Below are 109,577 nucleotides of genomic sequence, written 5' to 3' on the forward strand. Positions count from 1 at the left end.
GCGATGACCCGGTCGACGGCGATGCCCCAGCCGGTGATGGCGACGCCGGTCTGGCCCGTCGGCACCACGGCGGCGTCGAGCCCTCGCTCGCGGGCGGCGTCGCGTATCTCGAAGGAGGCGGTCATCTTCCCCGTCGAGCAGTCGGTGCCGACGGTGGTGACGACGGTGGCGTCCACCTCGCCGGCGGTACCCTCGGCGACGGTGAGGTCGTCCGGCGGTTTCCGAAGGTCCTGCAGTTCGGCGTCGTGTTCCTCGGCGAGACGGACGAACTCCGGGTCGTCTTCGAGGAAGTCGTGCAGTCCCGCGACGACGTCACACCCGCGTTCGAGCGCCGCCCGGACGTCGGGCCGCCACGACTCGTCGAACCCGCCGCCGATGGGTGAGATACCGACGACCAGCGCGTCCACCGCCGGCACGTCGGCCATCGAGGCGACGATGGGGGCGTCCTGTACGTCCGGGAGGACGTCGGCGACGCGGCCGCCGGCGCGCGCTCTGTCGATGACGGCCCGCACCTCGTGGTCACCGTAACGGAGCAACCCGACCGCCGTCTTGGCGCGGTCGGGGAACGATTCGTGGGCGAGGACGGCGACCTGCATACGAGAACTGTCGCGGCCCCCGTGCCTAAAGGTATGGTCGGGCGACCGTCCGTCGGGGGGTGACACCCAGTCGCAGTCTCTCGGTCTGGGTGACCTCCTCGCACCCCTGCGGTGGCAGTCGCACGACACGTATACTACGATTAACTATCACCGTGGAGAAAGAATATCGTCACGGCCCCCCTACCCCCGCACAGAGGCGCCCGGCCCACCACATGTATTCGACACTCCCCCCGTCGAGCGAACCGCTAGCCGACATCGCCGTCACGCTCGGGTTGCTCGCACTGACGTTCGGGATACTCCTCGGCGTCTCCCTGTTCGCCACCGTCAGAGCCGAGGTGCCCGGCTACGCCGACGAGCAGCCACCGCGCGACGCGAGCGACCCGCGCCGGCGTCGTCGATAGCGGTCCGTCTCACCTGTTCAGCATCGAGAGGATGCGGAGGACCCACTGGAGGACGTGGACGAACACGCCCATGACGGCGACGTAGATGCCGATGGCGTTGCGCAGGTCGCTGGCGTAGCGGTTCTCGCGGACGGCCCATATCTCGTAGGTCAGGTCGACGACGAACCCGAGGAAGAAGAGGAGGCCGGCGACGACGAGCAATATGGGGTTCAGGAACACGCCGGCGGCACCGACGACCAGTCCGCCGATGAAACAGCCGAAGGCGTAGCGTTGCCACCCGGAGAAGTCGTAGTTGCTCTTGAAGACGACGGTGGCGACGACGGCAGTGATGGCCCCGGTGACGACGGTGGTGATGCCCAGTGCCGGCACGCGGAGGCCGCCGCCGTAGATGTACAGTATCGCCGCCCCGAACAGGCCGTACCCGCCCTGAATCAGGAGGACGCCGACGCCGGCGAGGCCCATGCTCCCGCGCTCGACGCCCTTGGTCGCTATCCAGAACCCGCCCCCGACGGTGACGGCGAAGACGGCGATGCCGACGAAGAAACTGGAGAACAGCGCGGCGCCCAGCGGCGCTATCGGCGTGTACGAGAGGCCGAGCATCACGAGGATGTTGACCGCGACCAGCGCGGTCCCCATCCCGATTATCTTGCTGATGTTCCGGTCGACCGTCGCACCGGCGTTCAGCGTACTGCGGTCGAATGTGCTACTCATCGTTGGCTCCACTCGACTGCCACACATGGGTCTTTTCCATCCCAGACGGCCGAAACGCATATTCCGCGTCAGTCTCGCCCGTGCCGGGTGACACACGTCGAGAGGCCGATGAGTTCGACGGGCTCGGAGTTGTCCGGCGAGTAGACGACCCGCTGGCCCTTCTCCATGTAGGGCACCTTCGACTCGAGGTTGCTGGGGATGTTCACGGCCTTGATGGCGTCCTCGTCGCCGAGGTTCAGCACCATCGTCGTGTTTATCTGCTTGAACACCGGGTCGGCGATGTCCTGTGGGTCCTGTGTGATGAGGTAGAGTCCCAGACGCTCTTTCCGGCCCTGTTTGGCCGCCTCGGTGAACTTCCCGATGACCTTGCGTCCCTGCACGCTGTCGGCGTCGGTGAGGAAGTTGTGGGCCTCGTCCATCCCGAGGACGAGGGGGGTCTCCTTGATGCGGTCGTAGGTGGGGTCGTTCGAGAGTTTCTGGTCGATGAGGAGACTCGAGACGGCGAGGACGATAGTGGAGGCCGTCCGCGAGTCCGTGATGTGGTACGTGGGGATGACGGTGAGGCCGCCGTCCCGGACGAGTTGTGATATCTGGTCGGTGATGGGCCGGGCGTCCTGGTCGAAGACGGCGCCGAACCCGCGCACCCGGCGCTTCACGGCGTCGAACGTGGCCTCGTGGACGTCGCCGGCCTCGTGGAGTTCCTCTTTCAGCGCCGGGTCGTCGAGGAAGGTCAGGAACTGGTCGTAGGTGCCGCTCTCGCCGTACTCGCGCTCGAACCGCTCGAGGAACGTGTTGACCAGCGCCCCGTACTGGTTGTCGTTGAGGCTGGACCCGGCGATGAGCCACGGGTTCTCGTGGACGAGCGAGAACGGAATCGTGAACTCCACCTGCTCGGCGCGGTGGTGGCTCGCGTTGTACTCCGTGCCGGCCACCTTCGGGACGAAGGCGATGGTGTCGTCGTAGCCGCCGTAGGCGACGCCTTCTCGCTCGCACCGCCGGGCGAACTCGTCGGTCAGTTTCGGGTTGTCGTCGTGCATCTGGGCGTACTCGTCCTGTGGGTCGAACTGGACGACGGCGAGTTCCGGCGAGCGCCCGTCGGTCATCTCGTAGGTGCGGCCCAGATACTGCCGGAGGACGTTCTTCGAACTGTGGGTCTTCCCCGACCCGGTGCCGCCGGCGACGAGGGTGTGGCGGAAGACGAGGGGGTCGCCGTCGTCGTAGTCGTCTTTCAGGCGGTAGTCGATGGTCGGCGGTTCGGCGCTCGTCCTGACCTTCTCGCCGCCGACGGAGAGGTGGCCCAGAAAGACGCCGTCCTCCGGAATCTTCAGGCCGGTCTTGATTTCGGACTTGTCGGTGGCCTCCCGCACGACGGTTTCGGGTTTCGGCACCCGGTCGGTCATCCGCCGCTTGAGTTCGTCGCCGTCCTGATAGAGCACGGCCACCGGGTCCAGTTCCGCCATGAACTTGAAGTCCTGTTCGTCGATGCCCTGCTGGCGCATCGCGCGGCGGGCGTGAATCTCGGTGGCGTCGTCGGCGCGGAACTCCTGTGCGTACTCCAGCGCCGAGATGCGGCAGAACAGGCGCTCGCCGTCGGGGTAGGGGACGAGGAGGTACTTCCCGATGCGGACCGCCGAGCGGTTGGCGGCGGTGACGTACGCCTGCAGGTGACACTCCTCGGCCTCCTCGCTGATACGGAGGCCGTCGGCGGCCGAGAGGACGCCGAGGCCGCTGTCGGCACCGGCGGGAGTGGCCTCGATGTCTTCGAACCCGTCGTCGGTGTCCTCGACCGTCTCGTCGGTCGAGTCCACGGGCGGGGTAGCCGACGCCGCGTCGTCGGCCTCGCCCTCGTCGTCGAAGTCGGTGAAATCCCCGAGGTCGGACATACCGACACCCACGGTAGCCGGGGATTAACACCTTTCCCCAGCGTGGCGGAAGTGAAACCTTACGCTGGTGGGTAGTGGAGTGGCGGTATGGACCCGGCACGGGTGATGTCGTTCAACGTTCGCTACGACGCCCCCGAGGACGGACTGGACAACTGGTCCCACCGACGCCGACTCGTCACCGGGACGATTCGGTACCACGCGCCAGACGTCGTCGGCGTACAGGAGGCCCAGACCCACCAGATGCTGGAACTGGAGACGCTCCTCCCGGCGTACGACTGGGTCGGCGACCCGCGCGATACGGTCGAGGCTGGCGGCGAACACACGGCCATCGGCTACCGCACCGCGCGGTTCGACTGCGAGGGGACCGACACGTTCTGGCTCTCGGAGACCCCGGAGACCCCGGGCAGCGTCGGGTGGGACGCCCGACACCCTCGGGTGGCGACGTGGGGCCGCTTCCGCGACCGGGAGACGGGCAGCTCGCTGTTGGCGGTGAACACCCACCTCGACCACGTGGGCGAGGAGGCGCGACGTGCGGGCATCGACCTCGTCCTGACGCGCCTGAACGACGTCGTCGCGGACGAGGCGGTCGTCCTGAGCGGCGACTTCAACTGCGTCGTCGGCGACCGCGCGCACCGGCGCGCCGACGGCCACACGCTCCCCGACGGGCGGACGCTCAGGGACACCCGGGAGCTGACGCCCACCCGGCACGGGCCGACGACGACGCGGACGGACTTCCACGACCTCGTCCCCGAGATGGGCATCGACCACGTGTTCGTCAGCGAGGGGATGGCGGTCGATAGCTGGGCGGCCGTCACCGACCGGGACGACGACCACTACGCCTCGGACCACCTCCCCGTGGTCGCCGACTGTCGGTTCTGACTCGTCGCTCCCCGGCCGACCTGTCAGCGACGACGGTCCTCGGGGAGTTTTTGCCGGCAGAGCGCGTAGCTACGGGTATGTTACTCGTTCACGGGACCGCCGGGGGGACCGGACTGACTGGCACGCTGTACGAACCGGGCGAGGACCCGCCCTCCTACCGCGGTGCGCCGGACGACGGGTCGCCGTACGTCTGGGTCTGTGACTCCTTCTACGAGGTCGAGAGCGGCGGGCAGGTCCAGACCGTCGGGGACCGGGAGCTACGGGTCGCCTTCGAGTCGCCGATGCCACGGGGGTTCGAGTCACGGGACGCGGCGCTCGCGGCGGCCGAAGAGCACGTCCGCACGCAGTTCGCCCGCCTCGGCGTCGTCGGGTCGTCCGTCGACGTCACCGTGGCACGGCCGGAGGACGCCTGACTCAGAACGTCTCTTCGACGGCGCCCCAGCGGTGGTCGTCGTACGAGGAGTCCCGGTCGACGTCGAACTCCCGTTCGATGCGGCGAGTGAGTTCCTCGCTGCCCTGTCGGTCGATGCTCGCGAGTTCGTCGGCCTTCGCGATGGCCAGCGGCGGGCCGCGCTCGGCGGCCACGTCGTGGAGTATCTGGCGCGTGAGCCGTTCCCGTCGGTCGGGGTCCTTGGTGAACGCGTAGGGCGCCTCGACGCGGAACACGAGGTCGGTGCGGGGGTCGTAGCAGACGAAGAACGTGACCTCGTACAGTTCGGAACTCAGCGTCCGCTCGATGCCCAATGCGTCGCCGTCGGCGGCCATCGTCCCGTCGGTGCCCGCCCGCGAGCGGAACCAGTTGGTGCAGGTGAGCGCGTCGTCCCGTCGCTCACCGTCGTCGTCCCGGCGTTCCAGCACGTGCCGGAAGAAGGCGGTGTCACTCGTCCACGGCGCGTTGGTCTTCTTGCGGACGGCGCGCGTCAGCGGCTTGCGCGAGGCGTTCTTGACGAACCCGACCAGCGGCACGTCTCGCTCGACGAACCGCTCGACGAGTTCGACGTAGTTGCCGACGACGCTCTTGGGCCGGTCGTCCTCGGCCAGCACCTCCGCCAGTTCCGTGTCGCGGTCGGCCCACCGGAGGAGTCCGGTCGGGTAGATGGGGCCGTCCAGCACGAACAGGTCCTCGACGGCGTCGGCGTTCAACAGCGCGTGTTCGCTCTCGGCGAGGTACAGCGCCAGCGCGTGGACGACGCGCTGTTCGAAGCGGTCGACCTGCGGGGCGTCGAGGACCCGACGACGGGCGTACCCCCGGTCGTCGGCCCGCCAGTCGCCGTCGAACCGGAGCGTCGTGTCGTTCGAGTGGACCGCCATGATGATGGTCCGGCCGCGGTGGAGGTCCACGTCGGAGGGCGTCGCGCTCATCGCCGCCTGCGCGACGTCCAGCACGAGGCCGTTCTTGAACGTCGTCGGGTTGATGGTCCCCGAGTCCAGCCCGTGCTGAGTGGGGAACGGCGGCTCTTCCAGCGCGATGTCCGCGACGGGGACCTTCCGCCGGCGTTGCTCGCCAAGCGGGGTCAGAATCTCGCGGCCGTCGGTGTCGTACAGCGGGTCGAGAAAGTTCGCCCACACCTCCTCGGCGGCGGCCCCCTGGTCACTCGACTCGACGGTCGCACCCACCTGTCCGGCGAGTTTCGCGATGCCGTCGACGTGTACCGGGTCCAGCGTCATGTGCGTGGGTTCGCTGGCGGGAGCATAACTCTGGTGGGCTCTGTCCCGTTCGGGTTCGATGTGTGATTCTCGTACCCTGCGCCGCGAGACGGTGCCGTCGATAGGCACAACGGTTAGGTGTGTGCTGGCGGTAGCCCGTGGCATGTCGCCCGCATCGGCCGAGCGAGTCGCCCCGCGGACACACCCCGTCTGAGATGGTGCTGTTCGACGCGCTGTTTATCGGTGTCGCCGTCGTCGCGCTCTGGTTCGGCGCGGACCAGTTTGTCACCGGTGCCGCCCGTATCGCCCGCCGGCTCGGCGTGCCCGGCCTCGTCGTCGGACTCACCGTCGTCGCCTTCGGCACCTCGGCCCCGGAGTTCGCCGTGACGCTGGACGCCGCACTCGCGGGCCAGACGGACATCTCCGTCGCCAACGTCGTCGGGTCGAACGTCCTCAACCTCGGGTTCGTCCTCGGCGGCGTCGCCCTCGTACAGGCGCTGGCCACCTCCCGGACGCTGGTCCGGCGGGACTCGCTGTTGCTCGTGGCGACGACGGCGCTCCTGCTCGGTCTGGTCGCCGACGGCCGCCTCGGCCGCGTCGAGGGGGCGCTCCTGTTCGCGGGACTGGTCGCGTACCTCCTCTATCTGGCTCGCAAGGGGAGCGAGCGGATGGCACCCGACGGGGACCGACCGTTCCACTGGCCAGACGCGGGGCGACTCGTCGTCGGCCTCGGGTTGGTCGTCGGCGGCGGGCACCTCCTCGTCCTCTCGGCCGTCGACATCGCGCAGACGGTGGGCGTCTCCGAGTGGGTCGTCGGCATCACCGTCGTCGCCGCCGGCACCTCGCTCCCGGAGTTCGCCACTTCGATGGCGGCGGCCAGACAGGGCCGGACCGGCATCTCCGCGGGCAACCTCGTCGGGAGTTGTATCTTCAACGTCCTCGGGGTGCTGGGACTCGCGGCCGTCGTCCAGCCGCTCCCGGTCACGCCGGTGGGCGTCGAGGGGACGGCGTGGCTGCTGGGGACCGTCGTCCTCGTGACCGTACTGTTCTACACCGACGCCGCGCTCTCGCGGCTAGAAGGGGGGTTGTTGGCCGCGCTCAACGCCGCCAACTGGCTGGCCAACTTGCTCTGACTACTCCTTGCCCGACTCCTCGCGGAGGAGTCGCTCGATGGCCTCGGCTATCTCCTCGTAGGAACTCATCGAGAGACCGTCCGTCGTGATGAGCACGCCCTGTCGCTCCGTCGTCGCCCGCAGGAGGTACCCGTTCTCGAAGGCCCGGACGGTGAAGCGGTACTCGCCCAGTTCGGAATCCTGATAGGCGTTCTTCGTCTGCTTGTACCCCTGCCACTCGTGGCCGACGAAGTCGTTGAGGTCCGCGTCCTGTTCGAGGTCCTCTCGTAGGTACAGTTGCTCGAAGTTCGCCCGCGTGAAGTAGGTGACCGACCGCAGCGAGTCGCCGGTGGCCGTCCGCGCCGTCGTGACGATGCTGTCGGCGAGGTCGTCCGAGAGGATGTTCCGTGTCATGCCCGTAGCGTGACGGCCCAGCCTCTTAACCTCGGGGTTCCCGGCACCCCCAGACGGCGGCCCGCTACGGACGGGTCACTCGCCTCGTTCGTCTTCCAACGCTTCGAGCGTCTCGTGGGCCTCGGCGGCGTAGGTCAGCGCCGGGCCGCCGCCCATCACGACGGCGACTCTCAGCGCGTCGACGACTTCCTCGTGGGTCGCGCCCGCTTTCAGGGCCGCGTCGGTGTGCCAGAGGATGCAGTTCTCACAGTGGACGACGACGCTGATAGCCAGCGACATCAGTTCCTTCGTCTCGTGGTCCAGCGCGCCGTCACCTTCTGCGGTTTCGAGGAACCCCGTGAACTGTTCTATCGCCGGTGCGTCGCTCAGCAGGTCGCCGAGCGTCTCGTCGAACGACGCCAGTTCGGCAGTTCGTGTCCTCGGAAAATGGGTTGTTTTCAAAGGGTAAAAGCGCAACCGGCGGTGCAGAAACGGGGCCGACTCCGAGCGACCGAAGGGCTATTACACGGGTCACGCCACCCTTCGGGTATGCAAGTCGGGCTCGTCATCCTCGACGGCTGGGGCCTCAACCCGGACGACGACGTACGGGACGCCGTGGCCGCGGCCGACACGCCGAACTTCGACCGGTACTGGGACGCAGGCGCACACTCGACGCTGGAGACCCACGGCCGCCGGGTCGGTCTCCCGGAGGGCCAGATGGGGAACTCCGAGGTGGGCCACCTCAACATCGGCGCCGGCCGCGTCGTCAAGCAGGACTCCGCTCGCGTCAGCGACAGTATCGCTCGCTCGCGGGGCGAGAGCCCACCGGACGACGCCGCACAGGACCCCGCGTTCTTCGAGAACTCCGAGATTCTGTCGGCGTTCGACTACGCGGCCGACAACGACGGCCGGGTCCACTTCATGGGGCTGGTCTCTGACGGCGGCGTCCACTCCTACCAGGACCACCTGCACGCGCTCATCGAACTCGCCGGCGAGCGCGGCGCCGACGCCGTGACCCACGTCTTCACCGACGGTCGGGACACCTCGCCGACAGGCGGCGAGGACTACCTCACGGAACTGGCGGCCCACGCCGACGAACACGGCACCGGCCACGTCGCCACCGTCTCGGGCCGCTACTACGCGATGGACCGCGACCAGAACTGGGAGCGGACCCGCCGGGCCTACGACGCCATCGTCAACCGCGAGGCCGAGTTCACGGCGGAGACGGCCGTCGACGCCGTCACCGAGTCCTACGAGCGTGGCGAGACCGACGAGTTCGTCGAACCGACGCTCGTCTCCGGTCGGCCGGCCCTGGACGACGGCGACGCGGCCGTCTTCTTCAACTTCCGCTCGGACCGCGCCCGGCAACTCACCCGGATGCTCGCCGACATCCGCCCCGAGGACTGGGGCGCAGACACCGACCCGCCGGCGACGCGGCTGGTGACGATGACCCAGTACGACGCCACCTTCGACGTGCCCGTCGCCTTCCCGCCGAACCAGCCAGAGAACGTGCTCGGCGAGATGCTCGCGGAGGCCGGCGAGACACAACTCCGCCTCGCCGAGTCCGAGAAGTACCCCCACGTCACCTACTTCCTCAACGGCGGCCGCGAGGTGGAGTTCGAGGGCGAGATTCGCCACATCGTCGAGAGCCCCGACGTGCCCACCTACGACCTCCAGCCGGAGATGAGCGCCCCCGAAGTGACCGACACCGCCGTCGACGTCGTCGAGACGGAGGACCCCGGCGCGATGGTGCTCAACTACGCGAACCCGGACATGGTGGGCCACACCGGTGACTTCGACGCCGCCGTCGAGGCCGTCGAAGCCGTCGACGAGCAACTGGGCCGCCTCGCCGAGACGGTCCAGTCGGCCGGCGGCCACCTGTTGGTCTGTGCCGACCACGGGAACGCCGACGACATGGGCACCGAGGACGACCCGCACACCGCCCACACGACCAACCCGGTGCCGTTCGTCTACCTCTCGCCGGACGGCACCGCCGACGGGAAGACGGCCCGTGACGGCGGCACCCTCGCCGACCTCGCGCCGACGATGCTCACGCTGATGGGCATCGACCGACCCGAGGAGATGACCGGCACGCCGCTGGTCGAGTAGCTCAGTTCTCCAGTCTCTCGTTGGCCCGCGAGAGTTCGTACCGAATCACCAGCGGGTCGATGTCCTCGACCAGTTCGTCGCGTTCTACCCGGATAGCGTCGGCGTCGCCCGGCGGGAACGCCGCGGCCAGTTCGACGGCCCGGTCGAAGTCGTCCCGGGCCGCCGACAGCAGTTCGTAGGCGGCCTCGTCGTTGCCGGCCTCCCACTCCCACTCGCCCGCCGCGCGCCGCTCTCGGGCGCACTCGACGCGCGCGGCCACGAGGTCGGCGATGACCGTCTCGGTCTCCGTGCGGGCGGTGTCCGGGTCGCCGTCGAAGGGGCTCCCCTCGGCGGTCACGAGACGCGCGACGACGCGGTAGGCGTCCAGCGCGTCCTCCAGCGCCGCGACGCGGTCGGCGGGGTCGGCCGTCTCGTCCACGGCGTCGGCGGCCTCACGAGCGTCTTCGAGGGGTCGGGCCGCGACGGTCGCTTCGAGGTCGTCGGCCGCCGCGAGGCCGGTCTGGGCGGGTTCGTCGTCGGCGTCGTGAGTCGTCGCCACGTCGGTCGCGTCCTGAAACCGCTCCCGAGCGGTCCCGATGCGGTCGTAACTCGCTTCGAAGTCGCCGTCGTCGAGCAGTCGCTCGGCCTCCGAGAGAAGTTCCTCGCCGCGTCCGACGTGGCGGTCGCGGACGAGTCGGTAGAGGTCGGTCGAGAGCCGTTCGACGCGGTCGACGACGCCATCGACGGGTGCCTCGTCGGCGCCCTCGCGGGCGGTCTGGAGGGCCGACTCCGCGGCGGCGAGACGCTCGTCGAACGCCGCCCAGTTCGCCGCGTCGAGTGCGTCCGCGAGGGCGTCGCAGTGGTCGTCGAGGTCGTCCAGTGCGGTGGTCACCTCGCCCCACCCGTCGCAGGCGTCGGCGAGGAACCCCGCCACCTCGTCGACGTCGGCCTCGCGGGCGGTGAACGACCACGTCGCGCCCATCGTCGTCTCGAACCGGAGACTGGCGGTGAGCGTCTCGGCGGCGGCCGTCGCCTCGGTCACGTCGGCGTACGGGAGCGACGCGACGAAGTCGCCGTCGTGGCCGGCGGGGTCGCCGACGAGGAGGAGGACGCGTCTGTCGGTGAGGCCGGCGACGGCGCCGCAGTCGTCGGCCGGCCGTATCTGCGTCGTCTCCTCGCCGGCCCGTTCGACCCCCACGCGGTGGTTCGTCAGCACGTGGAACAGCGTCTCCTCGCCCCCGAGATAGTCACGGAGCGGCCGCTCACGGAGGTGTCCGTCGGTCCGCCGTGTGTGCCCTGCGTCTCCGGATACCATCGCTCGGTTCGACGTGCTGCCCCCGCCGTCCCCAGTGCCCCGTCTATCGTACCAGACTGAGAATCCCAGCATAAATCTAGTGATTCGCGCGAGGGGACAGGGACGAGCGCCCCTGTTCATTCAGGGAGACGGTCGAGATACCGCGGTGGAATCGCGTCGGCGGTGTAGGTCGCCGCACCCCTGCGAGTCACGTCGCGCCCGTCGGCCTGCATCGCGGCCGCGTCGACGGCGAACACCACGGGGTCGTCGGCGTGGCGGCGGCCCACCTCGCGGGCGTCGGCGACGCTGGCCGAGAGGTGGACCTGCTGGCGGCCCATCGGTCGCAGTCCCTCGCGCTCGATGGCGTCGACGTTCCGCGGTGCGGTGCCGTGGTACAGCGTCTCTGGAACGGGGTCGTCGCCTGCGTCCAGCGACACGTCGACGGAGTGGCCGTAGGCCGCGCGAACCCGGTCCTCGACGTCCCCGTTCCCGGTGCGCTCGAACCGTCCTTTCGGGTCCGTCGCGACCACCGCCGCGAGCGACTCGCGGTCGGCCCAGTCGTACTTCCGCTCGACGGCGGCGACGAGGGCAGAGAACGGCGTCCAGCCCGCCGCGTCGAGTTCGAGGCCGGCGTCCTCGGGGAAGTGTCTGAGCGCCCCCGAGACGAACTTCGAGAGTCGTCGTCGGCGGTCGCCCCGGAGGACGAGGCGGCCGCTGTCGTCACAGTCGGGACAGGTCTCGCCCTCGAAGAAGCCGTGGTCGTCGCAGGTCCGTACGTCCGCTGGCATCACCACAGCGTCGGCCGGTGACGGACAAAAACGTCCCGCTCAGCCGGTCCGGAAGGAGAGGTCCAGCGTCGGCGCGGAGTGGGTCAGCGCCCCCATCGAAATCACGTCGACGCCCGTCGCGGCGTAGTCGGCCACGTCCCCGACGGTGATGCCGCCGCTGGCCTCCGTGAGCGCGTCGCCGTCGGCCGTCGCGACGAGGTCCACCGCTCGCTCCGTCTCGGCGACGCTCATGTTGTCCAGCAGGACGATGTCCGCGCCCGCCTCGGCCGCACGCGGCGCGTCTTCGGGCGTCTCGACTTCCACGTCGAGTTGCGTGGCGAACGATGCTTTCTCGCGGAAGTGCGAGATAGCGCCCTCCAGTCCCATCTCGGCGACGTGGTTGTCCTTGACCATCACCATGTGCGAGAGGTCGAGACGGTGGGTGTCACCCCCACCGGCGGCGACGGCGCGCTTCTCGACGCCGCGCAGGCCGGGCGTGGTCTTGCGAGTCCCCGCGATTCGCACGTCGTCGTCGACGGCGCGTGCCTCGTCCACTGCGGCCCGCGTCTCCGTGGCGACGCCCGAGGCGTGCCCGACGAGGTTGACGGCGACGCGTTCGCCCCGCAACACCTCGCGTGCGGGACCTTCGACGCGAAGTACCACGTCGCCGGTCGCTATCTCCGTCCCGTCGTCGACCTGCTCGGCGGTTCCACCGCCTCGCTTCGAGGTGCTCCGCACCTCGCACCCCAGGTACTCGAACACCGCTCGCGCGGCGTCCAGGCCGGCGACCACGCCGTCTTCCTTCGCGACCAGTCGACCTTCGGTGTCGCCCGGCACGTCGTTCGTGACGTCGTGGTGGCCCACGTCCTCGCGGAGCCATCGTTCGACGTCGGCGTCCGTAATCATCAGTCGGCGGAGGGCTCGGCCGGTTCCTCGCGCACGAGGTTGTGGGTCCCGACGCTCTCCGTGTTCTCGGCGGCGTGGCGCGCGACGAGGAGTGCCGTGACGCTCGCGTGGCGCAGTTCGTACAGCGACCGGGAGGTCCGGGTGCGGACGTAGGCGTCGACCTCGCCCTTCAGACGGCGCAGGACCGCCATCGCGCGGTTCAGTTCCTCGGGGTCGCGTTCGACGCCCAACTGCTCGTCCATCACGCGGCGCAGACGGTGGAACTTGTCGCGGGCGAACTTCGGCGGGAGGTCGGGGTCCCGTTCCAGCAGGTCGGGGGCCTCGATGGGTTCGACCGACTCGCCGGCGGCGTCCTCGCCGGCACGCAGGCCCCACACCAGTCCCTCGAGCAGGGAGGTCGACGCCAGTCGGTTCGCGCCGTGGACGCCGGTGCGGGAGCACTCCCCGACGGCGTACAACCTGTCGAGCGTCGTCCGGCCGAACTCGTCGACGGACACCCCGCCACAGAGGAAGTGTTCGGCCGGCGCGACGGGAATCCCCGTCTCCCAGTCGACGCCGTTGTCGTCGCATCGCTCTGCGAGGCCGGGGAACTCCTCGGCGAAGTCGACGGGTGAGACGTCCAGCGTCACCTCGCCGGTCGCCTCGCGTTCGGTCTCGACGGCGCGAGCGACCACGTCGCGAGGTGCGAGTTCGGCGTCCTCGTGGTAGGCGGGCATGAACCGCTCGCCGTCGCCGTTGCGGAGGAGGCCGCCCTCGCCCCGCACCGCTTCGCTGACGAGGAAGGCGACCTCCTTGTCCACCGTACAGGCCGTCGGGTGGAACTGGACGTACTCCATGTCCTCGACGTCGGCGCCGGCGAGTGCGGCCATCGCGATGCCGTCCCCTGTCGCGTCGTCGGGGTTCGTCGTCCGCGGATACAGTTCGCCGATGCCGCCGGTCGCGAGGACGACGCTGCCCGCGTAGTGGGGGGTCACCTCGTCGTCGGCCTCAAGCATCGCGCCGTGGACGCGGCCCTCGTGGCGAATCAGTTCCAGCGCGGCGGTGTCGTCCAGAATCTCCACGCCGTCGTGGGCGTCCAGATAGTTCAGGAACGGGACGTGGATGTGCTTGCCCGTCGCGGCGTCCACGTGGAGGATGCGGTCCTCGCTGTGGGCGGCCTCGCGGGTGTAGTCTAGGTCCGCGAGATTCGCGGGCGTCGTCGACGCCCGCTCGTCTGTAGCCGTCGAGCGTGGCTCGACGCGGTCGAACTCGACGTCCAGCGTGTCGAACAGCACGTCCTCGACGGCTTCGTTGGCGTTCTCGACCAGTACGTCGACGGCGTCGGGGTCGGCGGTGTCGTCGCTGGCCGCGAGGATGTCCCGTTTGAACTGCTCGGGGTCGTCGCGGGAGACGGCGATGCCGCCCTGTGCCCACCACGAGGAGGCCCCCTCGGGGCGGGTGGCCTTCGTGGCGAGGGTGACGTCGCTGCCCTCGCGGACCGCACCGAGCGCTGCCGCCAGCCCTGCGATGCCGGACCCGACGACGAGGACGTCCGAAGTGTCGTGTGCAGGCATGGCTAAATCTCCAGCATCCGGTCGAGTGCGACCTGCGCCAGTTCCTTCTCCTCGGGCGCGACCTCGATGACGTTGCGCTCGCGGCCCGCGACCAGTTCCTCCAGCACCCACGTCAGGTAGTTCGGGTCTATCTGGCGCATGGCGTTGCAGTCCATGCAGGCGTCGCCACAGAGCGGCACCACGTCCACCTCCGGGTGCCACCGCTGGAGGTGGTTGGTGAGGTGAATCTCCGTGCCGATGGCCCACGTCTCGCCGGGGTCGGCCGCTTCGACAGTCTCGCAGATGGTCGCCGTCGAGCCGACTCTGTCGGCGGCCTCGACGACTTCGCGGCGGCACTCGGGGTGGACGATGACGTTCGCGTCGGGGTCCTCGGCCCGGAGTTGCTCGACGTGGTCCTCGCGGAACCGCTCGTGGACCTGACAGTACCCTTCCCAGAGGATGACGTCGTTCTCGACGGCCTCCTCGGCGTCGGTGCCCTCGGGGTCCCACGGGTCCCACTCGACCGTCTCGTCGGCCATGTCGAGTCGGTAGGCCGTGTTCTCGCCGAGGTGCTTGTCGGGCAGGAACAGTACCTTCTCGCCCTTCTCGAAGGCGTACTCGAAGGCCCTGTGAGCGTTCGAGGACGTACAGACGAGGCCGCCCTGTTCGGCGCAGAAGGCCTTCAGGTCGGCGTAGCTGTTCATGTACGTGATGGGGACGATGTTCTCGTCCGTCGCGGCGGTGAGTTCCGCCCACGCGGCGTCGACCTGCAGGGCCTCGGCCATCCCCGCCATCGGGCAGGACGCCTCCATCGACGGGAGGATGACGCTCTGGTCGTCGTCCGTGATGATGTCGGCAGACTCGGCCATGAACGTCACGCCGCCGAATATCACGTAGTCGGCGTCGCTCTCGGCCGCTTCGACGGAGAGTTGGTAGGAGTCGCCGACGAAGTCGGCGTGGTCGACGATCTCGCGTCGCTGGTAGTTGTGGCCGAGGATGACCACGTCGTCGCCGAGTTCTTCGAGCGCGGCTTCGATGCGCTCGGTCCGTTCGTCCTCCTCGAGGTCCCGGTACGCCGGGGGCAACTGCTCGAGGTTGTCGTACTTGAAGAGACTGAGGTCGGTTTCGAACTCAGCCGTTTCCATTTCGGGCACGATTGACCCTCCTATGAGTACCGAATCGTTCGGACTGCGGTATTGAAAAGATTTTGCCTTCAATACTCGGCTGTGGTAAGAATCGAACCCCGATACCGTCGATTGTCGAATTTTGGCGTGTGTTACCGTCACCCACTCGAGTGTGGGCGAGCGGTGCGTCGATAAGGGAGCCCTATCGCGGTCGGTACCGCGCTAACCCTCCGATTACTTAGTACGACTCGCGCGTTCGGCGGGCTATGTCACAGACAGACGGCGTCGACTACGGTCGTCGGACCGTCCTCGCGGCGGCGCTGGCGGCGGCACTCCCGGGCACTGCGGTCGCCCGCACACACGACGTCTCGTCGCTCCCGGCGGCGACGCCGGCCGCGGCCGGGTCCCCGTCGTCGACGGTGTTCCCACAGGGCGTCGCCAGCGGCGACCCGGCCCCGACGGGGGCCGTCCTCTGGACGCGCGTCTCGCCCGACGCCTACCGCGAGGGGGTGCCGCTCCGACTGACCGTCGCTCGCGACGCAGACCTCTCGAACGTCGTGGGTTCGTGGCGAATCCCGGCGGACCGCGTCGCAGACCACGACTACACCGTCAAGGCCGCCCTCGACGGGGAACTGGAACCCGACCGGCGCTACCACTACCAGTTCGCGTACGACGGCGCGACGAGTCCGGTCGGGCGCAGTCAGACCCTCCCCGCGCCCGACGCCAGCCCCGACCGGATCGCGTTCGCGCTCGCCACGTGTCAGGACTACCGCAACGGCTACTACGGGGCGTATCACCACGTCGCCGACGCGGACGTGGACTTTATCGTCCACCTCGGGGACTTCATCTACGAACACGGCGGCGGCGGGCAGTTCGACGGTCGGTCGCTCTCGCTGCCCAGCGGCGAGAATGTCGTGATGGGCCTCGACGACTTCCGCTACCTCCACCGGACCTACCGCACGGACCGGTTCCTGCGGGCGGCCCTCGCCGCTCACCCCATAATCCAGACGTGGGACGACCACGAGATAGTGAACAACCGCTACTGGGACTACGAGGAGGGGCGGCCCTACGCCGGGCGCGGCGACCACCCGCGCAACGACGACCCCGAGTTCATGACCGGACTGTTCGCCGACGGTATCCGGGCGTGGTGGGAGTACACCCCTACGCGAGTGCCCTACGACCCCGACGCCGACTCGCTGTTGGACCAGATAGCCCTCTGGCGACGCTACCGCTTCGGTGACCTCGTGGACCTGTTCGTCACCGACGAGCGACTGTACCGGACCGCGCCCGCCGACGGCGCACAGTTCGGCGCTCGCATCGGCGAGAGCGACGGCGAGATAACCGAGACGATGCTGGGCGAGCGCCAACGCCAGTGGTTCACCGACCGACTGGCCGGCAGCGACGCGACGTGGTCGGCGTGGGCCAACGAGGTGCTGGCGATGGAGTTCGACCTCGAACTGGGCGGCGTCGAACTGCTCAACGCCGACGCGTGGGATGCCTTCGCCGCCGAACGCGACCGGATTCTCCGGGCCGCCGACGAGAGCGACAGTTCGCTCGTGGCGCTCACCGGCGACATGCACACCGCGCTGGCGGGCTACATCGAGGGGCAGGACCGCCGCTACGGCGTCGAGTTCATGACGCCCGCGATTACGAGCCAGAACCTCCGCGAGTTGCTCGGCCTGCCGAACGACCCCGAGATTCGGAGTCTCGTTGAGGCGTACGTCCAGCAGTACAACCCCCACGTCCAGTTCTTCGACAGCCACGACTGGGGGTACGCCACCGTCGAGTTCACACCGGCGGCCTGCACGTACAGCGCCTACGGCGTGGACAAACGGACCGACTCGGCGAACGCGAACCGACGGTTGCTGGCCCGGTATCGCTGTCCGGCGGGCGAGTACTCGTTGCAGCGGCGCGGATGACGGTCCTCTGTCGGGCGAACCCGTACAGCCAGAGAGTCCCGGTCTGCCACGCGTAGTCCGGTTGGCTCCGCCGAGACGGTGGACAAGAGCAACTGTTAGGACCCTCCCCACCCACGCGCCTGTATGACCGACACCGACGCCGAGACCCTCGCCGAGCGAGTCCGCGAGGGCGAGTTGCGCCTCTACGAACTCGAAGAGCACGCCGACGCCGAGACGGCCGCCGCCGCCCGCCGGCACCTGCTGGCAGAGGAGACCGGCGTGGACCTCGACGTTATCGGCGAGTACGCCTTCGACGCCGCCGACGCCGAACCCAACATCGAGAACATGATAGGTGCGGCCCAGATTCCGATGGGCGTCGTCGGCCCCCTGCCCATCGACGGCGGCGCGGCCGCGGGCGAGCACTACCTCCCGCTGGCGACGACGGAGGGTGCCCTGCTGGCCTCCGTGAACCGGGGCGTCTCGACAATTCGGAACGCCGGCGGTGCCACCGCGCGCGTCCTCAAGTCCGGGATGACCCGCGCGCCCGTGTTCCGGGTCGAAGACGTCGCCGAGGCCGGCGAGGTGTCCGCGTGGGTCCGCGAGAACGTCGACCGACTCGCCGACGCGGCCGAGTCGACGACCAGCCACGGCGAACTGCAGGACGTGACCCCCTACGTCGTCGGCGACAGCGTCTTCCTGCGTTTCTCCTACGACACGAAGGACGCGATGGGGATGAACATGGCCACCATCGCCACCGAGGCGGCCTGCGAGGTGGTCGAGAGCGAGACGCCCGCCGACCTCGTTGCGCTCTCGGGGAACCTCTGTTCGGACAAGAAACCCGCCGCCATCAACGCCATCGAGGGCCGCGGGCGCACCGTCTCGGCGGACGTCCTGATTCCGCACGAACAGGTCGAGGAGCGACTGGACACGACGACGGCGGCCATCGCGGAGGCCAACACCCGGAAGAACCTCGTCGGGTCGGCGAAGGCCGGCGCACTGGGATTCAACGCCCACGCCGCCAACGTCGTCGCCGCCGCGTTCCTCGCGATGGGACAGGACGCCGCACAGGTCGTCGAGGGGAGCAACGCCATCACGACCGTCGACGCCCGCGAGGACGGCCTTTACGCCTCCGTCACCATCGCCTCGCTGGAGGTCGGCACCGTCGGCGGCGGGACGGGCCTGCCGACCCAGTCGGAAGCACTCGACGTACTGGGGTACGGTGGCGGCGGCGACCCCGCCGGGAGCAACGCCGACGCGCTGGCGGAAGTAATCGCCACGGGCGCGCTGGCGGGCGAACTCTCGCTGTTGGCGGCGCTGTCGTCGCGACACCTCTCCTCGGCCCACGCCGAACTCGGGCGGTAACCGGACGCCGGGCCGACGACCACTTTCACTTCCGCTCCGGAGGTGTGGCTCCCGTTTATCGCCCGGCACTCACAACGTCCGAAAGCGTCCGCCGGGCAGCACCCGCGGGCGCGTCACCACTATGTCCCCACCACCGACCGACGCCGAGTCGACGGTATCGCTCGCGCATCGGCTCCTCCACCTGCTGAAGGTGCTCGCGACGACGCTCGCGGCGCTGGCGGGGGTTGCGAAGACGCTCGGGTGGGTCTGACGGTACACCCACCGTCTTCAGCGTCCCTGCGTGACCAGGAAGCCGATGCCGGCGACCAGTACGACGACGCCGGCGACCAACACGGGTCCGCTCCCGAGGAACGGGCCGAGCGCCAGCAGTCCCCACGCGACGGCGAACACGCCGTGTGCGGCGGCGAACAGGCGGTGGCCGCGTCGGGCGAAGACGACGAACCCGAGCGAGAAGCCCAGCGTCAGGACGACGGCCGACAGCGCCACGACGCTCACCGAGAGGCCGCCCAGCGACACCGGGTCGACGACGGGAGCGAGGAGGTACAACAGCCCGGAGAGGCCGACGAGCGACCCGACGGCGACGGGGCCGGGTTCGAGGTCCAGCGCCGCCGTCATAGCAACCGATAGGTCCCCCGCGACTCGGAGGCCTGCCCCGACCGGACGAGTTTTCGCAGCGTCTTCTCGGTGTAGTCGGCGGGCACGCCCCGCTCCGCGGCGTAGGCCACCACGTCGTCCTCGGTGGGACTGTCCAGTTCGCGGAGCGCCGACAACACCGTCTCCTTCCGACTCGACCCGCTGGTAGCCCCCTGCTCGGCACGCTCGCCCGCCGCCGCCACCTCGTCGCTGTCGAGGCCCGACGCCTCGAGATACGTCTCGTCGTCGATGCCCGACGCCTCGACCTGTCGGTCCATCTCGGCGTAGGAGTCCAGTTCGGCGAAGGCGTCGCCCTCGCCCTGTCGGTTCGCGAGCATCGAGGCCCGCACCTCGCGAGCGTGGGCCTCGTCGTCCGTCTCGACGAACTTCCGCCGCTTCGCGTGCTTGCGGCGCTTCCCACAGCGGGGACACTGCGTGGTCTCCGGTCGCCCCGACACGACCCAGAGGGCGCTACACTCGCTACACCCGACCACCGCGTACATACAGTCGTGTTGGGTCGGTTCGGGGTTGAACGTTCGGATTGGGGCCACCCGTGGATTTACGCCGTCGTCCCCCGATACCTCGCCTATGCAGGAAGTTCCACAGGCCGCGAGCGAGACGGTCGAAGTCGTCGACGGCGTCCACCTCACGCAGCTGGCCGCCGGCGAGGCGATGAGCGTCCAGCACTTCCACATCGAACCCGGCGCGGCGGTGCCCGAACACAGCCACCACCACGAACAGGTGGGGTACGTCGTCACCGGGACGCTCACGTTCGAGGTGGACGGCGAGGAGTTCGTCGTCGGCCCGGGCGACTCCTACGTCGTTCCCGGCGACGAGCCACACGGCGCCGAGAACCGACGGGACGACCCGGTCAGCGGTATCGACGTGTTCAGCCCGCCCCGGACCGACCCCGACTGGCAGGACTGACGCAAGACACTTCTCCGCACGCTGACAACGTCGGCGTGTGTCCGGGTCACGCGCGCTCGCCGTCGCCGTCGCGTTCCTGTTCGTGACTGCGGGGTGTCAGACCCTCGGGACGGAGCGTGCGGACGGCCCCGAGACGGTGACGCCGGCGCCCGTGCCGACGACCTCCGACACGCCGGTCGGCGGCGAGTCGGTCGTCGACACGGGATACATCGCCGACCGCCACAAGAACGCCCTCGACGGCCAGTCGTACACCATCACGGTGGCGTTCACGGTCCAGTACGACAACGGTTCGACCGGCCGACTGCGCGACCGGTTCGTCGTCGGTCCCACGGAACGGTACCGCTGGAACCGCCGGGTCGCCGGCCCCTACCCGGAGAATGTCCGGGACCACGTCGCGTGGCAGAGCGAGTCGGGGTCGGCCATCCGCCGGACGCTCGACAACGGCACCACGAGCGTCGGCCGCGGCGACGTGGTCGGTCCGAGCGACCCGTCCCTGTCGTTCTTCGTCGCCCGACTGATACGGGGGTTCGACGTCTCCGTCGAGGGGACGTCGGAGGGGCGCCGACTCTACGGCACCAGCGAGGAGGCCCGGTCGGTCCCGCTCCCGACCGGCCTGACCGACGGGCACGACAGCGCGCTGAACGTCCGCGTCCGCGACGGCGTCGTCACCTCCCTCGCCATCGGCTGTCGGGCCAGACTACGGGAGACGGGGCAACCGGTGTGGTTCCGCTTCGACTTCTTCGTCAGCGACGTCGGCGGCACGCCACCCACGGAACCGTCGTGGGCGACGACGGCGACGGCCACACCGAGCCCGGAGCGGACCGAGCGCCCGCCCACTCCGTGAGTCACTGAGCGGGGCGTTCAGTCCGGTTTCGCGACAGACGTTTGTGTCTCGGGCACCTGTTTCGACCGATGCGGCTCCGCGTGCTCGTGCTGGCCTGTGCGCTCGTACTGGCCGGATGTAGTGGCTTTACTACCTCCGGGAGTACCGAGACGGTGACGCCGGCGCCGGTGCCGACCGACGGGCTTCGGTATCCCCCCGGTGTGACCGACGACGGCGTGGTGCCGTCCGCACTGGCCAGCGCACACGCGGGGGCTCTCTCGACCGACAGTTACACGCTGACGAGCGAACAGCGGGCCTACGACGAGGACGGCGACCTCGAACGCCGGACCGACCACGTCCGCTGGGTCGGCGCCAACGCCTCGACCTACCGCGGCCACTTCCAGCAGAACGCCACCGAGTACCGCGCCGGGTGGAGCACGACGCGGGTGGACTACTGGGCCAACCGCTCTATCGTCGCGACCCGCTACGAGAACCAGCGCGGCGAGGTGACGCTCCTCCGCTGGCCGGCCGAGAACAGCGACCTGCTCACCGACCTCACCGACCAACAGCGACTGGAGGGGGAACTCGCGGCCGTCGAGATGCGCGTCGCCCGCCGCGAGGCCGACGGCGACGTCGTCCTCGTCGGCTCCAGCCCGCGGGACTCCGAGCAACTGGTGACGCCGCTGTTCGCTCGCGAGGTGGAGAACGTCTCCGTCCGGATGCGGGTCCGCTACGACGGCACCGTCGTCGCCCGCCGACTCAGCTACGACGCCGTCCTCAGCAGCGACCGGGTCCACATCGTCCGGGAGGTCCGAATCACCGACGTCGGCGAGACGACCGTCGAGCGCCCGGACTGGGTCCAGAACACGACCGTCTCACAGCGCCGATAGCGGGCGCTCGCCGGCGAGCGCGAAAGAATGTGGGTGTCCGTGGGTCGGGGGGTTTACGCCAGCTTCTCGATGTCTTCGCGGCGACGCCGCGAAGGTCAGAGAAACTGGTCTCAGGCCAGTTTCTCTATATTCTCGACGACCTTGTCGGCGAACTCGCTCGTGGCGAGTTTGTTGCCGCCTTCGATCTGCCGTTCGAGGTCGTAGGTCACGTCGCCGCTGGAGATGGTTTCCTCGACGGCGTCGCGGACGAGTTTGCCGGCGTCCTTCCAGCCCATGTACTCGAGCATGAGTCGGCCGGAGAGAATCATCGCGGTCGGGTTGACCTTGTCCTCGCCGGCGTACTTCGGCGCGGAGCCGTGGACCGGTTCCGCGAGACAGCGGGCCTCACCGAAGTTCGCGCCGGGTGCGATGCCGAGGCCGCCGATCTGTGCGCCGGCGGCGTCGGACATGTAGTCCCCGTTGAGGTTCATCGTCGCGATGACGTCGTACTCGTCCGTGCGAGTGAGGAGCTGCTGGAGCATGTTGTCGGCGATGCGGTCGTTGACCACGAGGGTCCCCTCGGGCTGTTCGCCGTCGTACTCCTCCCACAGTTCGTCCTCGGTGATGACGTCCTCGCCGTACTCCTCCTCGGCGACCTCGTAGCCCCAGTCGCGGAAGGCGCCCTCGGTGAACTTCATGATGTTGCCCTTGTGGACGAGGGTGACCGAGTCGCGTTCCTCTTCGAGGGCGTAGTCGATGGCCTCGCGGACGAGGCGCTTGGTGCCGTACTCCGTAATCGGCTTGACACCGATACCGACGGGGCCGTCGTGGATGGTCGCGTCGAAGCCCATCTCCTCCTCGACGAACTCCTTGACCTCCTCGACGTCGTCGGTGCCGGCCTCCCACTCGATGCCGGCGTAGACGTCTTCGGTGTTCTCTCGGAAGGTGACCATGTCCATCTTCTCGGGTTCCTTCACGGGCGACGGGACGCCGTCGATGTGGTACGTCGGGCGGACGTTCGCGTACAGGTCCAGCGTCTTCCGGAGCGCGACGTTCAGCGAGCGGAACCCGGCGCCGACGGGCGTCGTCAGCGGGCCCTTGATGGCGACGTTGAACTCTTTGATGGCCTCGACGGTGTCGTCGGGCAGGTTCTCGTCGTACTTGTCACGGGCCGACTGGCCGGCGTAGACGCGCATCCACGAGATGTCGCGGCCGGTCGCGTTCGCGGCGGCCTCCAGCACCTTCTGGGCGGCCGGGCCGACGTCCTGACCGATACCGTCCCCGTGGATGATGGGGATGATGGGGTTCTCGGGGACGTCGAGTTCGTTGTCGTCTGTGACCTCAATCTGCTGGCCCTCAGCGGGCACCTCCACTTTCTCGTAGTCGTAGCCCATACCTCGCGCATCGATAGTCGCGCCTAAAGGACTGCCGTTTTCCCGTAGACGTGGTAACGAACGACATTAGCAAACCAGCCGACACGACCACGGTGCGTCGCCGCTCCTTCGCGGTCTCCGAGGCCGTTCGTGCGGAGCGGTCCGGGAAGCCGACGACCGACCCCGCCGGCGGGGTCGTGGCCCTTGTGGGCCGGCCACATATTTTCCGTCTGGCGCCCGAGCAGTGTCGTATGCACGTCGTCGTCCACGGCGGGGCGGGCGGCCCACCCGACGAGCCGGCGGACCGCCAATCGACCCTCGCCGACGCCGCCGACAGCGCTACGACCGCCGAGACACCCCTCGACGCGGTCCTCACCGCGCTCCGGCCGCTAGAACGCGACCCGCGGTTCAACGCGGGCGTCGGCGGGGCCGTCCAGAGCGACGGCGTCGTCCGAACCGACGCGGGGCTGATGACCGACGACGGGACGGCCGGGGCCGCCTGCTCGATGGCCGGCGTCGCCCACGCCGCCGACGTGGCCCGCGTCGTCGCGACGGAGACGCCCCACGTCTGTCTCGCCGGCGACCCGGCGGTCGAACTGGCCGCGGCGAGCGGTATCGACACCGACGAGGACCTGTTGACCGACCGGACCCGTGGCCGCTACGAGGACGCCGACCCGCCCGGGGCCGACATCGCAGACCTCCTCGCGTGGGTACGCGCCCACTTCTCGGGGACGGACACCGTCGGCGCCGTCGCGACGGACGGCGACCGACTCGCGGCGGCCACGTCGACGGCCGGCCGGTGGTTCGCGCTCGCCGGGCGCGTGGGCGACGTGCCACAGATAGGCGCGGGGTTCTACGCCGACGAACGCGGTGGTGCGAGCGCCACGGGCGAGGGCGAGGCCATCGCCCGCTTCGGCCTCGCGCGGCGCGCGGTCGACTCGCTGGAGACGTACGGCCCGCGACAGGCCGCCGAGACGGCCATCGCCGAGTTCGACGCCGCGACAGGCGGGCGAGCGGGCGTCGTCGTTCTCGACCACGCCGGGCACGTCGGCAGCGAGTACAACACGGCCGCGATGCAGACGTCGCGGGCCGGGCCGGAGTGACGACCGGCCCGCAGGCCGACTGCTTGCCGGCCAACGACAAACGCTTTCACCCACAGCGCCCAACGCCGGGGCATGAGCGACGTGGACTTCGAGTCCGAGCAGTACGAGAAGTGTCGCGAGGCCGGCGAAATCCTCGCGCAGGTACGCGACGAGGCCGCAGAACGCGTCGAGGTCGGTGTCTCCCACCTCGAAGTCGCCGAGTGGGCCGAGGCGAAGATTCGGGAACTCGGCGGCGAACCCGCCTTCCCGGTCAACATCTCCATCGACGAGGAGGCCGCCCACGCGACGCCAGAGCGCGACGACGACAGCACGTTCGGCGAGGAGATGGTCAACCTCGACATCGGCGTCCACGTCGACGGGTGGCTCGCCGACACGGCCGTCACCGTCGACCTGTCGGGCCACGACGAACTGGCGGCGGCCTCCGAGGAGGCGCTGGACGCCGCGCTGGACGTGGCCGGACCCGGCGTCGACGTCGGCCAGATAGGCGCGGCCGTCGAAGAGGTCATCGAAGGGTACGGGTTCAACCCCGTCGTCAACCTCACGGGCCACGGCCTCGGCCACTGGGAACAGCACACCGCGCCGAACATCCCGAACCGCGAAGTCTCGCAGGGCGCGACGCTGGAACCCGGCGACGTGGTCGCTATCGAACCGTTCGCCACCGACGGCCGCGGGAAGGTACAGGAGGGGTCCGACGAGGAAATCTTCGCGCTCGAACGCGAGGCCACCGTCCGCGACCGGACCGCGCGACAGGTCTTAGAACAGATTACGGAGGAGTTCAAGACGCTCCCGTTCGCCGCCCGGTGGCTGGACTCCCCGCGGGCGACCATGGCGCTCCGACGCCTGAAACAGCAGGACGTCGTCCACGGCTACCCCGTCCTCAAGGAACAGGACGGGAAGTTCGTCAGCCAGAAAGAACACACTGTCATCGTCACCGAGGACGGCGTCGAAGTGACCACGCGGTCGCGGTAAGCGCCTCCTTCTCGGCCGGGTTCGGAACGAGGCATGGCGCGGCCGCTATCGAACCGACCGGCGAGGAGAAGTACTGGCCACACGACCGGGGGCCGTGCGGCAGGGGAACCGTGTGACGGATGCGGATGGAACTCGCTCGGGATGGCCTACGCGTTGTTCATGCGGGTGTTGGTCGTCTCGCCACAGACCAGACACTCGCTGACCCGATACGGTTCACGCGAGAACTCCGCGTTCTCGCGTTTGGTGCTCTCGGTCTGAATCTGGAGCGTGACCTCGTGGGGAGTCTCTCGTCCGCAGTTCGAACACGCCTCTGACATATCGACGTCGTCGTTTGTAGTCGCCATCCCACCTCTGTCTTCCGACGACGACTGCATAAAAACCCCCTTCTGTTGGACTCCGTTCACACCGTTTATCGCAGGACGTGGATGGGTTGTCGGATTCAGTACCTCAGATAGCTCCAAACGATTCAAAGAAGTCTCTGTGTCTCTGAACGGGGTGTTTACTCCGTGAACGGCCGAAGGGTTTAAGTACTGTATTCGGCCCCCGTTCGAAGTCGTTTAGGCCGGGGGGCCGAACGGTGGCTGTATGGACTCTGTGTTCGCGCCGTGGCGCATCGACTGGGTCGAACGCGACGGGCAGAACCCCGACGTCGACTGCGTGTTCTGTGCGTTCCGGGACGACTCGGCCGACCGCGAGAACAACGTCGTCGCGCGGAGCGACCACGCCTTCGTCCTCCTGAACAACTACCCGTACAACCCCGGTCACGTCATGGTCATCCCCGACGCCCACACCGGCGAGTACGGTGACCTCGACGACGAGACGCTGTTGGACCACGCCCACCTGAAACAGCGCTGTTTCGACGCGCTGGACGACGGGTTAGGCCCCGACGCCTACAACGCGGGCCTGAACCTCGGCGGGTCCGCGGCGGGCGGGTCCATCGACGACCACCTCCACACCCACGTCGTCCCGCGCTGGGAGGGCGACACGAACTTCATGCCCGTCGTCAGCGACACGAAGGTCATCGTGGAGGCCGTCGAGGACACGTACGACCGCCTCCACGAGGCCTTCGCCGCCCAAGACGGCACCACCGTCACAGACCCCGACGCGGCCGTGCGTATCGACGCGCCTCCAAAGCGGCTTTAGCCTCCCCCCGTTAGTTCCGAGTAGATGTCGCGCCGCGCTACGCTCCGGCGGGTCGGCCTCCTCGTCCTCGGCGTGAACCTCACGCTCGCGCTCCTGAAGGGCGGCGTCTGGCTCACGACGGGTAGCCTCGCGGTCCAGTCGGAGGCGGTCAACAGCGCCGCCGACACGGCCTACTCGCTGGTGGTCGTGGCCGGCCTCTACCTCACGACTCGGCCGCCGGACTTCGAGCACCCGCACGGCCACGAGCGCATCGAACCGTTCGTCTCCCTGTTCGTCGCCGCCGGCATCTTCGCGGCCGGCGGCGTCGTCCTCTGGCAGGCCGGGCGGGCACTCCTGACCGGTAACATCGCGGTGACGCAGGGACCTATCGCCGTCGGCGTCCTCGCGTTCTCGGGGGCCGCGAAGTACGGGCTCTACCGCTACTGTCTGGCCGCGGGCCGCGACCGGAACTCCCCGGCCCTCGTCGCGACGGCGAAGGACAACCGCAACGACATCCTCACCGCGGGCGCGGCGCTGGTCGGCGTCGCCGGTGCCACTGCCGGCTACCCGATTGCGGACCCGCTCGCGGCTATCGTCGTCGCCGTGGGTATCCTCTACACTGGCGTCGAAGTCGTCCGGGACAACGTCGCCTATCTGGTCGGGGCCGCACCGCCCGAGGACCTGCGCCGCGAGATTCTCCAGCGGGCGCTCGACCACCCGCAGGTGCAGGGCGCCCACGACGTCATCGCCCACTACGTCGGCCCGGAGATAGACGTCAGCCTCCACATCGAGGTGGAGGGCGATTTGACGCTCCGGGAGGCCCACGACATCGAGACGGCGGTCATCCAGTCCGTGCAGGAACTGCCCGAAGTGGACGACGTGTTCGTCCACGTCGACCCGAAGGAACTCGGTGAGTGGAAGGACGACGACGAAGTCGAGCGACTGGCGGACTTAGAGTGAGTCGTCGCTACTCGGTGTCCGCCGGGCGCTCGTAGCTGAGAACGAACCGCCGACTGGCGAGCGTCGCCGCGCTGATGGCGTCCATCGCGTCGTCGTGTTTCGTCCCGCCCGGCACGGAGAGCGGTGCGTCGAGACCGTACACCTGCACGCGATACTCCTTCGTCTGGCCGGGCGACGGACACGGTGCGACGTAGCCCGGTGACCCGCCTTCTGGCTGTCCCTGCCGGGCGCCGCCGAGCGAGTCGACTGTCGCCGTCTGCGGGAGGCCGGCCGGAATCTCGCGCCGGTCGGCGGGGACGTTCCAGAGCGTCCAGAGGACGGGTTCGATGATGGCGGTGCGGTCGGACTCGACGGTGACGGCGACGGATTCGACCGGTTCCGGCACCGACTCGACGGTGACGGGCGGCGACTCGCCCGCGCCGTCACAGGTGTAGCGGGCGGGGAGGCGGTCGTCCTCGCCGGGGACGGTCACGCGGAAGGGGGTCCCCTCCGGTTCCGCACCGGCACACCCGGCCGTCGCTCCCAGCGCGGTCCCGACAGCAGCCAGCAGGCGGCGGCGTCGCATACCCCTACTGACGGCGGTTCGCACTTCCCGCCTTCGGTGTCACGCCGTCCTCAGTCCGCCAGCGCCGCCCGCTCGACCGGTTCGCCGAAAGCGTAGACGGTGTTGTGGCTCGTAATCTCCACGTCGACGAACTCGCCTATCTCCAGCCCCCGGTCCTCGGCGTCGGCGATTACGACCTGCCGGTAGGCCTCGTCGTAGCCGACCAGCGACTCGTCGGTGCCGTCCTCGACCAGCAACACTTCGGAGGTGCGACCGACCATGTCCTCGTAGGCCGCGCCGGTGACGTCCATCTTCAGTTCGGTCATGGCCTTCGAGCGGTCCTTCTTCGTCTGGCCGCCCAGCCCCTTCATGTCGGCGGCGTCGGTGCCGGGTCGCTTCGAGAAGCGGGTGACGTTGATTTTCTCGGGCCGGGTCTCCCGGAGGAGGGCCATCGACTGCTCGTGGTCTGCCGGGTCTTCGGTGGGGAAACCGACGATGAAGTCCGTCGACAGCGTCCAGTACTCCAGGGCGTCGTCGAACGCCTCGACGACTTCGAGGTACTCGTCGACTGCGTGTTGCCGGCGCATATCGGCCAGTACGTCGTCGGACCCGGACTGGACCGGCGCGTGGATGAAGTTGTACAGTTGGTCGTGCTCGGCGAACACCGCGGCCAGTTCCTCGCGCACGCCGTGGAGGCCCTTCGGGTTCGCCATGCCGACCCGGACCCGGAACTCCCCGTCTATCTCGGTACAGATGCGGTCTAACAGTTCGGGCAGGAGACTCGTCCCCCGGTTCCGGTCCCAGCCGTAGACGCCGGTGTCCTGTCCCGTGATGCGAATCTCCTTCGCGCCGGCGTGGACGAGCGCCCGGGCCTTCTCGACGTTCTCGGAGACGGGGGGCGAGTCGATGCGGCCGGTGGCCTGCTTCGTGATGCAGTACGAGCAGTCGCTCATACAGCCGCGGGCGATGGGGAGGATGCCGACGACGCCGTTCAGCACCGTCTCGGTGTCCGGCGTGACCGTCGGGCACTCCCCGTTGAGGACGTGTTGGGGCACGTCGTCCCAGTGGAGCACCTCGGCGTCGACGTCGGCGTCGCGGAACTCGTCGCCCTGTGCGAGGGCCATACACCCCGTGACGACGAGGTCTGCGGGGGTCTCCTCGTCCAGCTCTTTGGCCCGCTGGAGCATGTTGCGCTCGGTCTTCTCCAGCACCGTGCAGGTGTTGAGGATGGCCACGTCCGCCGACTCGGGGCCGTCGGCGGGGTGGTGGCCGCCCTCTCGGAGCGCCTGCTCTATCTGCTGGGTCTCACCCCGGTTGGAGGTGCACCCGTACGTCTCGATGTGGTAGCGGGCCATTCGTCCTAGCGATACGGCTTGCCGGGCAAAAGCGCGACGGATTCCCTCGGCCGGTGTGGTGGGCGACCGGGAGATAGTACTATGTGTGATTGTGTTCATCGCTAACACGTGTATGCGAGCCCGCCATCTGACGAGGGGGCGACGACCGGCACGCATCTCCGACGGGGGCGCAGTCAGTGGGGCGTCGTTCCCTGCCACCGCCCGGGAAGACGGCCGGACACCCGTCCACGGCGAGCGCCACAGGCATCTGGGTCCTCCGGTCGTCGCCTGCACCGACGGCGGCGGGGACGGGTTCGGCGAGGCCCCCGACCGCTACCGGGTCCTCTGCCAGCAGGTCCAGCGCTACGGCGTGTTCGTCCTCGACACCGACGGACGGGTCGCCGAGTGGGGCGACGGCGCCGGACGACTCCTCGGGTACGACGGCGACGCGGCCCTCGGCGAACCGCTCGCGGCGTTCTACACCGACGCGGACGTGACCGCAGACCGCCCGGCCGAGACGCTCGACCGGGCCGAGACGACGGGCGAAGTCGTCGACGAAGGGTGGCAGGTCCGGGCCGACGGCACCCGGTTCTGGAGTCGACTCGTCGTCACGGCGCTCCGGTCCGACGGTGAACTGGTCGGCTACGGCGTCGTCGCGACGGACCGTTCTGAGGCCCCGGACAAACTCCGGTCGTACGACACGCTGACCGAAGCACCCGTCCAACTGGTCGGGTTGGCCGAACCGGACGGGACGCTCGTGGAGGCGAACAAGACCGCACTGGAGTTCGCCGGCGTCGAACGGGCCGACGTCGTCGGGACGCCACTCTGGGAGACCCACTGGTGGTCCCACTCCGAGGACGCCCGCGAGCGCCTGCGTGAAGCCGTCGAGACGGCCGCCACGGGGGAGTTCGTCCGCTACGAGGCGACGGTGGTCGGTGCCGACGGCGACGAGATTACGGTCGACTTCTCGCTGACCCCCGTCACGGACGACGCCGGCCGGGTCGTGGCGCTCGTTCCAGAGGGCCGTGACGTGACCGAACGGAAACAGGTGGAGGCGGAACTCCGAGAGCGCAACCGGATGTTCTCGACGCTCGTCGACAACCTCCCCGGCATGGTCTACCGCTGTCAGAACGAGCGCGGGTGGCCGATGTCGTTCGTCAGCGCGGGGTGTGCCGACCTCACGGGCTACGACCCCGAGGCGATAGAGTCCGGCAGCGTGAGTTGGGGCGAGGACGTCATCCACCCGGACGACCGGGAGGCGGTCTGGACCGAGGTGCAGGCCGCCATCGACGAGCGCGACCCGTTCACCATCACCTACCAGATACGCACCGCCGACGGCACCGAGCGGTGGGTCTGGGAGCAGGGCGAGGGAGTCTTCGAGGAGGACGAACTCGTCGCAATCGAGGGGTTCGTCACCGACATCACCGACCGCAAGGAGCGCCAGCGCCGCCTCGAAGCGGTGTTCGACCAGACCTACCAGTTCACCGGCCTGCTCGACCCGGAGGGGACCGTCCTCGAAGCCAACGAGACGGCGCTGGAGTTCGGCGGACTGGACCGCGAGGACGTCGTCGGCAAACCGGTCTGGGAGACGGGATGGTTCCAGATAGAGGAGGCCCGAGAACGTGTCAGAGCCGACGTCCAGCGCGCCGCAGACGGGGAGTTCGTCCGGCACGAACTGGACGTGCAGGGGGCCGACCGCGTCGCGACCATCGACTTCTCCATCCGCCCCATCACCGACGAGCGTGGCGAGGTGGAACTGCTGATTCCCGAAGGACGCGACATCACCGAGCGAACGCGCCGCGAGTCCCAACTGGAGACGCTCAACGACGTCTCGCGGGAGTTGACCGAAGCGTCCTCCGAAGAGGCCGTCTGTGACATCGCCGTCAGGGCCGCCCGGGAGACGCTCGGCCTCGAACTGGCCGCCGTCGAACTGTACGACAGCGAACGGAACCGGCTCGTCCCGCACGCCCGGACCGAGGGCGTCACCGAACTGGTCGGCGACGCGTCGCTGTTCGAACCGGAGGACGGCGAGTCGTGGCAGGTGTTCGTCGAGAGCGAGGGGACCGTCTACGAGGACATCGAGTTCCGGGCCGACGTCTCGGAACCCGGGACGCCGCTGGACAGTGCCATCGTCCTCCCGCTCGGCGAACACGGGGTGCTCATCGCCGGCGAGACGACGCCGGAATCCTTCGCCGACGCCGTGGTCGACCTCGCCAGAGTCCTCGCGGCCCACGTCGAGACGGCGCTGGACCGAATCGCCCGCGAGGCCTCGCTCCGCGAGCGGACGTCGACCCTCGAAGCGAAGCACGAGCGGTTGCGGCGGATGGACCGCGTCAACGACGTGTTGCGCGACGTGACGACGGCGCTGGTCGCGGCCGACTCCCGGTCGGAGATAGAGCGGGTCCTCTGTGAGCAACTGGCCGCGACCGGCCCCTACCGGTTCGCGTGGCTTGGGACCCGTGACCCGGTCAGCGGCGAGATGCGTCCGGAGGCGTGGGCCGGCGACGAGTCGGGGTATCTGGACGCCGTCACCGTCGACGCCGAGGCGTCGGAACCGACCGGGCGCGCGGCCACCGAGCGCGACACACTGGTCACGATGCCGGCACGGGCCGACCCGCCGTTCGACCCCTGGGAACAGGCGGCCCTCGAACGGGACTACCGGGCCGTCGTCTCGGTGCCGGTGCGGTACGAAGAGGCGCTGTACGGGGTGTTGAGCGTCTACGCCGACGACCCCGACTATCTCGACGAGGAAGAGCAGGCGGTCCTCACGGAACTGGGCGAGCTAGCCGGGTACGCTATCACCGCCGTCGAGCGGAAGGCGGCCCTGATGAGCGACGGGCGGGTCGAACTGGAGTTCGGCGTCGAGGACCCCGACACGGCGCTGTTCCGGTGTGTGCAGGCCGTCGGCGGCGAGTTCGAACTCGAAGGGGTCGTCGCGGAGAGTGGGGAGCCACTCAGCGTGTTCTTCACGCTCCGGGACGCGGACCCGGACGAAGTCCGCGAGTTCGTCGCCGACGCGCCCGGGTTCGGCGAGGGCAGACACGTCGCCGGCGACGACACGGAGAGCCTCTTCGAGTGTACGGTCGTCGGCGAGAGCATCGTCGGCGCCGTCTTCGACCACGGCGGCGTCCCCAAGACGCTCACCAGCGACGGGGGCACCGTCCGTCTCGTCGTCGAACTGGCCGACGACCGGGACGTCAGAGAGTTCACCGAGACGTTCGAGACGGCCTTCGAGAGCGCGACGCTGCTCGCCCGGCGCGAGCGCGACTGGCCGATACAGACGGCGACGGAGTTCCGCGCCGAACTCCTCGACCGGTTCACCGACAAGCAGCGCGAGGCAGTCGAGACGGCCTACCTGAGCGGCTTCTTCGAGTGGCCCCGCGAGAGCACCGGCGAGGAGGTGGCGGAGATGCTCGGCGTCTCCCAGCCGACCTTCAACCGCCACCTGCGGGCGAGTCAACGGAAACTGCTCGACGTCCTGCTGGACGAGTGAACGGGGTTCAGTGTATAGTGGGTGCCGACGCGGCGACCCTAGACACGTACCGACGCTCGTTTTCCCGCTGTGGGACCGGTTTGTACGCACGCCGTCCAGTCGAACCGCGCCGACAGTCGTCAGCCTGTTCCCACCGATTCATGGACGAGAAATGCCTCGACGGCCCACTGCGAGCGACGGACCGGGGCCGCACCTGTGCCAACTGTGGCGAGGTGATAGACACGACGGAGTGGTACCCGGTGGTCTCCGTCCCGGGGGAGGGATACCGCATCTACGCGTTCTGCGACGAGGGGTGTCGCGACCAGTGGCGACAGCAGACAGACCGGTGAGAGACGCCGGTGTCGGCGCAGACGAGCGCCGGTCTAAATGTATAGTGTGTCGCCGGCCGGGACGTCTGTGCTTGTAGCAGCCACCGCTATTTTCGTCTGGTGTGTTCCCTGAACCGATGAGACAACGAGAGAACGCACACCGACACGTCGAACGGACCGTCGGCGACGTCTCGTCGCCATCGGAGTTGACACGGGCTATCGTCGAAGCGGTCGCCGACGCGACGGACACGCCCGCCTCGGACCTCGGGGCGTCCCTGTACGACGTCGTCGAACCGGACGCGCTCTCGGAGGTCCTCGAAGCGGCCGCCAACAGCCACGTCTCGTTCGTCTACGCGGAGTGTGGGGTCGTCGTCGCCAGCGACGGCACCCTCCTCGTGGACCCGGACCCGACGTTCGCCGGCGACGCCGGCACCCAGTTACGAGGCGTCACACAACAGTCATGACAGGCGAGTCCGAGTCACAGCGAGCGCAACCGCCGGCCCCGGTCGACGACCGGTACACCGCCCTCAGGGTCGACGACGAACTCCTCATCTACGACCACGAGGAGGACGGCGCGTGGATACAGTCGACCGAGACCTGCGAACTGCGGGCGTGAGCGGCCTACTCCGGTCGCTGGTCGCGCCACTCGGAGACGATGACGTCCCCGCTGGAGGCCCCGATTCGTTTCGCTCCGGCCTCGAACATCTCGGTCGCTTCCTCGTACGACCCCACGCCGCCGCTGGCTTTCACCGGGAGGTACTGGCTCAGAATCTCCACGTCGTGGACGGTCGCACCGCCCTCGGAGAACCCCGTCGCCGTCTTGAGGTAGGCCGCGTCGGCGTCGGCGACCAGTCGGCCGACCCGGTGGAGTTCCTCGTCGGTCAACAGCGGTGCCTCGACGATGACCTTCACGGGGACGGGGACGGCCGCGACGACTTCGGTGAGGTGGTCGCCGAGGGTTTCGTCCTCACCGGCTTTCAGCAGGCCGACGTTACAGACCACGTCGAGTTCGTCGGCCCCGTCGTTCCACGCCCGTTTGGCCGCGTGACACACCGCGCTGGTGGCCCCCTGCCCGTGGGGGAAGTCGACGACAGTTGTCAGCGGGACGTTCGCGTAGTCGGTCGCCAGCGGCATGTAACACGGCGGGATACAGGCCCGCATCCCGTACTCCAGCGCGTCGTCCAGACACGCTCGCACGTCGTCGGGCGTCGTCGTCGGTCCGAGGACGGTGTGTTCCACCCGGTCGGGAAGGTCGTCCATACCGGGTCGAGAGGCGGCGAGTACCTAAACGTCCCGACGACGGGCCGCGAGGCCGGAACCTTTTCGGCGTCACGGGGCGGCGTGCAGATATGGTATTGCCTTCGGGGTTCGGACTGCCGCCGTTGCCGTATCTGGCGGCGCTCGCGGGTGGGACGCTGGTGGTGTCGGCACTGCTGGTCGCGCTGGAACCGCCGATAGACCAGCGGACCGTCGTCGCCCTCGCCCCGTGGATGGCCATCGGTGGGACGCTTCACGCACTCGGCCAACCCCCTATCGAGGTGTACGACCCGGTGCTCAGACCGCTGTTCGGGACGCCGGCGGTGTACTTCACGACGTACGTCACGCTGGGGACGGTGTGGGTCTTTCTCTCGCTGTTCGGGGTCCGGCGGGGCCACGACGAGGCCATCTCGCGGAACCTCGGCCTCGTCGGGACCGGCATCCTGACGGTGTTGCTGGTGCTGGCGGCCATCACGGCGCTCCGTTCCGGACTCCTCGCACTCGTCTGGCCGACCGTCGCCGTGGTCGGTGCCGTCGTCCTCGCGGCGGTGACGCTGCTGGTCGTCGCGCTCTGGCGCACGCCGATAATCGTCCGCACCCGCTACGCCGCGCCCGTCGTCGTCTTCGCCCACGCGTTCGACGGCGTCTCGACGGCCATCGGGACGGACGTCATCGGCGTCGGCGAGCGCTCGCCGGTCCCCCGCGCTATCATGGACTTCGCGGGGACGCTCCCGACGGCCCCCGTCATCGGCGAGGGGTGGCTGTTCGCGCTGGTGAAACTCGTCGTCGCGGTGGCCGTCGTCGTCCTGATGCACCAGTATCTGGAGGACGAACCCGTCGAGGCGAGCCTCCTGCTGGCCTTCATCGCCGCCGTCGGCCTCGGCCCGGCGACGAACAACGTCGTGCTGTTCCTCTTCACCCCGGTGTAAGGCCCAAACGCTCATTGTGCCCCCCACCGAGGGGGCGAACATGTTGTCGCTCTCCCTCGGTGAGTGGGTGGTCGTCTGCGTGCTCTCCGGCCTCTTCGCCGCCGTTCTGATGAACATCCCGATGTACGTCCAGCCGGAGGGGTACCTCCCCGCCTACGTCGCCGCCGGCGGACTGACCGGCGTGGATCCGGCGGACGCACAGACGGCGCTCGCGGTGGCCGTCCACCACGTCACCGGCACGGCCGCGGCGCTGCTGTACGGGGCCATCGTCGTCGTCTTCGCGGCGATTCTCCCGACCGCGGTCTCGCTGGTCGGCGTCCCGGCGCTCCCCCACCTGCTGGGGGCCGTCGGCGTCACGCTGTTCATCTACTACTTCTTCGAACGCGTCGCGATGCCTCGGGCCGGCGGGAGTCTCGGCGGCCGGCGAGACGACATCGTCCAGCAGTGGGCGCTCTCGTCGTTCATCTACGGGACGACGCTCGCGCTGGTCGTCCCGGTGTTCGTCACGCAACTCTGACTCAGCCGTACTGTTTCGAGAGGTTGCGGTACATCACACCGAACAGGAAGACCGCCGCCAGCGCACCGAACGGGAGTGCGTACACCCACGGGACGTCCACGCCGGTGCCGGTCCGCTGGGTGAAGACGGCGATGAACCCGAGTCCGAACCCGGCGACGGCCGAGACGACCGCCGGCCAGCGCATCCGCCTGTCGAACAGTGAGAGGTCGTCGCTCATACACACACCGTCGCCCTGCCCCTACCTGATTGTTCCGGCGAATCCCCGGCGTTCATACGGGGGCCGGTCGAACGGCCGCCATGGCGAAACAGCCCCACTTGCTGGTCGAACCGGGCGACCTGAACGACGTCGCACTCCTGCCGGGCGACCCCGGCCGCGTCGACCGCATCGCCGGCCACTGTGCGGACCACGAGGTTGTCGCCGAGAACCGCGAGTACAAGGTCGTCAACGCAACCTACGAGGGCACCGACCTCACCATCTGTTCGACGGGCATCGGGTCGCCGTCGGCGGCTATCGCCGTCGAGGAACTGGCCGCCGTCGGCGTCGAGACGTTCCTCCGCGTCGGCACCACGGGGGCGCTCCAGTCAGGCATCGAAATCGGCGACATGGTCGTCGCCACCGGCGCCGCCAAGGACGAGGGGACGACCGACCGATACGAGGCCACGGAAGTCCCGGCCGTCCCGGACTACGACGCCCTGTCGGCGCTCGTTGACGCCGCCGAAGCCAACGACGAGGACGTCCACGTCGGCCCCATCGCCACGGACGACGCCTTCTACGCCGAGACCGACGCCTACGTCGAGCAGTGGGAGGCCGCCGGGTTGCTGGCCGTCGAGATGGAAGCCGCCGCCATCTTCTCGCTGGCCCGCCGCAAGGGACTGGCCGCCGGCGCCATCTGTACCGTCGACGGCAACCTCGTCGAAGGGACCCAGAAGGGGGCGACCGACGACGACGAACTCCCCGAGAAGGCCAAGAACAACGTCGAACGCGCCATCGAAATCTCGCTGACCGCCGCGGCGTCGCTCTGAGGCGGCGACCGCTGGCACGCCGACGTCGCCCGGCGGTGAACTTACGGCCCCGTCGTGCGAGTTGGTAGATATGCTCGACCAGTTGGTTCGCCGAGTGCAGACGTTACTCGTGCGCGCCCGTCGGGTCGAGCGCCGTGAACTGCGGGAGTTCCGCCGGTGGGCCGAGACGACGGACCGCGTCGTCCACCTCTCGATGCTCGTGTTCGTCCCGTTGCTCATCGCCCTCGTGACGGCCCTCGCCAACGCCGTCCCGCGACTGACGTTCCTGCTGTTCCCGCCGCTGGCGTCGGGGACCTACACGCTGTTCGTCGACCCGACGGCGAAGTACTCCGACCCGAAACGGTTCGTCGCCGGTCTCACTATCGGCGCCGTCTGTGGCCTCGGCGCGCTCGACCTGTCGAGCGTCCTGCTCGCGCCACCGACCGGCCAGTTCGCGGTCAGCGCCACCGCCGCCGGTCTCGCGGTGCTTGCGACCGGTCTGGTGACGTGGCCGCTCGACATCGAGGAACCGTCGTCGTACTCGACGGCGCTGCTGGCGTTGCTGGTCCAACCGAACCAGCAACTCGTGTTCGTCGGGAGCATCTTCCTCGCGAGTGCGCTGGTCGCCAGCGTCTTCGTCGTCTGGCGGGACCGGTTCTACGAGCGACGCGCGACGTACCTGTACGAGTCGACGACCGGCGACGACCACGTGCTGGTGCCGATGCGGGGCGAGACGGCGGGCCGGACGGCGATGCTTGGCGCTCGTCTCGCGGCCGCACACGAGGCCAGCAAGGTCGTCTTGCTCGACATGGTCTCCGACTCGGACGCCGCGGCGACGGAGCGCGAACTCCTGCAGGACACCGTCAAACTCGACATGTTCTCCGAGACCGACACCGACGCGTCGAACGCGAACCGGACCGAGTCCACGGCCGCCGTCTTCGGCGACGGCGGGAGCGTCGACGCGGAGACGACGGAGGCGGCCGACTTCGACGCACAGGTGGACTGGCTGGAGACCCACGCCGCGCGCATCGAGACGCGGACCGGCGTCCCGTGTCAGGTCGTCGTCGCCATCGACGACGGCAATCCGGCGGCGACGACGCTCCAGACGGCCGCCGAGACCAACTGCGACCTCGTCGTCGCGCCCTACGAGAGCGAACACGGCGCGCTGTCGCCGTATCTCAGACGGTTGTTCCGGGGGAACACCGACGTACTCGTCCACCGCTCGCGTGCCGAGCGGAGCCAGTGGAAACGAGTGCTCGTGCCGGTCCGTCGCACCAGCGACGTGGCCCACAACATGGTCGACTTCGCGACCCGACTGGCGGGCAAGAGCGGCCGGGTCGCCGTCGCGACGTGCATCGGCGAGTCGCAGAACCGCCGGCGGGCCGAGGAGATGCTCGCCGACCTCGTGGAACCGTTCGACGGTGCCATCGAGACGCGCGTCTCCCGGGCGGACATCAACGAGTTCCTCGCCACGACGGGGTCGCAGTACGACCTCGTCGTCATCGGGGCCAGTCAGGACCGGAGTGCCGCGTCGCGGTTCGTCTCACCGCCGACGTTCGAGCGGTTGGAAGACGTCGAGACGGACGTGGCTATCGTCGACCGAAGCCACTAGATGTCGGCTTCGTCCTCGCGTTCGATGTCCAGCAGGTGGTCCGCGATGTTCTCCATGCCCTCGCGTCCCAGCGCCGACTGGACGAGGAGGTGACCGCCTATCTGTGCGGGACTGATGACGGTGCTCGCGCCCGCCCGCCGGAGTTTCTCGATGTTCTCCCGCTCCGTCGCGGCGGCGACGATGTTGAGGTCGGGGTTGATGCTGTGGGCGGTCAGAATCGACAGTGCGTCCTGCGCGTCGTCGTTGGTGGCCGCGACGGCCGCCCGGGCGTCGTCGATGCCGGCCCGCTGGAGCGGTTCCTCGTCGCTCGGGTCGGCGGTCAGCACCGCGATGTCCCGTTGCTGGAGGCGCGCCGCCGTCTCGGAGTCGGGCGTGATGACGACGAAATCCGTCGCGCCGACGAGTTCTTCGATTATCGGTTCTGTCAGGTCGCCGTAGCCCAGAACCACCACGTGGTTCTCGAGCAAGTCGAGTTGTGCGTCAGTCATGTTCCCGAGTACCTCCGCGAAGCGCTTCTCGAGTGCCGGGCCGAGCAGGGACCCCAGCGCGATGGCGAAACTGGCCGTCCCCAGCACGACGACGGACATGCCGAACAGCGTCGCCCGTTCGCTCACCGGCGTCACGTCGCCGTAGCCGACGGTGCTGGCCGTGACGAGCGTGTAGTAGAACGCGTCGGTGAGCGTCTCGACGTTGACGAACTCCTCGCGGAGCGCCCACGTCCCGACGGTGCCGTACACCTGTGCGCCCAGCAGGGCCGCCCCCGCCGCGAGTTGCGTCGTCGAGAGGTCCAGTTTCCGGTCGAACCGCCGGCGGTTCAACAGCACCGTCGGCAGCGACACCAGCGAGAGGACGACCAGCGGCAGGGAGAGCGGCGAGGACTGCACCACGCCCTGCAGCGCCGACACCGGGAGCAACACGACGGTCACGTACCACGCGATGCGTAACCGCCGGCGGAGCCCGAAGACGCTCAGGAGCAGCGAGAACCCTGTCAGCGCACCCGTGAAGCCGGCTGCCTGCTGCAGGCTCTCGGGAACGGCGGTGCCGAGTATCCCGCTGATGGGGGCGGTGATGTTGGCGACGCCCGTCGCGAACGACAGCACGGCTACCAGCGTCGGCAGCAGTATCGTCGCCCGCGCCCCCAACCACTCCCGCGACCAGTGCATATCTGCTCTGTGTCGATGGGGTGGTGTAAATGTACTGTCCCGGACTCGCCGCGACGAGGCCGGGATGCATCGTCGGAAGCGATTTACCACCGGGCGCGCACGGTGGGGACATGGCTTCGCTCCCAATCGAGATTCTCTTGGGCATCTATCTGGGGTTGCTGGTCGGGGTCATCCCGGCGCTGGCGTCGTGGGCACTCGGGTTCGGCTTCAAGTATCTCACCGGCGTCACCCTCCCGGGGTTCGCCGTCGCCGTCCTCGCGATAGCGCTGGCGGGCGTCAGCGGCGGGTTGCTGGCGCTGGCCGACGAGTCCATCACGCAGGCACCCAACGCCGAGCGGATAATCACCGCCATCGTCCTCGTCGGGATGGTGTCGATGTACGCCCACAGCAAGGGCGACCAGATGGGGACGACGTTCCCGAAACGGCTCTCGTTGCAGGGGCTCCGGGACAGGACGCTCTCGGCCGACGTGGTCGAACGGTTCGGTGGGCGCGACGAGGTGCGCATCCGCGTCGTCGGCGAGGTGGCCGACATGGAGGGGTACCCGCCGCTGTCGGAACCGCTCCGGGCCGAGATTCGGGGCGGCGAGTGGACGTTCCCCGCCGACCTCCGCATCGGCGAACTCGAAGCGGAGCTGGAGACGCGACTGAAGACGGAGTTCGACCTCGGCGACGTGGCCGTGACCATCGACGAACAGGGGCAGGCCAGCGTCGTCGCCGCGCCGCCGTTCTCGGGACTCTCGAAGCGGGTCACCGACGGGCGACACGCCGTCTCCGTCGACGCACTCCTGCCGACGGGACTGGCGCGAAACGACGAGGTGACGGTGCTGACGACGGACGCGCAGGTCCGGGGGACCGTCGTCAGCGCCCGGTCGAAGGGGTCGGAGGCGGGCGTCGAGGAACCCGAGGACCCGGAACTCGCCGACGACGCCGAGACGCCCGCGGCGCCGGTGCACGCGCCGACGACCGACGGCGGCGAGGGGCGACTGACCATCGCAGTCAACCGGACGGACGTCCAACCACTGCTCCGGAGCGAGTCGGCGAAGGTGGTCGTCGAGCCACGGGGCACCCGCCGCGAGTACGAACTCGTCTCCCTGCTCCGACGAGCGGGCAACCGTTTTCGACGGGTCACCGTCCGTGACGGCGGGGCGCTCGACGGGACGACGCTCGGCGACGCACGGGTCCGCGAGACGTACGGCGTCGCCGTCGTCGCCGTCCGCGAACAGGGTGGGTGGCGACTCGCGCCGCGGGGCGAGACCACCGTCGAGGCGGGCGAGGAACTGTACGCCGTCGGGCCACACGACGCCCTCGACGCCTTCGTGGAGGCGGTCGCATGACGGCGTTACAGAGCGGCATCGTCCTGCAGGGCGGTCTGCGGACGGACGACCCGATAGTGCTCGGTGCACAGTTGCTCGGCATCGGCATCGCCGCCGCCGCGGCCGCCGGGTCGGTGGCGATGGCGTACCGCTGGTACGTCCGCGAACGCGTCCCGACGGGGCTGGGCGTCCTCTTCGGTCTGAGCGCCGTCGCCCTGTACCTCGGGACGACGGGTGCGCTCGGCGACGTCATCCTCGGGCAGGAGCAGGTGCTGCAGTCGAGTAGCGTCCTCCCGAACCTCGCCGCCTTCGCCGTCGGCGGGGCCGCCGCACTGACCGGGACGAAGGTCGGCGATAGGCTCGGGACCGACCTCTTCGCCGCGACCGGCGGCCGAAACGTCGACGCGGACGTGAGCGAAATCGTCCAGACGGTCGGGCGGGTCACGTCGGTCACGCTCCCCGCAGAGATAGACGACATCGTCGGCTACGACCCGATGCCCGACGCGACCAAAGAGCAACTCGCCGAGCGGCGGTTCCTCTTCCCCCGACGGCTGACGAAGGGTGAACTCCGGGACCGCCTCGTCACGCGGCTCAAGACCGACTACGGCGTCGGTCACGTCGACGTCGAGTTCGACGACGGCGAGGTGTCGTATCTCGCCGTCGGGTCCCGTGCGGCCGGTATCGGTCCGACGCTGCCGCCGTCGACCAACGCCGTCGCGATTCGGGCCGACCCCGCACACGCCGCGAGTTCCGGCGACCTCGTGCAGGTGTGGGAGCGAGAGCCGCTGAAGCGGGTTCTCACCGGCGAACTCCGGGGCATCGCCGACGAGGTGGTGACCGTCGCCATCGACGCGGCGGACACCCCGAAACTCGACCCGACGGCGACGTACAAACTGGTCACGCTCCCGGTGCAGGACCGGCCCGATCGGGAGTTCGCCTCGCTGTTGCGGGCCGCCGACGAGACGATGGACACCGTCACCGTCGAGGCGGGCAGCGACCTCGTCGGGACCACCGTCGGGAGTCTGGGCGTGACCGTCGCGGCTATCACCCGCGACGACGCGGCCCCGGAGACGATTCCCTCCCGCGAGCGCGTCCTCGCGGCGGGTGACGTGATTTACGCCATCGCCACGCCCGACGCCCTGCGCCGTATCGAGACGGCCGGGACGGGGACGGGCGAGGACGCGTCGTCGGGTGGCGAGACACCACAGCGACCCGCCGCCGAGGACGGGCAGGCAGGGGCGTCCGTCGAGGGCGGGACCGACGCGACTCCCGTCGAGGACGGCCCGTCGGGCACCACCGAACCGGCGGCCGACACCGACGAGAGCGAGCGTGGTCCCGACTCGCTCGAGGCCGACGACCGGAACGCGGCCGGGGGCCCGACGGACGACGACGCGGCCGAGGAGCGAGCGACCGACGCCCCGACGGACGCCCCGGCGGACGACACCATCCCGGTGTGGGACCCCGAGGAACACGTCGACGTGACCGAGGCTACCGACGAGGGCGACGCGACCGACGGTGCCGACGCTGACCCCGACGCCGCGACCGACGACGAGGCCACCGCCGACGAGTCGACCGACGAGGACGGGGGCGGTCCCGACCGCGGCGGGGCGTGAGCGGTCGCAACCCTCTTTGGCACGGCCGGCCCCCGTTCGAGTATGGAGTGGAAACTGTTCGCGCACCTCAGGACCGCCGCCGACGGCGGGACCGTCAGCGTCGACGTCCCGGACGGAGCGACGGTCGAGACGGCACTCGACGAGTTGCTGGCCGAGCGACCGGCGCTGGCCGACGAGGTGCTCGAAGACGGCGAACTGGCCGACCACGTCCGGCTCCTCGTCGACGGCGAGGACCCGTTCGCGAACGGTGACGGCCTCGCGACGACGGTGGACTCGGAGACCGAACTGGCGCTGTTCCCGCCTGTCAGCGGCGGCTAACCGGACGGGTCGCCGACGCGCCCCTCGCTCTCCGCGCGGCCGTCGAGGGTTCCGACGTTCGAGACGACGATGCGAACGCCGTCGTCGTAGTCGGTCTCTAACGTGACCGTCCAGCCGTGCGTCTCGGCGAGCATCCGGAGGTTCGGGAGGGTCATCCCGGCCTCGGCGTCGGGGACGGCGGTACCGTACGCGAAGAACGAGTCGGGGTCTTGCTCGCCGACCGGGTCGCCGTCGTCGGTTATCGTGAAGCCGTCGTCGGTCACCCGGACCGTCACCGTCGAGGCGCCGTTGTGGGCCGCGAACGAGAACCCGTTCGCGAAGACGTCCTGCACCCGCTCGGGGTCGGCAGTCACCTCTGCGCCGCCGTCCATCGTGAGCGTCATCCCGTCCGTGTCCGTCCTGTCCCACGCGGCCCTGACGACGCCGCCGAGGTCGAACGTCGTCCGGTCGTCGACGGTCTGGCCGTACCTCGCCAGCGTCGCGAGGTCGTCGACGATGTCCGACATCCGCTCGGCCGTCTCCGAGGCGGTGCTCAGCGAGTTACGGGCCGTCGACACCTCGCCGTCTTCGAGCGCGTCGCCCGCGATGTCGACTCTGGCGCTGACTATCTGCAAGGTGTTGAGCAGTTCGTGGCGGATGGCGGCGGCGAACCCCTCCAGTTGCTCGTTCTGGCGCTCCAGTTCGCGGCGCTGTCGCTCCACGCGCGTCACGTCGGTGAACACGACCACTCGCCCGATGTCGACCTGTCCGAGCGTGAACGACGTGTCGCTGACGAGGAAGTACGCCGTCTCGCCGTCGTCGGTCAGTTCCAGAATCCCGTCCGCGGAGTCGAGCGCGGCGGCGACGTCCGGGAGCGTCGCGTCGAGTGGGTCGCCGACCGCCGTCGAGAGCGCCGGAAACAGCCGACGCGCGCGGCCGTTGAACTCCCGAATCCGGTCGCTGTCGTCGAGGTACACGACCGGGTCGTCGACACCGTCGGTCAACTGGACGGCGAGGAACTCGGTCTCGAAGACGTAGAGGACGCCGACGGCGAACACCGCGACACCGAGCGGTTCGTAGTTGATGTCGAGCAGTCGGTCGCTGGCGAAGCCGACGACGTCGAACAGCACCGGGAGACCCGTGACGCCCACGAGGGCCGCGAGCGGTCGCGTGTCGTAGTCGGCTTCGAGGAACAGTTCGTACAGCATGAAGAAGCCGACGGCGACGAGCGCGTACGACAGCCCCGAGACGACCCAGTGGAGCGTCTCGTGCACGATGGTCAGGTGGGGGAACGGCGTGGCCACGAACGCCGTCTCGAAGTACCACCCGTGGATCGGGTTGGTCAGCTTCACCGTGACGATGGCGAGGTAGACGGCGACGGCCAGTCGGCGGTAGGTCCCGTTCCGGTGGAACGACCGCCCGGTGTACGCCGAACAGAAGTACAGCCACGCGCCGACGGTGGCGAGGCCGACGACGAGGCTGAGGACGTACGCGCCGTACTTCAGTTCGGTCGAGGGGAGCACGAGGAAGGCCAACTCCAGTGCGGCCCACCCGCCGCTGGCCACCACCAGTGCGACGAGGCCGCGCCGGGTGTCCGGGTCCGCGACCGCTCTGGCCCGCGACAGCGCCACGACACAGGCGAGCGTGGCGAGTCCGTAGGCGGCGACGTAGGCGAGAAAGGCTGGCGAGACGTCGGCGAGTTGCATCTATGACGACACGTATCGGCTGTCTAACTTGAGTGCTGGGGCGAGATTATCCGTGCTGATAACTCCGCGTCACGTCAGGTCGGCCGACAGCACGAAGTCCGGCCAGTCCGCGAGGTCGGCCCGGACGAAGGCGGCCTCGGCGACGTGCCGCGGCGTCTCCGGAATCAGCACCCGCGTCCCGTCGACCCCCAACTCGGCGGCGTCGGCCCGAATCGCGTCGAACAGGGCCGCGGCGGCGTCGGCGTCGGCCCACGTGCCGAGGGCGTACTCCGCCAGCGTCTCGTCGGCGGTGGGGTCGACCGTCTCTCGCACCCGGGCGGCCATCCCGCGCGTCCCACCGTCCTTGACCGCGAAGACGGCCTGTTCCTCGGCCAGCGTGTGCAGGCGCTCGCGGGTCACCTCCGAGAGGGCCCACGTCTGGTCGGGGTCCAGTGCGAGACCGGAGAGCGACGTTCGCCCCTCGCTGCCGGTCCAGTAACTCCACGCCGCGGCGGGGTCGTTCTCGACGGCGGGGCCGTCTGGGTCCGGCGGCACGTCGCGTGGCTCCGGGTGGGCCCACCGGAACGCCGTCTCCGGTTCGAACCCCGTGGCGACGGACTGCCCGAGGCCGGCGTCGTTCCACGAGAACACCATGTTCCGCCCGACCGTCGCCCCCCGGTCGCTGGCCCACTCGAAGAGGCGGCCGACCATCTGCTTGCCCAACCCCTCGCCGCGGTGGTCCGGGTCGACGCGGATGCCCTGTAACCACGCCTCGTGGTCGGTGAGCATGACGGCCTGACAGAGGCCGGCGGCGGTGCCGTCGACGTCGGCGACGACGGTGTGCTGTGTCGGGCCGTCGCTCTCGACCCACTGCTCGAACACCTCGGGAACGTAGTCGACGGTGTCGGCCCGGTCGGCCCACACCTCCTCGGCGAAGGCGACGACGTCGTCGTAGTCGTCGGCCCGCGCCTGCCGGACGGTCGGTGCCATGACTCGTCACTCGGCCGGCGGCAGGAAAAAGCTACGCCGTCAGGCAGTCGAGAGGTCGATGGCCTTCGTCGCAATCTCGCCGCTGTCGTCGGTGACTTTCACCTCGACGAGGAGCGTCCCACAGAAATCCAGCGAGAGCGTGATGCTCTCACCGGACCGTTCGTACTCGCCGTCGCCACCGACGTCCCACTCGATAGCGGAGACGTTCCCGTCGGGGTCGGTGGCGTTGGCCGTCAGCCTGACAGTCGTCCCTCCGGCGAGGTCCTGCTCTTCGGCGTTCGGTGGGTCCGTCGAGAGAGTGAACTCGGGCGGGTAGCTGACGGTCCGGTCGGCTGCGAACTGGTTCCACGGCGGCACCGCTTCCTCCGTCGACCGGAGCGCGTACAGCCCGCCGTCGTCCGAGTAGCGCTCGGCCTCGCCGACGGCGAGATAGAGGGTCCCGTCGGCCGGCACCGTCTCGACGCTGTCCAGTCCGCCGAACTGTGCCGCGTGCTGGGCGAACTGCCACTCCTGCTCTCCGGTTACGGCGTCGAGAGCGTACACGCCCTCCTGACGCGAGGGAGTCGACGAGGCGGTCCACTGTTCGGCGGGGACGTAGACCGTGCCGTCGGCGACGGTCGGTGCGTACATCCTCGCGTCCCCGCGTTCGAAGCGCCACTCGGTCGTCCCGGTGGCCGCGTCGAGCGCGTGGACTGTGCCGACGGCGGCGTCGATGGTTCCGACGTAGACCGTCCCGTTCTCGACGGCCGGCGCAGACGCCGAGTCTGCCGGCACGCCCTCCGCGACCGACGCCAACTCGACGTTCCAGTCGACCGTCCCGTCGTCGGCGTCTATCGCCGAGACGACGTTCCTCCCGTCGGAGACGTAGACGGTGCCGTCTTCGACTGCCACGCCGCCGGGGTCGACGTACGCCTCGGTGTTCGCGACCGGCGACTGCCACTCGACTCGCCCGGTCGTGACGTTTCGACCGGTGACGGTCGTCCCGGTGTCGTTGACCCAGACGGTGACGAGCGTGTCCTCGCTGGCGGCCACGGCTTCGACACTCACGGCGGACCGACTCCAGAGCGTCTCACCCGTGGTGGCGTTCAGGGCGACTAACGTTCCCTCTCTCTGGACGTAGACGCGGCCGTCCCCGACGACGTGGGTCTTCACCTCGTCGAACTCGCTGTCGTTGCGCGCCCAGAGCACCTCGCCCGTCGTCGCGTCGAGGGCGAAGACGCCACCTCGCGCAGTCGGTTCGGTGCCCGGCGTCCCGAGTCCCCCGTCGTAGGGGCCACGACCCGAGACGTAGACGCGACCGTCTTCGACCGTCGGCGTCTGGCGAATCTTCGGGAGATTGCTCTGATTCCACCTGACTGCACCGGTCGACGTGTCGTAGGCGACGACCCGTCCGCGACTCACGTAGCTCAGCGAACTCCCGGTGTGGTCGTAGCCGACGAACGCCGTCCCGTCGACGACCGCCGGAGCGGTCGGTTCGCCGGGACCGTCGTCACCCGCGGGGAACTCCCGGGCGACAGTCGCGTTCGGCCCCTCTGGGGCGTCCGCGCCGTTGGCACCGGTCCGGGCCGAATCCCCACGTGGCGCTGGCCAGTCGTCAGCCGAATCCGCGGTGGAGAGCGTCGGCCCGGCGACGGCGACGGGCAGGAGCGACGTGGTGAGCAGGACTGTCACGACAGCGAGAAGGGCGGTTCGGTGGCGCATGGGACCGCTGTCGACCTGCTCCACCGTTACTACCCAGTTGCTAGGTCCGCTAATGTCGAATTAAGTCCTGACCGTGGCAGGTTACACACGAGAGACGGTCACAGCCACGGCGTCGACCGGTCCTGAATCTCGCCGGCGAGTGATTCTCGCATCGTGTCTTCGACGTCGCTGCTGTTCTCGAGTGCCCACATCAGTTTGACCTTCGCCGTCCCCGGCAGCACGTCCTCGCCCTCGACGACGCCGGCGTCCAGCAGGTCCCGGCCGGTGTCGTAGACGCGGTCACACACCCGCCCTTCGAGACACTGACTGGTCATGACGACCGGGATATCGAGGTCCTCGATGACGGAAATCCACTCGGTGTTGACGTGGCCGAGACCGGTCCCCTCCAGCACGAGGCCCTCGCTCCCTTCGGCGGCGGTTTCGAGCAGGTCGGTGCTCATCCCGGGCGTGAACTTCAGGAGTTCCACGTCGGTCGCGAGGTCGTCGTAGAGCGCGAGGTCCGTCTCGCCTCGCCGGGCGTACTCCCGACGGAACGTGACCGCGTTGTCGCCGTCGGTGTCGTAGTCGACGTCCCCGAGCGGTCTCGCGCCGACCGTCTCGAAGGCGTCGCGACGGGACGTGTGGTTCTTCCGCACCCGCGTCCCGCGGTGGAGCGCACAGCGGTCGTCGGACTCGTCGGCGTGCATACAGACGAGTACCTCCGCACAGTCGCTCTTGGCGGCCTCGACGGCACAGACGGCGTTCATCACGTTGTCCGAGGACGGGCGGTCCGCGGAGCGCTGACTGCCCGTGAAGACGATGGGCACCGGCGTATCGAGCATGAAGGCCAGCGCAGCGGCCGTGAACTGCATGGTGTCGGTGCCGTGCATGACGACGACGCCGTCGGCGCCGGCCTCGATTTCGTCTCTCACGGCGCGTGCGAGGTCCTGCCACACCTCGGGGGTCATGTTCTCCGAGAGGATGTTGGCGACCACGCGGCCCCGGTAGTTGGCCATCCCCGCGAGGTCCGGCACCGCCCGGAGGACGTCCTCGGCGTCGAACTGGGCCGTCACCGCGCCGGTGCGGTAGTCGACGGTCGACGCGATGGTCCCCCCGGTGGAGATGAGCGACACCGTCGGGAGGTCCTCGTCGAACTCGATTTCGGAACTCCCGTCCTCGTCCTGTGCGCTCTCGACGTCGTAGACGTCGGATTCGAGGACTTCGACGGTCGCCTCGTCCCGGTCGATGCCGACGTTGTACCCGCCGTCCAACTTGACGACGAGGTGGTCGGGCGTACTGGAGGGGAGCAAGACGCCCTCGTAGCTCTGGTCCGCGCTGTCGACGCGAACACGGTCGCCTGCGTTCATGCGCGTGGGTTCCTGCCGGCGTGACTTGAACCCATTTGTTTCGGCGCTCTCTCCGGGCGGTGGGGGACGACCAGTGCCGCCGGCACCTCCACAAAGGCCATAGGTCCAGCGAACCGAACGGGACGTATGTCCGAGCGAACGGCGGAGCGGACCCGCGAGACCGACACGGAGGCCGATACCGGCGAGACGAGTCCCGGCATCGGCCGGCTCGACGGCTTCTCGACGGAGACCACCGAGTCCGAGTCGGAGAGCGGGAGCTACTTCTCGCTCCGGGCGCTCCTGTTCTCGTTCGTCGCCGTCGGCGCCGGTACCGTCGCCGGGAGCCTGATTCCGCTGGTTCCGTTCACCGCGCTACTGGGGATTCCGGCCGGTGCATTCGTCCACGGCCTCCTGGCGAGCGAGCGCCGTTACGCGGAGACGGCGCTGGCCGGTGGCCTCACTGCCGGGGCCCTCTCGGTCACCTCCTTCCTCTCGCAGTTCGTCGTCCGGGGCATCGCCGGCGGCCAACTCGGGATGGGGCGCCTGTTCGCCGTCGCGGCCGCCGTCGGCCTCGTCCTCGCACTCCTCGGCCACTACTTCGGCCGGGACCTGCGCGACGGCCTGACGCGGGACCTAGCGTAACTGCCACCCGTCGCGGGTCTGCTCGACGACGCCTTCGCTGGCCAGTCGTTCGAGCGCCTCTTCGACCATCTCGGGCGGTGCCTCGATGGTGTGGGCCAGTTTCCGTACCGACGCCGACCCGTGGGACAGTGCGCTGACGAGTTCCGCGTACAGGCGGCCCTCGCCGTCCTCGACGCGCTGGTCGAACTGGTCGCGGACGTCGGTGACGCGACCCTGTACCCACCGCTGGGCCAGCGAGAGTTCGTTCTCCAGTTGTTCGAGCCGTTCGAGTTCGCGGGCGAGGTCACGCAACTCGCCGTCGCCCTCGTCCTCGACGTCGATAGAGAGGTGCCGACAGGTCGAGATGTCGAGGCCCGGGTTCGCCGGATAGGCGCTCTTGGTCCCGAACTCGTAGGGGGAGACCCGAACCTCCAGACGGAGGTTCCGGGCGATAGAGAAGTACTTCCGACGCTGGTCGTCGGTTCGCGATTCGACGAGGCCGGCGTCCTCCAGTTTCTGGAGGTGGTCGATGACCGCCTTCGGGCTGACGCCGATGTACTCGCTTATCTCGGTCACGTAGCAGGGTTTGTGTGCGAGCAAGCGGAGGATACGCCGCCGGTTGGCGTTCCCCAGCAAGTCGAGCAACTCGGCGGAGTCCATTCACCCGAGGGTAGCGGGTCGCAGTAGAAAAGGGTGACCCCTGTGGCCGTCAGCGTCCGCCGTCGCCGGCCGCCGACCCGTCGCCGTTCCCACCGTCGCCGGCACTGCCGTCACCGGACTCGCCGCTCCCCCTGTCGTCACCGCCGGTCGCGTCGCCCGCGTCGTCGTCGGCCGTCTCGTTCGCGGAACCGTTCGTCGCCGCCGAGTTACGAGGGTCTGCGTCATCACCGGCCTGTGGGCCGTCACCGTCGACCGGTCGCTCACCCGCGCTGCCGGACTGGCCGTTCCCGGCCACCGGAGCGTCGCCAGCGCTCGAAGTACGGTTCTCCGCCGACGTGTTCGCCTCGTCGGTAGGCCGCTCCGATTGTCCCGGGGCGGCGACCGGCGGGCCACCGCCGTTCGCGCGCACGATGGCCGCCACGTCGGGGCCCGACAGCCGACTGGCGTTCTCCTTGAGGCGCTCGAGTCGCTCGTCCTCGACGCCGGCCGCTGTCGCGGCCTCGTCCGTGTCGTTCACGGCCGTCTCGAGTGCGTCCATGCGGGCGGCGAGCCGGCTCTGTTGGGCGACGTACGCCTGCCGGGGGAGACTGCCGTCCTCGTACCGCTGTTGCAGGCTCTCGTTTCGCTCGCGAAGCCGTTCGAGTCGCTGTTCGAGGGTCCCCGTCCGACTGGTCACCATCTGTGCCCGCTGGCTCTCGTTCGCACGCTCGAACCCGGCTTGCCACATCCCGTTCTCGACCGTATCGTTGGTGGCGGCCGAACTCGACTGCAGGAACGCAGTGAGTGCCGTCCCGAGGCCGGGGCCGTCGTCGGTCTCGTTGGCCTCGGTGTCGGTGGCGACGGGGGTCGCGGTGTCGGTGGTCGTCTCCTGTGCCGCGGCCGCCGGTAAGCCCACCATTGCGGCGGCGACGAGACACAGCACGAGTCCCACAACGTACCGTCGATTCATCTCTATCGGTCCATTACCGACCCAGCATAAAAAGCGGCGCCTTCGTTCGCTCCGTTTAGCGACCACTGAAACGACCGCAGACAGTCCAAGAGTGTTTAGGGAGCGCGCTCGTCCAGCATCGGCATGATTCTCCATGCCACGCCGACCGAGAGGACCGACAGCGCGACCGTCGCCAGCACGAGCGTGAGTCCGGGGTCGTAGCGAAGCGGCGGGTAGTAACCGAACCCGTAATCCACGAGGTCGTTACCGAGTGCGACGACGAGCGCCGTGAGGAGCGCCCCGCGGGTCGTCCGGCCGTAGTGAGGGACTAACAGCCCCTCGGCGACGAAGCCGACGTGCGTCACGATGATGCCGAAGTACGCCCACGGCTCCGGGAAGTACGCGTCGAAGCCGAGGTTGAGCGCCACGAACGTCCAGAGCCCCATCTTCAGGAGCCAGACGAGCGCGATGGTGTGGAGGTACGCCAGCGGCAGGTTCGTCGGGACGTCGTCCAGCGAACGCCCGAGGAAGGGCAGCAGCGTCGCGAGCGACAGCGTCAGCAGGAACAGGGCCGTCGGCGAGTCGGCGTACAGCGGCCAGAGGAACGTCGAGACGCCCGGCATCGTGTCGACGTAGTACCTGACGCCGACGAGAATACCGACGACGTTGACCACGACCAGCCACACCAGACTCGGCGTGTTCTCCAGATAGTACCGCGCGTAGCGGCGCGGCAACGGCCCCCGCTCGGTGTCCATGGTCCTTTTCGGCCCCGGCGGGCGGAAACCCTGTCGGTCCCGGCGTGGCGAGTATTGCGCTCTGAATGCCCGACGGCAAAAGGGTGTCGGCGAAAGCTTATGTGTGTCACTAGCACACGTAGAGGCGTACCGATGTTCGAACAGTTCTCCCGCGGCTACTACCTCGGCCGCCTCTACGTCGAACCACGGCGAGACGGGGCGGCCGCGATGTGTCGGGACCAGCACGAGCGAGTCAACCAGCAACTGTACGCCTCCGGAGACGGGGTCGAGCGCACAGACCTCCCGCTGGTGATGAAACTCGGCTCCCGTCACTTCCCGGTGCACGGCGACGAACGGGTGCCGGCAGACACCCTCGCCGTCCCGGACGACGTGCTCGAATCTGCGAACGTGCGGAACCCGCCCAGCCTCCGCGAGGTGTTCCTCGCGAAGGCCGACTACGCGGCCCGACTGCTGTCGGTGACAGACGCGACTTCGGCACTGCCCGACAGCGCCGTCTGAGGGCAACCACTTTTAAGCCCGTCCCAGTCCGCAGTCCAGTCGATGCTGGACCGGTTGCTGGGGCGCGCCTCGCTCAAGGAGCGCGTCGCAGAGCTCGAAGAGGAGAACCGCCACCTCGAACGGCAACTCGACGCCGAGGAGGAGCGCCGCGCCGAGGCGTCGACGGCCCGACAGCAGGCCGAAGCCGAGGTCAACCGGCTAGAGGACCGCGTCACCGAACTGGAGGACCGCGTCGAGCGACTGCAAGTCGACGACGGCGAGTACGCCTACCGCGCCGAGGAGCGCCTCACCGGTCGGCGCGTCGGCGAGGTGCTGGACCGCCTCCAGTCGGTCGAGACGGAACCCGAGGGGGTCTTCACGGCCTACGTCGCCGACGAGAGCGACTTGCCCGGTCCGGTCCGGGACGCCTTCGGCGACCGGGCGTCGCTGGTCGCCCGCGCCGCCCCGTGTCTCGCGGTGACCGACGACGCCGGACTGCTGTCGGCCTGTCTCTCGGTCCCGGTCCCGCCCGAACCGTTCGCGACGTGGGCCGACCGCGTCGAACTGGAGCGGTCGTGGTTCGAACCGGCGGGCCGGTACTCGGTCGCGCTCGTCCGGTCGGACCTGTTCGCCCTCGGCCAGTACGAGGGCGGCGAGCGCACCGCCTTCCACGGTTTCGACGCCGAGCTCAAGAGCCAGCACTCGAAGGGCGGGTTCTCACAGTCCCGGTTCGAACGCCTCCGTGACCAACAGATAGCGAGCCACCTCGACCGCTGTCGCGCCGCCATCGAGGAGGTCGACCCCGAGACGCTGTACGTCGTCGGCGAGGGGTCGGTCATCCACGAGTTCGGCGACGCCGCCGCGGTCACCCGCACCGTCGACGCGACCGGCGAACCGGAGGCCGCGCTGGCCGACGCCACCCGGTCGCTGTGGACGGTCCGCCTGCGGGTCCCCTGACGCCCGCCACAGGCCGAAGATTCAAGCCGCCCGCCGCGGGCAAGAACTGTATGAGCAAGCGCATTCTGGTCCCCGTCGACGGGTCCGACCAGGCGAAGGCCGCCTCCGAGTTCGTCGTCGAGAACCACCCCGACGCTACCGTCGTCCTCCTGCACGTCATCAACCCGGCCGAGGCCGGGTACAGCGCGCAGGCGTCCGTGCCCTCGTTCTCCGAGGAGTGGTACCAGCAGAAGCAGGCGGCCGCCGAGTCGCTGTTCGACGACCTCGAGGCGACGGCCCACGACGCCGGCGTCGACTCCGTCGAGCGAGTGCTGGAGGTCGGCCGGCCGACCCAGACTATCGTCGACTACGCCGACGACCACGACATCGACCAGATCGTGATGGGGAGTCACGGTCGGTCGGGCGTCTCGCGAATCTTGCTCGGGAGCGTCGCGGAGACGGTGGTCCGCCGGGCGACGGTGCCCGTGACGGTCATCCGCTGACGTCGGGCGTCACCGCGAGCGACAGCACTCACGCGTCGCGAGTCGGCGTGACCGTCGCTGGTCTGCCGCGGTCAGGCGTGCGCAATCGCGGCTCACCTGCCGCGGTCGACAGTGCGCAATCGCGGCTCACTTGCCGCTGTCGAGCGTGCGCAATCGCGGCTCACCTGCCGCGATTACGCGTGCCGCACGATGTGGACGTCGTACCGCGGGTCCTCCGAGACGGGCGCACCGACGCTGGAGACGGGCGAGGAGACGCGCCCCGCGTTCTCGCTGCCGATGAAGACGATAGAGGCGTCGACGTCGTTCGCGACCGACCGGATGGTCCGAACCACGTCGGTGGTGATGGAGGCCATCGAACTGACGTCTTCGGGGACTTCGGCGCGGAACTCCGCCTCCGGCGCTATCTCGGCCACGCGCTCGCGGAGGGTGTCGGCGATGGCCTCCGGGTCGAACGGGTCGTTCGGCGAGAGCCAGTTTCGCTCTAACGCGTAGTCGGGTTCGTCGGGGACGACGACCAGTGCGAGGACGTCCTCGTCCCGATACTCCGAGAACTCCGTCGCGCGTTCGAGGGCGGCTTGTGAGAGGTCCGAACCGTCGAAAGGAACGAGCAGTACCATAGCGGGAACTCGACAGGGAACGGCTTAAAATCCCACGCCCGGCGTCGCTCCGCTCGTTCAGAAGATGTTGGCCTGCTGGTAGACGCTGATGCCGTCCATCGTAATCTCGTAGGGTTTCGTCTCCCGGGAGTGGTTCGCGTTCCGAATCTTCTGAATCTCGACGGCCAGCCGCGTCTCGCGAGTCTCCGAGCGGACGTACTGGAGGATGAACACGCCGTCGGTCAGGTACTCGATGACGCCGTGCCGGGAGGCGTAGGGGTTGTCCTCGCTGGCTTCGGAGGTGAGCATCGTCGTCACGCCGGCGTCCTTCAGCGACCGCGTGAAGTCGAACACCTCGGTCCGGCGCTTCGAGGGCTTGTCGTACATCATCTCCAGCAAGGAGACGGAGTCGAGCACCAGTCGGTCCGCGTCGAAGTCCTCGACGAGGTCGGGGAGTTCGCCCCGGATGTTGTCGAGGCTGTTCGCCATCTCGACCGGGTCGAGGTCGACGACGGCCAGTCGCCCCTCGGCCTCGTACTCCTCGAACCCCCACCCGCGGTCGTCGGCGGTGTCCATGATCGCCTCGTGTGACTGTTCGAGCGTGATGAACACACAGCTCTCGCCGTTCTGGAGGCCGTGGTGGAGGAACTGCAGGCCGAACGTCGTCTTCCCGGTGCCCGCAGACCCGATGGTGACGAGGAGGTGTCGGCGGGGAATCCCGCCCTGTATCATCCGGTCGAGCCCCTCGATACCGACGTCGATGCGCGGGATGTCGGAGTCGAAGTCCTCGTCCTCGAAGTCGGCGCCACCGCCGCCGCCGCCACCGGGGTCACCGGCGGACTCGAAGGCCGAGGCGAAGTCGTCGTCGAACAACCCGCCCCCGCCGGACTCGTCGAAGGGACTCTCGCCGCCGCTGGCGTCGTCGAACGGGCTGTCACTGCCGGCGCCACCCGGCGAGTCGTCGCCGGCATCGCCGAACGGGCTGTCCCCACCGCCGCCGTCGAACGGGCTGTCGCCACCGCTGTCGTCGAAGGGATTGTCACCGTCGAAGGGACTGTCCTCAGGCTCCGTATCGGCCGAGTTCTCGTGCTCCGTGTCGTCGTCACCCTCGACGGCGCTCTCGAACCAGTCGTCGTCCTGTCGCTCGTCGTCGCTCATCGCCCCAACCACCGGCCACAGACCCGGGCCATGGGGTGCAATTCACGTCCACGCAAATATAACCTTGCCGTCGTGGAGGGTTTATAATCGCCCGCGGGGAAGACACGGCAATGACCGTCGGTATCGTCGCCCAGCGAGACAACGACCGGGCGATGTCGCTCGCCAGCAGACTGACCGGCCGCCTCGCCGACGTCGGCGAGTCGGTGGCCGTCGACCAGACGACCGGCGCGGCGCTCGACGACCACGAGGCGTGGGACGCCGTATCGCCGTCGACGCGGCCGGTCGAGGAGATGCGGGACTGTGACCTCGTCGTCAGCATCGGCGGCGACGGCACGTTCCTCTACGCCGCACGCGGTGCCGGGTCGACGCCGCTCATGGGCGTCAACCTCGGCGAGGTCGGCTTTCTGAACGCGCTGGCTCCCGAGGAGGCCGTCGAGACGGTCGTCGCCGAGGTCGAACACATCCAGAAGACCGGGAGCGCTCGCACGCGAGCGATGCCGCGCCTCCGGGCCAGCGGTCCCGGGTGGGAGCTCTCCCCGGCGCTCAACGAAGTGGTCGTGCAGGGCTCACACCGTGGCTCCGGCGGCGGTGGGACCTTCGAGGTGCGGGTCGACGGGTCGCTGTACACCAGCGGACACGCCGACGGCGTGCTCGTGGCGACGCCGACCGGTTCGACGGCCTACAACCTGAGCGAGGGCGGGCCGCTCGTCCACCCCGACGTCGCGGGGCTGGTCGTGACGGGGATGGCCGAGGCCGACGGGATGCCGCCGCTGGTCGTCGACGCGGACAGCGACGTGGTCGTGACGCTGACCGACGCAGAAAGTGGGGTCGTGGTCAGTGACGGACGGGTCCGCGAGGAGATAACGCCGCCGGAACGCGTGACGCTGTCGCGGGCGAGCGAGCCGATTCGGCTGGCCGGGCCACCGCTCGATTTCTTCACCGCCCTCGGGAAACTGGGTTAGCGGCGGCCGACGGCGTAGAGGACGGGCGCGACGGCGAGCAGTACCAGTCCGAACAGCTTGTACTGGAACGGGGAGGCGAGGACGCTGCCGGCGTTGGGCTCCATCGCCGCCGCGGGGGTGATGAGCAGCAGCGCCCCGATAGCGATGGTGTGGACGCCCAGCATCCGGAGCGAGCGCATCGGGAGGATGCCGACAGCGCCCACGACGAACCCGAGGAGCAGGATATCACCGATGGTGTAGTTCAGCAGGAAGCTGTCGATGACTTGCAGCGGTGGCGCGAGCATTCCTATCCCGAATCTGGCCGTGACGCAATCTTTAAAGTTCCGTTCCGTCACCGCTCGTCGGTGCGCTCTCGGAGCAGTCGCCGACGACGTCTCGGCCGAAGTAGCGGGGCTCAGACCGTGACGAATAGTTATATGTACGCGGCTAGCAGTACACAGTACCGTGTCAGATTCCACTGCGGATGCGACCGTCCTCGTCGTCGACGACGAAGAGGAGGTCGCAGACGTCTATGCGTTGCGACTCCGCAACCAGTACGAGACGGAGACGGCCTACGGCGGCGAGGCCGCGCTGGACCGGGTCGACGAGGACGTCGACGTCGTCCTCCTGGACCGACGGATGCCGGACATCTCCGGCGACGACGTCCTCGCGGAGATACGGGACCGCGACATCTCGACCCGCGTCATCATGATAACGGCGGTGGACCCGGACTTCGACATCATCGACATGCCGTTCGACGACTACCTCTGTAAGCCGGTCGAGAAAGCGGACCTCGTGGCGGCTATCGACCAGCAACTGGCCGCCCGCCGGTACGACGACAGACTCGCGGAGTACCTCGAAGTCACGTCGAAACTCGCGCTACTGGAAGGGGAGAAGACGCCGCAGACGCTCGAAGACAGCGACGGGGTCGAGTCGCTCCAGCACCGTGCGGAGGAACTCAAGTCGGAGATGGACGAGGCGCTCTCGGAGTTCGAGAGCATCGACACGGCGTTCAAGGAGATCGGCCGCCGCCCGAGCTGACGCCGTCAGGTGTCGCCGACGGGCGTGTAGAGGACGTACCCGCTCGCCTCTGTAGCGACCGTTCTGAGCCGGAACGAGGCCGCGCCACCGCCCGTCTCACAGGTGACGACGGCGTCGTATCCGTCCGCGTCGAGGCGGTCGCCGTCCGCAGCCTCGGCACCGGTGACGAGCACGGCCTCCGAGAGCGGCGTCCCCGCCAGTTGGCCGGCCGGCACGTCGAACGTCGTGGCGAACGCCTCGTTGGCCGCCCTGACGACCGGCCCGTGGCCCTCGTCGGCGTAGTAGAGCACCGGGTCCGGGTGACCGTCGAAGAGGTCCGCCGGTTGCGGGGCCGGCGTCGACGACTCCTCGACGTCGACGGTCATCGTCTCGTCGTCCACCTCGACGTCGTCCGCGGTCCGGAGGAAGTGTACTACGGCGCCGAGGCCGCCGCCGAGAGCGACGCCGAGTCCGAGACTGACCGGTCGCGAGACGGGGAGGGCCGCTACCGTGTCGACGACGAACATGAGCGCAGCGAGGGTGACGGCTCCGGCGCCGATGTAGCCGACGGCGACGACGAGGCTACCGAACCGACCGGACGCCGCGGCGTCGTCACCGGAGGTGTCGTCCATTCTACTCCCGAGTCGTCGGGCCACGAGTTAACCTTTTTCGAGACGCCGCCAGCGACAAGACATATGCGTCTCTCCGCCGTACGTGACGGACGTGTCCACCGACACAGACAGGCGCGCCCGCGTCCTCGTCGTCGACGACGAACACGACGTCGCGGACACGCAGGCGCTCCGACTCCGCGACCACTACGAGACGACCGTCGCGTACGGGGGCGAGGCGGCGCTGGAACTGGCGGGGCCGGACGTCGACGCGATTCTGCTGGACCGCCGGATGCCGGACGTTCACGGTGACGAGGTCCTCGAACGCCTCCGTGACCGCGGCTACGACGGCGTGGTCGTCATGCTGACCGCGGTGGACCCGGACCTGAACATCCTCGAGATGTCGTTCGACGACTACCTCCGGAAACCGGTCGACCAGGAGACGCTGTTGTCCACGCTCGACCAACACCTCGACCCGCCGGGCGAGGACGAGCGACTGGACGAGTTCTTCGAGATAACGTCGAAGATTACCGTACTGGAGGCCGAGCGGTCGGCCACACAGCTAGACGACAGCAGCGAGTACGCCGCGCTCGTGGAGCGCGCCGACGAACTGGAGTGGCAACTTCGGACCGAACTCGACGACTTCGACGACATCGTCGAGACGTACCGGTCTATCACCCGCAACACCGGGTAATCAGAGGGCGAACAGGCCGTCTCGAACCAGTTTGAGTCCGATGACTGCGAGCAACAGCTCATCACCACGACTGCGAGGGTCGGCGCGAAGAGCGTCGCCAGTACGGCCGTGCTGACGATGGCGTAGCCGAAGCCTGCGGTCCCCTTCACCAGCCCACTGAGGAAGACGACGCCGAACACCGTCGCGAGCGTCGCCGGTGGGAATCCGCCGACTGTGGTGAGTTGGAGCATCTGGTCCGACGGGGGCAACGTACCCCGGCCCGGGAGATAAAGTCACGTTCAGAAATTCGGTTACACGACGAAACGTCGTAGCGTCACGAGTCGGCGGAATCCGCGACCAGGAGTTCGCTCTCCATGTATGACTCGATGGCGGTCCGCAGTTCCGGCAGCGGGTTGTCGTCCCGCGTCGCGTTCTGGAGTGTGATGCCCTCCAGCGTGGTCAACAGGAACTGTGCGGTGCGTTCCGGATCGACGTCTCTGAACACCCCGTCCTCGATACCCTCCTCGACGAGTGCCGCGATGCGGGCGGTGAACTCCCGGTCCGTCTCCGTGAACTTCGCCCGGAAGTCCGGGTTACGGACCGCCTGTGCCCGCAGTTCGACGTAGGTCGCCAGGATGTCCTCCTGTTCCGGCATCCCCCCGGCCGTGGGGAAGTCCCCGAGGAGGAGGCCGAAGAACGTCCGGAGGTCTTTCGCCGGGTCACCGGACGACTCTAGCTTGAAGACGCGGTCGAACTCTTCGAGGGTGAACTCCAGAAACGAGAGCAACAGGTCCTCTTTCCCGTCGAAGTGGTGGTAGAACGTCGACTTGCTGAGGTCGGCCTCGTCGGCGATACGCTGGATGGAGAGTCCCGCGTAGCCGTGTTCCTGCAGTGCACAGAACGTCGCACGCATTATCGCTTCGTGCGAGTCCTCGGGTTCGCCCGCGAACGGAAGCGCGTCGGTCATCCCGACCGAATATTCGTTCGGTAGGCAAAAGTGCTTCGTACCACTCGCTAACCGGAACGTTGATGTTTGACCGAACGTTCGTTCGATACGAGATGAACGACTGGAGGGTCGGGCTCGACGACACCTGTGGCCCGCACGCGGACCCGTCCGCCCGAACGACCCCCGTATCGCCCGAAGAATCCCGCTCTCTCCCCGTACCTATCCAATGAGACTCCGAACACCACTGACGCTGACCGTCGTCGCGCTCTTGCTCTCCGCCGGGACGGCCGCCGCGGCGGTGACCGGGAGCCCCGACATCGACGTGACGCTCGCAGACAACACCGTCTCGCCCGGCGAGGAGACCACGCTCGACGTGGTCCTCGTCAACACGGGCGACCTCGACACGGGATCGTCCAGGAACCCGAGTCTGAACAGCGAGGTGACGACGGCACGTGGACTGACTGTTGGACTCGGATCGCGTGATGCACCAATATCCGTCAGGACCTCCCGTCAATCGATCGGATCGCTGGTTGCGGGGCCACCCGAGACGGTCTCTTTCGATGTAAGTATCAAAGACGGTGCCAAGCCTGGCACATATCGAGTCCCGGTTTATTTATCTTATAAATACACGAACTTCATCTCGGAAACTGAAGGCACGCGAGACCAGGCCTCGGTGACGACTACGGAATACGTCACGGTTCGCGTCAGCGACGAGGCCACCTTCGACGTGACGAACGTCGAGTCCGCCGCTCGCGTCGGGTCGACCGGCACGGTCGCCGTCACCGTCGAGAACACCGGCGACGAGGCCGCGCGTGACGCCTCTGTGACTCTCGCCAGCCGGAATCAGGACCTCAGCGTCAGTGGCGGCACCGAAGGGTCGCGCTACGTCGAGGTCTGGGAGTCCGGCGAACAGCGGACCTTCCGCTACCGGGTCGGTGCCGCCGGGAGCGCCGAACCCGAGCCGTACGAGTTCGGCTTCTCGGTCGCGTTCGACGACGCGGACGGCGTCCGCACGCAGTCCGTCGGGTCGTCGGTCGGTATCGCCCTCGACCCCGAACAGACGTTCTCCGTGACCGACGTCGACAGCGACGTCCCAGTCGGAGCCAGCGGCACCTACGAGGTGACGCTCCGGAACGACGGGCCGACTCGCGTCGAGTTCGCGACGGTCACGCTCACGACACAGAGCAGCGACGTCTCGTTCGGTCGCTCGTCCACGGCCACGCAGTTCGTCGGCACGTGGGAGCCCGGTGAGACCCGCACGGTCAGGGTCAAGACCAACGCGAGTTCGGACGCCGAGCGACGCGTCTACGCCCTCTCCGCGAAGGTCGGTTATCAGGACCCCGAAGGCGACTCGGGGGCGAGCGACGACATCCCGCTCGGTCTCCAGCCCCAGCCGGAACAGCAGTTCGGCCTCTCGAACGTGACCGCCTCGCTGCAGGCCGGCGAGGACGGTCGGCTCGAAGCCACGCTGACCAACGAGGGGCCGCGAGTCGCCAACAACGTCGTCCTGAACTGGGACAGCGACCACAGCAACCTCTCGCCACAGGAGACCCAGTACGCCGTCGGGGACCTCGAACCCGGCGAGTCGGCGACGGTCAGTTTCGGCGTCGATGCCTCCGAGAGCGCCGACGCGGGCCCGCGACAGTTCGACTTCAGCACCGTCTACCGCGACGCTACCGGTGACCGCCACGAGGGCGACACGATGGAGGTTCGCGCCGACGTCGCGGGGAGCGAAGACGAGTTCACCATCGAAGCCGCCAACACGACGGTCGGGGCCGGCGGCGCGGCGACCATCGAACTCACCGTGACCAACGCGGAGGACGTGCCGCTGACCGACATCTCGGCGAAACTGTTCGCCGACTCGCCCATCTCGGTCACCGACGACGAGGCGTACGTCGACCGCCTCGAACCCGGAGCGTCGGCGACGCTGCGCTTCGGTATCAGCGCCAGCGGCGGGGCGATGGAGAAAGACTACCCCGTCTCGCTGGACTTCCAGTACGAGGAACCCGACGGCGACACGCCGGTCTCGGACACCTACCGCGTCGCTGTCGGCGTCACGTCCCAAGGCGGCGGGGGTGGCCTGCCGCTCTCGACCATCGGCGCCGTCCTGCTCGTGAGTCTCCTCGCTATCGGTGGCTACGTCAGGTTCCGTTAAGATGGACTACCAGCGGTACATCGACTGGGCGGACGACCGCATCGTCGAGGACTCCCGTCGCGTCGTCCTGACGTTCCTCGTCGTGACGCTCGTGTTCAGCGCCGGACTCGGCAACATCTCGACGAACGCCGGGACGTCGCAGTTCACCACGGGTCTGCCGGCCGAGGAGGCGTTCGAGCGGGTCAACACGGAGTTCTCGCCGACGTTCTCGCCGGACACGGGCAACACTCAGCTCATCCAGGAGGGCAACAACGTCCTCTCGAGAGACGCCCTCCTGCGGATGTTGCGGGCGCAGGAACGCCTCGAAGACCACCGGGACCTCCGGGTCACCGGCACGTCGAGCGCCGCGAGCATCGTCGCCCAGCGACTCGACCCGTCGGCACGGACCACCGAGGCACAGATACGCGCCGTCGAGTCCGCCACCAGTAGCGAGATAGACGCCGCCGTCCGGCGGGCCGCCGACCAGAACCCGCAGTTCACCTCGCTCGTGAGCAGCGACTTCAACCGCGGGTCCGCGTCGGCGTCGGCGACGCTCGGCCTCGTGACCCACGAGATTCCGGCCGGCATCTCCTCGGGGTCCGGGCAGGGCGGGTCGAGTCCGCTGACGAGCATCCAGCGGCAGGCCCAGTTCACCGTGCAGTCGGCCGGCCACGGGACCATCACGGTGTTCGGGTCGGGCATCGTCGCCGCGGAGTTCTCGAACGTCGTCTTCGACTCGCTCGTCCTCACGGTCCCCGCGGCGGTCATCTTCATCCTCCTGTTTCTCTCCATCGCCTACCGTGACCTCGCGGACATGGCGCTCGGCCTGATAGCGCTGTTCATGGCCATCGTCTGGACGTTCGGGTTCATGGGGCTGGCCGGCATCCCGTTCTCACAGATGCTCATCGCGGTGCCGCCCCTGTTGCTGGCGGTCGGCATCGACTTCGGCATCCACGCGGTCAACCGCTATCGCGAGGAACGGCAACACGGGACGGGCATCGACGAGTCGATGCGCATCACGACCGACCAGTTGCTCGTCGCCTTCTTCATCGTCACCGGGACGACGGTCATCGGGTTCGCGGCCAACCTCACGAGTTCACTGCCGCCGATTCGGGACTTCGGGTTCGTCGCCGCCATCGGCATCACGTTCACGTTCTTCATCTTCGGCGTGTTCCTGCCCGCCGCGAAGGTGGAACTCGACACCCTGCGCCAGCGCTACCCCATCCCGACGTTCTCCGAGCGCCCCCTCGGCTCCGAGGACTCCGCGCTCGGCGGGGTCCTCCGGGGCGGCGTCGCCATCGCCGAACGCGCGCCGGTCGTCTTCCTCCTCGTGACGCTGGTCGTCACGGCCGGCGCGGGCGTCTACGCGACGGGCATCTCCACCTCGTTCTCGCAGGACGACTTCCTGCCACCCGAGGACAACGCCGACTGGATACAGTCCCTCCCCGAACCGTTCGCCCCGAGCGAGTACACAGTCACCGAGCGGACGAACTTCCTAGAGGAGAAGTTCGACTCGACACAGAGCGGGCAGGCGACCATCTACGTCGAGGGGCCGATGCGGAAGGACTCGGCCCTAGAGCAGATACATCGGGCCGGCGACGACCCGCCGGACACGTTCGTCCGCGAGGACGGCCGGGCGGCGTCGACGTCCATCGTCACCGTCATCCAGGACCGGGCGGCGCGTGACCCCGAGTTCCGGCGACTGGTCGAGCGCAACGACGCCAACGACAACGGCGTCCCCGACGACAACCTCGAAACCGTCTACGAGTACCTGCTCGACTCCTCCTCGCGCGACCGGGCGCTCGACTACCTCAGCGAGGACTACCGGAGCGCCCGGGTCGTCTACACCGTCGAGGCCGGCGCGAGCGACAGCGAGGTGACCGAGGACGCCAGGGAAGTCGCGGAGGACTTCCGCTTCGAAGCGACGGCCACCGGCTCTATCGTGGTCTTCCAGGCCGTCTCCGACGTCATCCTCGAGTCGGCGGTCCAGTCGCTGGCCATCGCGCTGGCGGGGGCGTCGGTGTTCCTCGTGTTCATCTACTACGTGCTGGAGGGCCGGCCGTCGCTGGGTATCGCCAACGTCGTCCCCGTCGTCGTCACCGTCGCCCTGCTCGCGGGGACGATGCGGTTCCTCCGGATACCGTTCAACGCCATCACGGCGACGATGCTCGCCATCACCATCGGGTTGGGCGTGGACTACTCCGTCCACGTCACCCACCGATTCGCCGACGAGATGCACGAGTACGACCTCGTGACCGCGCTCGACCGGACGGTCAGAGGGACCGGCGGCGCGCTGCTGGGCAGTATGCTCACCACCGTCTTCGGCATCGGGGTGCTGGCGCTGGCGGTGTTCCCCGCCATCGGGCAGTTCGGCATCCTGACGGCGCTCTCTATCGCCTACGCCTTCCTCACGTCGCTGCTGGTCCTCCCCTCGGTGCTGGTCGTCTGGGACCGCGTCACCAACTCCGACCACCCACTCCGGCGACTGCTGGACCTCGGTGGCCCTCGGCGACCCGTCCGGCCGACCGAGGGCGACGACTGAGCGCCCCGGTCTTGTTCCCCGGCTACACGCCACTGAAGGCTTTATCCGGGGCCACCGCTAGCCTACCGGTATGACCCACGTCGTCATCATCGGTGCGTACGGGAGCGCCGGCGCGGCCACCGCCGGCGAACTCGTAGACGCGGACGGAATCGAACTCACACTCATCGACAACGGCGACCCCGGTGGCGGCCTCTGTATCCTCGAAGGCTGTATGCCCTCGAAAGAGGTGCTCTCGGCCGGGGCCCACCGCTTCCAGGCGCGACACGACCACCGACTGGTCGGCGACGTGCCCGACGTCGATCTGGAGGCCGTCGTCGAGACGAAGAACGAGCGTACCCGTGGGTGGGCGGGCCACCGGCGCGACTCTATCCACGAGATGGCCGAACGCGACCACGTGGAGTTCGTCCACGACACGGCCACGCTCGTCGACGACCACACGGTTCGGGCCGGCGGCGAGGAGTACGAGGCCGACTACGTCGTCGTCGCCACCGGGTCGAGCGTCAACGTCCCCGACCTCCCCGGTATCGACGAAGTGGACTACATGACCAGCAAAGACGTCCTCCACGCCACCGAGTTCCCCGACTCGGGCATCGTGATGGGCTTTGGCTACATCGGGATGGAGATGGTCCCGTACCTCGCCGAGGCCGGCGGGATGGAACTCACCGTCGTCGAACACGACGACCGCCCCATCGACGAGGCCGACCCCGAGTTCGGCGACGAGGCCCGCCGTATCTACGAGGACAACTGGGACATCACGATTCCGACGAACTGCTACGAGCAGCGCCTCGAACCGACCGCGGACGGCGGGGTTCGCCTCTACGTCGAGTTCGAGGACGGTAGCGAGGAGACCTACGAGGCCGACCAGCTGTTCCTGTTCACCGGCCGCCGCCCGACCCTCGAAGGCCTGGGGCTCGAAAACACGTCAGTCTCGGCCGAGGGCGACTGGGTCCGCGAGACGATGCAGACGGTGGACGCCGACCACGTCTACGCCGTCGGCGACGTCAACGAGAAGGAACCAATCCTCCACGTCGCCAAAGAACAGGGCTTTACCGCCGCCGAGAACATCCTCCGGCAGGAGGCCGGGGCGGAGCCACAGGCCTACGAGAACGTCCACCACCACGTCATCTTCTCCGGACTGGGCATCTACCCCTTCGCCCGGGTCGGCCACAACGAGCAGACGGCCCGCGAGGCGGGCTACGACGTCGTGACGGCGACCCGGCAGGCCAGCGACGACGGCGTGTTCAAGTCGAAGGACGTGCCCGAGGGACTCGCGAAACTCGTCGTCGACAGCGAGGACGGCACCGTCCTCGGCTGGCAGGGCCTGCACTACCACGCCGACAGTTTCGCGAAGACGCTACAGATAGTCGTCGAGATGGGGCTGGACGTGCGTGACCTGCCCGACCGGGCGTACCACCCGACCCTGCCCGAGAACCTCGACGGCCTCATCCGCGACTGCGTGGCCGAACTGGACGACTAATCACCCGTCGACGGGTAGTTCTGTATCTCGACGAACTCGGTCGCGCCGCAGGCCGTACACTCCTCGGGCGGCGTGTAACTGTGGTCCGGCGGGTCGCCGTGGACGGTGCCCGCGAAGACGGCGTGACACTGCTCGCAGACGTACTCCTGTGGTCGTTCTGGCTGGTGCGCCATGTCGTGTAATTGGCCCTACACGTTCAAAAGCGTGTGTCTGCCACCCGTCCGCGCTCACCCGACCGTGAGGCCGTGGATCTCGAACCGTGCGCCGCCGCCCTCGCTCTCGGCTATCGTGACTCGTGCGCCGTGGGCCTCGGCTATCTCCGCGACGATTCTGAGTCCGAACCCCGTCCCGCCGTCGCTGGTGGTGTAGCCGCTCTCGAACACTTTCTCTCGCTCGTCCTCGGGGATACCGGGGCCGTCGTCGGCGACGTAGAGGCCGTCGCCGTTCGACAGCACGCCGACGCGGACGTCGACGCCGTCGTCCTGCCCGTCCGTCGACCCGTGTTCGACGCAGTTCCGAAAGAGGTTCTCGAACAGTTGCTGGAGACGGCTCTCGTCGCCGGAGACGGTCGCGGACTGGTCTGTGACGGTCAGCGTGGCGTGCTCGCTCTCGACGACGGCCCACGCCTGCCGACAGAGGGTCTCCAGTTCGACGGTGCTCGTCTCGACGACCTGCGTCCCCGAGCGAGCGAGCGTCAACAGGTCGTCGATGAGCGCGTCCATCCGGGTCAGCGCTCGCTGCATCCCGACGACGTGGTCCGGGTCGCCGTCGTACTCCTCCAGCAGGAGTTCGAGGTGGCCGGTGGCGACGTTGAGGGGGTTCCGCAGGTCGTGCGAGACGACGCTCGCGAAGTCGTCCAGCCGGTTCCGTTCCCGCGTGAGGTCACGCTCGCGGCGCTCGCGCTCCAGTTCGTAGCTTATCCAGTTACCCATCAACTCGACGAGCGTCACCTCCCAGTCGGCGAACGCCTCCCGTCTGGGGTCGCGGTCGTAGAAACAGAACGTCCCGTACACCTCACCGTCGACGACGACGGGCATCCCGACGTAGCAGGCGATTCCCATCTCGGTGAAGCCGGCGCGGTCGGTCAACTCCGGAGAGTCGGCGGCGATATCTTCGAGGACGAGCGTCTCCCGTTCGACGATGGCGCGCTCGCAGTTGGTCGACGCGAGCGGAATCACGTCGCCGGGCTGTGTCTGTCCGGTCGGGTCCCGGACGGCCTCGAAGACGTAGTCCGACCCCTCGACCCGCGAGAGCGCGCCGAACTCCGTCCCGAGGGCCTCCCGACCCACGTCCAGGAGGTGGTCGACCTTCTCCTCGAAGGGGGTCTCTTTCTCGGCGATGACGCGGTACATCTCCGTCAGAACTGCCTCTCGCTCGGCGAGTGAGTCCTCGCGCTCACGGCGGGCCGTGACGTCTCTGAAGTACACGGAGAGGCCGCTGTCCGAGGGGAACGCTCTGACGTCGAACCACGTCTCTAACGGTTCGTAGTACGCTTCGAGCGTCTCGGGTTCCTGGGTCTCCATCGCGCGGTGATAGAGGTCGTAGAACGCCGTGTCGACGGCCTCCGGGACGACGTCCCAGATTCGGCGGCCGACCAGTCCCGACGATACCTCGTCCGCACCGGCGGCCTCACGGAGTATCTCCCGGCCCCGGTCGTTGAGGTAGGTGAACCGCCACTCCTCGTCGAGCGCCAAGAACGCGTCGGTCATCCGCCCGAGGATGGCCTCGCGGTCGGCCTGTTCGGTCGTGGCTGCGCGAACCCGGTCGGCCAGCACGGCCGCCTGTTCCTCCAGCGGGGCCTTGAGGACGTAGTCGGTCGCCCCCGCGGCGAGTGCGTCGCTGGCGATAGCCTCGCTCCCGTCGTCGATGAACAGCACGACCGGCAAGTCCGGATGTCGCTCGCGGACGCTCCGGAGCAGGTCCAGTCCAGTGCCGTCCGGGAGCGTGTACTCCGTGACGAGACAGTCGATAGGGTGCTCTCCGACGAGGTCGACCGCCTCCGCGACGCTCTCGGACGAGACGACATCGACCGTCTCGTCTGCCGCCGACAGCGCCGTCCTGACCGCTGTCACCGCGTCCGCGTCGGGGTCGACGTACACCACCCGCATGGTGCCGTGGTGGTCGTGTCCGGATGGCTCAGCGCCAGCCACGGCGTCGTGCATACGGACCTTTACAGGTAAAGCCGTATATTCATGTGGGTTCGTCTCGGCCGGCCGACTCGTCCGCCGGCGCACGCGCGGCCAACACCGGCATCTCCGCGAGGCGCTCCGGCGACAGGGCCCCCCAGTCGACGCCCGCCGGGCGGTCGTACGGCGCCTCCGCCTCGACGGTTCGCTCTGGCGTCACGACGTACTCCATCGGCACGTCGTGGGCGTCGACGGGGACCTCGGCGTCCGTGACGGCACCCGACGGACCGCCGACCACCTGCAGTTCGTGGACCGTCGTCAGTGTCGGCGTCGCCTCGTCGACGAGGCCCAGTTCGTGAAGGACCGCGTACTCCAAATCGCTGAACCCCTCGCCCTTGCCGACGCGAGCGCCGTCCTCGGTGACGGCCACGGACCCCGACACCACGAGGTCCACCTCGCCGACGGCCTCTGGCCCGACCTGCCGGGCGTGGTCCACGACGTTCGACACCGCCGGGGCGGCGTCTATGTCCGCCAGTTCCGCGGGGTCGAGTTCGTAGAAACACTCCGCCTCACGCAGTCGCGGGACGGCCATGTAGACGGTCTTGCCCGCACGCAGGGCGGCACGGCGGAGCGGGAGTTGCGGCGAGTCGGGGTTCGCTTTGATACGCTCTGCGTCCGCCCAGACGGCCGTCTCGGTCACTCGCTCGGCGGCCCGGTCGGCCCCCTCGAAGTTGGGTATCCTGTCGTGGGGCGGGAACGGGAACCGGGCGACGCCGGCGTCTTCGAGCGCGTCCCACACCCGGTCGCGTATCGCCTGCTTGTCCATGGTCGACACTCGGCTGTCGGCCGCAAAAGTGGTCTGTCTCCCTAGCTCACCAGCCGACCGGCGTGGGTCGTCGGGTCGAGTTCGGCGAGACGGGCGCCGCAGTCGGTGCAGGCCACCGCCACGACCTCGTGGACCCCACAGCAGGAGGTCTGGACCTCGTTGGCGCGTTCGACCCGGCCCCCGCAGGCCGGACAGACGGTCCGGTGTGAGCGCACCGTCTCCAGCATGTTCACGCGCTGTTCGAGGGGGACGTCCGTCCACCGGTCGGTCCAGTCGGTGAGTGCCTCGTGAGCGGCCACGTCCACGCGGAGGGCGCTCCACGAGGGCCACTCGCGGATGCGGTTGCCGACCGTCACCGACGGGTAGGGGTCGCGTTCGACCGTCACGTCGGCCGACTCGGTCCCGAAGGCGTCCGCCAGCGGGTCGGTCAGGTCGGCGTCGGCGGGGCGGGCGTCGAGTTCGTCGCTCACCGCCGCGGCGAACCCGTCGGTGAGTTTTCGGCCGTCGCCAGCGTCGGTCAGCACCCCTTCGTCGGCGAGAAAGGCGTCGGCGTCGACCGCGTTCTCGCGGTGGTGGCGGACCTTCTCGAGCGTCTCGAAGTCGTCGGGTTCGGTCGGCGCTGGCGCTTTCCCGAACGCCCGCAGGACTCGCTCTGGCAGGTACGTCTGTGTCAGTCGCGGCGTCCCCGGGACGAGATACCCACGGAGGGCGATGGCGACGAGCGAGACGACGGCGACGACGGCGGCGAGTTCGACGGCCACGACCGCCACGAGAGCGGTCAGAATGCCCGCGATAGCGACGTTCACGACGGTACACGGCCAGCAGCGGTTCTCGCCGGTGTGGTCGGGGTTGCGGAGTCGGTCGAGCAGCGACGACTCGTCGAGAGACATTGGCGTGTGGTACCGTCTCCAGCGGCAAAAGCGTACGTCGGCGACAGTCCCCGTCGGTCACTCCGGTTCGATTCGCACCGTCGTCTCGGCCGCCAGTCCCTTCCCGTCGGCGTCCGCGACGTCGATGTACGCGCCGAGGGTGTACTCGCCCGGGTCCGCGGGCTCCCACTCCGTCTCGCTCACTTTGAACAGCCCGGTCCAGCGGCGGAGGAACTGCTTGCGTTCGCCCCGGTCGAAGGTGTAGACGCGTTCCTCGTCGGGGAGCGACTCGGGGACCCGCGAGGCCTCGGCCGCGCCGTCGACGTGCCACGTCCACAGGCGCGGCGTTCGCGTGCGGACGCTGATGGGGAACGGGAACGTGTTCCGCAGGGTCACTTTCACCGGCACGTCCGTCCCCGCAGGATAGGACGACTCCGGCGTCTCGACGGTGACGGTCAACGCCCGATAGCGGAGCCACGTCGGCACGAGCAAGCGACTCAGCGACTCGCCGGGCACCGACCGCATCGCCGCGGGCTCGGGCGCGTCGTCACGCTCACGCGGCGTGAACACGTCGTCGTCCCGCTTGAGCGCCTGAGAGTCGTAGATGCGGCGCATTGGTGGCTATACCCGGTGGAATCGTGAAAACGTTGTGGTGGTCAGTCGTCGGCGACGGCGTCACCGCCGTCCGTCGTGCCCGTCGGGTCGTCGGCGTAGGCCTCGTCGTGGAGGTGGCAGGCGATGCGGTGGGTGTCGCCGGTCCCGACCGCCCGCGGTTCGTCGGTCTCACACGGCGAGACGAACGCCTCGTTCAGGTGTGCGGATGCGCCGTCGACGTCGCCGTCGTGGAGGCTGTCGATGGCCGTCGAGAGGGCGGCCTCCGCGTCGGGGTCCGAGAGCCGGTCGGGCAGACCGAACTCCTCGCGGACCAACCCGTCGAGGACGCCTCTGGACGCCGTCTCCGGGTCGGACTGCTCCTCCTCGGTGACGGCGGTCAGCGAGTCGACGCCGTCGGCCTCGACCGCCCGCAGTTTCAGGTCCATCACCGAGCGCCAGACCGACTGTTCGAGGTCGTACTCCTCGGGCTGGATGACCTTCGGACAGCGCGTGTGGAACCGACAGCCCGAGGGCGGGTTCAGCGGCGACGGCACCGTTCCCGGGAGGAATATCTGGTCGCCCTCCCACAGCGGGTCCGGTTCCGGCACCGCCGACAGCAGCGCCTCGGTGTAGGGGTGGTACGGCGGTTCGAACACCTCCTCGGTCGTCCCGACTTCGGCGAACTCGCCGAGGTACATCACCGCGATGCGGTCGGAGATGTGTTCGACCACGCTCAGGTCGTGGGCGATGAAGATGTACGAGAGGCCGTACTCGTCCTGCAGGTCCTCCAGCAGGTTCAGAATCTGGGCCTGCACGGAGACGTCCAGCGCCGACACCGGCTCGTCACAGATGATGACCTCCGGGTCGACGGCCAGCGCCCGGGCGATGCCGATACGCTGGCGCTGGCCCCCGGAGAACTCGTGGGGGTAGCGGTGGGTGTGACTGGAGTTCAGCCCCACCGTTTCCAGCAGGTCGTAGATGCGCTGTTCGCGGGCCTCGCCCTCGGCGATGCCGTGGATGTCCAGCGGTTCGCCGATGATGTCGCCCACGGTCAGCCGCGGGTTCAGACTCGCGAACGGGTCCTGGAAGATGTACTGCAAGTCCTTCCGCAGGTCCCGGAGGTCGCTAGACCCCATCTCCGTGAGGTCCTCGCCCCGGTAGTACACCGACCCGTCGGTTGGTTCGGTGAGTCGCAGGAGCGCACGGCCGAGCGTGGTCTTCCCACACCCGCTCTCGCCGACGACGCCCAGCGTCTCGCCCTCGTGGAGTTCGAGGTCGACGCCGTCGACGGCCTTCACCTGCTGGTTGTTCCCCAGCAGGGTGTCGACGAACCCGCTACTGGAGTCGTAGTACTTCTGCAGGCCCTCCACGCGGAGGATGGGGTCCTCACCGGGCATCCTGCCCCTCCTCTAGGAGCGGGTCCTCGCCCTCGACGGACACCTCGAATTCCAGTTCACCCTCCAGGTCGCCGGTGTACTCCAGACACGCCGCGGCCCGGTCGTCGGCCGCCGTCGCCGCGTCGCCCGTCTCCGGGTCGACCAGCGGTGGCTGTTTCTGGGCGCAGGACTCCTCGGCGTACGGACACCGGGGGTGGAACGCACACCCCGGTGGCACGTCGACGAGGTCGGGCATCGTCCCCGGAATCGTCTGGAGGCGGTCGCGCTCGTCGCCGATGCGCGGAATCGAACTCATCAGTCCGACCGTGTAGGGGTGTTTCGGGTCGTAGTAGAGGTCCTCGACGGGGGCTTTCTCGACGGGCCGGCCCGCGTACATCACCATCACGCGCTCGCATATCTTCGCGACGACGCCGAGGTCGTGGGTGATGAGTTGGACGGCGGTGTCGAACTCGTCGGCGAGGTCCTGAATCTGGTCCAGAATCTTCGCCTCCGTGGTCACGTCCAGCGCCGTCGTCGGCTCGTCGGCGATGAGCAGGTCCGGGTCACACGACAGCGCCATCGCGATGACCGCCCGCTGTTGCATCCCGCCGGAGAACTCGTGGGGGTAGTCGTCGTACCGGCTCTCGGCGTCGGGGATGCCCACCCGGTCGAGCAACTGGATGGTCCGGTCGCGGGCCTCGGCGTCGCTGTAGTTCAGGTGGTGGCGAATCGCCTCGGATATCTGCTCGCCGACCGAGTAGACGGGGTTGAGCGCGGTCTGGGCGTCCTGGAATATCATGGCGATTTCGTTGCCACGCACCGAGCGAATCTCCGCCTCGCTCATCTCCAGCAGGTCCTCGCCCTTGAACAGAATCTCGCCGCTCTCGATGCGGCCGGGGTCCTCGATGAGGCGCATCAGCGAGAGCGCGGTGACGGACTTCCCGGCCCCACTCTCGCCGACGACGCCGAACGTCTCCCCGCTCTCGATGCGGTACGAGAGGTCGTCGACGGCGGTGACGACCCCGTCCTCGGTGTAGAAGTTCACCGTGAGGTCGTTGATCTCGAGGAGCGTCATCCGCCGCCTCCCTGCCCGACGTTGCCGACTTCCTGCGCGTCCAGCGCGTCGTTGACGCCGTCGCCGATCATGTTCATCGCCATCACGAACAGGAAGATGGCGCCGCCGGGGAAGACGGTGGCCCACCACGGGATGGAGCCACCCGGCCCCTGGATGAGCGTCTCTCGGGTCTGGTCGAGCATCGTCCCCCACTCGGGGGTGCCCGGTTCGAAGCCCAGACCGAGGAAGCCCAGCGCCGCGACGCCGATGACGACGGTGCCGATAGAGAGCGACGCCTGCACGATGAGCGGCGCCATCGCGTTGGGCACGATGTGGCGGAAGATGACCGAGCGGTCACGCGCACCCAGCGCCTGTGCGGCCAGAACGTACTCGTTCTCCTTCACGGAGAGTATCTCCCCGCGGATGAGGCGGGCGTAGCCGGCCCACCCCGGGACGGAGAAGGCGATGACGAGCGGCCAGTAGCCGCCGCCCAGCAGGGCGACGATGACCAGCGCCAGCACCAGTCCGGGGAACGCGAAGATGACGTCGACGAACCGCATCAGAATCTCGTCGACCCAGCCGCCGTAGTAGCCGGCGACGGCGCCGTAGGCGAGGCCGAACGTCGCCGTGATGCCGACGACGACGAAGCCGATGGAGATGCTGAGTCGGCCGCCGACCAGCACCCGCGAGAACAGGTCGCGGCCGGAGGCGTCGGTGCCCATCGGGTGGGCCAGCGTCGGCGGGTCGTACCGGCCGACCGTCGACCCGGGTTCGAGGTACAGAATCGTACTCGGGTCGTACGGGGCGATAGAGAAGGGCTGGACGGTGATACCCGCTATCGTCACCGGGCGGGCGAAGAAGGACAACAGCGCCATCGCGGCGACGACGTAGACGCCCAGCATGGCGACTCGGTTGTGGCGGAACCGGCGCAGGGCGCGCCGCCATCGGCTCTCGGTACCACCTGTCGTCGCTTCGGACCAGTCCGACAGGTCGTCTCGTTCGGTCACGCGGTCCGTGTCGAATCCGGTTACCCGGATGCGTCCTCGTTCAGTAGACATGGTCAGTCGTATCGAATCCGTGGGTCGAGAACCGCATAGAGGATGTCGGCCACCAGGTTCGCCAGGATGATGGCGACGCCGATGAACAGCGTAATCCCCAGAATGAGGTCTATCTCTCGGTTGCTGACGGCGCTGATGAGCGCTCGGCCGAGACCCGGCCAGCCGAACACCTGTTCGACGACGACCGACCCCGAGACGATGCTCGCGGTCAGGAACGCGGCGACGGTCGTCACCGAGATGAGCGAGTTCCGCAGGACGTGCTTGAGCACGACCGTTCGCTCCGGCAGCCCCTTCGCTCGGGCGGCCGTGACGTACTCCTTGTTCATCTCCTCGGCCATCGAGGAGCGCATGATTCGCATCAGCGTCGACGCCGAGGCGGTGCCGATGGTGATACCGGGCAACAGCAGGTACCAGAGCATCTCCGGCGAGTACAGCGCCGTCCGTGGCGCGAGCACCGGCCAGAGGTTCAACGTCAGTGCGCCGACGAGGATGAGCATCAGTCCCAGCCAGAAGTTCGGGATGGAGATGCCCGAGAGGGCGAGGAACCGGCTGACGTGGTCGCCGAGTTCGTCCTTCCGGACCGCGGCGTAGATGCCGGCGGGGACGGCGATGATGACTGCGAACACCCAGCCGAAGAGGCCCAGTGCGATGGTCTCGGGGAGTCGCTCCACGATGACGGTGCTGACGGCCCGGTCCGTGGCGATGACTTTGCCGAAGTCCCCTTGCAGGACGCCGACGAGCCAGTCCAGGTACTGCTCCCATATCGGGTCGTTCAGCCCGTATCTGGCGCGGAGCCGGGCCTCCTCGGCGGGGGAGATGTCCGGGTTCAGCGCCACCACCACGTCGACGGGGTCACCCGGGGTTATGTGGACGAGGGCGAACGTGATGACCGAGACACCGAACAGTATCGGGAAGATAAGCAGGACCCGCTTGGCGATGAAGCGTCGGAGGCTCATAGATGGAGGACCGGGTCTGTGTTACCGGTCGAGGTAGGTAATCTGCTGGTCCGTTGGGTTGTACATCGCGTACCCAACTATATCTTGGGTGCTCGGGTAGGTGTTGAACCCCTTGACGTCGTTGTTCACGACGCCGACCAGCGTGCTGTGGGTGCCGTACGAGTTGCCGTTGAGCTCCAGAATCAGCTCCCAGACCTCCTCGTAGCGCTCGCGACGGAGCTGTGGGTCCTGTGCCACCTCGACCCCGTAGCGGGCCTGTCGCATCGCCTCGTTGAGTTCGGGGAAGTCGATGTTCTGGAAGTTACAACACTGGGCGAAGTTCTCGGGACTGTGGACGGACTTGGCGTAGCCGTGCGGGTTGAACCCGCCGGAGAGGCCGATGAAGGCCAGTTTGCCCTGGTCCCAGTAGTCCTGCGAGAGCAGCTGGCTGACGAAGGTGAGGAACTCCTTCGTGTTGACGCTGACGTCGAAGTACTGGGTCCCGTTTATCTCTTGGCTCATCGACTCGGCGATGAGTTCGACGGTCCGGACCCGGTCGTCGTTGTCGGAGTTCGTCTCCAGCGTCACCTCGATGGGGAACTCGACGTCGATCTCGCCGGCGGCTTCGTCGGCCAGTTCGGCGGCGGCCTCTGGCTCGTAGGTGTTGTAGCTCTTGAGGTCCTCGACCATCGCCTCGTAGTCGGTCGACCCGGTTCCGGCCGCGAGCGGCGGGAGCGGGACCCACGCGGGCTTCTCCCAGCCCTGGAAGATGTTCTCGGAGATGCTCTGGCGCGGGATGAGCTTGTTCGCGGCCCGGCGGAGCTTCGCGTTGGTCCACGGTTCGACTTCGACCGGGAACTGGAGGAACGTGTACCCGGCGCCGTTGGTCGGTGCGGTCCGATAGTCTTCGGACTCCCGGTAGTTCGTCAGCGTGCTCGCGGTCAGGCCGAAGGTCATGTCGATCTCGCCGCTCTGGAGCGCGCCGGCCCGCTGTGAGTCCGAGGAGATGATGGCGATGTCGACTTCGTCGACGACCGGGCCGTTCGGGAACTCCGACGGGCCGTCGAACCAGTCTTTCATCTCCGTGTCGAACCAGTAGTTGTCGTTCTTCGCGAACAGGGCGTACTCCTCGTTCTGGAACTCCGCGAGTTCGAACATCCCGGTACCGAGCGGCGTGTTCCCCTGTCGGGGGTCCATGTTCCCGAGCGGGACGTTGTCGGTAATCTCCGAGGGGTACACCGGCAGGCCGCCGAGTTCGCGGATGGCGGCGGCGTCCGGTTCCTGCACGTAGAGGTCGACGGTGTAGTCGCCGTCGGCCGAGATGTGGAGCAGGGAGTCGAACACCTGCCCCGAGAGCGTCGAGTTCTCGATGCGGCCGTAGGAGGCGACGACGTTGGGTGCGGTCAGTTCCTCGTCGTTGTGGAACTGGATGCCCTCGTGGAGCTGGAACTGGAAGTGCATCCCGTAGGTGCCGTCGGCGACGGCGTCGCCCGCCTCGTCGACGGTGAGGACCTGTGCCTCGTCGCCCGCCGACGGGCTGTCGGGGTTGTCGGGGCTCTCGACGACGATCTGCTTCTCGGTGTCGATGTAGACGGCGCCGTCGTCCGTCTCGGCGTACGACACCGTCGTCATGTAGTCGGTGTAGTCGCCCGCCGAGACGTCCTGGACGTCCACCTGCTCGTAGGACTCGGCGAGCCACGGGTAGAGTTCGCCGCTGGCGCTGGTGGTCACCATGCCCTCGAAGAGGAGGTTGTGGAGGATGGAGGCCGTCGCGGACGAACTCTCGGGGAAGTCGAACGTGTCCGGGTTCGCGCCGATAGCCGTCTTGAACGTCCCACCTTCCTGGATGTTCTCGGGGTCCACCGTCACGCGGTCCTGTACCGGGTCGACGGCCCCACCACCGCCGTCACCACCGCCGTTCAGCCCCGAACACCCGGCCATCGAGGCGACGCCGAGTCCGGCGACTGCTTGCATGAGGTTTCGCCGCGAAAGTACGCTGGACAGACCCTGTGGTTTGTTGTCAGTCATGTGATATCACAAACGGTCTATAATGATGGATAAATCCCTAAACAAAAAATTTTGCGCAAATTTACACTGTTGTCTCTCGCGACGTACCCCATATATTGGGAAGTAGGTGCACTAAAACGACTGTCCTCCGGTGGCTGTCGTTCGTGAGCGCGGGTCGGTAAGTACCGAATAATCTCTCACGCCCACCGACTGGCGAGGTGGTTACTGGCGTCTGCTGGCCAGTAGTGCCGCGGCGAGTGCACCGACGAGCGCGCTCACGGCAGTGAAGCCGGGGCCGTTCCCTCCGGTCGTCGTGGTGGCCGGTTCGGTCGTAGGCTCACCGTCGGAGAGCGTCGCCGTCTGTTCGGTGGTCGTCTCGCTCTCGACGGCCGAGCGCGGGACGTAGCTGTCCTCGTCGTACCGCTCCGGATAGAGCTGTCGCGTGGCGTTGTGGACCGTGTTGACGACGCTCCGAGGGGCCGGCTGGTTGAGGTCACGGACCCGAAGCCGAACGGTCGCGTTCGTCTCCCCGGCGGTCGTACTCGCGTACGGTTCCTCGTCGACGAGTCCCGCCGTCCGTTCGGTGACGACCAGCACCTCGGGGTCCAACTGGAGGAGCACCTCGTCGCTCAGTTGCGGGTAGCCGGAGTGGTTGCGCGCCGCGACGTTGTCGGCCCCGGCCACGCTCAGCATGGTGTCGATGAACGTCCCGTTGGCGGCGACGTACCCGCTCCCGAGGGGGTAGACCACCGTCTTCCGGTCCTCGATGCCCGCCGTGGTGTCCCGCACGGCGTCGACGTTCTGTGTCATCCACGCGTTGGCCTCGGCCGCGCCCGCACAGTTCCCGGTCAGGCGGCCGATGGTGGTCGTCTTCTGGCGGATGTCCTCGACGCTGGTCGAGGCCGGCAGGTGGTACACGGTCAGGCCGGCGTCCCGGAGACCCTGCACGTCGCCCGCGCTGGCGTTGGGGGCGATGACGAGGTCGGGGTCCGTGCCGACCACCTTCTCGACGCCGACGCCGAACCCGGCGGAGACGTTGGTCCGGCTATCGGCCCCCTCCAGATACGACGCGAACTGCGTGAGACCGACGACCTGCTCGCGGCCGCCGATTTCCCACATGGTCTGGGCGGCCGACGGGTTCGTCGTCGTCACCCGCTCCGGGCGCTCTTCGAGGGTTATCTCGGTTCCCGTGGCGTCTGTGACCGTCAGCGGGAACGAACACTCCTGTGCCGACTGCGTACTCGTCGCGGCCGCCGGCATCGCGCCGACGACGGAGAAGACCAGCAGAAGGCCCAAAATTGCGGTAGCGAATTGTCGCATCGTCTGTGACCGGGAGGACGAACAATAAATATTTACCTACTGCAAGTGGCGTTTCAATCATGCATCCGTCGGGACGGACGCTCTCGTGGTCGCTAGCGCTCACGGCGCTCCTCGGCGTCGTCGTCACCGTGAGCGCCGGCATCGGCCCGGTGTGGATTCCGCCCGACGCCGTCGCGAAGGTGTTGCTCAACGCCGTCGTCCTCCCGACGGCGGTCGACCTCTCGGGCGCGACGCCGGCCGTGACGACACAGCCACTGTTCCGGTTCCCGGTCGAGGACATCCAGCGCCAAATCGTGTTGCAGGTCCGCCTGCCGCGTATCCTGTTGGGGGCGGTCGTCGGGTTCTCGCTGGCGGCCGCGGGCACCATCATGCAGGGCATCTTCCGCAACCCGATGGCCGACCCCTCCATCATCGGCGTCTCCTCGGGCGCGGCCGTCGGTGCGGTGGGGTTCATCGTCGCGCCGGTGGCCCTGCCGTTCGGCCTCGGCCTGCGCGCCGCCGCCTTCTCCGGGGCGCTACTCGCGGCCTTCGGCGTCTACCTCATCGCGACGCAGAACGGCCGGACGCCGGTCGCGACCCTCCTGCTGGCGGGCGTCGCCGTCCAGACCTTTCTGGGCGCCGTCGTCTCCTTCCTCCTCCTCCAGAGCGGCGAGAGCATCCGTCGGGCGCTGTTCTGGCTGATGGGCCACCTCAAGGGCGCGGCGTGGTCGGAGGTCTGGACGAGTCTCCTCCTCGTCGCCGTCCCGTTCGTCGTCCTCCTCGTGTACGCCCGCGACCTGAACGTCATGTTGCTGGGGGAGGAGGACGCCCAGAGCCTCGGCATCGACGTCGAACGGACCAAGCGAATCCTGCTGGCGTTCTCCTCGCTCGTCACGGCCGCGGGCGTCGCCGTCGCCGGCATCATCGGCTTCGTCGGCCTCATCGTCCCACACGTGATGCGGCTCGTGGTCGGCCCGGACCACCGGGTCCTCCTGCCGACGGCGGCGCTGGCGGGGTCGTCGTTCCTCGTCGCGACCGACACGCTCGCTCGCTCGGGGAGCGCGGAGGTGCCCGTCGGCATCGTCACTGCCGCCCTCGGTGCCCCGTTCTTCCTCTATCTGCTCCGTCAGCGGGAGGTGCACGAACTGTGAGCGACGACGGTCACGCGGGCGAGCGGACACCGATGCTCGAGGCCGAGGACGTCAGCGTCTCGCTGGGCGGCACGCAGATTCTCTCCGGCGTCGACTTCTCGGCCGCGTGTGGCTCCGTCGTCGGTCTGGTCGGCCCCAACGGCGCGGGGAAGACGACGGTCCTGCGGACGCTCAGGGCGACGCTCTCGCCCGACAGTGGGACGGTACGGGTCGCCGGCGAACCCATCGACGACCTCTCCTCGAAAGAGGTGAGCAGGCGCGTCGCCAGTACGCCGCAGGCGACGACGCTCTCCTTCGACTTCACCGTCGAACAGACCGTCGAGATGGGACGGACGCCACACCTCGGCCGGTTCGAGCGTGCCGACGAGGACGACGACGACGCCGTACGGGCGGCGATGGAGCGCGCCGACGTGGCGCAGTTCGCCGACCGCACCGTCACGTCGCTCTCCGGCGGCGAGCGCCAGCGAGTCCTGCTGGCCCGGGCGCTCGCACAGGAGACGCCGGTCCTACTGCTGGACGAACCGACGGCCAATCTGGACGTCAACCACGCCGTCCGCACGCTGGAACTCGTCACGGACCTCGTCGCCGAGGGGAAGACGGCCGTCGCGGCCATCCACGACCTCAATCTGGCCGCCCGCTACTGCGACGAACTGGTCGTACTCTCCGACGGCGAGGTCCGGGCGGCCGGCGACCCGCGCGAGGTGCTCACGTCCGAGACGCTCGGGGACGCGTTCGACGCCGAGACGCTCGTGACCCGCCAGCCCGGAACGGACGCGCCGCTGGTGACGCCGCTCCCCGACCGCGCACCTATCGACAGGACAGTCCACGTCGTCGGAACCGGCACGCAAGCCGCCGCTGCCGTCGCCCGCCTCGTCGCCGCCGGCAGTTCCGTCACCGTCGGCGTCGTGCCGGCGGGCGACGCCGCCGCCGAACGCGCCCGCGAACTCGACTGTCCGGTCGTCACCGTCCCGCCGTTCGCCGGCGTCGACAGCAACGCACGGGCGCGAGCGACGGAACTGGCCCGCGAGGCCGACGCCGTGGTCGTCGCTGGCGACGTTGGCGACGCCAACCAGTCCGTCGTCGCCGCCGCCTCGCGACTCGTCGCCGTCGCGGGCGAGGGCGTCCCCCGAGTCGAGTCCGAACGGACCACCGTCACCACCGTCGAGTCGCTGCCGGCGGCCGTCGCCGACTGCTCGCCCCCGCCCCGAGACGCCGACGACCCCGTGCCACGGTCACAGGAACAGCAAGACCGATACTGACCCGCTCCCTAGCCCGCCCGTGGACGACACTATCGCGTGGCTCCGCGACCGACCCTACTACGAGGGCCAAATCGTCGACGAGCGGACGGTGCCGGGCCGGGACGCCACCGTCGCCGACTGTGCGCTGAACGCACGCCTCGCTGACGTGCTGGCCGACGAGGGTATCACGGAGCTCTACGCCCACCAGACCGCCGCCGTCGAGTCGGTTCGCGACGGCGAGAACGTCGTCCTCGCGACGGAGACGGCCAGCGGCAAGAGTCTGGCCTACACCGTCCCCGCCTTCGAGCGGGCGCTGGACCGGCGCGCGACGACGCTGTACGTCGCCCCGCAGGTGGCGCTCATCAACGACCAGACGGAGACGCTCTCCGAACTGGCGCAGGGCCTCGGCTTCGCATCGGGCGTCTCCGTCGCCCAGTACACCGGCCGCCAGTCGAAATCCGAGAAGGAGGCCATCCGGGAGCGTCAGCCGACCGTCCTCCTGACGACGCCGGACATGCTCCACTACGGCATCCTGTCCCACGCGCACCGCCTCTGGGACTGGTTCTTCCAGCGCCTCGAAACCGTGGTCGTCGACGAGGTCCACGGCTACCGCGGCGTCTTCGGCAGTCACGTCTCGCTCGTCATGCGCCGTCTGTCGCGCATCGCCGAGCGGTTCGACAGCGACCCGGAGTGGGTCTGCTGTTCGGCGACCATCGGCAACCCAGTCGACCACGCTGCCGCCGTCACCGGCCAGTCCGAGTCGTCGTACACGCTCGTCGACGAAGACACGAGCGCCAGCGGCCCGCGACACTGGCTGCTGTGGAACCCGCCCGAGTACGAGGGGGGTGATGGCTGGGGGAGCGGCCGCCGGAAGTCCAGCCACGTCGAGACGAAACGCCTGTTCCTCGACCTCGTCGAACGCGGCCTCCAGACGGTGGTGTTCGCCGGGTCCCGACAGACCGCCGAGCGGTACGCCAGCGACAGCGCAGACGCGTTGCGGGACAGGGGCCACCACGACCTCGCCGACGGCGTGGGCGCGTACCAGGCGGCGCTCACCGACGAGAAGCGCCGCGACCTCGAGACCCGGTTGCAGTCCGGGGACCTGCGCGGCGTCTGGTCGACCAGCGCGCTCGAACTCGGCGTCGACGTGGGCGGCCTCGACGCCGTCTTGCTGGACGGCTACCCCGGCACGCGGATGCGCGCGTTCCAGCAGGCCGGACGCGCGGGCCGGGGCACCGACCCGGCGCTGGTCGTCCTCGTCGGCGGCGAGGACCAACTCGACCAGTACGTCCTCCGCAACCCGGCGACGCTGTTCGAGAAAGAGGCCGAGCAGGCAGTGACGAACCCCGAGAACGAGCAGTTGCTCCCGAACCACGTGCTGGCGGCCGCCGGGGAGAACTGGCTCTCCCCCGACGACGACCGGCACTTCGGCGGGACGTTCCCGGACGTGGTCGCGGACCTCGAATCGGCCGGGAAACTGGACCGCCGGACGACGGATAAGGGAGTTCGCTGGACCTCGAACGGTCGCCCGCACCACGACATGAGCCTCCGCACCGTCGACGACCGCGAGGTGAAACTGGTGGCGAAGGGCGACGTCGTCGCGAGACTCCCCTTCGAGGACGCCCTGCGGGACGCCCACCCCGGCGCAATCTACCACCATCAGGGGCGGCGCTACGAGGTGACGGACCTCGACCTCTCGACGGGCGTCGCCGAACTCGATCGGACGTGGGCGGACTACTACACCCGCGTCCTGCACGACAAGACCATCACCGTCGAGACAGACTTACAGGAGCGACCGCTCCCGACCCGCGAGGACGTCCCCGTCCGGTTCGCGTCGGTGACGATGCGCAAGCAGATTACGGGCTACGAGCGCCGCGACGGGTCGTCGGGCGAGGTACTGGGCCAGCGCCCCCTCGACCTGCCGGAGACCACGCTGGAGACGAAGGCGCTGTACTACACGGTGCCGAGCGACCTCGAGAGTCAGATTCGCGGCGCGGCCTACGAGACCGGCGAGGACACTGCGGGGGCCGAGACGGACGGCGGGGACCTCGGCGACTTCCCCGGTGCCATCCACGCGGCCGAGCACGCGATGATTTCGATGTTCCCCTTCGAGTACCTCTGTGACCGCGGCGACGTCGGCGGCCTGTCGACGCCGCACCACCCGCACACCGGCGACCCGACCATCTTCATCTACGACGGCTATCCGGGGGGTATCGGGTTGACGCGGGCGGGCTACCACGACGTCGGCCCGTTGATGGACACCACGCTGTCGATGCTGCGCTCCTGTGACTGTGCCGACGGCTGTCCGGCCTGCGTGCAGTCGCCCCACTGCGGCAACGCCAACGACCCGCTGGACAAACACGGCGCCGTCCACCTGCTGGACGGACTCACCGACGGCGAGGACGTCTGACTCACTCCGCCGGGGCGACGGACTCGTGGACGGTCACCTCGCCGGAGAGCTCCGTGTGTGGGGACTCGCTGAGGTCGATGCCCTCCGCCCGGCAGGCCTCGTGGACGCCGCGGACGAACGCCGACTCGACCGACAGCGCACGGTTCTTCCGCTCGACGGGGAGCCACACGCGCCCTATCAACAGGACGGAACTGCCCGTCAACTCCGAGACGGCGACGCTCGGCGCGGGTTTCTCGTGGACGTGGTCCAGGTCGCGGGCGACGTTGCGGATGATGGCCTCCACCTCGTATAGGTCCGTCTCGTAGTCGACGCCGAACTCGTAGGAGATGCCGACGGGGTCCGTCGACGTGTGGTTCGTCACCGCCGTCGTCGCCAGCGTCGTGTTCGGGACGACGATGCGCTCGTTGTCCGGCGTCCGCACGCGGGTCACGCGGAGGTCGATGTCGACGACGGTCCCCTGCTTGCCGTCCCACTCGATGGTGTCGCCGACGTTCAGGTCGGGGTCGGTGACGATGAACGCGCCCGAGACGAAGTTGCCCAACACGTCCTGGGCGGCCAACCCGACGGCGACGGTGATGCCGGCGGCGATGAGCGTCGACCCGGCGAGGCTCCCCCTGAACCCCGCGAGACTGGCCGCGACGACGACGGTGACGACCACCACGAGGAGGTGGGTCGCGCTCACGAGCGCGCTCACGACGGTCCGGTTGAACTGCGAGCGCTCCAACGCCCAGCGAGCGCTCGGGACGACGATTAGACGGCCGATGGCGTACAACAGGGCCGCCACGGCCAGAAACTCCGCGCCGTCGTTCGCGAGTTGGACGTACGTCTCGGTGATGTCACCGGGGAAAGTGCCAGAGAACTGCATAGCGGGGCTACCGCCGGGGCGGAGGTAAAAACTGGCCGTCGGGTCCGTGGTCGGACGGGGGTGCACCGACTACCCGACGCGCTCGTCGAGAATCAGCCGCGTCTTCGTGCTCACGACCTCGTCCAACTCCCGCGCTCGCGTGATGAGGTCGTTGACCTCGCCCGTGTCGGTGGCGTCGACGACGACGACGATGTCCTCCTCGCCGGAGACCTGCCAGACGAAGTCGACGGACGGCCACTCGGCGATGCGGTCGGTCACCGCCGCCGTGTCCACGTCGACGTCGACGCCGACCTCTATCATCGACTTGACGTTCCCGGTGCGCGTCGCGACGGTGAACCGCTCGATGACGCCGTCCTCGACCAGTCGCTCGACCCGGTTGCGCACGGTCCCCTCGGAGGTGCCCACGTCGTCGGCTATCTCCGTGTAGGGGGTCCGGGCGTCCTTCCGGAGTATCGAGAGTATCTCCCTGTCCAGTTCGTCCATCGAGATTGGACGCTTCCCACCCACCGGACTTGAGGATTACGAAAATCGTAACTCGGCTTCGAAAGCAACCCTTATGAACTGGAATCCTGTACGCATCTCGTAATGACAGACGCATACGTAGCGCTGGAGGGTGACCGCGTCATCGAGGCCCGCGCACGCGCGCCGGGCACGGCACGCGGCGAAGTGGTGTTCACGACCGCCTACACCGGCTACGAGGAGAGTCTGACCGACCCGTCCTACGAGGAACAGGTCCTCACGTTCTCGTACCCGCTCATCGGGAACTACGGCGTCCGCGAGGAGCGGTTCGAGTCCGACCGCGTCCACCCGCGTGCGGCCGTCGCCCGCGAGATGACCGACGACGTCGCCGAGTGGCTGGAGAGCGAGGGCGTCCCCGCCGTCGACCACCTCGACACCCGCGACATCGTCACCGAGATTCGCGACGAAGGGGCGATGAAGTGCGGTATCGCCGCCGGCCCGGACGTGACGAAGCAGGACGCGCTGGACGAACTCCACCAGTGCAAGCACATGTCCGACCACACGGACATCGGCGCGCAGGTCTCCGTCGACGACGTCGAGGTCCACAACGAAGACGGCGACGGCGCGACCGTCGCCCTCGTCGACTGCGGTGCGAAGGGCTCTATCATCGAGTCGCTGGTCGAACGCGACGCCGCCGTCCACGTCTTCCCGTACGACGCGAGCGAGGACGACGTGGCCGCCGTCGACCCGGACCTCCTGTTCATCTCGAACGGCCCCGGCGACCCCCAGAACTTCGAGCAGGCCGGCGAACTCGTCGAGACGTACGTCGGCGACGTGCCGCTGGCGGGCATCTGTCTCGGCCAGCAGGTCGTCGCCAACGCGCTCGGCGGCGAGACGGAGAAGATGGAGTTCGGTCACCGCGGAGTCAACCAGCCAGTGCGTGACCTCCGCACGAATCAGGTCGTGATGACGACCCAGAACCACGGCTACACCGTCGCCGAACCCGGCGACAAACTCGACGTGACGCAGGTCAACGTCAACGACGACACCCCCGAGGGACTGGAGAACGACGACCTAGACATCATCACCCGCCAGTACCACCCCGAGGCCAACCCCGGCCCGCACGACTCGCTCGGCTTCTTCGACGACGTGCTGGGGATGGCAGGGGAGTAGCGAGACTCCGACCGCAGCGAGGGGTCTCGGACAGTGCGAGCGGCGCGACCGTAGGGCGCGGCCCCCGACGGTTTCGAACATCGAACCGAACAGCGCGACCGACCGTCTAGCCGCCAGCGAACCGCTCGGCCCACGGCCGGAGGACGGCCGTGACGGCCTCGTTCATCGGAACCTCGACGTCGGTGCCTTCGGCGTGGCGGACGACAGCGGCGTTCAGCGCGTCGAGTTCCATCGCCTTCTCGTGGGTCAGGTCGTAGTGCAGCGAGGAGTACGAGTCCGCGTCGAGGTCCTCGGCGAACGCGACCCACTCGTCGGCGGTGTCTTCTGGGAGCGCCACGTCGTTCGCCCGCGCGACGGCACACACCTCCTCGACGATGCGGCGGTACATCCGCCACGAGTCCTCGTGTGCACGGACGTCGCCGACCGGCAGGCGCGTCGCCGCGGTCATCCCGGAGTGGGCGCAGATGAACGCGAACTTCCGCCACAGTTCGACGTCGATGTCGTCGGCGAGGACGGCTTCGACGCCCGAACACGAGCGCAGGGCGTCGTCGAGCGCCGCGATTCGGTCGGTGCGCTCGCCGTCGAGTTCGCCGTAGACGAAGCGGGCCGGGCCGCCGGTGTGTTCGACGACGCCCGGGTCGGCGATGGTCGAGAAGATGTAGGTGACGCCGCCGACGACGTGGGACTCGCCTATCTCGTCGGCCAGCCATCGCTCGTTGTCGACGCCGTTCTGGAACGAGACGACGGCGGTGTCGTCGTCCAGAAGGGGGCCGAGGTCCGTCGCCGCCTCGCGCGTGTCGTGGGCCTTCACGCAGAACAGGACGTAGTCGACGGGGCCGATATCGGCCGGGTCGTCGGTCGCGGGCAGTTTGACCGCGGTGTCGCCGGCGACGCTCTCGACGGTGAGGCCGTCGGTCCGGAGCGCGTCTAGGTGGTCGCCGCGGGCTAACAGGTGGACCTCGTGACCGGCGTCGGCCAGTCGGGCGCCGAGGTAGCCGCCGACGCCGCCGGCACCGAACACTGCGAAGCGCATGGTCGACAGTGACGGCGGGCCGGACCGTAGCTGTTTGGTCGCTCAGAGGCGGTCGCCCGGCACCCGGCGGCCGACCAGCCGCCAGTTCCGTACGCTCCAGTACCCCAGCCCCGAGGCGACGAGCGCCGCGGCGACGAGGTAGACGAACAGGTCCGACGAGACGACCACCTCGGGGTTCTCGACGGCGTAGACGACGCCTTCGGTGCCCAGTGCGACTTGCAGGAAGCCGACGATGCCGGCGACGCTGGCACCGACGAGGCCGCGCTGTCCTCGGTGGCGGGACTCCTCGAGGACGACGAGACCGGCGACGAACGTGACGGCGCCCGCGAGGACGTACAGCTGGAGCCGCGAGGACGCGTCACTGGCCCCACCGGTGACGAGCGCCACCACGCCGACGAAGGCGGCGGTCAACGCCAGCGTACACACCCCCACGAGACCCCCGGTGCGGAGCAGCACCGCCCGGTCGACTCGCTGGCCTCTCCTCGTCGCCATCGACGACTAGTTGGTAACTATCGCGGAAAAACACCGGTCAGACGGGCGTCAGACGGCCGGACGCCTCACTTGCCCCACTCGCGCGTGGTCTTCGGGCGCTCGTCGATGGCCTGCACCGCGAGGGGCTGGTCGTCGGAGTTGATGGCTTCCAGCGCCGCCTCGCCGCTCTCGATGGTCGAGAAGTAGGTGACCGTCTCCTCGACGCAGGCCTCCAGCACGTCGCGGTCGCGCGAGACCACGAGGTCGATTTCGCCGTTCTGGATGGCCTCGACGACGGCCTCGGTGTCCTCGAAGTCGTCGAGGTCCTTCACGTCGAAGTGCTCCTCGAAGCCGAGGATGGGCAGGTCGACGATGGCGGTGCCGGACAGCGGGATGGGTTTGCCGACGCACATCTGGGCCTTCTGGTAGGCCTTGCCGAAGGAACCGGCAGTGCCCATGACCTCGCCCGTCGACTTCATCTCCGGACCGAGACGCGGGTCCGAACCCGGCAGGCGGTCGAACGGCAGGACGACCTCCTTCACGGAGACCTGCTCGGGAATCTGCTCGTCGACGTCGAGTTCGTCGAGCGTACTGCCGGCCATCACCTGCGCGGCGAGTTTCGCGATGGGGACGCCGGTGGTCTTCGAGATGAACGGCACCGTACGCGAGGAGCGCGGGTTCGCCTCCAGCACGTACACCTCGCCGTCGCGGACGGCCAGTTGGACGTTCAGTAGGCCGACGGTGTCCAGTGCGTCGGCAATCTGTTCGGTGACCTCACGGATGCGCGGCATCACGTCCTTTATCTCCTGGGAGCGGGGCGGAATCATACACGCCGAGTCGCCCGAGTGGACCCCGGCCGTCTCGACGTGTTCCATCACGCCGCCGATGAGGACGTCCTCGCCGTCGGCGACGGCGTCGACGTCCAGTTCGACAGCGTCGGCGAGGAACTCGTCGACGAGGATGGGCTTGTCGGGGGAGACGCGGACGGCCTCCTCGATGTAGGTCTCGAGGTCGTCGTCGTTGTAGACGACGTCCATCGCGCGGCCACCCAGCACGTAGGACGGGCGCACGAGGACGGGGTAGCCGATGTCGTGGGCCAGGTCGAGGGCCTCTTCCTTGCTGGTCGCCGTGCCACCCTCGGCCTGTGCGATGCCGAGGTCGTCCATCAGTTTGTTGAAGCGGTCGCGGTCCTCGGCGAGGTCCATCGCTTCGACCGAGGTCCCGAGAATCTCGCAGTCGAGGCCACGGCGGTCGAGTTCGTCTTCGAGCGGTTCGCCGATGTCGACGGAGGTCTGGCCGCCGAACTGGACCATCACGCCGTCGGCGCCGGTGGACTCGACCACGTCGGCGACCTCTTCGGCCGTGACCGGTTCGAAGAACAGGCCGTCGGAGGTGTCGTAGTCGGTCGACACCGTCTCCGGGTTGTTGTTGACGACGTGGGCGTCGATGCCCATGTCCTCCAGTGCGCGGACCGCGTGGACCGAACAGTAGTCGAACTCCACGCCCTGTCCGATGCGGATGGGGCCACCGCCGACCACGACGACGCTCTCGACGTCGGGGTCTATCTGGAGTTCGTTCCGGTCGATGCCCGAGACGGGGTCACGGGTCGAGTAGTAGTACGGCGTCGTCGCCTCGAACTCGCCGGCGCAGGTGTCGACGAGTTTGTAGTCGCGGTGGGTCGTCTCGTCCTCGACGGTCTCGACGGTCACGCCCGACCCGTCCGTCGCGGCCTCGACCTCTGTCTCGTCGCCGTCGTCGGCGTCGAGGCTGGCCGGGAGCCACGAGACGTGCGTGTCGTTGAACTCGCCGCCGGCGAGCGCGGTAATCTCCTGGTCGGTGAACCCGGCCTGTGCGGCCGTCTCGTAGTCGCCGTTCTGGGCGGCCTCGGCGGCGTCGGCGACCTCTTCGAAACGCTCGACGTACCACTCGTGGATGTCGGTCAACTCGACGACCTGCTCGACCGTGTAGCCGCGTGTAAAGGCCTCGAAGATGGCGTACGGGCGGTCGGGGCTCGGGCGTTCGAGGTACTCCGATTCGAGTTCGTCGTCGTCGACCTCGTCGAAGTCGACGGCGGGGTTGTACTCGGAGGAGCGCAGGGCCTTCAGGAGGCTCTCGGGGAAGGTGCGGCCGATGGACATCGCCTCGCCGGTCGACTTCATGGCCGTCGACAGTTCGAACTCCGTGTCGCGGAACTTGTCGATGGGCCAGCGGGGCACCTTCGTCACGACGTAGTCGATGGCCGGTTCGAAGGCCGCGGTCGTCTCGCCGGTAATCTCGTTGTCTATCTCGTGGAGGCGCTTGCCGAGTGCGACCTTCGCGGTGACGCGGGCGATGGGGTAGCCGGTCGCCTTCGAGGCCAGCGCCGAGGAACGGGAGACGCGGGGGTTGACCTCGACGACGCGGTACTCGCCGCCGGGCGTGCCGTCGTCGCGCCACGCGTGCTGGATGTTACACCCGCCCTCGATGCCGAGTTCGCGGATGACCTTCAGCGCGGAGTCGCGCATCTCCTGGTGGCCCTCGTCAGGGATGACCTGCGAGGGCGTCACGACGGTGGATTCGCCCGTGTGAATCCCCATCGGGTCGATGTTCTCCATGTTGCAGATGATGATACACGAGTCGTCGGCGTCGCGCATCACCTCGTACTCCAGTTCGACCCAGCCAGAGATGGACTCCGTAATCAGGACCTCGCTGTTCCGGGAGAGGCGCAGGCCCTTGCGGACGCGTTCGATGAGTTCGTCGAACTCGTCGACGACGCCGGACCCGGACCCGCCCAGCGTGTACGTCGTGCGTGCGATGACGGGGAGGCCGCCGACTTCGTCGACGGCGTCCTGAACTCGCTGTTCGAGTGCCTCTTCGTCGAAGTCCGTGACCGACTCGTCCTCGTCCAGCGAGATGGTCGTAGAGGCCGGGACCGGTTCGCCGATGTCCTCCATGCGCTGGCGGAACAGGTCGCGGTCCTCCGTCGCGTAGATGGTGTCCAGCGGGGTGCCCATCACGTCGACGTCGTACTCCTCTAGGATGCCCTCCTCGGCGAGTTCGGCCGTGACGTTGAGGCCGGTCTGGCCGCCGAGGCCGGCGATGACGCCGTCGGGGTCCTCCTTCCGGATAATCTCGCTGATGGCCTCGGTGTTGATGGGTTCTAAGTACACCTTGTCGGCCATCTCCGGGTCGGTCATGATGGTCGCCGGGTTGGAGTTGACCAGTACCACGCGGGCACCCTCTTCCTGGAGGGCCCGACAGGCCTGCGCGCCGGAGTAGTCGAACTCGGCTGCCTGTCCGATCTTGATGGGGCCACTCCCGATGAGCAGTATCGTGCGGTCTTCGTCCTCTGTCATTACCCGAATCGAACCCACACATCGTAATAAGCCCGGCGAAAAGGTACGAGTCTCGAAGCCCGATTTCGAATATCGTAATGCGACACCCTCACACGGGGGTCGTTGACACCCGTCCCCGGTTCAGTTGCCGCGTTCGTCGACCCGGTAGCGGTACGGTTGGCCCTCGATGACCTCGACCTCGCCGGTCTGTGCTCGGCGACCGAGTACCGTCGCGACGCGGTGGGCACTGCCGAAGTCCTCGTCGTGTTCCTCCAGCAAGTCGAGAATCTCGCGGGCCGTCAGCGGGCCGTCGGCGTCGGCGTCGTCGAGCACCGAGATGATGCGCTCGAACTCGCCGTGGCGGATGGCCATAGAGACATACAAAACCCCAAACACCATATAACACCGTCAGACAGGCGTCAGACGGCATTTTAGGAGAAATCGCAGGACGGCGGCGTGCCCTCTCTGTCAGCCACTGTCATACGGCGTCGTCGTCGCCGTCCCACGCCGCGTCTCGTCGGGCCAGCGCTCGCGGACCCACGCCGGTCGCTCCACCGTCGTCGTCCCGAGGTCGGTGTACCGGAACCGGTGGTCGGCGGTCGCGTTCCGCTCCGTGTTGCGATAGCTGACGACGAACGACCGGACCAACCCCGACGGTGCGACGACGGCGCGGACGACGTACCGGTCGACCCGTTCGAAGCCGTCCGGCGCCCGCCGGACGACGAGTTCGTAGCCGTCGGGGTGGGACTCGACGGCGGCGGGCCCCGCCGGGAGGAAACTCCGCACGAGCCGGCCGGTGACGTGGCCGAACCGGTCGTGTGCGGGCACCGACTGTCCGCGGACGAACTTCATACCGAGCGGACGGCGGTAACGGTCGTACCGGACGGCGCCGTCGACGAACGTCCGGTCGCTGTAGCCGCCGCCCCGTTGCTCGCTCCGGTAGTGGTACCGGCGTTCGCTCTCGACCGCCAGTCGGGTCCGTCCGTCGCGGGCACCCACCGTCCACTGGAGGGTGAGGGTGTACGAACGCTGGTACAGCGCACGCCGGTGTGCGCGTGCGAGGGTGTCGGCGCTCGCGACGCTGTCGTTCGTCAGGCCCGGGACGGCGGCGGGCCCGGTCGGTTCTGCCGGGACCGGGGCGGGCGTCACCGTCTCCGGTCGGTCGGCGGCGGTGAAGCCGCTACACCCGGCCACGACGAACGCGGCGGCGACGGCGACGGCACGCCAGCGCATGTCGGCGATTCGGACCGCACGCAGGAAACAGTAGCGCTCAGATGGCAGAGTCGTGTCGGTCGTCGAAGTTCCGCTCGGCGCGGTACTGGTCGACGAACTGCTCGACGTCGAACTTGAGCATCTGGGACTCGAACTCCGCCATCACGGCGTCGTCCTCGGCGTGACTGACGGCGTGTTCCATCAGTTCGACCAGCAACTCGACGACGATCTCGTGGAGGCGGCGGGAGTCGAAGTCGGTGACCCACGCCAGCGAGAACCCGACGGCCCCGTCCTCGGCGGCGTCGGCGACGGCGACCTTCTCCGGGAACTCCTCGATGACGACGCCCATGAGATGAGCCATGGTGAACTCGTCGTGGTCGTCGGCCGGTTCGATGGTCTCCGTGAGTATCGCCTCCAGAAACTCCGGGACGAAGCGGGCCAGTGGGTGGGCGTCCAGCACGACGGCGTGACTCGCGCCACACGCGCAGTCGTACTCCCGAATCCCCATGTGCAGGTCGTCGTGAGTGTCGATGACCTCGCCACAGGCGAGTTCGAGTTCGGACTCGCGTCCGCCGGGCACGCGCGGTTCTGCCATTGCCTCCGATAGGACACTCGTGGGGTTAAAGCCCGCGATACGGGGCGTGGCGCCAGAACTCGGCGTCGAGGTTCAGGGCCAGTCGTCGCGCTCGTCGTCCTCGTTGGTCGTCGCCGCGGGGGCCTCGGGTTCGCCGAGTTCCCAGTCGGCGGCCTCGGCGGCCTGTTCGACCGGGAGGTACTCCCACCCGGCCGTCTCGGCGAGTTCGGCGGCCGCCTCGTCGGTGCCGACGAAGACGTGACGGTCCGTGTCGAACTGCTCTTTGACGTTGACGAGACTCTCCTCGCGTCCCCGCGGCCCCGAGAAGAAGTCCTGTCGGATGCGGTGCTTCCGCGTGAAGTTGGTCACGACGTACGTGGGCTGGTCGGAGATGACGCCGACGTACTCGGACCACTGGCGGGCGTCGTTGAAGACGCTGTCCGGGTACGCCAGTTCCTTCAGGGCGTCGAGGTCGAACGCGAGGGTCATGTCGCCGCTGCCGCCGTCCATGCGGGCTACTCCGCTACGGGCGAAAAAAAGGGCGTCGTTCTCACGCGCGCCCTGCCGAGAGCCGCGACACGGGACCGGCGACTGGTCGGTCTCGGAGCGGCGACAGACGGATACTCGGAGACGGCGTCGAAAAGGTGGGTCGGGCTACCGCGTCACTCGGCGGGCGCGGCGGTCTGGGCCTTCACTTCTTCGAGGTCGACTTCCTTCTCCAGCAGGAGTTCCTTCTTCTCGGCGACCTGTCGCTCCTCGCGGATGAGCTTCTTGAACTTCGACTGCTGGGAGAGGTCGCCGATGAGCACGCCACCGACGAGCTGGCCGTCCTCGAAGGCCAGTCGGCGCCACTCGCTGTCGGAGTACTTCCGTTCGGCCTCGTCGTCCCCGCGGGCCGGGTGACCGAACGAGAGGAACGGGAAGTCGAAGTGGGTGATGGAGTACGAGGAGACCCAGCGGAAGGCGTCGGCCTCGTCGTCTGCGACCATGTTCGACCCGGCGACCGAGCCCTGTTCCTTCGCGGAGCCCCACGCGCCGTTCTGGGCCTGCGCGTCAAGGATGGTGTCGTGGAACTGGGTGATGTCGCCGGCCGCGTAGACGTCCTTGACGCTGGTCTGCATGTACTCGTCGACGACGACGCCGTCGTCGAGTTCGACGCCGGACCCGGCGAGGAACTCCGTGTTGAAGTCCAGCCCGATAGCGACGCCGGCCCACTCGCCCTCGTACTCGACGCCGTTGGGGTCGACCGCGCCCGTGACGTGGCCGTCGTCGTCGACCGTGAAGTGGTCGACGCCGGAGTCGAAGACGGGTTCGACGCCGTTCTCGCGCAGGGCCTCGTGGATTATCTCCGCGCCGTCCTCCGAGAGCGCGTAGCGCCACCAGCGGTTGCCGCGCATGAGGTACTTCGCGTCGATGCCCTGTGCGGCACAGACGGCGGCGAGGTCGATGCCGAGCAGTCCGGCGCCGACGATGATACCCTGGTCGGCCTCCTCGGCGTGTTCGGCGATGCCGCGGGCGTCCTGGAACGTCCAGAAGTGGTGGACGCCGTCGGCGTCGCTGTTCTCGACGGGGACCTGTGCCGGGGTCCCGCCCGTCGCCACGAGGAGCTTGTCGTACTCGTAGGTGGTCCCGCTGTGGGTGTTGACCTCGTGGGCGTCGGGGTCGATGTCGGTCACGTGGGTGTTGAGGTGGAGGTCGATGTCCCGCTCCTCGTACCACTCCGGTTCGTGGATGGAGATGGGCGCTTCCGGGAGTTTCCCCTTCGCGAACTCCTTGATGAGGATGCGGTTGTACAGGGCCTCGCCCTCGTCGGTGATGACGGTGACGTCTGCGTCTGGGTCTTCCTCGCGGATCGTCTCTGCGGCGGACGCTCCCGCGATTCCGTCTCCGATTATCACGTGCGACGTGCTCATGTTCGGTGGGTAGGAAATCGGGCTTAATGTGGATTGCTATCTCCGTATCGGCCGTGATACCGGGGCCGAACTCGCCGAAATCCGGCGATAGTCGGGGCATTGAAGGCGTTCGCGTCCCAAGCCGTGGCTGATGAAACTCCGTCAGAACGTCAAGCACTTCGCGGCCAAACAGGCGCTGACGCTCCCGGTGGTCGGGGACAAGGTCAACGACCGTCTGGTCGACCTCCACACGAACGTGTTCGCCGACAAGGCCGACCCGGACCGGGCCGACGAGCGCCGGCCCCACCTGGACGACTTCTTCGACGCGACGATGAACACCTACGTCGCGGCGCTGGAGGCGGGCTATCCGGAGGCAGAGGCCCGCGAGATAACCCACGTGCAGGCCAACTTCGACTTCTACAACCACGGCTGGACCGAGATGATGGAGTTCCCCAGCGACGAACTCGAAGTGCACTACGAGCGATACGACGAGTTCTTCGAGCGCTACGACATCACCATCGACGACCCGCTCGGGAAGTTCCGACCGGCCGACGGCGTCGCCGAGGCTCCGTCGACGCCGGAGAAACTCGACGACCCGGACCACCCACACGCCGAGGGTGGCTTCGCGGACGACGCCTACGTCAAACTCGACAGCGGCGAGGTGGTCGTCGGCGGACAGGAGGAACCCGAAGACGTCAGTCCGTCCGAGGCCCCCGGCGTCGACGACGAGACGACCGACTGAGGCGCTCCTTGCGGCGGTCGGTCCAGCGCCGTCGCAACTCGAACGCCGCCAGTGGCGCCACCAGACTGCCGTCCTCGTGGTACCCAGCGACGGCGAACACGTGGCGGCCGTTCGTGCTGTCGACGACCACGTCGTGTTCTCGCGCGGCCGTCTCTCGCGTTCCGTTCAGTCCGACCCGCCAGACGAACTGCTCGCCCGGCGAGACGGTCAGCGAGCGGTCGCGCGCCCCGGCAGCGACGACGTGCCAGCCGTCCGGGTCCCGACGGGCCAGCGTCCACCAGTCTCGGCCGGTCTCGAAAGGGACGGCAGACCGGTTCTGGAGCGTGAACGACAGGCGCTTGCCGACCTCTCGGAGCGTGTCGACTCTGAACAGGTCGACGGACGCGGTGAGGCGGACGTCGGGCCGTTCGCCCTCGGGCGCGTCGGGACAGACGTACTCGTCGGCGTCGGCGGGGAGGCGCGGACACCGGTGCCGGTCGGGCGTCGTCGCACTCACGGCGGGACGGTCGGCGGTCGGTACCGGCGCGGCCGTCCGGACGGCACTGTCGCGCGTCGTCGGACAGCCAGCGAGTGCGCCCAGCGCCGCCCCGACGGCGGCGAGCACCTGACGGCGACGCATACGTCCTCGACGGCAGGCACGGCAAAGAGTTCGGCGGCCGAGCCTTTCGACGTCACGGCGTCCCGCTCGACCGGTCGACCGTACTCGCCCGTTCGTCTGCCACGACGTCGAACAGACCGATGCACTCGCTGTGGAGTCCCGAACTGCCCTCGACCGTCTGGACCGCGAACGCGTATCGGCCCGGTGTGACTCGCGCGTCGACGGGTTCGAGACGCTCGTCGGCAGTCGCGTCGCCGAGCACCCAGTCGAACCGCTCGTCGGGGCCGATCCGCACGAGCCGCGAGTCGGCGGACGCAGTCGCCGTCTGGACCCACCCGCCCTCGCTGTCCGCTCGCATCACGTACCAACTCCTGGCGAACACCGAGAGGTCCTCGGGGCCCCGCCACCGCAGCGTGAAACGCAGTGGACTGGTCGGCCCGCCGTCGGTGAGCGTGACGACGGGGCGACTGGTCCCGAGGCGGAGTGCGGACGCCGGCGACTCGACGTGACTACAGACGCTCCGGTCGGTGCGGTCGTCGAACGTCGGACACGGCTCGCCGTCGAACCTCGCAGCCGGGGGTTCGGCCGTGGCAGTCGCCGAGGCGCGGTCGGCCGTCGGTACCGGTGCGGGCGTCCGCGTCGGTCGCTCGCGCTGTGTGGCCGGACAGCCTGCGACGGTCCCGAGTGCGCCGGCGACGCCGGCGAGTACTTGACGGCGACGCATACCTGTCCGTGGGCGCCCGTGACAAAGAGTGCGGCGGCGTAACGAGGCGTCAGCTATCCCTGTGCGGTCGTCTGCTCGGACCCAGTGAGCGGTATCGCCGTCTCGACGCGAGCGAGCGCGACGAACTCGGTGCGCTCCGCGGGCGCGTCCGTCGAGTCGTCGACTACCTGGTAGCCGCCGGTGACGCCGAACGCGTACACGCCCGGCGACAGCGAGCGGTCGAGGCGTCTCGCGTCGTCGCTCGGCGACGGCCCCGACGCCGACGGAACCGCCCAGCGGTACGTCTCGCCCGACTCGACGAGAGACAGTGGCTCCGGAACCGGACCGTCGGGTCCGACCTTCGTCCACTCACCCTCGCCCTCGAAGCGGTGGAGCGACCAGTCGTAGGGGTTGAACCCGACCGTCCACTCCGAGCGGTTGTAGAGGACGAAAGAGAGCGTCTCCACGTCGTCGTCGCCCCCGTACGGGTCGAACACTTCGGGTTCGGCCGTCAGAACGACGGCGTCGTCCGTGGCCGTGTGGTAACAGACGGTCCGGTCGGCCCCGTCGTCGAACGACGGGCAGTCGAAGCCGTCGAAGACGTCCGTCGCGTCCGGCACGTCGGCGCTCGGCGTCCGCTCGTCGGTCGTCGCCGGGTCGTCGGTGCTCGTCACGGCGTCGTCGCCGGTGGATGCGTCCGCTGGTGGGTCGCCCGTCGAGAGACACCCGGCGCTCCCGAGGGCGGCGCCGACGGTGGCGAGGAGGGCACGTCGTTGCACGGGGCGACAGACGGCGGCACGGAGTAAAACCCTTCAGGACGCTCAAACGTCGGTTTGACCGCGTCCGTCGGCCGCGACGACGTCGAACAGTGCCAGACACTCGGTGTACACCGACGACCGCTCGCTGACGGTCTGGACGGCGAAGGCGTGCCGGCCCGGGGAGAGCGAGGTAGCCACCGACTCGACGTCGGCGGCGGTGTCGTGGGTCGTCGTATCGAGGAGCCAGTAGTGCCGGTCGCCGTGCTGGAGGTTGACCGTCTCCCCGCCCGGCGACGCCGTCGCGACGTTGGTCCACTCGTCGGCCGTCCGCTCGAACACGTACCAGTCGTTCGCGAACACCGTCAGCGCCCCCTCGGCGGTCCAGCGCAGCGTCAGGCGCAACGGCTTCACCGGGTCGCCGTCCGCCAGATGGACCACCGGCCGGTCGGGGAGGAGTCGGAGGGCCGACTCGGCCGACTGGACGTGGCCACACACCGTCTGGTCCGTCCGGCGGTCGAACCGGGGACATATCTCCTCGTCGAAGCGGCGCCAGCGGTCCGTCGAGACGGGGGCGTCGGAGGGCACCGGGGCGGGCGTCGTCACCGACGAGGACGACGCCTCGGTGCCGACGCTGTTGCACCCGGCGAACACCCCGGCGAGGCCGGCGAGGACGGTGCGACGGCGCATCGCCGCCGGCTACGGCCCGGACGGACAAGAAGTGGGGGCCTCGTTCACTCGGTGGTCGGCGTCGCGCGGTCGGTCTCGGCGCCGACCCGGCCGTCGATGCGGTCGGCACACTCGTAGCCGGCGACGACGCCGCCGTTCAGCGACCGCTCGGGGTACTGCGCCTTCGAAGCCATTCCGGCGTAGTAGACGCCGTCGGCCACCGCGTCCCCGAGGTCGTAGGGGACGACCATGTCGACGTACCCTCGCTCGTAGATGGGCGCGGTGCGGGGGTTTCGCGCGGTGCGGACCCAGTTGACCGACTCGCGGTCGAAGTCGGGGAACAGGTCTTCGATGCCCGAGAGCCACGTCTCCCGGACCTCGTCGTCGTCCTGCTGCCAGACATCCTCCTCGGGGGACTGGATGTAGCGGGCGACGTACAGCAGGTGTTCGCCGCCGTAACGCTCGCGCGGGACGAAGTTCGTGTGCTCGATGAGTGCGCCGAAGGGGGCCTCGTCGGCGATGTTGAGCCAGTAGGTGTCCATCAGCGACTCGTCCATACTGACGACCGAACACACCGTCCCCTGGAAGTCGATGTCACAGGGGTAGCCCGTCAGGTCTTCGAGGACGTCGGGCATCGTCGCGACGACGACGCTGTCCACGTCGTGGGTCGTCGTCTCGCCGTCGCGTTCGACGGTCAGTCCGGCCACCGCCCCGTCGGCGGTGTCGACGTCCGTCACGCGCGTGCCCGTCTCGATGTTCTCGCGGCCGACGGCGTCGACGAGGGCGTCCAGCAGGCGGCCGAACCCGCCGTCGAGGTAGCCCAGCACCTCGCCCTTCAGGATGTCTCGCTCGCCGCGGAACTTGATGCGCCCCAGCAGCCACGCCGCGCTCACGTCGGCTTTCCGGTCGCCGAACTTCGCGTCCAGCAAGGGCTCGAAGAACGTCTCGTAGACGTTCTGCGTGGTGTGTTCGCGGGCGAACTGTTCGACGGGGACGTCCTCGAAGTCGGACAGTTCCTCGTAGGTGTCGAACGAGGGGACGCCGCCGCGGACGTCGACGTCGAGCGTGAGCATCCCCAGACGGAACTTGTCGTAGAGGCTCCAGTGGGGGAAGGAGAGAATCTCCCACGGCTTGTCCATCGGGTGGACGACGCCGTCGACGTAGTAGGCGTTCTTCCCGATACGCCACTCGACGTCGTCGCCGAGTCCCAGTTCCTCGGCGAGTTCGACGATGGTCTCCTCGGACTTCGAGAGGTGGTGGTAGAACTTCTCGATGGGGTCCCCGGCCGTCTCGTACACCGCGGCCAGACCGCCCAGGTCGTCGCTGGCCTCGAACACGCGGACCTCGTGCCCGCGTTGCTGGAGGCGGTACGCCGCAGAGAGCCCCGCGATGCCGCCGCCGACGACGCCTATCATACGCGGGGGTATCAGTCGTCGCGGGATTTACTTTGTGCTTCGGCCGCCGGGTCGCTGGTGTACACCACGCCCGCCCGCGTCGCCTCCGACGCGCGCTGTGGCGGGGTCCGCTGGAACTCGAGGACGGCGACGGTCCCGGTCGGGTCGTTGTCCTCGAACCAGACGTTCCCGCCGTAGAGGTCCATCATCACGGAGACGAAGTAGAGGCCGAACCCGTCGCCAGTCTGGTTCGGCGTGAGCGAGCGCTCGAACATCGTCGTCTTCAGGTCGTCGGAGATGCCCGGCCCGTCGTCGGCGACGCGGAGTTGGACCCAGTCGCCCGCCTGCTGGGTCGTGATACTGACGTGGGGGGTGCCGTCGTTGTGTTCGACGGCGTTCTCGACGACGCTCAGCAACACCTCGTCGGCGAGGCCGTTCGCCAGCACGCACTCCTCGCCGACGGCGACGCCGATGGCGGCGTCGGGCCACTCGTCGCCGACCGTCCGGGCCACCTGCCGGAGACGCTCGCCGAGTTCGACCACCTCCAGTCGCTCGCTCTCGCTCGCGGTCACCGTCTCGTTGATGTCACGAATCGTCTCGCTCGTCGCCGCGAGTTCCTCACACCACGCGGTGACGCTGTCGAGGTGTCGTCGCTGGTCCTCGGGGACGTGGTCGCGGAGGTGTTCCGAACGGCCGCGTATCACCAGCAGGCCGTTCCGGAGCGAGTGTCTGAGCACGCCGTTGAAGAACTCTATCTGCTCGTTGCGTCGCTGGACCGCCGTGCGACTCTCACGGAGTTCTCGCTCCCGTTCGACCTGGTCGAGTGCGACCTGCGTGGTCCGTGCGAGAATCTCGGCGTACTGTCGGTCTTCCGGTGCGTACTGCTCGCCCTCGGAGGCGATGGCGACGACGCCGTGGTCTCCGAGCGGCACCATCAGCGCCGTCTCGAGGGGGCCGACCCCGTCGCCGTCGAACGACGCGATGCGGCGCTCGCCGCTGTCGTACGTCTGCCAGAGGTTGTCGTCGGGCATCTCCTCCGGGTCGACGTACAACAGGTCGTCGTCGACGTACGTCTCGACGGCGTCGCTGACGGCGGTCGGTTCGAGGTGCCCCATCTCGTTTATGAGGAAGACGCCGGCGGCGTTCTGGTCGAGCACTCGCGTCGCGAAGTCGACGGTCAACCGCGCCACCGTCTCCGGTTGGCTCGCCTCGATGAACTGCTGGGTCGCGCTCTGGAGCGCCTCGAGACGGTCCTGCCGGCGCTGTTGGCCGGTCACGTCCCGGAGCAGGACGAGTCGGCCCCGGACCGTTCCGCGCTGGTCGGTGATGGCCCTGCTCTGTGGGGCGAAGTAGACCGACCCGTGGCCCAGCGTGAGGACGCTCCCACGGTCGACGTCGTCGAGGAGACCGGGGGCGAGGTCGTCGACGTGTGCCCCCTCGATGTCGTCGCCGTCGGCTATCGCGTCGGCGGCGGCCGGGTTGTAGTCGATGACGACGTCCTCACAGTCCAGGACGAGGACGGGGTCGGGGAGTTCGTCGACCAGCAGGTCTCCCGCGAGCGGTGTGACCGAGAGGAAGTCGTACCGGAACAGTGCGAGGCCGACGAGCAGGCCGTTCAGCGCGAGCGTGAGCGGCGCGACGTTGATGCCCGGATGCGGCGTCACACCGAAGACGAACAGGAAGTGCGCGCACGCCGTTATGACGCCGGCGACGAGCACCACGAACGTCTGTTTGCGGTGGAGGTTCCGGCTCCGGAGCAGGAACTCCCCGAGCAAGCCGTACGCGACGACGATGAGGAGGAGCGAGACGGCCGTCTGTGCGGTGTACACCGCTCCCGTCTGCCCGACGAAGAACGTCCGTCCGGCGACGGTCGAGAGGGTCGCGTCGGCGACGACGAGGTCGTGGAGCGGGTTCGTCAGGGCCAGCAGTGCGTACGTCGTCGGGAGGAGGAACAGCACGCCGAGGCGGGCGGGCGTGACCCACGTCCTGTGGCCTGTGTACAGCAGCGCGAACAGGACCCAGAGACCGACCATCAGGCCGGAGACGACCCGAATCGCGAGGAACAGCGTGGTCGCGACGGCGGGGTCGGTGGTGACGACCCACGCGGCTTCGAGGAAACACCAGCCAGCGGCGGCGACCATCAGCCACCCGAACGGGACGGCCCCGGCCACCGAGCGGTTGCGCCAGGCGGCGCCGGCGAGACCCGCACTGACGACTCCACCGACCAAGCTCCCCGTCGCTACGACGGTCCCTACCTCGGCGTCCATCCGCTATCTACGGGTAGGTCCAGACTCCGTGGTTTATGCCTTTGGACTGTGTTCTCAATTCTGAGAGCCGACAGCGGAGTCGCTGTGGCGGTCCGCTACCTTTTTGACCACACTGGAAAAATTCGCAGGCATGCTGACCGTCCGGGCACCGGCCACGAGCGCGAATCTCGGCAGTGGCTTCGACGTGTTCGGCGTCGCGCTGGAGCGACCCGCCGACGTCGTTCGTCTCTCGAAGGCCGACCGGACGACCATCGACGTGACCGGTGCCGGGAGCCAGTTCATCCCGGAGGACCCGGAGAAGAACACCGTCGGCGCCGTCGCCGAGGCGCTGGAGGCGCCCGCACACATCGAGATAGACAAGGGCGTGCGCCCGGCGTCGGGACTCGGGTCGTCGGCCGCCAGCGCCGCCGCGGCGGCCGTCGGCCTCAACGAACTGTACGACCGCGGGTACACCCGCGAGGAACTGGTGCCCATCGCCGCCAAGGGCGAGGCCGTCGTCTCCGGCGACGCCCACGACGACAACGTCGCGCCCTCCATCATGGGCGGGTTCACCATCGCGACGGCGTCGGGCGTGCGACAGGTCGACGCCTCGATACCGCTGGTCGCCTGCCTCCCCGACATCGTCGTCTCGACCCGGGACGCCCGGCGGGTCGTCCCGGAGAACGCCCGCGTCGACCAACTGGTCGAGACCGTCGGCAACGCCGCGACGCTGACGACGGGCATGCACCGGGACGACCCGGGCCTCGTCGGCGAGGGGATGCACGACACCGTGGTCACGCCAGCGCGGGCGAAACTCATCGACGGGTACGAGTCCGTCAGAGAGGCCGCACTCGACGCCGGCGCCACCGGTGTCACCATCTCGGGGGCCGGCCCGACGGTCATCGCCGCCTGCGAGGACGCCGACCAGCGAGCCATCGCGAGTGCCATGCTCGACACCTTCGGCGACCGTGGCATCGACGCGCGGGCGTACCAGACCCGCATCGGTCGCGGCGCAAAGGTGTTCTGAGCTACAGGAGGCCGAGGTCGCGTTCGGTCGGCGTCTCCTCGACGACGACCCCGCAGTCCGGGCAGCGCTCCATCTCGTCGACGATGAACGTCTTCTCGCAGTCGGGGCACGTACGGAGGGCCGTCTGGGCGTCGTCACGCGATTTCGTCTGCCGTCTGGAACCACATCCGGGACCACCGACGAGCGACTTGAGTCGCTCGCTGAGCTTTTGACTCATTGTCATGTATGGGAGGAGACTGCGAACAAATGTCTTTCGGCCAACCTTTTGGCGTGGCGTCGTCCGTCCCGGCAGAGCACCTATACTTCGGCCGGGCGGACTCGGTGTATGAACGTCCTCCTCACGGGCGCGAACGGCACCGTCGGGACCGCTATCACCGACCACCTCGACGACCGCTACGAGTTCACGCGTCTCGACGTCGACGCGGGCGACCAGACGGACGTCGTCGCCGACGTGCGCGACTACGACGAGATACGGCCCCACTTCGACGGGCAGGACGCGGTCGTCCACCTCGCGCTGACGCCCGGCACCGGCGGTCCCGACGACCGCTCGCTCGGATGGTCCGAACCGCTGGCGGACAACCTCGAAGGCATCCACAACGTCGCCGAGGCGGCCGTCGACGCCGACCTCGACAGCCTCGTCTTCGCCTCGTCGAACCACGCCGTCGGGATGGTCGAGGTCCGCAACGCGCCCGACGTGTACCACGACACGGGCGTCCGCGCGGGCCACGACGAACCCCACCGGCCCGACTCCCGGTACGGCCTCACCAAGAGCTACGGCGAGGACGTGGGGCGACTGGCGGCCGAAGCCCACGGGATTCGGTTCTACGGCCTCCGCATCGGCGCGGTCCGGGACCCGGAGTACGACCACCCCTACGGCGACGCCGAACGAGGCGTCGACGAGGGCCGCTGGGAGCGCGGGAGCGACGCCTACGCGGAACAGGTCGCCCGGATGAAGGGCCTCTGGCAGTCGCGACGGGACTGCGCGCAGTTGGTGGCGTGCTGTCTCGACGACGAGAGCGTGGAGTGGGACCACTTCTACGGCGTCAGCGGGAACGAGCGCCGCTGGCTCGACGACCTCGCGTACGCCCGAGAGACCGTCGGCTACGACCCGCAGGACGACGGCGAGGCGTGGGACGGCCCGCCGGCGTAGGTGGAGACGCCGGCCTAACCTCTTTGTCGTGGCGTGTGGCACCGTCGGTATGGACCACACGATAGTACTCTGTGACAACAAGACGGTCGACCCGACGACACAGTCCGAGATTCTGGAGGCCGCGGGCGCGAGCATCGAACTGCTCGACGAGAAGACGGAGTCTGCTGTCACCGAGGCCGTACAGGGCGCTCACGGTATCATCGTGGACGCGGCGACGCCGGTCACTGCCGTGTCGCTCTCGGCCACGGACACCCTGCGGGTGGTCGGCCGGGCCGGCATCGGCGTCGACAACATCGACGTGGACGCGGCCGCCGACCACGGTATCACCGTCGTGAACGTCCCCGACTACTGTCTCGACGAAGTGTCGACCCACGCGCTCTCGCTGTTGCTGGCCTGCGTGCGGTCGATACCCCACTACGACCGCGAGATAGCGGCCGGCGAGTGGGACTGGCGGACCGGCCGGCCGCTCCACCGGATGCGGGGCCGGACACTGGGCCTCGCCGGGTTCGGTGCCATCGCCCGGCGTCTGGCGTCGAAACTCCGCGCCTACCAACTCGACGTGGTCGCCCACGACCCCAACGTCGACGCGGCGACGATGCGGGACTACGGCGTCGAGAAGGTGTCGTTCGAGGCGATGCTGGACCGGGTCGACTTCCTCTCGATTCACGCGCCGCTGTACGAGACGACCCACCACCTGTTCTCGACCGCGGAGTTCGAGCGGTTGGACGAGGTCGTCCTCGTCAACACCGCCCGCGGCCCGGTCGTCGACGAGGACGCCCTTCTCGCGGCCCTCGAGGACGGCTCTGTGGCGAAGGCGGGACTCGACGTTCGCGCCGAAGAACCGCCGGGCCCGGACGACCCGCTCGCCGGCCGGGACGACGTGGTTTGCACGCCACACGTCGGATGGTACTCCGAGGAGAGCAGGGCCGACCTCTCCCGGGGGGTCGCCAGCGACGTGGCGGCCGTCTTGCAGGGGGAGGACCCGACGAATCCGGTCGACCCGGAGACGCCGTGGATTTGACTACCCGCCCTGCACGCACTCGTTGCGCGTGTCGTGCAGCACTTCCTCCGCGTGGCCCGACGGGTCCGCGCGGTCGGGGTCGTAGACGGCTTTCACTTCGCCGTCGGCCAGCACGAACGTCCGCCGGTTCGGACGGCCGTCCGGCGCGTCGACGCCGAACGCCTCGACCAGCGCGCCGTCGGTGTCCGCCAGCAAGTCGTAGAGGAGCCCCTCCTCGTCGGCGAACTCGGCGTGGGTCTCGACGTCGTCCGTCGAGACGCCGTAGACGGTGATGCCGCCCTCGCGGAACTGTGGGTACGCCTCCTGAAAGTCGCGGGCCTCGATGGTACACCCGCCGGTGAAGTCCTCGGGGTAGAAGTAGACGACCGTCGGTTCGCTGAAGTCCGGTGTCACCGTCTCGCCGTACTGGTTCTGTGCGCTCACGTCGGGTGCTGGGTCGCCTGCTTCGAGCATACCGCCACCTGGTGGGCCGCGGTTTTACGGATTTGGGTCGGGGCAGACGCGGGGACACTGTCGGTCCGGCCCAGTCGCGTTTGGACAACCATTTAACGAGCGCGGGAGAACCGGCGTCCATGTCGAACCCACGAATCCTGATTCTCGGACCGCCGGGAGCCGGAAAGGGCACGCAGAGCGCGAACCTCGCCGACGCCTACGGCGTCGAGCACGTCACGACGGGGGACGCCCTGCGGGCCAACAAGGACATGGACATCAGCGACATGGACACCGAGTACGACACGCCGCGGCAGTACATGGAAGCGGGCGACCTCGTCCCCGACGCCGTCGTCAACGCCATCGTCGACGAGGCGCTCTCGCAGGCCGACGGGTTCGTGCTCGACGGCTACCCCCGGAATCTGGAGCAGGCCGAGGAACTCGAAGGGATGACCGACCTCGACGTGATTCTCTCGCTGGACGTCTCCCGCGAGGAACTCGTCGACCGCCTGACCGGCCGCCGGGTGTGTGACGACTGTGGCGCGAACTACCACGTCGAGTTCAACCAACCCGAGGAAGCGGGCGTCTGCGACGAGTGTGGCGGCGACCTGATTCAGCGCGAGGACGACAACGAGGAGTCGGTGCGGAACCGACTCGACGTCTTCGACGAGAACACCGCCCCGGTCATCGCCCACTACGAGGACCACGACGGCTTCGTCGCCGTCGACGGCGAGCAGACCCCCGACGAGGTCTGGGCGGACATCGAGAGCGCGGTCGACGCACACGCAGAATAAACGTTGATAAGTCGCCACTGCTGAACACTGTACAATGGCACGCACCGCGCCGAAGGTAGAACGACTCGCCGACGAGGGCGAAGCAATGACCGACGCACTCGCCGAGGTCCTCTCCGTCGCCGAGGAGAAAGGTACCGTCACGTGGAGTGACGTCAGCGACGACATCACCAGCGGCGAGTGGGGCCGACTCATCGAGTCCGGCCTCCTCGTCGACGCCGACGGACAGGGGTTCGTCGTCGACGACCCGGAGGGCGTCCGCGAGGCCCTCGAGGAGTCCGACGCCACCCCCGAAGACGACGAGGACGACGGCGGCTGGAGCACGTGGGACAAACTGGCCGGCCTCGCGACGCTCGGCCTGTTCGCGGGCTACTCGCTCAACTCCGTCCGTAACGCCATCGGCGGCGTCATCGACGTGGCGCTGGGACCGCTCGCGGAAGTCGTCCCCTTCTACGTCGTCATCCTCGTCCTGGCCGTGTTCACCGGCTCGACGTCCTCGATTCTGCAGGACCAACTGATGGACATGTCCGGCATGGGCGACCATCAGGAGAAGATGCAGGACCTCAAGGAACGCCGCGAGGCCGCGAAGGAGCGCGGCGACGACGAGGCGCTGGACCGCCTCGAAGAGGAGCAGATGGAGCTCATGACCGACCAGATGGGTATGTTCAAGAAGCAGTTCCGCCCGATGGTCTGGATAATGCTCATCAACATCCCCATCTTCCTGTGGCTCTACTGGATGGTGTTCGGCACCGGGATGTCGCTGGAGCCACCCGTCGTCACGTTCCCGATACTCGGCGAGGTCAGCTCGTGGCGAGAGGGCGCTGCCGGGCCGCTCCAGGCGTGGATCCTCTGGTACTTCCTGTGCTCGCTCTCGTTCACCCAGATAATCCGAAAGGCGCTGAACGTCGAGACGACGCCGACCGGCACCTGACCCGTCCGCGACGGGTCCCGGTGCGGTCCGAAGACACAACTCCTTTTATCGCCACCCGCGGAGGGTGACTATGCTGGTTACCGTCTCTGGTCCCGCTGGCAGCGGGAAGAGCACGCTCGCGAAGAGCCTCGCCGACGCGCTTTCCTACGACCACGTCAGCGGCGGCGATATCTTCCGCTCGCTGGCCGAAGAGCGGGGGATGACGCCGCTGGAACTGAACAAGGCCGCCGAGGAGGACGACCAGATAGACCGCGACCTCGACCGACGGCTCCGGGACATCGCCGCCGAACGGGACGACCTCGTCCTCGAATCGCGTCTCGCCGGGTGGATGGCCGGGGAGTACGCCGACATCAAACTCTGGCTCACCGCACCGCTCGACGTGCGGGCCGACCGCATCGCGCAGCGCGAGAACAAGCCCTTCGAACAGGCCCGCACGGAGACCAAAGAGCGCGGCGACAGCGAGGCACAGCGCTACAACGACTACTACGACATCGACTTCGACGACCTCTCCATCTACGACCTCTCAGTGAACACCGCCCGCTGGGACCCACAGGGCGTCCTGAGCGTCTCGCTGCACGCCATCGACTCCTACCGGCCCGACGGCGACGAGGGGAAAGCGCCCGTCGAAGGCATCCGCTACGAGTTCTGAGCCGATGGCACTCCGCGACCCACCCGACGACCGCGACGTCGACGCCCTGCTCTCGTTCGGCGTCGTCAACCTCGACAAGCCCCCCGGCCCCTCGGCCCATCAGGTCGCCGCGTGGGTCCGGGACGCCACCGACCAGTCCCGGGTGGCCCACGGCGGCACGCTCGACCCGAAGGTGACCGGCTGTCTCCCGATTCTGCTCGGCGACGCCGCCCGCGCGGCGCGGGTGTTCGACGATGCTATCAAGGAGTACGTCGCGGTGCTGGAACTGCACGACCGCGCCCCCGCGGACTTCGAGTCGGTCGTCGCCGAGTTCGAGGGCGAGGTGTACCAGAAACCGCCCCGGAAGAGCGCCGTGAAGCGGCAACTGCGGACTCGCCGGATTCACGACCTCGACGTGCTCGAACGCGAGGAGCGTCGGGCCCTCCTCCGCGTGCGCTGTGCGTCGGGGACCTACATCCGAAAGCTGTGTCACGACGTCGGACTGGCGCTCGGAACCGGTGCCCACATGGGCGACCTGCGCCGGACCGCGACGGGCACCTTCGACGACGCCGCTCTCGTGTCGATGCACGACCTCGTGGACGCACTCGCCTTCGCCGAGGACGGCGACGAGACGTCCCTCCGCGAGGCCGTCCAGCCAGCGGAACGCGCCCTCGTCGCGCTCCCGCGGGTGACGGTCGCCCATAGCGCCGCGCGTGCGGTCGCCGACGGTGCGCCGGTGTACGCCCCCGGTGTCGTGGACGCCCGTCCCGCGGCGGTCGGTGACGCCACGCCGGACGAGGGTGCGCTGGTCGCCTGTTACACCCCCGACGGGGCGGCCGTCTGTCTCGGGACGCTGGTCGGCGACCCCGAGGCCGACAGCGGGACCGTCGTCGAACTCGAACGCGTCCTCGTCTGAGGGCCGATAGACGGGCCTTACTCGCGGGAACGCGGGGAGTCGGACCGGTAATTTCCTCGTTACCTACTGCTTGGTCCCGTCCTATCTACCGATGGGAGCGCAGACGGGACACACAGCAGTCGTCGTCGGTAACGGGTCGCCGGGCAGTATCGCTACCGTCCGTTCGCTCGGGCGGCACGGGGTCGACACCGTCGTCGCGTCTGACCTCGCTCTCCCGCCGAGCGCCCGTTCGCGCTACTGCGACGAGTTCGTCCCGCTTCCGACGCCGACGGACCCCGACGAGTACGCGTCGGCGCTCCTCTCGCTGGCCCGTCGACCCGACGTACGAACCATCTTTCCCGGCCGCGAACAGGATGCCTTCGTCCTCGCGAGCAACCGTGACGCGTTCGCCGACCACGTGGCCCCGCTCTGGCCGGCGTTCGAGACGGTCCGCGAGACGCACGACCGACTGGCGCTGTTCGCGACGGCGGCGTCGGCCGACGTCCCCGTCGCGACCACCGACCCGCTGGACGCGGTCACCGACTGGACCGACGAGCGTATCGTCAAGTCGCGGTACGCGCTCTTGACGGGCACGTACGACCGAGCCATCCCCTCACGCGACCTGCACAAGCCGCCCTCGACGGTGTACCTCGAACCGGGCCAGACCCCCGACCGGCAGGCGCTCGTCGAACGGATGGAACACGTCCCGGTCACACAGCCCTACGTACGGGGGACGGAGTTCTCCTTCCGGGCGCTGTACGACCACGGCGACCCGGTGGTGACGAGTCAGATACGCCAGCACCGCGGGTTCAAGTACACCGGCGGCGCCAGCGTCTACCGGGAGTCGGTCTTCGACCCGCGTCTCGAACGCGCCGGCCGCGCGCTCCTGGACGCACTCGACTGGCACGGCCCCGCGGAAGTGGAGTTCCGTCGCCCGACGGACGGCGACGAGTACCTGCTCATGGAGGTCAACCCGCGGCTCTGGGCCTCGCTGTCCTGTGACGTTCGCGCCGGCGCCGACTACCCGTGGGCCATCTGGCGTCTCGCCGGCGGCGACCCGGTGGCCGGGACCAGCGACTACGAGACCGGCGTCGGGACCCACCTGCTCCGCGGCGAGGCGTCGTACCTGTACAGCCTCTGGACCCACGACTGTCCGCTGGTGGACCCGCCCGGTCTCGGGACGGCACTCCGTGAACTCGTCACGTCGTTCCGTCGCCACCCCGACTGTGACTACCTCTGGCCGTCGGACCCGTGGCCCTTCCTCCGCGACTGCCGTCTCGCGGTCCGCTCCCACCTCCCGTGACCGCGGCACACCCCACCACGGCGCGGCCGAAGCGAAGCCCTTAATTAAAACACACTCGTCCTCCCGAGTGCGGGACCGTGGGGTAGCGGTATCCTCTGCCGATGGGGTCGGTAGGACCTGAGTTCGAATCTCGGCGGTCCCACTCCAATTTCACCCGGATGGAAATTACGAGGAGCATAGAGCTACTGCAACCAAATTCCTTAGCAGTGAATGGTGTACTAAACACCGGTCTTTAAGTGCGAGGTGGTCGGCTTGATTTCCGACGCCTCCACAACGGAACCAACGCCGGTTGTCTGCGAGTTCTGTGGGTTCTCTATTACTGACGACGGGCAGAACTGTCCCGCCCTCGATGACGGGAGGTGCCGCCCATGACCGTCACGCTGGAGACGCCGTGTCTCACGGACGGCAACTGGGTCCGACGATCGGCCGACTCTCGGGGCGTCGACGGTCACGATCTCTGCGACCAGTGTTTCCCCGACGGCTGGGACACGGTCGCCGAGAAAGACGTCGAGACGTTCCTGACGACTGGTCGAACGCGGTCGAAACTCCACCGGAGTATCGACACTGGTGACGACGCCGACACGAGCGGATTCGGCGACCACGACTACCCCGACCAGACGCTCGCTTCAAGAGTCCTGAACGACGAGGTCACGGTCGAACACGAGTTCGAGTGGGACCGCGCGGGAGGTGACGCGTAGATGGTGTCGCACGACGACGAGTGCGAGTCCTGCGGTGCCATCGGTCGAACGACGGTGACCCGCTTCGCGGACGGGTCGCGCTACGAGATGTGCGAGCCCTGTACCCGCGATTGGCTCCTCATCTGGCGCCACTGGTGCGAGATCCAACCCCAGCAGGCCAACCGGGTTCGTGCGCAAGCTAACCGGGATACTCTCGCGCGTAGTGACGGTGGTCGGCCGATAACCGACGGT

The 109,577-nt window shown here is 68.5% G+C and carries 112 protein-coding genes and 1 tRNA gene (2 of these 113 running past the window's edge); 52 read left to right on the plus strand and 61 right to left on the minus strand.

What is annotated here, in order from left to right; translation table 11 throughout:
* A protein-coding gene (locus tag EGH21_RS11975) for an N-acetyltransferase DgcN family protein (RefSeq protein WP_220618713.1) crosses the window boundary here: on the minus strand, positions 1-596 show its 5' portion. Its footprint begins 415 nt before the window's first position; 596 of the gene's 1,011 nt are visible here — the first part of the coding sequence; it begins with the start codon at positions 594-596; its stop codon lies off the left edge, out of view.
* Positions 597-808: 212 nt separating this feature from the next.
* Between EGH21_RS11975 and EGH21_RS11980 the strand changes: the two genes are divergently transcribed.
* A complete protein-coding gene (locus EGH21_RS11980; RefSeq protein ID WP_220618714.1) occupies positions 809-997 on the plus strand; it encodes a hypothetical protein in 189 nt (62 codons plus the stop codon).
* A 9-nt stretch (positions 998-1,006) separates the two neighbouring features.
* Here EGH21_RS11980 and EGH21_RS11985 read toward each other — a convergent pair whose 3' ends face one another.
* Both EGH21_RS11985 and EGH21_RS11990 read right to left on the minus strand, forming a co-directional pair.
* On the minus strand, positions 1,007-1,708 hold the full coding sequence (locus tag EGH21_RS11985; RefSeq protein WP_220618715.1) for a Bax inhibitor-1 family protein: 702 nt from the start codon (positions 1,706-1,708) through the stop codon (positions 1,007-1,009).
* 68 nt (positions 1,709-1,776) lie between these two features.
* The gene (locus EGH21_RS11990) at positions 1,777-3,591 is read right to left on the minus strand and encodes an ATP-binding protein (protein ID WP_220618716.1); all 1,815 of its coding nucleotides are present in this window, start codon (positions 3,589-3,591) and stop codon (positions 1,777-1,779) included.
* Positions 3,592-3,678: 87 nt separating this feature from the next.
* On the opposite strand from EGH21_RS11990, the gene EGH21_RS11995 reads away from it, so the two are divergent.
* Together EGH21_RS11995 and EGH21_RS12000 are read left to right on the plus strand one after the other, a co-directional pair.
* On the plus strand, positions 3,679-4,470 hold the full coding sequence (locus tag EGH21_RS11995) for an endonuclease/exonuclease/phosphatase family protein (RefSeq protein ID WP_220618717.1): 792 nt from the start codon (positions 3,679-3,681) through the stop codon (positions 4,468-4,470).
* A 77-nt stretch (positions 4,471-4,547) separates the two neighbouring features.
* On the plus strand, positions 4,548-4,883 hold the full coding sequence (locus tag EGH21_RS12000) for a DUF7113 family protein (RefSeq protein WP_220618718.1): 336 nt from the start codon (positions 4,548-4,550) through the stop codon (positions 4,881-4,883).
* 1 nt (position 4,884) lies between these two features.
* Here EGH21_RS12000 and EGH21_RS12005 read toward each other — a convergent pair whose 3' ends face one another.
* The gene (locus EGH21_RS12005) at positions 4,885-6,138 is read right to left on the minus strand and encodes a DNA double-strand break repair nuclease NurA (RefSeq protein ID WP_220618719.1); all 1,254 of its coding nucleotides are present in this window, start codon (positions 6,136-6,138) and stop codon (positions 4,885-4,887) included.
* Between the two features lie 194 nt (positions 6,139-6,332).
* Between EGH21_RS12005 and EGH21_RS12010 the strand changes: the two genes are divergently transcribed.
* Complete coding sequence (locus EGH21_RS12010; protein ID WP_220618720.1) at positions 6,333-7,250, plus strand: sodium:calcium antiporter; 918 nt, start codon at positions 6,333-6,335, stop codon at positions 7,248-7,250.
* Here the strand turns inward: EGH21_RS12010 and EGH21_RS12015 are convergent, their stop codons facing one another.
* A complete protein-coding gene (locus EGH21_RS12015) occupies positions 7,251-7,643 on the minus strand; it encodes a DUF7522 family protein (RefSeq protein WP_220618721.1) in 393 nt (130 codons plus the stop codon).
* Positions 7,644-7,718: 75 nt separating this feature from the next.
* The gene (locus EGH21_RS12020; protein WP_220618722.1) at positions 7,719-8,084 is read right to left on the minus strand and encodes a carboxymuconolactone decarboxylase family protein; all 366 of its coding nucleotides are present in this window, start codon (positions 8,082-8,084) and stop codon (positions 7,719-7,721) included.
* A gap of 87 nt (positions 8,085-8,171) precedes the next feature.
* Between EGH21_RS12020 and gpmI the strand changes: the two genes are divergently transcribed.
* Entirely contained in the window at positions 8,172-9,731 is a 1,560-nt protein-coding gene (gpmI, locus tag EGH21_RS12025) for a 2,3-bisphosphoglycerate-independent phosphoglycerate mutase (RefSeq protein WP_220618723.1), read from the plus strand.
* Between the two features lies 1 nt (position 9,732).
* Here gpmI and EGH21_RS12030 read toward each other — a convergent pair whose 3' ends face one another.
* The 5 genes from EGH21_RS12030 to nadA all read right to left on the minus strand — a co-directional run bounded on the left by EGH21_RS12030 (position 9,733) and on the right by nadA (position 15,354).
* Positions 9,733-11,025 (minus strand): hypothetical protein, encoded by a 1,293-nt coding sequence (locus EGH21_RS12030; protein ID WP_220618724.1) that lies wholly within the window; start codon positions 11,023-11,025, stop codon positions 9,733-9,735.
* A 116-nt stretch (positions 11,026-11,141) separates the two neighbouring features.
* Positions 11,142-11,792 (minus strand): RNA 2'-phosphotransferase, encoded by a 651-nt coding sequence (locus tag EGH21_RS12035; protein ID WP_220618725.1) that lies wholly within the window; start codon positions 11,790-11,792, stop codon positions 11,142-11,144.
* A 39-nt stretch (positions 11,793-11,831) separates the two neighbouring features.
* Positions 11,832-12,677: a carboxylating nicotinate-nucleotide diphosphorylase gene (gene nadC, locus EGH21_RS12040; RefSeq protein ID WP_220618726.1), complete on the minus strand. Its 846-nt coding sequence runs from the start codon at positions 12,675-12,677 to the stop codon at positions 11,832-11,834.
* A complete protein-coding gene (locus tag EGH21_RS12045) occupies positions 12,677-14,230 on the minus strand; it encodes an L-aspartate oxidase (protein WP_220618727.1) in 1,554 nt (517 codons plus the stop codon). The genes nadC and EGH21_RS12045 overlap by 1 nt, the downstream gene beginning before the upstream one ends.
* 2 nt (positions 14,231-14,232) lie before the next feature.
* A complete protein-coding gene (gene nadA, locus EGH21_RS12050) occupies positions 14,233-15,354 on the minus strand; it encodes a quinolinate synthase NadA (RefSeq protein WP_220618986.1) in 1,122 nt (373 codons plus the stop codon).
* 245 nt (positions 15,355-15,599) lie between these two features.
* Here nadA and EGH21_RS12055 point away from each other — a divergent pair, with 245 nt between their 5' ends.
* The 3 genes from EGH21_RS12055 to EGH21_RS24405 all read left to right on the plus strand — a co-directional run bounded on the left by EGH21_RS12055 (position 15,600) and on the right by EGH21_RS24405 (position 18,843).
* Positions 15,600-17,252, plus strand: coding sequence for an alkaline phosphatase D family protein (locus EGH21_RS12055; protein ID WP_220618728.1), 1,653 nt, complete (start codon positions 15,600-15,602; stop codon positions 17,250-17,252).
* 123 nt (positions 17,253-17,375) lie between these two features.
* Positions 17,376-18,593, plus strand: coding sequence for a hydroxymethylglutaryl-CoA reductase (NADPH) (gene hmgA / locus EGH21_RS12060; protein ID WP_220618729.1), 1,218 nt, complete (start codon positions 17,376-17,378; stop codon positions 18,591-18,593).
* Between the two features lie 121 nt (positions 18,594-18,714).
* Positions 18,715-18,843, plus strand: coding sequence for a hypothetical protein (locus EGH21_RS24405; RefSeq protein WP_268899059.1), 129 nt, complete (start codon positions 18,715-18,717; stop codon positions 18,841-18,843).
* A gap of 17 nt (positions 18,844-18,860) precedes the next feature.
* On the opposite strand, the gene EGH21_RS12065 is transcribed toward EGH21_RS24405, so the two are convergent.
* Positions 18,861-19,208 (minus strand): hypothetical protein, encoded by a 348-nt coding sequence (locus EGH21_RS12065; RefSeq protein WP_220618730.1) that lies wholly within the window; start codon positions 19,206-19,208, stop codon positions 18,861-18,863.
* Entirely contained in the window at positions 19,205-19,729 is a 525-nt protein-coding gene (locus tag EGH21_RS12070) for a DUF5817 domain-containing protein (RefSeq protein WP_220618731.1), read from the minus strand. The genes EGH21_RS12065 and EGH21_RS12070 overlap by 4 nt, the downstream gene beginning before the upstream one ends.
* Positions 19,730-19,814: 85 nt before the next feature.
* Between EGH21_RS12070 and EGH21_RS12075 the strand changes: the two genes are divergently transcribed.
* The 3 genes from EGH21_RS12075 to EGH21_RS12085 all read left to right on the plus strand — a co-directional run bounded on the left by EGH21_RS12075 (position 19,815) and on the right by EGH21_RS12085 (position 21,866).
* The gene (locus tag EGH21_RS12075) at positions 19,815-20,153 is read left to right on the plus strand and encodes a cupin domain-containing protein (RefSeq protein WP_220618732.1); all 339 of its coding nucleotides are present in this window, start codon (positions 19,815-19,817) and stop codon (positions 20,151-20,153) included.
* A 37-nt stretch (positions 20,154-20,190) separates the two neighbouring features.
* Positions 20,191-20,997, plus strand: a complete 807-nt coding sequence (locus tag EGH21_RS12080; RefSeq protein WP_220618733.1) for a hypothetical protein — start codon at positions 20,191-20,193, stop codon at positions 20,995-20,997.
* Positions 20,998-21,065: 68 nt separating this feature from the next.
* Positions 21,066-21,866 carry a DUF7537 family lipoprotein gene (locus EGH21_RS12085; RefSeq protein ID WP_220618734.1) on the plus strand — a complete coding sequence of 267 codons (801 nt, stop codon included), beginning with the start codon at positions 21,066-21,068 and terminating at the stop codon, positions 21,864-21,866.
* A gap of 110 nt (positions 21,867-21,976) precedes the next feature.
* Here the strand turns inward: EGH21_RS12085 and icd are convergent, their stop codons facing one another.
* The gene (gene icd / locus EGH21_RS12090; RefSeq protein ID WP_220618735.1) at positions 21,977-23,239 is read right to left on the minus strand and encodes an isocitrate dehydrogenase (NADP(+)); all 1,263 of its coding nucleotides are present in this window, start codon (positions 23,237-23,239) and stop codon (positions 21,977-21,979) included.
* A gap of 230 nt (positions 23,240-23,469) precedes the next feature.
* Between icd and EGH21_RS12095 the strand changes: the two genes are divergently transcribed.
* The gene (locus EGH21_RS12095; protein ID WP_220618736.1) at positions 23,470-24,321 is read left to right on the plus strand and encodes an isoaspartyl peptidase/L-asparaginase; all 852 of its coding nucleotides are present in this window, start codon (positions 23,470-23,472) and stop codon (positions 24,319-24,321) included.
* Positions 24,322-24,393: 72 nt separating this feature from the next.
* Positions 24,394-25,290, plus strand: a complete 897-nt coding sequence (gene map / locus EGH21_RS12100; protein ID WP_220618737.1) for a type II methionyl aminopeptidase — start codon at positions 24,394-24,396, stop codon at positions 25,288-25,290.
* Between the two features lie 146 nt (positions 25,291-25,436).
* Here the strand turns inward: map and EGH21_RS12105 are convergent, their stop codons facing one another.
* Positions 25,437-25,634, minus strand: a complete 198-nt coding sequence (locus EGH21_RS12105; protein ID WP_220618738.1) for a DUF7835 family putative zinc beta-ribbon protein — start codon at positions 25,632-25,634, stop codon at positions 25,437-25,439.
* A gap of 241 nt (positions 25,635-25,875) precedes the next feature.
* Between EGH21_RS12105 and EGH21_RS12110 the strand changes: the two genes are divergently transcribed.
* Together EGH21_RS12110 and EGH21_RS12115 are read left to right on the plus strand one after the other, a co-directional pair.
* The gene (locus tag EGH21_RS12110) at positions 25,876-26,433 is read left to right on the plus strand and encodes an HIT family protein (protein ID WP_220618739.1); all 558 of its coding nucleotides are present in this window, start codon (positions 25,876-25,878) and stop codon (positions 26,431-26,433) included.
* Between the two features lie 24 nt (positions 26,434-26,457).
* Entirely contained in the window at positions 26,458-27,372 is a 915-nt protein-coding gene (locus EGH21_RS12115; RefSeq protein ID WP_220618740.1) for a cation diffusion facilitator family transporter, read from the plus strand.
* 7 nt (positions 27,373-27,379) lie between these two features.
* Here the strand turns inward: EGH21_RS12115 and EGH21_RS12120 are convergent, their stop codons facing one another.
* Entirely contained in the window at positions 27,380-27,937 is a 558-nt protein-coding gene (locus tag EGH21_RS12120) for a YbhB/YbcL family Raf kinase inhibitor-like protein (protein WP_220618741.1), read from the minus strand.
* Positions 27,938-27,987: 50 nt separating this feature from the next.
* On the minus strand, positions 27,988-29,271 hold the full coding sequence (locus EGH21_RS12125) for a tRNA (N(6)-L-threonylcarbamoyladenosine(37)-C(2))-methylthiotransferase (protein WP_220618742.1): 1,284 nt from the start codon (positions 29,269-29,271) through the stop codon (positions 27,988-27,990).
* Between the two features lie 112 nt (positions 29,272-29,383).
* Between EGH21_RS12125 and EGH21_RS12130 the strand changes: the two genes are divergently transcribed.
* The 4 genes from EGH21_RS12130 (at position 29,384) to EGH21_RS12145 (ending at position 33,667) form a co-directional block, all read left to right on the plus strand.
* On the plus strand, positions 29,384-32,743 hold the full coding sequence (locus EGH21_RS12130; RefSeq protein WP_220618743.1) for a PAS domain S-box protein: 3,360 nt from the start codon (positions 29,384-29,386) through the stop codon (positions 32,741-32,743).
* 140 nt (positions 32,744-32,883) lie between these two features.
* A complete protein-coding gene (locus tag EGH21_RS12135; RefSeq protein WP_220618744.1) occupies positions 32,884-33,072 on the plus strand; it encodes a DUF7576 family protein in 189 nt (62 codons plus the stop codon).
* 116 nt (positions 33,073-33,188) lie between these two features.
* Entirely contained in the window at positions 33,189-33,515 is a 327-nt protein-coding gene (locus EGH21_RS12140) for a HalOD1 output domain-containing protein (RefSeq protein ID WP_220618745.1), read from the plus strand.
* On the plus strand, positions 33,512-33,667 hold the full coding sequence (locus EGH21_RS12145; RefSeq protein WP_220618746.1) for a DUF7331 family protein: 156 nt from the start codon (positions 33,512-33,514) through the stop codon (positions 33,665-33,667). The genes EGH21_RS12140 and EGH21_RS12145 overlap by 4 nt, the downstream gene beginning before the upstream one ends.
* Positions 33,668-33,672: 5 nt before the next feature.
* On the opposite strand, the gene deoC is transcribed toward EGH21_RS12145, so the two are convergent.
* Positions 33,673-34,311, minus strand: a complete 639-nt coding sequence (gene deoC / locus EGH21_RS12150; protein ID WP_220618747.1) for a deoxyribose-phosphate aldolase — start codon at positions 34,309-34,311, stop codon at positions 33,673-33,675.
* A gap of 89 nt (positions 34,312-34,400) precedes the next feature.
* Between deoC and EGH21_RS12155 the strand changes: the two genes are divergently transcribed.
* Both EGH21_RS12155 and EGH21_RS12160 read left to right on the plus strand, forming a co-directional pair.
* The gene (locus tag EGH21_RS12155) at positions 34,401-35,237 is read left to right on the plus strand and encodes a DUF63 family protein (protein ID WP_220618748.1); all 837 of its coding nucleotides are present in this window, start codon (positions 34,401-34,403) and stop codon (positions 35,235-35,237) included.
* Between the two features lie 40 nt (positions 35,238-35,277).
* A complete protein-coding gene (locus tag EGH21_RS12160) occupies positions 35,278-35,754 on the plus strand; it encodes a hypothetical protein (RefSeq protein WP_220618749.1) in 477 nt (158 codons plus the stop codon).
* Between the two features lies 1 nt (position 35,755).
* Here EGH21_RS12160 and EGH21_RS12165 read toward each other — a convergent pair whose 3' ends face one another.
* Positions 35,756-35,971, minus strand: coding sequence for a hypothetical protein (locus EGH21_RS12165; RefSeq protein ID WP_220618750.1), 216 nt, complete (start codon positions 35,969-35,971; stop codon positions 35,756-35,758).
* 80 nt (positions 35,972-36,051) lie between these two features.
* On the opposite strand from EGH21_RS12165, the gene EGH21_RS12170 reads away from it, so the two are divergent.
* Entirely contained in the window at positions 36,052-36,777 is a 726-nt protein-coding gene (locus EGH21_RS12170; protein ID WP_220618751.1) for a guanosine phosphorylase, read from the plus strand.
* Positions 36,778-36,847: 70 nt separating this feature from the next.
* Entirely contained in the window at positions 36,848-38,368 is a 1,521-nt protein-coding gene (locus tag EGH21_RS12175) for an HPP family protein (protein ID WP_220618752.1), read from the plus strand.
* Here EGH21_RS12175 and EGH21_RS12180 read toward each other — a convergent pair.
* On the minus strand, positions 38,365-39,531 hold the full coding sequence (locus EGH21_RS12180) for an NAD-binding protein (RefSeq protein WP_220618753.1): 1,167 nt from the start codon (positions 39,529-39,531) through the stop codon (positions 38,365-38,367). The two genes, EGH21_RS12175 and EGH21_RS12180, sit on opposite strands and share 4 nt — an antisense overlap.
* Positions 39,532-39,560: 29 nt before the next feature.
* On the opposite strand from EGH21_RS12180, the gene EGH21_RS12185 reads away from it, so the two are divergent.
* Genes EGH21_RS12185 through EGH21_RS12195 form a run of 3 tightly spaced genes read left to right on the plus strand, consistent with a single transcriptional unit; the run spans position 39,561 to position 42,775 of the window.
* Entirely contained in the window at positions 39,561-40,865 is a 1,305-nt protein-coding gene (locus tag EGH21_RS12185) for a potassium channel family protein (protein WP_425433305.1), read from the plus strand.
* Entirely contained in the window at positions 40,862-42,457 is a 1,596-nt protein-coding gene (locus tag EGH21_RS12190) for a DUF8167 domain-containing protein (protein ID WP_220618755.1), read from the plus strand. The genes EGH21_RS12185 and EGH21_RS12190 overlap by 4 nt, the downstream gene beginning before the upstream one ends.
* A gap of 42 nt (positions 42,458-42,499) precedes the next feature.
* Positions 42,500-42,775 carry a ubiquitin-like small modifier protein 1 gene (locus EGH21_RS12195; protein WP_220618756.1) on the plus strand — a complete coding sequence of 92 codons (276 nt, stop codon included), beginning with the start codon at positions 42,500-42,502 and terminating at the stop codon, positions 42,773-42,775.
* On the opposite strand, the gene EGH21_RS12200 is transcribed toward EGH21_RS12195, so the two are convergent.
* The 4 genes from EGH21_RS12200 to gatD all read right to left on the minus strand — a co-directional run bounded on the left by EGH21_RS12200 (position 42,772) and on the right by gatD (position 48,476).
* Positions 42,772-44,460: a sensor histidine kinase gene (locus EGH21_RS12200; protein WP_220618757.1), complete on the minus strand. Its 1,689-nt coding sequence runs from the start codon at positions 44,458-44,460 to the stop codon at positions 42,772-42,774. The two genes, EGH21_RS12195 and EGH21_RS12200, sit on opposite strands and share 4 nt — an antisense overlap.
* Before the next feature lie 69 nt (positions 44,461-44,529).
* Positions 44,530-45,429: a GNAT family N-acetyltransferase gene (locus tag EGH21_RS12205; RefSeq protein WP_220618758.1), complete on the minus strand. Its 900-nt coding sequence runs from the start codon at positions 45,427-45,429 to the stop codon at positions 44,530-44,532.
* 39 nt (positions 45,430-45,468) lie between these two features.
* Positions 45,469-47,130: an outer membrane protein assembly factor BamB family protein gene (locus EGH21_RS12210; RefSeq protein WP_220618759.1), complete on the minus strand. Its 1,662-nt coding sequence runs from the start codon at positions 47,128-47,130 to the stop codon at positions 45,469-45,471.
* A 98-nt stretch (positions 47,131-47,228) separates the two neighbouring features.
* Positions 47,229-48,476 carry a Glu-tRNA(Gln) amidotransferase subunit GatD gene (gene gatD, locus EGH21_RS12215; RefSeq protein WP_220618760.1) on the minus strand — a complete coding sequence of 416 codons (1,248 nt, stop codon included), beginning with the start codon at positions 48,474-48,476 and terminating at the stop codon, positions 47,229-47,231.
* A 126-nt stretch (positions 48,477-48,602) separates the two neighbouring features.
* Between gatD and EGH21_RS12220 the strand changes: the two genes are divergently transcribed.
* Positions 48,603-49,097: a hypothetical protein gene (locus tag EGH21_RS12220; protein ID WP_220618761.1), complete on the plus strand. Its 495-nt coding sequence runs from the start codon at positions 48,603-48,605 to the stop codon at positions 49,095-49,097.
* On the opposite strand, the gene EGH21_RS12225 is transcribed toward EGH21_RS12220, so the two are convergent.
* From EGH21_RS12225 to EGH21_RS12235, 3 genes are all read right to left on the minus strand, one after another.
* Positions 49,089-49,736 (minus strand): ArsR/SmtB family transcription factor, encoded by a 648-nt coding sequence (locus EGH21_RS12225; RefSeq protein WP_220618762.1) that lies wholly within the window; start codon positions 49,734-49,736, stop codon positions 49,089-49,091. The genes EGH21_RS12220 and EGH21_RS12225 overlap by 9 nt on opposite strands.
* A gap of 49 nt (positions 49,737-49,785) precedes the next feature.
* Positions 49,786-50,685: a DUF7096 domain-containing protein gene (locus EGH21_RS12230; protein WP_220618763.1), complete on the minus strand. Its 900-nt coding sequence runs from the start codon at positions 50,683-50,685 to the stop codon at positions 49,786-49,788.
* A gap of 95 nt (positions 50,686-50,780) precedes the next feature.
* The gene (locus tag EGH21_RS12235) at positions 50,781-51,419 is read right to left on the minus strand and encodes a DUF1405 domain-containing protein (RefSeq protein WP_220618764.1); all 639 of its coding nucleotides are present in this window, start codon (positions 51,417-51,419) and stop codon (positions 50,781-50,783) included.
* A gap of 132 nt (positions 51,420-51,551) precedes the next feature.
* Here EGH21_RS12235 and EGH21_RS12240 point away from each other — a divergent pair, with 132 nt between their 5' ends.
* The 3 genes from EGH21_RS12240 to EGH21_RS12250 are packed head-to-tail and all read left to right on the plus strand — an operon-like array spanning position 51,552 to position 53,335.
* Positions 51,552-51,917, plus strand: a complete 366-nt coding sequence (locus EGH21_RS12240; protein ID WP_220618765.1) for a DUF5802 family protein — start codon at positions 51,552-51,554, stop codon at positions 51,915-51,917.
* A 42-nt stretch (positions 51,918-51,959) separates the two neighbouring features.
* A complete protein-coding gene (locus EGH21_RS12245; RefSeq protein ID WP_220618766.1) occupies positions 51,960-52,853 on the plus strand; it encodes a Vms1/Ankzf1 family peptidyl-tRNA hydrolase in 894 nt (297 codons plus the stop codon).
* Positions 52,854-52,903: 50 nt separating this feature from the next.
* Positions 52,904-53,335 (plus strand): universal stress protein, encoded by a 432-nt coding sequence (locus EGH21_RS12250; protein ID WP_220618767.1) that lies wholly within the window; start codon positions 52,904-52,906, stop codon positions 53,333-53,335.
* A gap of 173 nt (positions 53,336-53,508) precedes the next feature.
* Here EGH21_RS12250 and EGH21_RS12255 read toward each other — a convergent pair whose 3' ends face one another.
* Positions 53,509-53,952 (minus strand): universal stress protein, encoded by a 444-nt coding sequence (locus tag EGH21_RS12255; protein ID WP_220618768.1) that lies wholly within the window; start codon positions 53,950-53,952, stop codon positions 53,509-53,511.
* Positions 53,953-54,009: 57 nt separating this feature from the next.
* On the minus strand, positions 54,010-55,089 hold the full coding sequence (locus EGH21_RS12260) for a KaiC domain-containing protein (protein WP_220618769.1): 1,080 nt from the start codon (positions 55,087-55,089) through the stop codon (positions 54,010-54,012).
* Between the two features lie 110 nt (positions 55,090-55,199).
* Here EGH21_RS12260 and EGH21_RS12265 point away from each other — a divergent pair, with 110 nt between their 5' ends.
* A complete protein-coding gene (locus EGH21_RS12265; RefSeq protein WP_220618770.1) occupies positions 55,200-56,051 on the plus strand; it encodes an NAD(+)/NADH kinase in 852 nt (283 codons plus the stop codon).
* On the opposite strand, the gene EGH21_RS12270 is transcribed toward EGH21_RS12265, so the two are convergent.
* Positions 56,048-56,335, minus strand: a complete 288-nt coding sequence (locus EGH21_RS12270; RefSeq protein WP_220618771.1) for a DUF8006 family protein — start codon at positions 56,333-56,335, stop codon at positions 56,048-56,050. The two genes, EGH21_RS12265 and EGH21_RS12270, sit on opposite strands and share 4 nt — an antisense overlap.
* Before the next feature lie 160 nt (positions 56,336-56,495).
* On the opposite strand from EGH21_RS12270, the gene EGH21_RS24550 reads away from it, so the two are divergent.
* On the plus strand, positions 56,496-57,071 hold the full coding sequence (locus EGH21_RS24550) for a response regulator (RefSeq protein ID WP_220618772.1): 576 nt from the start codon (positions 56,496-56,498) through the stop codon (positions 57,069-57,071).
* Positions 57,072-57,076: 5 nt separating this feature from the next.
* Here the strand turns inward: EGH21_RS24550 and EGH21_RS12280 are convergent, their stop codons facing one another.
* Positions 57,077-57,682, minus strand: a complete 606-nt coding sequence (locus EGH21_RS12280) for a hypothetical protein (protein ID WP_236035527.1) — start codon at positions 57,680-57,682, stop codon at positions 57,077-57,079.
* Positions 57,683-57,773: 91 nt separating this feature from the next.
* On the opposite strand from EGH21_RS12280, the gene EGH21_RS12285 reads away from it, so the two are divergent.
* Positions 57,774-58,352, plus strand: a complete 579-nt coding sequence (locus tag EGH21_RS12285; protein WP_220618773.1) for a response regulator — start codon at positions 57,774-57,776, stop codon at positions 58,350-58,352.
* A gap of 313 nt (positions 58,353-58,665) precedes the next feature.
* Here EGH21_RS12285 and EGH21_RS12290 read toward each other — a convergent pair whose 3' ends face one another.
* Positions 58,666-59,298: a TetR/AcrR family transcriptional regulator gene (locus tag EGH21_RS12290; RefSeq protein WP_220618774.1), complete on the minus strand. Its 633-nt coding sequence runs from the start codon at positions 59,296-59,298 to the stop codon at positions 58,666-58,668.
* Positions 59,299-59,503: 205 nt separating this feature from the next.
* Between EGH21_RS12290 and EGH21_RS12295 the strand changes: the two genes are divergently transcribed.
* The 3 genes from EGH21_RS12295 (at position 59,504) to EGH21_RS12305 (ending at position 65,430) form a co-directional block, all read left to right on the plus strand.
* A complete protein-coding gene (locus EGH21_RS12295; protein WP_220618775.1) occupies positions 59,504-61,432 on the plus strand; it encodes a COG1361 S-layer family protein in 1,929 nt (642 codons plus the stop codon).
* Position 61,433: 1 nt separating this feature from the next.
* Positions 61,434-63,953 carry an efflux RND transporter permease subunit gene (locus EGH21_RS12300; protein ID WP_220618776.1) on the plus strand — a complete coding sequence of 840 codons (2,520 nt, stop codon included), beginning with the start codon at positions 61,434-61,436 and terminating at the stop codon, positions 63,951-63,953.
* 70 nt (positions 63,954-64,023) lie between these two features.
* Positions 64,024-65,430: a dihydrolipoyl dehydrogenase family protein gene (locus EGH21_RS12305; RefSeq protein ID WP_220618777.1), complete on the plus strand. Its 1,407-nt coding sequence runs from the start codon at positions 64,024-64,026 to the stop codon at positions 65,428-65,430.
* Here the strand turns inward: EGH21_RS12305 and EGH21_RS12310 are convergent.
* The 11 genes from EGH21_RS12310 to EGH21_RS12360 all read right to left on the minus strand — a co-directional run bounded on the left by EGH21_RS12310 (position 65,427) and on the right by EGH21_RS12360 (position 77,595).
* Positions 65,427-65,603 carry a hypothetical protein gene (locus EGH21_RS12310; RefSeq protein WP_220618778.1) on the minus strand — a complete coding sequence of 59 codons (177 nt, stop codon included), beginning with the start codon at positions 65,601-65,603 and terminating at the stop codon, positions 65,427-65,429. The genes EGH21_RS12305 and EGH21_RS12310 overlap by 4 nt on opposite strands.
* A 54-nt stretch (positions 65,604-65,657) precedes the next feature.
* Complete coding sequence (locus EGH21_RS12315) at positions 65,658-67,592, minus strand: hybrid sensor histidine kinase/response regulator (RefSeq protein ID WP_220618779.1); 1,935 nt, start codon at positions 67,590-67,592, stop codon at positions 65,658-65,660.
* 28 nt (positions 67,593-67,620) lie between these two features.
* Complete coding sequence (locus tag EGH21_RS12320) at positions 67,621-68,382, minus strand: 5-formyltetrahydrofolate cyclo-ligase (protein ID WP_220618780.1); 762 nt, start codon at positions 68,380-68,382, stop codon at positions 67,621-67,623.
* Positions 68,383-68,423: 41 nt separating this feature from the next.
* A complete protein-coding gene (locus EGH21_RS12325) occupies positions 68,424-69,272 on the minus strand; it encodes a DUF8054 domain-containing protein (protein ID WP_220618781.1) in 849 nt (282 codons plus the stop codon).
* Positions 69,273-69,329: 57 nt separating this feature from the next.
* The gene (locus EGH21_RS12330) at positions 69,330-69,866 is read right to left on the minus strand and encodes a DUF7974 family protein (RefSeq protein WP_220618782.1); all 537 of its coding nucleotides are present in this window, start codon (positions 69,864-69,866) and stop codon (positions 69,330-69,332) included.
* A gap of 41 nt (positions 69,867-69,907) precedes the next feature.
* Entirely contained in the window at positions 69,908-71,242 is a 1,335-nt protein-coding gene (locus EGH21_RS12335) for an ABC transporter ATP-binding protein (RefSeq protein ID WP_220618783.1), read from the minus strand.
* On the minus strand, positions 71,232-72,296 hold the full coding sequence (locus EGH21_RS12340) for an ABC transporter ATP-binding protein (protein ID WP_220618784.1): 1,065 nt from the start codon (positions 72,294-72,296) through the stop codon (positions 71,232-71,234). The genes EGH21_RS12335 and EGH21_RS12340 overlap by 11 nt, the downstream gene beginning before the upstream one ends.
* Complete coding sequence (locus EGH21_RS12345) at positions 72,293-73,333, minus strand: ABC transporter permease (protein ID WP_220618785.1); 1,041 nt, start codon at positions 73,331-73,333, stop codon at positions 72,293-72,295. The genes EGH21_RS12340 and EGH21_RS12345 overlap by 4 nt, the downstream gene beginning before the upstream one ends.
* Before the next feature lie 2 nt (positions 73,334-73,335).
* The gene (locus EGH21_RS12350) at positions 73,336-74,289 is read right to left on the minus strand and encodes an ABC transporter permease (RefSeq protein WP_220618786.1); all 954 of its coding nucleotides are present in this window, start codon (positions 74,287-74,289) and stop codon (positions 73,336-73,338) included.
* Positions 74,290-74,310: 21 nt separating this feature from the next.
* Positions 74,311-76,296 (minus strand): ABC transporter substrate-binding protein, encoded by a 1,986-nt coding sequence (locus tag EGH21_RS12355; protein WP_236035528.1) that lies wholly within the window; start codon positions 76,294-76,296, stop codon positions 74,311-74,313.
* A gap of 201 nt (positions 76,297-76,497) precedes the next feature.
* Positions 76,498-77,595, minus strand: coding sequence for a PGF-CTERM-anchored ABC transporter substrate-binding protein (locus tag EGH21_RS12360; protein WP_220618787.1), 1,098 nt, complete (start codon positions 77,593-77,595; stop codon positions 76,498-76,500).
* Positions 77,596-77,654: 59 nt separating this feature from the next.
* Between EGH21_RS12360 and btuC the strand changes: the two genes are divergently transcribed.
* The 3 genes from btuC to EGH21_RS12375 are packed head-to-tail and all read left to right on the plus strand — an operon-like array spanning position 77,655 to position 82,373.
* A complete protein-coding gene (gene btuC / locus EGH21_RS12365) occupies positions 77,655-78,725 on the plus strand; it encodes a vitamin B12 ABC transporter permease BtuC (RefSeq protein WP_220618788.1) in 1,071 nt (356 codons plus the stop codon).
* Between the two features lie 32 nt (positions 78,726-78,757).
* Positions 78,758-79,984 carry a heme ABC transporter ATP-binding protein gene (locus EGH21_RS12370; protein ID WP_220618989.1) on the plus strand — a complete coding sequence of 409 codons (1,227 nt, stop codon included), beginning with the start codon at positions 78,758-78,760 and terminating at the stop codon, positions 79,982-79,984.
* A 19-nt stretch (positions 79,985-80,003) separates the two neighbouring features.
* Complete coding sequence (locus EGH21_RS12375; RefSeq protein WP_220618789.1) at positions 80,004-82,373, plus strand: DEAD/DEAH box helicase; 2,370 nt, start codon at positions 80,004-80,006, stop codon at positions 82,371-82,373.
* A gap of 1 nt (position 82,374) precedes the next feature.
* On the opposite strand, the gene EGH21_RS12380 is transcribed toward EGH21_RS12375, so the two are convergent.
* The gene (locus EGH21_RS12380) at positions 82,375-83,238 is read right to left on the minus strand and encodes a mechanosensitive ion channel family protein (protein WP_220618790.1); all 864 of its coding nucleotides are present in this window, start codon (positions 83,236-83,238) and stop codon (positions 82,375-82,377) included.
* 69 nt (positions 83,239-83,307) lie between these two features.
* Complete coding sequence (locus EGH21_RS12385; RefSeq protein WP_166972037.1) at positions 83,308-83,721, minus strand: Lrp/AsnC family transcriptional regulator; 414 nt, start codon at positions 83,719-83,721, stop codon at positions 83,308-83,310.
* A gap of 102 nt (positions 83,722-83,823) precedes the next feature.
* Between EGH21_RS12385 and carA the strand changes: the two genes are divergently transcribed.
* Complete coding sequence (gene carA / locus EGH21_RS12390; protein ID WP_220618791.1) at positions 83,824-84,870, plus strand: glutamine-hydrolyzing carbamoyl-phosphate synthase small subunit; 1,047 nt, start codon at positions 83,824-83,826, stop codon at positions 84,868-84,870.
* Between the two features lie 106 nt (positions 84,871-84,976).
* On the opposite strand, the gene EGH21_RS12395 is transcribed toward carA, so the two are convergent.
* The 8 genes from EGH21_RS12395 to EGH21_RS12430 form a co-directional block, all read right to left on the minus strand.
* Entirely contained in the window at positions 84,977-85,903 is a 927-nt protein-coding gene (locus EGH21_RS12395; RefSeq protein ID WP_220618792.1) for a ketopantoate reductase family protein, read from the minus strand.
* A 42-nt stretch (positions 85,904-85,945) separates the two neighbouring features.
* Positions 85,946-86,395 (minus strand): hypothetical protein, encoded by a 450-nt coding sequence (locus EGH21_RS12400; RefSeq protein ID WP_220618793.1) that lies wholly within the window; start codon positions 86,393-86,395, stop codon positions 85,946-85,948.
* 65 nt (positions 86,396-86,460) lie between these two features.
* Positions 86,461-89,709 (minus strand): carbamoyl-phosphate synthase large subunit, encoded by a 3,249-nt coding sequence (gene carB / locus EGH21_RS12405; protein ID WP_220618794.1) that lies wholly within the window; start codon positions 89,707-89,709, stop codon positions 86,461-86,463.
* A 120-nt stretch (positions 89,710-89,829) separates the two neighbouring features.
* Positions 89,830-90,060: a hypothetical protein gene (locus EGH21_RS12410; RefSeq protein ID WP_220618795.1), complete on the minus strand. Its 231-nt coding sequence runs from the start codon at positions 90,058-90,060 to the stop codon at positions 89,830-89,832.
* 96 nt (positions 90,061-90,156) lie between these two features.
* Positions 90,157-90,921, minus strand: a complete 765-nt coding sequence (locus tag EGH21_RS12415) for a hypothetical protein (RefSeq protein WP_220618796.1) — start codon at positions 90,919-90,921, stop codon at positions 90,157-90,159.
* Positions 90,922-90,958: 37 nt separating this feature from the next.
* Positions 90,959-91,495 carry a DUF5815 family protein gene (locus EGH21_RS12420; RefSeq protein ID WP_220618797.1) on the minus strand — a complete coding sequence of 179 codons (537 nt, stop codon included), beginning with the start codon at positions 91,493-91,495 and terminating at the stop codon, positions 90,959-90,961.
* Between the two features lie 72 nt (positions 91,496-91,567).
* Entirely contained in the window at positions 91,568-91,984 is a 417-nt protein-coding gene (locus EGH21_RS12425; protein WP_220618798.1) for a DUF7124 domain-containing protein, read from the minus strand.
* A 152-nt stretch (positions 91,985-92,136) separates the two neighbouring features.
* On the minus strand, positions 92,137-93,387 hold the full coding sequence (locus EGH21_RS12430) for an NAD(P)/FAD-dependent oxidoreductase (RefSeq protein WP_220618799.1): 1,251 nt from the start codon (positions 93,385-93,387) through the stop codon (positions 92,137-92,139).
* 130 nt (positions 93,388-93,517) lie between these two features.
* Between EGH21_RS12430 and EGH21_RS12435 the strand changes: the two genes are divergently transcribed.
* Entirely contained in the window at positions 93,518-94,108 is a 591-nt protein-coding gene (locus EGH21_RS12435) for a DUF6149 family protein (protein ID WP_220618800.1), read from the plus strand.
* Here EGH21_RS12435 and EGH21_RS12440 read toward each other — a convergent pair.
* Genes EGH21_RS12440 through EGH21_RS12465 form a run of 6 tightly spaced genes read right to left on the minus strand, consistent with a single transcriptional unit; the run spans position 94,062 to position 100,494 of the window.
* On the minus strand, positions 94,062-94,727 hold the full coding sequence (locus EGH21_RS12440) for a hypothetical protein (RefSeq protein WP_220618801.1): 666 nt from the start codon (positions 94,725-94,727) through the stop codon (positions 94,062-94,064). The two genes, EGH21_RS12435 and EGH21_RS12440, sit on opposite strands and share 47 nt — an antisense overlap.
* 52 nt (positions 94,728-94,779) lie before the next feature.
* On the minus strand, positions 94,780-95,430 hold the full coding sequence (locus EGH21_RS12445) for a hypothetical protein (RefSeq protein WP_220618802.1): 651 nt from the start codon (positions 95,428-95,430) through the stop codon (positions 94,780-94,782).
* A gap of 53 nt (positions 95,431-95,483) precedes the next feature.
* The gene (locus tag EGH21_RS12450; protein ID WP_220618803.1) at positions 95,484-96,188 is read right to left on the minus strand and encodes a hypothetical protein; all 705 of its coding nucleotides are present in this window, start codon (positions 96,186-96,188) and stop codon (positions 95,484-95,486) included.
* A gap of 42 nt (positions 96,189-96,230) precedes the next feature.
* Entirely contained in the window at positions 96,231-96,854 is a 624-nt protein-coding gene (locus EGH21_RS12455) for a hypothetical protein (protein WP_220618804.1), read from the minus strand.
* A 44-nt stretch (positions 96,855-96,898) separates the two neighbouring features.
* Positions 96,899-98,248 carry an NAD(P)/FAD-dependent oxidoreductase gene (locus EGH21_RS12460; protein ID WP_220618805.1) on the minus strand — a complete coding sequence of 450 codons (1,350 nt, stop codon included), beginning with the start codon at positions 98,246-98,248 and terminating at the stop codon, positions 96,899-96,901.
* Positions 98,249-98,259: 11 nt separating this feature from the next.
* Positions 98,260-100,494: a sensor histidine kinase gene (locus tag EGH21_RS12465; protein ID WP_220618806.1), complete on the minus strand. Its 2,235-nt coding sequence runs from the start codon at positions 100,492-100,494 to the stop codon at positions 98,260-98,262.
* A 130-nt stretch (positions 100,495-100,624) separates the two neighbouring features.
* On the opposite strand from EGH21_RS12465, the gene EGH21_RS12470 reads away from it, so the two are divergent.
* Positions 100,625-101,500 carry a homoserine kinase gene (locus EGH21_RS12470; protein WP_220618807.1) on the plus strand — a complete coding sequence of 292 codons (876 nt, stop codon included), beginning with the start codon at positions 100,625-100,627 and terminating at the stop codon, positions 101,498-101,500.
* A 1-nt stretch (position 101,501) separates the two neighbouring features.
* Here EGH21_RS12470 and EGH21_RS12475 read toward each other — a convergent pair whose 3' ends face one another.
* Positions 101,502-101,717 carry a hypothetical protein gene (locus EGH21_RS12475; RefSeq protein WP_220618808.1) on the minus strand — a complete coding sequence of 72 codons (216 nt, stop codon included), beginning with the start codon at positions 101,715-101,717 and terminating at the stop codon, positions 101,502-101,504.
* 108 nt (positions 101,718-101,825) lie between these two features.
* On the opposite strand from EGH21_RS12475, the gene EGH21_RS12480 reads away from it, so the two are divergent.
* Positions 101,826-102,650, plus strand: coding sequence for an NAD-dependent epimerase/dehydratase family protein (locus EGH21_RS12480; protein WP_220618809.1), 825 nt, complete (start codon positions 101,826-101,828; stop codon positions 102,648-102,650).
* 49 nt (positions 102,651-102,699) lie between these two features.
* Entirely contained in the window at positions 102,700-103,671 is a 972-nt protein-coding gene (locus tag EGH21_RS12485; protein ID WP_220618810.1) for a C-terminal binding protein, read from the plus strand.
* Here the strand turns inward: EGH21_RS12485 and EGH21_RS12490 are convergent, their stop codons facing one another.
* Positions 103,672-104,124: a peroxiredoxin gene (locus EGH21_RS12490; RefSeq protein ID WP_220618811.1), complete on the minus strand. Its 453-nt coding sequence runs from the start codon at positions 104,122-104,124 to the stop codon at positions 103,672-103,674.
* A 119-nt stretch (positions 104,125-104,243) separates the two neighbouring features.
* Between EGH21_RS12490 and EGH21_RS12495 the strand changes: the two genes are divergently transcribed.
* The 8 genes from EGH21_RS12495 to EGH21_RS12530 form a co-directional block, all read left to right on the plus strand.
* Entirely contained in the window at positions 104,244-104,894 is a 651-nt protein-coding gene (locus EGH21_RS12495; RefSeq protein WP_220618812.1) for an adenylate kinase, read from the plus strand.
* A gap of 34 nt (positions 104,895-104,928) precedes the next feature.
* Positions 104,929-105,822, plus strand: coding sequence for a DUF106 domain-containing protein (locus tag EGH21_RS12500; protein ID WP_220618813.1), 894 nt, complete (start codon positions 104,929-104,931; stop codon positions 105,820-105,822).
* Between the two features lie 70 nt (positions 105,823-105,892).
* Positions 105,893-106,471 carry a (d)CMP kinase gene (gene cmk / locus EGH21_RS12505; RefSeq protein WP_220618814.1) on the plus strand — a complete coding sequence of 193 codons (579 nt, stop codon included), beginning with the start codon at positions 105,893-105,895 and terminating at the stop codon, positions 106,469-106,471.
* Between the two features lie 4 nt (positions 106,472-106,475).
* Entirely contained in the window at positions 106,476-107,366 is an 891-nt protein-coding gene (locus tag EGH21_RS12510; RefSeq protein WP_220618815.1) for an RNA-guided pseudouridylation complex pseudouridine synthase subunit Cbf5, read from the plus strand.
* A 91-nt stretch (positions 107,367-107,457) separates the two neighbouring features.
* On the plus strand, positions 107,458-108,648 hold the full coding sequence (locus EGH21_RS12515) for a carboxylate--amine ligase (protein WP_220618816.1): 1,191 nt from the start codon (positions 107,458-107,460) through the stop codon (positions 108,646-108,648).
* 71 nt (positions 108,649-108,719) lie between these two features.
* Positions 108,720-108,790, plus strand: a tRNA-Pro gene (locus tag EGH21_RS12520).
* Between the two features lie 226 nt (positions 108,791-109,016).
* Positions 109,017-109,346 (plus strand): hypothetical protein, encoded by a 330-nt coding sequence (locus EGH21_RS12525; protein ID WP_220618817.1) that lies wholly within the window; start codon positions 109,017-109,019, stop codon positions 109,344-109,346.
* Positions 109,347-109,577: the 5' portion of a hypothetical protein gene (locus EGH21_RS12530; protein ID WP_220618818.1), read on the plus strand. The gene runs 42 nt beyond the window's last position; only the first 231 of its 273 coding nucleotides appear in the window; its start codon is at positions 109,347-109,349; the stop codon falls past the right edge of the window.

Origin of the sequence: Haloarcula rubra, assembly GCF_019599465.1 — an archaeon.
GTDB lineage: Archaea > Halobacteriota > Halobacteria > Halobacteriales > Haloarculaceae > Haloarcula > Haloarcula rubra.

What these genes read in the sequence shown, in the direction of transcription:
- EGH21_RS12085 (WP_220618734.1), top strand. Translation starts at nt 21,066, where the DNA reads ATGCGGCTCCGCGTGCTCGTGCTGGCCTGTGCGCTCGTACTGGCCGGA.
- EGH21_RS12120 (WP_220618741.1), bottom strand. Translation starts at nt 27,937, where the DNA reads ATGCGACGCCGCCGCCTGCTGGCTGCTGTCGGGACCGCGCTGGGAGCG.
- EGH21_RS12325 (WP_220618781.1), bottom strand. Translation starts at nt 69,272, where the DNA reads ATGTCTCTCGACGAGTCGTCGCTGCTCGACCGACTCCGCAACCCCGAC.
- carA (WP_220618791.1), top strand. Translation starts at nt 83,824, where the DNA reads ATGACAGACGCATACGTAGCGCTGGAGGGTGACCGCGTCATCGAGGCC.
- EGH21_RS12430 (WP_220618799.1), bottom strand. Translation starts at nt 93,387, where the DNA reads ATGAGCACGTCGCACGTGATAATCGGAGACGGAATCGCGGGAGCGTCC.
- EGH21_RS12485 (WP_220618810.1), top strand. Translation starts at nt 102,700, where the DNA reads ATGGACCACACGATAGTACTCTGTGACAACAAGACGGTCGACCCGACG.
- EGH21_RS12105 (WP_220618738.1), bottom strand. Translation starts at nt 25,634, where the DNA reads ATGGCGACTACAAACGACGACGTCGATATGTCAGAGGCGTGTTCGAAC.
- EGH21_RS12470 (WP_220618807.1), top strand. Translation starts at nt 100,625, where the DNA reads ATGCTGACCGTCCGGGCACCGGCCACGAGCGCGAATCTCGGCAGTGGC.
- EGH21_RS11990 (WP_220618716.1), bottom strand. Translation starts at nt 3,591, where the DNA reads ATGTCCGACCTCGGGGATTTCACCGACTTCGACGACGAGGGCGAGGCC.
- gpmI (WP_220618723.1), top strand. Translation starts at nt 8,172, where the DNA reads ATGCAAGTCGGGCTCGTCATCCTCGACGGCTGGGGCCTCAACCCGGAC.
- EGH21_RS12500 (WP_220618813.1), top strand. Translation starts at nt 104,929, where the DNA reads ATGGCACGCACCGCGCCGAAGGTAGAACGACTCGCCGACGAGGGCGAA.
- EGH21_RS12000 (WP_220618718.1), top strand. Translation starts at nt 4,548, where the DNA reads ATGTTACTCGTTCACGGGACCGCCGGGGGGACCGGACTGACTGGCACG.
- EGH21_RS12355 (WP_236035528.1), bottom strand. Translation starts at nt 76,296, where the DNA reads ATGACTGACAACAAACCACAGGGTCTGTCCAGCGTACTTTCGCGGCGA.
- EGH21_RS12030 (WP_220618724.1), bottom strand. Translation starts at nt 11,025, where the DNA reads ATGGTATCCGGAGACGCAGGGCACACACGGCGGACCGACGGACACCTC.
- EGH21_RS12005 (WP_220618719.1), bottom strand. Translation starts at nt 6,138, where the DNA reads ATGACGCTGGACCCGGTACACGTCGACGGCATCGCGAAACTCGCCGGA.
- EGH21_RS12195 (WP_220618756.1), top strand. Translation starts at nt 42,500, where the DNA reads ATGGAGTGGAAACTGTTCGCGCACCTCAGGACCGCCGCCGACGGCGGG.
- deoC (WP_220618747.1), bottom strand. Translation starts at nt 34,311, where the DNA reads ATGGACGACCTTCCCGACCGGGTGGAACACACCGTCCTCGGACCGACG.
- EGH21_RS12415 (WP_220618796.1), bottom strand. Translation starts at nt 90,921, where the DNA reads ATGCGCTGGCGTGCCGTCGCCGTCGCCGCCGCGTTCGTCGTGGCCGGG.
- EGH21_RS24405 (WP_268899059.1), top strand. Translation starts at nt 18,715, where the DNA reads ATGTCCCCACCACCGACCGACGCCGAGTCGACGGTATCGCTCGCGCAT.
- EGH21_RS12465 (WP_220618806.1), bottom strand. Translation starts at nt 100,494, where the DNA reads ATGGACGCCGAGGTAGGGACCGTCGTAGCGACGGGGAGCTTGGTCGGT.
- EGH21_RS12125 (WP_220618742.1), bottom strand. Translation starts at nt 29,271, where the DNA reads ATGGCCCGCTACCACATCGAGACGTACGGGTGCACCTCCAACCGGGGT.
- EGH21_RS12515 (WP_220618816.1), top strand. Translation starts at nt 107,458, where the DNA reads ATGGGAGCGCAGACGGGACACACAGCAGTCGTCGTCGGTAACGGGTCG.
- EGH21_RS11995 (WP_220618717.1), top strand. Translation starts at nt 3,679, where the DNA reads ATGGACCCGGCACGGGTGATGTCGTTCAACGTTCGCTACGACGCCCCC.
- EGH21_RS12300 (WP_220618776.1), top strand. Translation starts at nt 61,434, where the DNA reads ATGGACTACCAGCGGTACATCGACTGGGCGGACGACCGCATCGTCGAG.
- EGH21_RS12270 (WP_220618771.1), bottom strand. Translation starts at nt 56,335, where the DNA reads ATGCTCGCGCCACCGCTGCAAGTCATCGACAGCTTCCTGCTGAACTAC.
- EGH21_RS12055 (WP_220618728.1), top strand. Translation starts at nt 15,600, where the DNA reads ATGTCACAGACAGACGGCGTCGACTACGGTCGTCGGACCGTCCTCGCG.
- EGH21_RS12155 (WP_220618748.1), top strand. Translation starts at nt 34,401, where the DNA reads ATGGTATTGCCTTCGGGGTTCGGACTGCCGCCGTTGCCGTATCTGGCG.
- cmk (WP_220618814.1), top strand. Translation starts at nt 105,893, where the DNA reads ATGCTGGTTACCGTCTCTGGTCCCGCTGGCAGCGGGAAGAGCACGCTC.
- EGH21_RS12130 (WP_220618743.1), top strand. Translation starts at nt 29,384, where the DNA reads ATGCGAGCCCGCCATCTGACGAGGGGGCGACGACCGGCACGCATCTCC.
- EGH21_RS12425 (WP_220618798.1), bottom strand. Translation starts at nt 91,984, where the DNA reads ATGGACGGCGGCAGCGGCGACATGACCCTCGCGTTCGACCTCGACGCC.
- EGH21_RS12370 (WP_220618989.1), top strand. Translation starts at nt 78,758, where the DNA reads ATGCTCGAGGCCGAGGACGTCAGCGTCTCGCTGGGCGGCACGCAGATT.
- EGH21_RS12045 (WP_220618727.1), bottom strand. Translation starts at nt 14,230, where the DNA reads ATGCCTGCACACGACACTTCGGACGTCCTCGTCGTCGGGTCCGGCATC.
- hmgA (WP_220618729.1), top strand. Translation starts at nt 17,376, where the DNA reads ATGACCGACACCGACGCCGAGACCCTCGCCGAGCGAGTCCGCGAGGGC.
- gatD (WP_220618760.1), bottom strand. Translation starts at nt 48,476, where the DNA reads ATGAACGCAGGCGACCGTGTTCGCGTCGACAGCGCGGACCAGAGCTAC.
- EGH21_RS12460 (WP_220618805.1), bottom strand. Translation starts at nt 98,248, where the DNA reads ATGATAGGCGTCGTCGGCGGCGGCATCGCGGGGCTCTCTGCGGCGTAC.
- EGH21_RS12260 (WP_220618769.1), bottom strand. Translation starts at nt 55,089, where the DNA reads ATGAGCGACGACGAGCGACAGGACGACGACTGGTTCGAGAGCGCCGTC.
- EGH21_RS11980 (WP_220618714.1), top strand. Translation starts at nt 809, where the DNA reads ATGTATTCGACACTCCCCCCGTCGAGCGAACCGCTAGCCGACATCGCC.
- icd (WP_220618735.1), bottom strand. Translation starts at nt 23,239, where the DNA reads ATGGGCTACGACTACGAGAAAGTGGAGGTGCCCGCTGAGGGCCAGCAG.
- EGH21_RS12445 (WP_220618802.1), bottom strand. Translation starts at nt 95,430, where the DNA reads ATGCGTCGCCGTCAAGTACTCGCCGGCGTCGCCGGCGCACTCGGGACC.
- EGH21_RS12140 (WP_220618745.1), top strand. Translation starts at nt 33,189, where the DNA reads ATGAGACAACGAGAGAACGCACACCGACACGTCGAACGGACCGTCGGC.
- EGH21_RS12095 (WP_220618736.1), top strand. Translation starts at nt 23,470, where the DNA reads ATGCACGTCGTCGTCCACGGCGGGGCGGGCGGCCCACCCGACGAGCCG.
- EGH21_RS12435 (WP_220618800.1), top strand. Translation starts at nt 93,518, where the DNA reads ATGAAACTCCGTCAGAACGTCAAGCACTTCGCGGCCAAACAGGCGCTG.
- EGH21_RS11985 (WP_220618715.1), bottom strand. Translation starts at nt 1,708, where the DNA reads ATGAGTAGCACATTCGACCGCAGTACGCTGAACGCCGGTGCGACGGTC.
- EGH21_RS12410 (WP_220618795.1), bottom strand. Translation starts at nt 90,060, where the DNA reads ATGGCCATCCGCCACGGCGAGTTCGAGCGCATCATCTCGGTGCTCGAC.
- EGH21_RS12340 (WP_220618784.1), bottom strand. Translation starts at nt 72,296, where the DNA reads ATGACGCTCCTCGAGATCAACGACCTCACGGTGAACTTCTACACCGAG.
- EGH21_RS12165 (WP_220618750.1), bottom strand. Translation starts at nt 35,971, where the DNA reads ATGAGCGACGACCTCTCACTGTTCGACAGGCGGATGCGCTGGCCGGCG.
- EGH21_RS12290 (WP_220618774.1), bottom strand. Translation starts at nt 59,298, where the DNA reads ATGACCGACGCGCTTCCGTTCGCGGGCGAACCCGAGGACTCGCACGAA.
- EGH21_RS12315 (WP_220618779.1), bottom strand. Translation starts at nt 67,592, where the DNA reads ATGCACGACGCCGTGGCTGGCGCTGAGCCATCCGGACACGACCACCAC.
- EGH21_RS12490 (WP_220618811.1), bottom strand. Translation starts at nt 104,124, where the DNA reads ATGCTCGAAGCAGGCGACCCAGCACCCGACGTGAGCGCACAGAACCAG.
- EGH21_RS12235 (WP_220618764.1), bottom strand. Translation starts at nt 51,419, where the DNA reads ATGGACACCGAGCGGGGGCCGTTGCCGCGCCGCTACGCGCGGTACTAT.
- map (WP_220618737.1), top strand. Translation starts at nt 24,394, where the DNA reads ATGAGCGACGTGGACTTCGAGTCCGAGCAGTACGAGAAGTGTCGCGAG.
- EGH21_RS12135 (WP_220618744.1), top strand. Translation starts at nt 32,884, where the DNA reads ATGGACGAGAAATGCCTCGACGGCCCACTGCGAGCGACGGACCGGGGC.
- EGH21_RS12145 (WP_220618746.1), top strand. Translation starts at nt 33,512, where the DNA reads ATGACAGGCGAGTCCGAGTCACAGCGAGCGCAACCGCCGGCCCCGGTC.
- EGH21_RS12335 (WP_220618783.1), bottom strand. Translation starts at nt 71,242, where the DNA reads ATGCCCGGTGAGGACCCCATCCTCCGCGTGGAGGGCCTGCAGAAGTAC.
- EGH21_RS12400 (WP_220618793.1), bottom strand. Translation starts at nt 86,395, where the DNA reads ATGGCGACGAGGAGAGGCCAGCGAGTCGACCGGGCGGTGCTGCTCCGC.
- EGH21_RS12455 (WP_220618804.1), bottom strand. Translation starts at nt 96,854, where the DNA reads ATGCGCCGTCGCACCGTCCTCGCCGGCCTCGCCGGGGTGTTCGCCGGG.
- carB (WP_220618794.1), bottom strand. Translation starts at nt 89,709, where the DNA reads ATGACAGAGGACGAAGACCGCACGATACTGCTCATCGGGAGTGGCCCC.
- EGH21_RS12495 (WP_220618812.1), top strand. Translation starts at nt 104,244, where the DNA reads ATGTCGAACCCACGAATCCTGATTCTCGGACCGCCGGGAGCCGGAAAG.
- EGH21_RS12065 (WP_220618730.1), bottom strand. Translation starts at nt 19,208, where the DNA reads ATGACGGCGGCGCTGGACCTCGAACCCGGCCCCGTCGCCGTCGGGTCG.
- EGH21_RS12295 (WP_220618775.1), top strand. Translation starts at nt 59,504, where the DNA reads ATGAGACTCCGAACACCACTGACGCTGACCGTCGTCGCGCTCTTGCTC.
- EGH21_RS12360 (WP_220618787.1), bottom strand. Translation starts at nt 77,595, where the DNA reads ATGCGACAATTCGCTACCGCAATTTTGGGCCTTCTGCTGGTCTTCTCC.
- EGH21_RS12350 (WP_220618786.1), bottom strand. Translation starts at nt 74,289, where the DNA reads ATGAGCCTCCGACGCTTCATCGCCAAGCGGGTCCTGCTTATCTTCCCG.
- nadC (WP_220618726.1), bottom strand. Translation starts at nt 12,677, where the DNA reads ATGATTACGGACGCCGACGTCGAACGATGGCTCCGCGAGGACGTGGGC.
- EGH21_RS12110 (WP_220618739.1), top strand. Translation starts at nt 25,876, where the DNA reads ATGGACTCTGTGTTCGCGCCGTGGCGCATCGACTGGGTCGAACGCGAC.
- EGH21_RS12035 (WP_220618725.1), bottom strand. Translation starts at nt 11,792, where the DNA reads ATGCCAGCGGACGTACGGACCTGCGACGACCACGGCTTCTTCGAGGGC.
- EGH21_RS12115 (WP_220618740.1), top strand. Translation starts at nt 26,458, where the DNA reads ATGTCGCGCCGCGCTACGCTCCGGCGGGTCGGCCTCCTCGTCCTCGGC.
- EGH21_RS12170 (WP_220618751.1), top strand. Translation starts at nt 36,052, where the DNA reads ATGGCGAAACAGCCCCACTTGCTGGTCGAACCGGGCGACCTGAACGAC.
- EGH21_RS12240 (WP_220618765.1), top strand. Translation starts at nt 51,552, where the DNA reads ATGTTCGAACAGTTCTCCCGCGGCTACTACCTCGGCCGCCTCTACGTC.
- EGH21_RS12190 (WP_220618755.1), top strand. Translation starts at nt 40,862, where the DNA reads ATGACGGCGTTACAGAGCGGCATCGTCCTGCAGGGCGGTCTGCGGACG.
- EGH21_RS12320 (WP_220618780.1), bottom strand. Translation starts at nt 68,382, where the DNA reads ATGGACAAGCAGGCGATACGCGACCGGGTGTGGGACGCGCTCGAAGAC.
- EGH21_RS12440 (WP_220618801.1), bottom strand. Translation starts at nt 94,727, where the DNA reads ATGCGTCGCCGTCAGGTGCTCGCCGCCGTCGGGGCGGCGCTGGGCGCA.
- EGH21_RS12230 (WP_220618763.1), bottom strand. Translation starts at nt 50,685, where the DNA reads ATGAATCGACGGTACGTTGTGGGACTCGTGCTGTGTCTCGTCGCCGCC.
- EGH21_RS12175 (WP_220618752.1), top strand. Translation starts at nt 36,848, where the DNA reads ATGCTCGACCAGTTGGTTCGCCGAGTGCAGACGTTACTCGTGCGCGCC.
- EGH21_RS12015 (WP_220618721.1), bottom strand. Translation starts at nt 7,643, where the DNA reads ATGACACGGAACATCCTCTCGGACGACCTCGCCGACAGCATCGTCACG.
- EGH21_RS12345 (WP_220618785.1), bottom strand. Translation starts at nt 73,333, where the DNA reads ATGTCTACTGAACGAGGACGCATCCGGGTAACCGGATTCGACACGGAC.
- EGH21_RS12510 (WP_220618815.1), top strand. Translation starts at nt 106,476, where the DNA reads ATGGCACTCCGCGACCCACCCGACGACCGCGACGTCGACGCCCTGCTC.
- EGH21_RS12160 (WP_220618749.1), top strand. Translation starts at nt 35,278, where the DNA reads ATGTTGTCGCTCTCCCTCGGTGAGTGGGTGGTCGTCTGCGTGCTCTCC.
- EGH21_RS12185 (WP_425433305.1), top strand. Translation starts at nt 39,561, where the DNA reads ATGTACTGTCCCGGACTCGCCGCGACGAGGCCGGGATGCATCGTCGGA.
- EGH21_RS12010 (WP_220618720.1), top strand. Translation starts at nt 6,333, where the DNA reads ATGGTGCTGTTCGACGCGCTGTTTATCGGTGTCGCCGTCGTCGCGCTC.
- EGH21_RS12305 (WP_220618777.1), top strand. Translation starts at nt 64,024, where the DNA reads ATGACCCACGTCGTCATCATCGGTGCGTACGGGAGCGCCGGCGCGGCC.
- EGH21_RS12220 (WP_220618761.1), top strand. Translation starts at nt 48,603, where the DNA reads ATGTCCGAGCGAACGGCGGAGCGGACCCGCGAGACCGACACGGAGGCC.
- btuC (WP_220618788.1), top strand. Translation starts at nt 77,655, where the DNA reads ATGCATCCGTCGGGACGGACGCTCTCGTGGTCGCTAGCGCTCACGGCG.
- EGH21_RS12070 (WP_220618731.1), bottom strand. Translation starts at nt 19,729, where the DNA reads ATGTACGCGGTGGTCGGGTGTAGCGAGTGTAGCGCCCTCTGGGTCGTG.
- EGH21_RS12265 (WP_220618770.1), top strand. Translation starts at nt 55,200, where the DNA reads ATGACCGTCGGTATCGTCGCCCAGCGAGACAACGACCGGGCGATGTCG.
- EGH21_RS12475 (WP_220618808.1), bottom strand. Translation starts at nt 101,717, where the DNA reads ATGAGTCAAAAGCTCAGCGAGCGACTCAAGTCGCTCGTCGGTGGTCCC.
- EGH21_RS12200 (WP_220618757.1), bottom strand. Translation starts at nt 44,460, where the DNA reads ATGCAACTCGCCGACGTCTCGCCAGCCTTTCTCGCCTACGTCGCCGCC.
- EGH21_RS12280 (WP_236035527.1), bottom strand. Translation starts at nt 57,682, where the DNA reads ATGGACGACACCTCCGGTGACGACGCCGCGGCGTCCGGTCGGTTCGGT.
- EGH21_RS12480 (WP_220618809.1), top strand. Translation starts at nt 101,826, where the DNA reads ATGAACGTCCTCCTCACGGGCGCGAACGGCACCGTCGGGACCGCTATC.
- EGH21_RS12255 (WP_220618768.1), bottom strand. Translation starts at nt 53,952, where the DNA reads ATGGTACTGCTCGTTCCTTTCGACGGTTCGGACCTCTCACAAGCCGCC.
- EGH21_RS12385 (WP_166972037.1), bottom strand. Translation starts at nt 83,721, where the DNA reads ATGGACGAACTGGACAGGGAGATACTCTCGATACTCCGGAAGGACGCC.
- EGH21_RS12395 (WP_220618792.1), bottom strand. Translation starts at nt 85,903, where the DNA reads ATGCGCTTCGCAGTGTTCGGTGCCGGCGGCGTCGGCGGCTACCTCGGC.
- EGH21_RS12225 (WP_220618762.1), bottom strand. Translation starts at nt 49,736, where the DNA reads ATGGACTCCGCCGAGTTGCTCGACTTGCTGGGGAACGCCAACCGGCGG.
- nadA (WP_220618986.1), bottom strand. Translation starts at nt 15,354, where the DNA reads ATGGAAACGGCTGAGTTCGAAACCGACCTCAGTCTCTTCAAGTACGAC.
- EGH21_RS12525 (WP_220618817.1), top strand. Translation starts at nt 109,017, where the DNA reads ATGACCGTCACGCTGGAGACGCCGTGTCTCACGGACGGCAACTGGGTC.
- EGH21_RS12075 (WP_220618732.1), top strand. Translation starts at nt 19,815, where the DNA reads ATGCAGGAAGTTCCACAGGCCGCGAGCGAGACGGTCGAAGTCGTCGAC.
- EGH21_RS12310 (WP_220618778.1), bottom strand. Translation starts at nt 65,603, where the DNA reads ATGGCGCACCAGCCAGAACGACCACAGGAGTACGTCTGCGAGCAGTGT.
- EGH21_RS12420 (WP_220618797.1), bottom strand. Translation starts at nt 91,495, where the DNA reads ATGGCAGAACCGCGCGTGCCCGGCGGACGCGAGTCCGAACTCGAACTC.
- EGH21_RS12330 (WP_220618782.1), bottom strand. Translation starts at nt 69,866, where the DNA reads ATGCGCCGCATCTACGACTCTCAGGCGCTCAAGCGGGACGACGACGTG.
- EGH21_RS12210 (WP_220618759.1), bottom strand. Translation starts at nt 47,130, where the DNA reads ATGCGCCACCGAACCGCCCTTCTCGCTGTCGTGACAGTCCTGCTCACC.
- EGH21_RS12245 (WP_220618766.1), top strand. Translation starts at nt 51,960, where the DNA reads ATGCTGGACCGGTTGCTGGGGCGCGCCTCGCTCAAGGAGCGCGTCGCA.
- EGH21_RS12205 (WP_220618758.1), bottom strand. Translation starts at nt 45,429, where the DNA reads ATGGCACCGACCGTCCGGCAGGCGCGGGCCGACGACTACGACGACGTC.
- EGH21_RS12180 (WP_220618753.1), bottom strand. Translation starts at nt 39,531, where the DNA reads ATGCACTGGTCGCGGGAGTGGTTGGGGGCGCGGGCGACGATACTGCTG.
- EGH21_RS12250 (WP_220618767.1), top strand. Translation starts at nt 52,904, where the DNA reads ATGAGCAAGCGCATTCTGGTCCCCGTCGACGGGTCCGACCAGGCGAAG.
- EGH21_RS12380 (WP_220618790.1), bottom strand. Translation starts at nt 83,238, where the DNA reads ATGCAGTTCTCTGGCACTTTCCCCGGTGACATCACCGAGACGTACGTC.